This window comes from Candidatus Mycobacterium methanotrophicum (genome assembly GCF_023515995.1).
Lineage (GTDB): Bacteria > Actinomycetota > Actinomycetes > Mycobacteriales > Mycobacteriaceae > Mycobacterium > Mycobacterium methanotrophicum.
In genome coordinates this window covers 565,620-676,501 of the sequence record NZ_CP097320.1, presented here as the reverse complement: position 1 = coordinate 676,501, position 110,882 = coordinate 565,620, and the positions used below count along the sequence as shown (strand labels likewise).

The window sequence follows — 110,882 nt, the reverse complement described above, 5'->3', positions numbered from 1 at the left end:
CGACGCTGGCAGGCAGATCGATGCGCATCAGCGCGTCAACGGTCTTCGGTGTCGGGTCGAGGATGTCGATCAGCCGCTTGTGGGTGCGCATTTCGAAGTGCTCTCGCGAGTCCTTGTACTTATGCGGAGAGCGAATCACGCAATACACGTTCTTCTCAGTGGGCAACGGCACCGGACCAACCACGCTGGCGCCGGTCCGGACAACCGTCTCGACGATTTTGCGAGCCGAGGCATCAATGGCCTCATGGTCGTAGGCCTTGAGCCTGATGCGGATCTTCTGTCCCGCCACGCTTCTCCCACCTCACTCTCCGGTGTCGGTGACCCGGTGTTCCGTTGGGCGCCAATCGCCCGATCGGTCTGGCCGATCCGGCTGCGCGCCCGCATGTTGCGCCGCTGTTTACCTGTCTTGGTCCACCGGCCCCGCGGTCGGGTGTGTCGCCCGCACGCAGCCTGGTCCGCGATCGAAATTCGTCGCGTTCCAAGGATGGGACCGGACGCGCCCGTTTGGGTGCCGGTCGTATGCCCGACCAGGCGCAAACCCGGTGCAAGGCAACCCGAACAGTATGCCCTAGATCCCGGTATCAGCCAAATTCCCCATCCCGAGGACCGGTCCGACTGATCAGCAGCGTCGCTGCCAGCAGCGCCAGGGCGGCTCAGGCCCGCCCGGGACCACAACTCCTTACTCCAGAGTAAGATATGTCGGCATGACCAGCCCGACCAGCACATATGCGGCATGGCGGCGGCTCTCCGGCCGTCCCGGTGGTACCCGGCCCTTTTCCGCGGCGGCGATGGGAATGCTGATGGAGGCCACCGTGCCGCGCAGTCACCGCTGGATCCCGAAGGCCGTGACTGTCGAATATCTGGAAAAGGCCGCCACGTCGTTGCGGGCGCGGGCGCAGCTGGACCCGCCGGACTTCACACAGATCACCGACGGCGTCGAGCTCGTCGTGCCGGTCACGGCGACCGACCGGCACGGCACCGAGGTCGTGCGCGCCGACATCACCACCTGGGCACGCCGAACACTTCGGCTGGGTTGGGGTTTGCTCGTCGGCAGCTGGAGACCATCTGGAAGCAATCTGGAAGCGATGGAAAATGATCGCAGCCGCTCTGATCGCATGAGCCGCGGTGCTGGTCAAGTTCGTAGGGGCTTGTTACCAGAGGCCGCTGGCGCCGAGTCTGCGCTGGTGGCGTCGAGCCTGCGTTCAGCGCTAGCTTTTTCGCCTCGGCGTCGCCGCCACCGCAGTCTCGGCACCGCAGCGAACAGGCCCGACGAACTTACGAGCGGGACGTGCTTGCCTCTGGCGTGGTCACGACCTGCCCTTCAGTGATGCCCAGAACGGGCACTGATGTGCCTCTTCGAAGTTGGTGATGACGCGGGTGCTGCCGGGACGCAACGACATCCAGACATTTTCGCCGGCGTCGCCGGTTTTAGCCGGCCAGGCGGGTTGGCCGGTGGCCGTGGGCGTGCCGTTGGTGACGAAATGACTCCAGTAACTGACCATCTGGTCGGACAGCATCCGCTGTGCGGGATTCAGCAGCGGTGCGCCGCCGACTTTGAACAGGTAACGCAGCTCCAATGAGTGGCTGGCACCGACCGGAAAATGGACGAGATGAAACGGATTTGGCGCCGGCGCGTGCGGGTCGTCGAACTCATAGGCATACACCGGTGCGGTTGCGCCCCGTTGGCTCAGCGAATCGGCCAATCGGTCGGCGACGCAAGAGAACAGACCGTCGGTCAGCGCCGCCGAGTAGGCGAGCGACGCGTCCCCCCCGTAGTGATCTAGCGAGTAATGCGCCAGCACCGCGGCGCCGTCGGCGCCGAAGATGTCCGCGAGCAAGCGCGGGTATTCGCCCGCCGTGATGCCCCGGCCCAACTTCAAGTACCGCAGCGCCGCGAACATGGTGAACTCGTCGTGGTTGACGCCGATCAGCACCGGGACCCGAGCGGCCCGACCGGCGGCGGATGCCGGTACCGGCGCATCGGGCAACAACGCTGTACCGGTGAGGGGGCCGGAGAGCGCGTCGGAGTCCCCGAGGGAGACATACCACGGCGGACGGTCGAGCGCGGTCGCCGGTAGCGCGCGCAGACATGCCGCGGTGCTGACGGGATTACGGCATCCCACCGACGCCGCGTAATCCACGCTCTCGCGCGCTCCCGTCGCTACGTCTGCTTGCGCCTGACACGGCGCGCTTTGGATGATCGCCGCCCGGAACAGCCCCGCCGATCCGGGTGCCACCAGGTGATCGCACACCGACATGCCGCCCGCGGATTCGCCCGCGACCGTCACTTTGCGCGGATCGCCGCCGAAATCGGCAATATGGTCGCGCACCCAGCGCAGCGCGGCTTGCTGGTCGGCCAGCCCGTAGTTTCCGATGTTGCCCCCCGGCCCGAGCGACGGGTGGGCCAAAAACCCCAGCGCACCTAGCCGATAGTTGATCGTGACGACGACGATGTGCCCCTTGGCCGCCAGCCCGCGCGAGTTATAGATGTCGCCGCTGCCGTTGACAAAGCCGCCGCCATGGATCCACACCATGACCGGGCGCTTGCCGGTCCCGCGTGCGGGCGCCGGCGTCCACACGTTGAGGGTGAGGCAGTTCTCGCCGGTCGCCTTGCCCGCGTGCTGATCAGACCCGGTGTCCTGCATGCACTGGGGCCCCGGCTTAGTGGCGTCCAACATTCCCGACCACTTCGCCGCCGGCCGCGGCGGCTGCCACCGCAGCGGCCCTACTGGCGGCGCTGCATACGGGATGGCTTGAAACAGGCGGTAATCCGCTGCGACCATGCCGCGCATCACGCCCATCGGGGTACGCACGACGCCGGCATCCAGCGGGCCGGCATAAGCCGGCTCGGACTTCATCGATCGGATGCCGCCCCCGCCGCAGGCTGCCACCGCAACGGCTGTCACCAGGCAGGCTGCCCAGGCTCGTCGCGGACGAGATAAACGGATCGACACCAAACCCCAATTATTGACGAAGCTGCGAAGATATTCGCCGATCCCACATCCTAGGCCGACCAGCCACGGCTGCACGCAGCGTTGACCAGCAACTGTCCGACGTCTGCGCGAACTGTGGCGAGGAGGTCGGCCTGGCCACGTTTGCGATCGCGTCGTTCGCGTCGACGGTGTACACCAGTCCGCTGCAGCTCATCGTGGCCCGCGGTGTGGCCGGCGCCGGGGCGGCGTTCATCATGCCCGCCACCCTGTCGCTGTTGACGGCCACGCATCGCGACGAAGAACAGACGAAGGCGGTCGGCATGATCTTCGTATTGGCGTGCACCGTGTCGTCCTCACGCGATGAGAAAGCCACCCCACTGGATTGGGCCGGTGCTGGGTTAATCGCCGGCGCTGTCGCGGTTTTCGTGTCCGGGTTGCTCGAGGCGCCCACACGCGGCTGGAGTCACCCGCTGGTTTACGGGTCGATGAGCGTCGGGATAGTACTGACGGTGGCGTTCGGATTCGTCGAGCTGCGACGGCGCCATCCCCTCGTCGATGTTCGGTTGTTCCGCAGACCGGACTTCACCACCGGATCCGCCACGATCATGGTTTCTGCACGGCGCCAAGCACGACAGCGATCATGACGGCAGTGCCCGACGAGAAGCAGGGGGTTGCCCCGGCGGTCAACGACACCACCCGTGAGGTCGGTGCCGCCCTCGGCGTCGCCCTGGCCGAGTCCATCCTGGCGGCGCGACACGCCCAAGTCCTCACACCGCATCTGGCGGCCTTCCCCGGTCCGGTCCGTGCCCGGGCGTCACATTCACTGGCGCAGGCCCTGGAGATCGCCAAATCGCTTGGCCCGCAGGCTCGCCAACTCATCGGACCCAGCCAGACCGCCTTCCTGCAGGCGATGGAATCGTCGACGCTGGCAATGGGCCTGATCATCGCGATAGCAGCGTTGCTGATCGGTGGCTGGGCGCCGGGCCGCGACGGCCGCCAGCTGCGCCCGATCCGACGGCTTACCTCGCTTCGCCGCGCCGACGGCGCCGGCCGACTCCGGGCCCCGACGTCAGCCGACGAACTCGGCCGCCCGGTGGCCGAGCATGACGATGCTGGCGTGCGGGCCGCGGCTGGTGATCCGCGGCAAGACCGATCCGTCGATCACCCATAACCCGTCGATACCGTGGACCCGGCATTGGTGATCCACCACGGCCGCCGGATCTCCTGCGGGGCCCATCGGTGCGCTGCCGCACAGATGCTGAGACGTCGACCATGTGGGCTCGCCGACTTGGGTTGTCGAGCTGGCCAATTCGCGCGCCAACTCGCAGCCTCGCTGCAACGCGGCGACGTCGGCGGGCTCGCTGTCGTAGCGGTGCTCGATTCGCGGCGGCACCCAAGGGTCGGCGGAAACGAGCGTGATGCGACCCCGCGCCCGCGGCGACATGAGCGCCACACCGATGTGCGGCCAGTCCGGATGGCCCACCGTGCCGTCGCCGACCATCGCCACGAAACCTCCGGTGTACGGCCGTATCTCAATGTCGTCAGAAGTGCGGAGCACCACTTCGAGCACCGGTCGGCCGGGGGCGACTTCCCAGTTGGTCGGCAACACCCATTCGGGATGGTCGCTGCAGGCCATTCCGACCGGCAAGCCGGCCACCACGTCGACCCCGGCGGCGCGCAGCACAGACTCGTCACCTATGCCGGAAAGCATCAGCAGATGCGCTGATTCGATCGCTCCGGCGGATAGCACAGTTCGATCGGCGGTAGCGGTGATCGGGCCTCCCGGCCCGACAGCGTCGACGCCGACGACGCGGCTGCCCGAAAAACGCAGCCGCACTGCTCGGGTCTGGGCCAGCAGCGAGAGGTTGGCTCGAGTTAAGGCGGGCAACAGATATGCCGCACCCGGACCCGCACGCACCCCGTCGACGATGTTGAGCGGCACGGCACCGACGCCTGCCGGTGGCGCGGTGGCACTTGCGATGTCATTGAGGTCCGGTATCCAGGCGAACCCTGCCTGCTGCGCAGCTGTTACGAAAGACGCAGTGCTACCGCTGATTTCACGTGTTCGGCGAATCGCAATGGGTCCCGTGTCGCCGTGGTCCGGTCCGGTGAAATCAAGGTCGGTCTCGATAGCGCGGAAGTGATCGATGACGTCTGACCACATCCAGCCGGACACTTGGTAGCCGTCGAAGTCTCGTGGCAAACCGCGGCAGAAATACCCGCCGTTGACCGCGCCGGAACCGCCGATCGTCGCGCCGCGGATGATCGTGATCTGGCGAGGCGGCTGCTCGGTCAGTTGCGTCTGGTAGCGCTGGACGAGCGGGCTGGCGGCGCCGATCGGCAGCCGCAACCCGTTCGTCGTCTCGGCCCGCAGCGCTGGATCGGCCAGGCCTAGCCCGGCCTCCAATACCGTTACCGCACACCTTGGATCAGCAGAAAGCCGGTTTGCAACAACAGATCCTGCGCTTCCGGCGCCAATGATCAGCACATCGCTGTGCAGCGCGGCTGCGGTCAAGCGTCAGACTCGAATCTGCGGCTTAAGCGGGCCGACGTTGCGGTCCCGCACCACGCTATACCAGAGTCCGAGGCCGTAGGCCAGGTCGTCGAGGCATTTGAGGACCAGATAGGTCAGCAGCCCGATCGGCTTGGCGTCTTCGTCGGCGGACCGCCGGCGGCTGGCCCAGTCCACGACCCCGTCGGCGACAGCAGCGATCAACACCAGGCGGCGAGCGGGCCGGAACACGATCGCCGCCAGCAGCGCGACCGGCCAGTAATGCCGGCAGATCGCCGAGGCCAGTTGCAGCGCCGCCGACCAAAGGCCGCGGGAAGCCACCGTCAGCACATCGGTCATCTGGGTGTCGACACCCTGCAACGTTCTCGCGGTGCGATGACCGGTTAGCGCCGCCACCACCAGCGACGCCAGGTAGGTGAAGCTCGAGCCGATAGCCATCAGGATCCACGCCGCTAGTGCCCAGCCGGATATCATCAGCGGTGCGATCTTGTCGGGGTGTCGCACCGATAACGGCGCGGCCGAGCCACCGTAAAACGCTTTGCGCGCAATCCAATCCCGCAATTGCGTGCGATGATCATGTCCCACCTGCGCGATCGGCTCATAGCGCAGCCGGGCACCGGCTTCGACAAGTCGCCAGCACAGATCGACGTCCTCACCCGAACGCAGGGTCTCGTCGAAGCCGCCGATTTCGCGAAGTTTTCCCGTCCGGCAGATGATCGCCGCACTGGGCACATAAGAGACGCTGGTGTACGGAATGACCGGGGCTTCACGCTGCCCAAGATCCAGCGATGAGCGCACTGCTTCATAGCGAGCGACCAAATTGTCGGTCTGGGCCAGACCGACAATTCGCGGGGCGACCAGTGCCACGGTCGGGTCGCAGAAATGGCCGAGCAGAACTTCCAGCCAGCCGCGTCGCGGCACGACGTCGGAGTCCAGGAAGGCGACGAAGCCCGTCTTGCAGGCCGCAAGACCGGTATTGCGTGCTGCTGCGGGCCCTTTGCTGTGGGTATGTCGCAGCACCTCGACGTCGCGGTGCTGCCCCGCAAAGTCCGCTCGCTCAATCGCGGCCGATGAGCCGTCATCGACCACGATGATGCGCAACCCACGCAGCGCGGCGACCAACCGTCGCAAGCCATACGGGTTGTCCCGCACCGGAATTACGACCGTTACATCGCGATGCGACGGGCCGCCCGCGGGCCGGGGGTGAGCCACCGTCGCGTCGAGCAGGGTTCGGGCCAGCTCGGCGCTCACCGCGTCGTGGACTTTGAGCCGGCCGTCAGCGAGCATGTCGTGGGCGGCGGGCGCCAGCCGCAGCAGCCGGATCGGCGAGCCACCCAGCAGAGCCGAGCCCTGGCCGAGCACTCGCACCCGCCGGTCGACTTGCACAGCAAACCCGTCCGGCAACCGCGTCTGGGTCATGTGAGCATCCCGTCGGCGGTGGGCGCCCAACGTCGGATCCGGTTCACGCAGTCGTCGACCATTTCCGCCAGCATCCGCTTCCCCTCAGCGGCAGTGGCCGTGGTCGGGTCCCCCAATACGCCGACTTCGCTCACCGCCGCGACTCCCCCACGACGCATGGAGGGTAGCAGGTCGGACAACGGCGCTCCGTTGCCCGCACGCCACCGGTCGGTCAGCACGCCGGCCGGCGAAATATAGAGCAATAGTGAAGTTTCAGCGTGCCCGGCGTGGGCGTCGGCGCCTGCCACCGCGCAGGGGCTCCACCCTGCGTCACGTCCTTCCGACCGCAGCTGGCTCACGGCGCGGCCCAGCGCCCTGACGTTGCCGCCATGGCCGTTGATGAAGAGCAGCCGTTGCGCCCAACAGGTGGCTGATCTGCCGTACTCCACCAGCAGCGTGGCCAGCGCCTCGGTGCCGATGGAGATGGTTCCGGGGAAGCTCTGGTGCTCACCGCTGTCGCCGTAGGCGAGGGCCGGTGCCACCATCCAGTGCAGCTGGGGGTCGCCGGACAGGCGGGCGGTGACCTCGCGGGCGACGGCGGTCGCGATCCGGGTGTCGGTGTCCAGCGGCAGGTGGGGCCCGTGCTGTTCGGTGGATCCAACCGGGATCGCGACGCTCACGGACATGGTTTGTAGCTGGCTCGACGTCGAGCCGCCAAGTTCGGCGAGGACGGCCACTCGGTGATGGTAGGCCGAATCCGCCTGCCGTGCATCGGTTGTTGGCGCCCTGGACAAATATTTTGCCGTCGGCCATTCACCAGACCCGGTACCCGACGCCACGTCCGCCACGTCCGCCACGTGAGTATCAATATACCGGCCGGTCTCGCGTGCGCGGCGGCTACGCTCCGCCCGGCGCAGCCGAGGGCACCCCGAGCGCTCGAGCAAAGCACGCGGGCACCAAAATATCGGCCGAGGTGCGGTCGTGCACCGACGCGCGGCCGAGACCCATCAGCGCGGAGTCGATGCCGCCGCGAAGGATGTCGAGCACGTTCTCGTCACCTGGTTGGCCGGCCGGCCGCCACACCGCACAGGTAGACGCGGCCGATCATCACCGCACGGGCTCGGAGTGGCCAGCGCCTTGACGACGTCGCTGCCGCGGCGGACACCGCCGTCCAGCGACACGTCGATCTGGTCGCCGACGGCGGGCGCGGATCGATGCCGGCGTGTCGTCCGGATCTACTGCGTGCACTCCGGTGGGCGAAATGATGACCGGCAAGGAAATCAATTGCCCGATCATGGTTGTCGAGAGGTCGCACTTTTCGACGGCGCCGACGACATGCGGCGCGAAGCCGAGCTCGTCGAACGCCTCGACATTGTCGGAGACGCTCAGCCCCTTCTCGCCGGCGGCGACCAGCGCGGCGTAGACCGACTTCGGCAGCCGCCGTTTCGCGCGTTGCTGCGCGATGGCGACCGTCTCGGACCTGACGTCACGAGCCACGACCAGACCGGGCTTTCATTGCAGAGCCGGGTCGGCATGCTAAGGGTCAGCGGCACCGACCCGCTGCTGCGCCGTCCGTGCGAGTGGTCGCCCGCCGAGGAGGGTTTGTCATGCTCTTGCGCCAGCGCCGGCACCCCATAGCCCTGCACACACTCCGGGTCGGGGCCGTCGATGGGCAGGCCGGTGAAGAACTTGGCCGCCGTGCAACCGCCACGCGTGTCCGGGACCGAATCCGCGCTCGGGCCCCGGCCCGGAGGCGATCATGATCAGTAGACCCCGCACATCCCGTCGATGGACACCTCTTCAATCAAGGTCTCGGTGACGAGATCGGTATCGGCGTCGGTCTGCTGGTTCGGTTCCATAACGGTGCCTTTCGTTATCAGGGTCTCGACAAGTCGCGTCGATCTGGTGACAAACTTCGTCAGGATATGGCATCGAGTGCCAAAAATGGAAGAGGCTTGTTAAAAAGGGGTTGCGAATGCCGGGGCAGGCGCGCGTTGGCCGGAGCCGTTCCACGACGCGAAAGCACATCACCGATGTTGCCCTGCGACTGTTCGACGAGAGCGGCTTCGCCGAGGTAAGCGTCGACGACGTAGCACAGGCTGCGGGCATCGCCCGTCGTACCGTGTTTCGTTACTACGCCTCCAAGAACGCGATCCCCTGGGGAGACTTCGACGCTCACCTGCAGCACTTGCGCAAGCTTTTGAACCACGTCGATGCGGCTATGCCGCTCGGCGAGGCGCTGCGCGCTGCGCTGCTGTCCTTCAACACCTTTGACGACTCGGAAACCATCCGTCACCGGCAGCGAATGCGGGTGATCTTGCAAACCTCCGAACTGCAGGCGTATTCGATGACGATGTATGGGGACTGGCGCAAGGTAGTCGCCGAGTTTGTGGCACGCCGGTCCGGTGTTCGACCGAGCGACCTGGTGCCGCAGACCGTTGCGTGGATGCTGCTCGGCGTCGCCCTGAGTGCCTACCAGTACTGGCTGGACGACGAATCCGTCTCATTGCCCGAGGCTCTCGGAGATGCGTTCGACGTCATCCGCGCCGAACTGGACAAGCTGGACCCGCGCCGTGACGATGCAGTGGGGGTACCCCCGGCCGCGCAGCGGCGAGGGGGACGAAGCGATGAGGAGGAGCGGCGCAGTGGGCAGCCGTGACAGCCGCCTGATGCGGTCTATGCGAGTGCAGGGCCAGATCTGCACCGGCATGGGGTCGCCGATGTACGGCGACATGCTGGAGCGGGTGGCCGCCGACGTAGAAGCCCGCGGTGTCTTTGCCGTCATCCTGTCCGGGCACGAAGACGATGCAGGGCGGCTGGCGCTGCCGCTGCGACTGCTCGGTGGGCTGCACCGGCTGGCGCTCGACGGCCGCGCTCCGCGGCTACGCCGTTGGTATCCGAGTGCAGGCGGGCAGTGGGATGCGCAGGCGGCTTGGCCCGACATCGCGCTCGCCGCCACCGCGCACGCCGACCTGCTGCGGGCCGCGCTCGATCAGCCGCCGCAAACCAACGAGGTGGGCCGGTCCGCCGCGCTGATTGGTGGTTTACTCAAACTTGCTCACGAATTCAATTTGCCTGTCCGGCTTTTCGAGATCGGGTGCAGTGCCGGGCTGAACCTGCGCGCCGACTATTACAACTATCGCCATCGCGGCGGCCAGTGGGGGCCCGCCTACTCGCCGGTGACCATCGACGACGCGTGGCGGGGCCACCTGCCGCCGGCCGCGGACCTGCAGATCGTGCAGCGTCACGGCTACGACATCGCGCCGCTCGACGCCACCAGCCGCGATGGCGAATTGGCACTGCTGAGCTATGTCTGGCCCGATCAGCCCGCGCGGCTGGATCGGTTACGCGGCGCGATCGCGATCGCCCGTCGGGTCCCGGCGCCGTTGCAGCGCCGCAATGCCGTCGAGGCCGTCGCCGGCCTGTCCGCTGCCACCGGCACGCTTACCGTGCTGTGGCATTCCATTATGTGGCAATATCTTTCCGCAGCCGATCAGGCCGCCGTGCTGGCCGGGATCGACGCGCTGGGAACCAACGCCCGGGCCGATTCGCCGTTCGCCCACCTGATGCTGGAACCGCAGCGGCGAACACCCGACTCCCCCGTCGGGTTCGCGGTTCGCGCCCGCTGCTGGCCAGGTGGTGACGACACGCTATTTGGCACATGTTCGCCGCACGGACCGCCGGTGCACTGGGAATAGAGCGGGCGAAGGTCATGTTCGGGCGAGGCGAAGCTGCGCCACAGCGCCGCCATGATAACGAGACCTTCGCGGGTGTGCCCAGGAACTTACCGGCACCGCGGCGACGGGCGGTCGCTCACCCCTGATGCCCGGGATCGGTCAATGAGGTTGGACAGCACGACGATGCTTTCGCTGCGTTCGATGTCGGCGCTGGTGCGGATGCGCTCCAAAGCATCTTCCAGATGCCGCATGTCGCGCGCCAGCACCCGCAGGATCGCGTCGGCGGTCCCGGTCACGGTAGCGGCACTGAGCACCTCGGGAATGTCCATCCAGGCCCGGCGCAGCTCGTCGGGCGAAATCCTGCCGTGACAGTAAACCTGAACGTAGGCCTCGGTTTTCCAACCCAGGGCGCTGCGATCGATGACCGTCGTGAACCCACGGATCACACCGCGCTCATACATCCGGTCGACGCGACGTTTGACCGCCGAGGCCGACAGATTCACCCGCTCGCCGATCTCGGCGAACGTTGCCCGGGCATGCTCGGCGAGTTCGGCGAGAATCTGCTCGTCAATCCCATCCCACCGGTCCACCACTCCTCCTGCACAACAGACTGCCGGAATACGGCCGTCCGCGCAACAGACCTTCCATGTATAAGCAACGCTCGGTGTTTGATTGCGCGGGCGCCGTCCCATACCGTGGATTTATGACGATCTTCACAGACGCTGCAACGCGAACCCCGGCGCGGGAACCCGCCAAAACGACCGAACGCAGGGCTCGCATTCGGCACTACGTCATGACGCCGCCGCACTTTTTCGCCGTCGACTATGCGATCAATCCGTGGATGGACACCGACACCCCGGTCGACGTCACCGTGGCGGTCACGCAGTGGGAACAGCTGCGCGACACCTACCTTCGGCTGGGACACAACGTCGACCTGGTGGCACCCGTTCCCGGCCTACCGGACATGGTCTACGCCGCCAATGGGGGTCTGATAATGGGCGGCACGACGGTGCTGGCCCGGTTCAAATACCCGCAGCGCCAACAAGAATCCACCGCCTACGCGAATTGGATGCGGTCACACGGCTACACCCCGGTGCAGACTCGGCACATCAACGAGGGCCAGGGCGACCTGCTGCCGATAGGTGACATGATTCTGGCGGGCACCGGTTTTCGTACCGATCTGCGCGCGCACGCCGAGATCGCCGCGATCTTCGGTCGGCCTGTCGTCAGCCTGCAGCTGGCCGATCCGCGCTTCTACCACCTTGACACCGCCCTGGCCGTGCTCGATGAAACCACCATCGCCTACTACCCGCCCGCCTTTACCGAATGCTCTCGCGCCCGGCTGGAAACGCTGTTTCCAGCTGCTCTGGTCACAGAGAGTGCCGACGCCTACGTCTTCGGCCTCAACGCGATGTCGGACGGCCGCCACGTTGTGCACCCGGTGGCCGCAGTCGGATTCGCCGAACAATTGCGCGAGGCCGGTTTCGAGCCGACCGGTGTCGATATGTCCGAGCTGCTTAAGGGCGGCGGATCCGTCAAATGCTGCACACTGGAGGTATTTCCGTGAGCCTACTCGACACCACGACCACCAGTCCCGGCGCACTCACCGCGTCGGCGATTGCCCTCGACGAGCGCCACACGGCACACAACTATTCGCCACTGCCGGTGGTCGCCGCCAGCGCACAGGGAGCATGGATCACCGACGTCGAGGGCCGCCGCTACCTGGATTGCCTGTCCGCATATTCCGCAGTGAACTTCGGGCACCGCAATCCCGAAATCACCGCGACCGCGCACGCCCAGCTCGGCCGCGTCACGCTGGTCAGCCGGGCATTCCACGCCGAGGCACTGGGCCACTTTTGCGCGGCATTGGCCGCACTCTGCGCCAAGGAGATGGTGCTGCCGATGAACAGCGGCGCCGAAGCGGTCGAAAGCGCTTTGAAGGTGGCACGCAAGTGGGGCACCGACGTCAAGGGCGTTCCGGCCGGCCAGGCGAACATCATCGTGGCAGACAACAACTTTCACGGCCGGACCATCAGCATCGTCAGCTTTTCCTCTGACCAGACGGCGCGCCGCGGCTTCGGGCCGTTCACACCCGGCTTCCGCTCGGTGCCATTCGGCGACGCCGACGCGCTGGCCGAAGCGATCGACGAGCACACCGTTGCCGTGCTGCTGGAACCGATTCAAGGTGAGGCCGGAGTGATCGTGCCGCCGGACGACTATCTGCGCGCGGTGCGCGAACTCTGCGGTGCGCGCGGCGTTTTGATGATCGCCGATGAGATCCAGTCGGGTCTGGCCCGCACCGGGCGGACCTTCGCTTGCGACCACTGGAACGTGGTGCCCGATATCTACCTGCTCGGAAAAGCATTAGGCGGCGGGGTGGTGCCGTTGTCCGCAGTAGTGGCCAATCGCGACGTGCTGGGCGTACTGCATCCGGGTGAACACGGTTCGACGTTCGGCGGGAACCCCTTTGCGGCGGCGATCGGCAGCACCGTTGTGTCGATGCTGGCTCGCGGTGAATTCCAGGCCCGCGCTGCGCACCTCGGTACGCGGCTGCACCGGCGACTGCGAACGTTGATCGGTCACGGGGTGCTTGCGGTGCGCGGCAAAGGGTTGTGGGCCGGCGTCGACATCGACCCGGCGCTCGGCAGTGCCAAGCAGCTCAGTCTGCGACTGGCCGAGCGCGGAGTTTTGGTCAAAGACACGCAGGAGTCAACCATGCGTATCGCTCCCCCGCTGGTAATTACACCTGCGGAAATCGACTGGGCAGTCGAGCGGTTCGCCGATACGCTGGCGCAGATGGCGCATTGAATCGATTCGACGGCCGGATTACGTCGGCGCCGAAGCACCGTCGGAGAACCGCTCAGTCATCTGGAAGATAACCCGATGCGCCACTTGGACGGCATGGTCGGCAAAGCGCTCATAGTAGCGACCCAGCAGCGTCACGTCGACGGCGGCGGCCACACCGTGCTTCCACTCGCGATCCATCATCACGGTGAACAGGTGGCGGTGCAGGTCATCCATCGCGTCGTCTTCTCTGCGGATGCGCGCGGCCTTTCTCGGGTCACGCGTCAGCAACACCTCCTGCGCACTGTTACCCAACTTGACTGCGATCCTGCCCATTTCAGCGAAGTAGCCCTTGACCTCTTCGGGCAACGCATGCCGAGGATGACGCCAGCGAGCGATCTCGGCGACGTGCAGGGCAAGCGCGGCCATTCTGTCGATGTCGACAATCATTTGGAGGGCGCTGACGATCGCTCGCAGGTCATTGGCAACCGGCGCTTGGAGAGGTGCCAGCAGCACAAACGCGTTCTCCTCCGCGGCGGCGCTCATCGCGGCGGTTTTGTCGTGACAGCTGAAAACCTGTTCGGCCAGCACCAGATCCGCCTGCAGCAGGGCTTCGGTTGCGTGTTCCATGGCAACCCCGGCCAGCCCACACATCTCGCCGAGGTGCTCGGTTAACCTCGCGAGTTCCGCATGATAGACGGTCCGCATGGCGTCCAAGATACGTTGTCGACCTTGACGATAGAGCACGAAGACATATGAAATCGCGTTGAATGTCGGCTTACGTTTTGGTCTCAGTGCTTCAACACGCCCTTGTCGAGCGGGATCTGGGCTCCTGTCAACGTGCCGGAGCCGTCACCGGCGAGCCACGCCACCACATCCGAAACCTCGCTAGCTGCCATAAAGCCATTGGGCTGTAGCGGCATTGGCCCGAAGCTGTGGATGTAATGGGGATGCCGGGCGAACACCTGCATCATCAGATCCGGCTCGATCACGGGCGTGTCGACCGAGTAGGGGTGGATGGAGTCGACTCGGATGCCGAACTCGCCGAGCTCGATCGCGAGAGTGTTGGTCAGCGCGACCAGCCCGTGCTTGGTCGCCGAGTAGTGGCCGTTTCCTGGGTGGCCTTCAGCCCGGCCGACGAGCTGACTACGACGATAGAGCCGCCGTTGCCGGCCTCGATCATCGCGGGTCCTCCGGTGTGGCGGCCGGATAGCTGACGCTCGCCGACACCGGCGCGCAGATGTCGGAGGCAATGATGTCGGCGCCCTCGCGCGCCAGCCGGACCGCGTGCGCTCAGCCCTGGCCGCGTGCGGCGCCGGTGATGAACGCCACCCGTCCTTGCGGCATCCCAGACACGACTGCCCTTTTCGGCGACTGCCGTCAGGCTAGCAGCAAAACTGAAACGTGTTCTAATCGCCCGCCGACGATGCAGTGGGGCAGCCCCAGCCGCGCAGCGGCGAGCGAGACGAAGCGAGGAGGAGGAGGACTGCGCAAACTATGTGATGTGAAAGATCAGGCCGACCAAACCTCCACATACCAGGACGATGATCTGGGCCATGATATCGCCCCAGCATGTGAGGCTCGTGCCGTCTGTCGAACAATGACGCAGGCCAGCCTATCGCCGCTTTGCCTGCAAACTACTTGACGATCTTGGTGACCCGGCCGGCGCCGACGGTTCGGCCACCCTCCCGGATCGCGAAGCGCAGACCCTCGTCCATCGCGACGGGTTGGATCAGCTTCACGATGATGTCGGTGTTGTCACCGGGCATCACCATCTCGGTGCCCTCCGGCAACGTCACCACACCGGTCACGTCGGTGGTGCGGAAGTAGAACTGGGGGCGGTAGTTGTTGAAGAACGGCGTGTGCCGACCACCCTCGTCCTTGGACAGGATGTAGACCTGGCCTTCGAAATCGGTGTGCGGTGTGGTCGTGCCGGGCTTGGTCACCACCTGGCCACGCTCGACGTCCTCACGCTTGATACCACGCAGCAGCAGACCGACGTTGTCACCAGCCTGGCCCTGGTCGAGCAGCTTGCGGAACATCTCCACACCGGTGACCGTGGTCTTGGTGCTGGTCGGCTTGATGCCGACGATCTCGACTTCCTCGTTGACGTTGATCACGCCGCGCTCGACACGGCCGGTGACGACGGTGCCACGGCCGGTGATCGTGAAGACATCCTCCACCGGCATCAGGAACGGCTTGTCGGTGTCGCGGACCGGGTCCGGAATCGACTCGTCGACCGCGTCCATCAGCTCCACGATGCCCTCGACCCACTTCGGGTCCCCCTCGAGGGCCTTGAGAGCGGATACTTTGATCACCGGGGCGTCCTCGTCGAACTCCTGGGCGGCCAGCAGCTCACGCACCTCCAGCTCGACGAGCTCGAGCAGCTCCTCGTCGTCGACCATGTCGGCCTTGTTCAGCGCGACCAGGATGTATGGCACCCCGACCTGACGGGCCAGCAGCACGTGCTCGCGGGTTTGCGGCATCGGGCCGTCGGTGGCGGCAACCACCAGGATCGCGCCGTCCATCTGGGCGGCGCCGGTGATCATGTTCTTGATGTAGTCGGCGTGGCCCGGGGCGTCGACGTGCGCGTAGTGACGCTTCTCGGTCTGGTACTCCACGTGGGAGATGTTGATGGTGATACCGCGCTGACGCTCCTCAGGCGCATTGTCGATCTGGTCGAATGCGCGCGACTCGTTCAACGTAGGGTACTTGTCGTGCAGGACCTTGGTAATAGCCGCGGTCAGCGTGGTCTTGCCGTGGTCAACGTGACCGATGGTCCCGATGTTGACGTGCGGCTTCGTCCGCTCGAACTTCGCCTTCGCCACTTCTGTGTCCTCCTGGACTTGTTGGTGCTTGTTAAAGCAGTGTTGTCATTTCAGTTGTGCCGCGGTAGTGACCGGGCAAGGTTACTCCACCATCGCGTCAGCCTTGATTACTCGCCCGTCGCCTTTGCGATGATCTCCTTCGACACGTTGGCCGGCACTTCGGCGTAGGAGTCGAAAACCATGGAGTAGTTCGCCCGGCCTTGAGTCTTAGACCGCAGGTCGCCGACGTAGCCGAACATCTCCGACAACGGCACATGCGCCTTGACCACACGCGCGCCGCCGCGCTCTTCCATGGCCTGGATCTGGCCACGGCGGGAGTTCAGGTCGCCGATCACGTCGCCCATGTAGTCCTCGGGCGTGATGACCTCGACGGCCATGATCGGTTCCAGGATCACCGGCTGCGCTTGCGCAGCAGCCTTCTTCAGCACCTGCGAACCGGCGATCTTGAACGCCATTTCCGACGAGTCGACCTCGTGGTACGCGCCGTCGAGCAAGATGACCTTCAGGTTCACCAGCGGGTAGCCGGCCAGCACGCCGTACTGCATGGCGTCCTGGGCGCCGGCGTCCACCGACGGGATGTATTCCCGCGGGATGCGCCCACCGGTGACTTTGCTCTCGAACTCGTAGGTCGCGCCGTCGTCGCTGTGGAACGGCTCCAGGCTGATCAGCACCTTGGCGAACTGGCCGGAGCCGCCGGTCTGCTTCTTGTGGGTGAACTCGACCTTTTCCACCGTCCGCTTGATGGTCTCCTTGTAGGCGACCTGCGGCTTACCGACGTTGGCCTCGACCTTGAATTCGCGACGCATGCGGTCGACCAGGACGTCCAGATGCAGCTCGCCCATCCCACCGATCACGGTCTGGCCGGTCTCAGAGTCTTGGTGGACCTTGAAAGTCGGGTCCTCCTCGGCGAGCTTCTGAATCGACAGGCTCAGCTTCTCCTGGTCGCTCTTGGTCTTCGGCTCGATCGCGACCTCGATCACCGGATCGGGGAAGGTCATCGACTCAAGCACGATCTGCTCGTTCGGATCGCTGAGAGTGTCGCCGGTCGTGGTGTCCTTCAGGCCGATCACCGCGTAGATGTGGCCGGCCGACGCCCGCTCGATGGGGTTCTCCTTGTTGGAGTGCATCTGGAACAGCTTGCCCAGCCGCTCCTTCTTGCCTTTGGTCGCGTTGATGACCTGGCTGCCCGATTCGACGGTGCCGGAGTACACCCGGACGTAGGTGAGCTTGCCGAAGAAGGGGTGCGTGGCGACCTTGAACGCCAGCGCGGAGAACGGCTCGTCGGTAGACGGGTTGCGAGTGATCAACACATCCTCTTTGCCGGGCGCGTGGCCTTCGGCGGGCGGTACGTCCAGCGGCGACGGCAAGTAATCGATGACCGCGTCGAGCATCGGCTGCACGCCCTTGTTCTTGAACGCGCTGCCGCACAGCACCGGGTAGGCATCCGAGTTGATGGTCAGCTTTCGGATCGCCGCCTTGATCTCGTCGACCGTTATCTCCTCGCCGCCGACGTACTTCTCCAGCAGCGCCTCGTCGGTTTCGGCGACGGCCTCGAGCAGCTTGGTGCGGTACTCTGCGGCCTTCTCCTGCATGTCGGGCGGGATCGCGATGGTGTCGTAGGTTTCGCCGAGCTTGGTCTCGCCCCGCCACACCTTCGCGTTCATCTCGACCAGGTCGACGACGCCTTCGAAGTCGCCTTCGGAGCCCACCGGAAGCTGGATCGGAATCGCGTTGGCCCCCAGGCGTTCCTCCATCGTCTTAACGGAGAAATAGAAGTCGGCGCCGACCTTGTCCATCTTGTTGACGAAGCAGATCCGCGGGACGTCGTATTTGTCGGCCTGCCGCCAGACCTGCTCGGACTGCGGTTCGACGCCTTCCTTGCCGTCGAAGACGGCGACGGCGCCGTCAAGCACCCGCAAGCTGCGCTCCACCTCGACGGTGAAGTCGACGTGCCCGGGGGTGTCGATGATGTTGATCTGGTTGTCTTTCCAGAAGCAGGTGGTAGCCGCGGAGGTGATGGTGATCCCGCGTTCCTGCTCCTGCTCCATCCAGTCCATGGTGGCGGCGCCGTCATGCACCTCACCGATCTTGTAACTGATACCGGTGTAGTAGAGGATGCGCTCGGTCGTCGTCGTCTTGCCGGCGTCGATGTGCGCCATGATGCCGATGTTGCGGACCCTGGTGAGGTCGGTCAGCACGTCCTTCTGTGCCACAGAAGTCTTCCCACTCTTTCGATTGCTTGTTAGTTCGCTGTCAGTTGCGCCTGGCCACTGCGCCGGCGGTCACCAGCGATAATGTGCGAAGGCGCGGTTTGCCTCGGCCATCTTGTGGGTGTCCTCGCGTCGCTTGACCGAGGCCCCCAGGCCGTTGCTGGCATCCAAGATCTCGTTTGCCAGTCGCTCGATCATGGTCTTTTCCCGACGCTGCTTGGAGAAGCTGACCAGCCAGCGCAGCGCGAGCGTGGTGGACCGCTCAGGACGCACCTCGACGGGCACCTGGTAGGTGGCGCCGCCGACCCGGCGGCTGCGCACCTCCAGAGCTGGCTTGACATTGTCCAAAGCCCGCTTGAGCGTGATCACCGGATCGGTGCCGGTCTTGTCGCGGGCTTGTTCGAGCGCACCATAAACAATGTGCTCAGCCAGCGATTTCTTCCCCTTCAGCAGAACTTTGTTGACCAGCTGCGTAACCAGCTGCGATCCGTAAACCGGATCGTTGACCAGCGGACGCTTCGGCGCGGGCCCCTTGCGCGGCATCAGCTCTTCTCCTTCTTGGCGCCGTAGCGGCTGCGAGCCTGCTTACGGTTCTTGACACCCTGGGTGTCGAGCGAGCCGCGGATGATCTTGTACCGCACGCCCGGCAAGTCCTTGACCCGGCCGCCACGCACCAGCACCATCGAGTGCTCCTGAAGGTTATGGCCCTCGCCCGGGATGTACGCCGTCACCTCAACCTGGCTGGTCAGCTTGACGCGCGCCACCTTCCGAAGCGCCGAATTGGGCTTCTTCGGAGTCGTGGTGTACACGCGAGTGCACACACCACGGCGCTGCGGGCTGCCCTTGAGAGCCGCGGTCTTGACCTTGGCGACCTTGTCGCGGCGCCCCTTGCGGACCAGCTGCTGAATGGTTGGCATCTACCGGCTTTCTCCATTGTCATTTCGGTTGTCAGTGGCTTTAAGCCTCTGTACTGCAGTTATGCCCTGCCGCAGTCCCCCGTGGCCGGGTGTGTCGCATGCGGCCGCCACAGAATTTCATCCGTAACGTCAGGGACATGCGAATTGGCCCGGCGTGCGCACCCTAGATCAAGCGCCTTAAGCCGCCAGGCACGAGCCACCACAATACCCGCCGCTAGTCGGGCAGGTCAAAGCGACAGCAGTGCTACCCCAAAGCGACCCAGTTGGCGTCCGGTACCAGTACCACGCTGCCGGTGCTTATTGCGCGTTGCGTTCGCTGCGCCGCCCCATGCCGGCCACCAAGCCCAGCGCCATGTCGGAGAACACCGTGTCGGTGTCGATCTCGTCCATCACCCCGGTCATTTCCAGCAGCACGAACCCGTGCATTGCCGACCAGAATTCCAACGTCGCGTAAAGGCCTGCTCGGCGTCGAGCCCGTAGGACGACAACACCGCTATCACCGGTTCCGCCGCTTCCTTGGTGGCAGCCGTGAACTCCGGATCGTCACCACCTAATGAGTATTAGCGGGTGCGGCCTTCGGGCAGACTTGCTATCGGTAGCGGCCGGTGGGTGAGCACTGATGCCTCCTGGATTTCGAGTCCTGATGTCAGATCGTCGCCCCCACCGGTTCGCCCGGGAGAAGGGATCGCTGATGGGATGTCGTGCCCGCCCGCGTGGCGTGAGCACTGCTTCATTAGGTCGCCGAGAGTTCTCCCGCACGCTGCCGGCTGTAACCCGGACAACTGCAGACAGGAGCGAGGAGTGGCGAAATTGCTGTACGTGGGCGACGATTGGGCGGAAGATCATCACGACGTCGAACTGATGGACTCGGCGGGACGCAGGCTGGCCAGGGCGCGGCTGCCCGAGGGCGCGGCCGGGATCGCGCGGTTGCACGCGATGATCGGCGCCGAGCTGGGCGCCGACGCCGACATGGCCGAGGTGGCGATCGGAATCGAGACCGACCGGGGCCCGTGGGTGGCCGCGCTGATCGCGGCCGGATACACCGTGTACGCGGTGAACCCGCTGTCGGTGGCCCGGTACCGGGAGCGGCACAGCGTCTCCGGCGCCAAGAGCGACCCGGCGGACGCACACACGCTGGCCGACATGGTCCGCACCGACTCGCACCAGCTGCGCCCGGTGGCCGGCGACAGCGCGGCAGCCGAGGCGGTGAAAGTTGTTGCCCGCTCGCACAAGACGATGATCTGGGACCGCACCCGCCACACCCAGCGGCTGCGGCACGCGCTGCGCGAGTACTTCCCCGCCGCGCTGGAAGCCTTCGACGATCTCGACGCGGCCGATGCGCTGGAACTGCTCGGCAGAGCCCCCGACCCCGCGTCGGCGGCGAAGCTGAACCGCAGCCAGATCCGGGCCGCGCTCAAACACGCCGGTCGCCGCGACATCGACACCAAGACCAGCCGGATCCAGGACGCGCTGCGCGGCGAGCAGCTCGGCCGCGACCCGGTGATCACCACCGCGTACGCGGCTGCCACCCGCTCGATCGTGGCCGTGCTCACCACCCTCAACGAGCAGATCGCGATCCTGCAAGAGCAGGTGGAGGAGCATTTTCACCGGCACCCGGACGCTGAGATCATCCTGTCGCAGCCCGGCCTGGGACCGATCCTCGGCGCCCGGGTGCTCGCCGAATTCGGCGACGACCCAGCACGGTACGCCGACGCGAAGGCCCGCAAGAACTACGCCGGAACCAGCCCGATCACCCGCGCCTCCGGCAAGAAGAAGGTCGTGCTCGCGCGGTTCGTGCATCAGGACAGGCTCATCGACGCGCTGATGACGCAGGCGTTCTCCGCGCTGCGCGCCTCGCCCGGCGCACGCGCCTACTACGACAAGCAACGCGCCCGCGGCCTCGGCCACAACCCCGCGCTGCGCCAGCTCGCCAACCGGCTCGTCGGAATCCTGCACGGCTGCCTCAAGACCCGCACGCTCTACGACGAAGCCACCGCCTGGCCGTCCCACAATCAAGATCAACAAACCGCCGCTTGACATTTAAGCTCCTGGGATGTCTGACAGCGGCGTCCGGGTGAAAGCCGAATACCGGCCCGGGTGGTGATGAGCGTAGCTGCGGTAGGCGCCAGCCATTACCAGCACGGCATCGTCACCGACCCGTCCCTCGGCGACGCGGTTCAGCATGGTGAGCCGCTCAGCTGGCGTGGCGATCGCCCTTCGGGTTGCATTGACCGGGTTGGCCACACCGGTCTCTCGACGATTAATCAGCGAAAACTCTAGTCTGCCGACAATGCCGGCGGGGCGAACGACTCGAAGTGCGGGAAGCCGCCAATGGCGCGCGCCAATCCACGTACGCTCTCCTCGAGCAGATCGCTCGCCATGGCGAGAGGAGCCCGCGGTGAGATGGACACTCGTATGCCGAGCCTTGGCCGCCTTCGGGATTGCGATGGCGTTCATGCTGGCCGCCGGAGCGCCGACCCGGCACGCCACAAACGGTGATACTCATGTCGCCGGCGAGGGTCTCGAGGAGACGGTCGACTGCAATGGCGCTACCCTGTTCGCCGACGGCACGCGCAACGTCGTCAACGCGCTGAGGAGCTGCTGGGCGGTGACGGTGATGGGCTCGAGTCACACCGTCGTCGTGGACAACGTCGCCCATGACATCATTGTCTACGGCGACAACGAGTCGGTCTGTTACAAGAGCGGCCAGCCGTTAGTATGGGACCGCGGCCGCGAACTGGGCACGACCAATCGCATCAGTCAGATTGCGGGGTGAGCACCATGCGTGCACATGCGGTGGCCAGGGCGCTGGCGCTTTCTCTGGTAATGGCGGTGCTCGGGACGGCCGGTTGCGCCGGCAAGAACACCACCGCGGCGCCGTCGACCGCCTCCCGCACCTCGACCAGCACGACGCCCTCGACGACGAGTACCGGTGCGCAGTTCGACATCGGCAACACGATCAACTACGGATCACTCGGTACCACAAGCAGTCTCGATTGCGGCGACGGGAAGTCGCTGAACGTCGGAGGATCCAACAACACGCTGACCGTCAGCGGCACGTGCGGCACCGTGAGCATCGGCGGCGCGGACAACAAGATCACCATCGACAAGATCGACAAGCACCTCAACGTCGTCGGGCTCAACAACACGATCACCTACAAAGACGGCAACCCCAAGGTCGAAAACCTCGGCAGCGGCAACACGATTAACAAGGTCGGCTAGCTTGGGCTACACCGCGGCCGCCCCGTGGCGCCCTGCGCCCGCCGCGAAACGTCCCGCCCCTTCCGTCGCCTCGGTGGCCACCCGGGAAATACTGGCGAATTCGTAGTCCAGCGCGTCTGATTCGGCCAGGCCCCACTGACGCAGTGCTGAGAGCCGATCCGATCGCATGCACTGCTGAGGCAATGCCGCCAGCTCGGCAGCCAATTGCTCGGCGGCTTGGCGCCCTTGACCTTTGGGCACAACGCGATTGGCCAGTCCGATCGCCAACGCCTCCGAGGCGTCGACCGCGCGGCCGGTGAGAATCATGTCCATTGCCCGGCTCTGCCCGATCAGCCGGGGCAGCCGGATTGTGCCGCCGTCGATCAGCGGCACACCCCAACGTCGGCAAAACACCCCGAACACTGCGCCCTCCTCGGCCACCCGCAGGTCGCACCACAGCGCGAGCTCCAAGCCGCCGGCGACGGCGTAGCCACTGACCGCGGCGATCACCGGCTTCGACAGCACCATTCGAGTTGGCCCCATCGGGCCAGGACCCGTACGGTGTACCGCGTTGGCTTCCGGTGTGCCGAACGCCTTCAAATCGGCTCCGGCACAGAAGGTTCCGTTGTCGCCCCATAACACTGCCACCAAAGCGGTGTCGTCGCGATCGAACTCCTCGAACGCCGCATACAACGCAGCAGCCGTCGGGCCGTTGACGGCGTTGCGGGCTTGCGGGCGGTTGAGGATCACCGTGGTTACCGGGCCACTGCGTTCTACGCGTACCGGACCGCTCATGTCGCCTCCACTAATCGGATACCGTCGCGCGCTCGGTCAATTCGGCGGCGAAGTCGTTATAGGCAGCGCGTAACCGCGCGCCCGGCCAGTCGGCGGGCAGCAATTCCGCCGGTAACACCGGGTCGGTCAACAGGTGGCGGACGATGCCGGCGGCGACCACAAATCGAGCGGGAACATCGCTGGCCACCGACATTTCGGCGAGCAACCGATGACCGGTGCAGGCCCACGACGCCAGGTCCCACAACTGTTCGGCGAGCTCATCGGGGGCATCATCGCGGGCCTGCAGTATCCGCACCCGGGCACGCGCCTGCGCGTCCAAGTCGAGTTCAAGGTTGTCCGGACGCATCCACACTCCCTCGCGCATTTCACCGAAGCGCTTGCCGTGCAGCGTGGTTCGCAGCGCCGCGCGCGTTCGCGGGTCGCTACCAACGCTGGTGACAATCACCGTGGTCCAGGATCCCTGCCAGGGCCGCAGCTGTGGTCGCATAGCGTCGTCCTGCCTGCGCTGGCGAGCCAACAGTCGCTCGGAAAGCCGGTAGCCGTCGGCGGACCGGACCAGGTCGCCCGCGCTGACCATCCGCGTCAACGCGACCCGCAGCGTGGCCTCCTTGATACCGAAGTCATCGGTGAGCCTTATCAATTCAGCCACACTAGCCCATGCTGGATGCGCGCCGAGCAGTACGGACAGCACCACCGACCGGGCGGTCATGCGGGTGACTGATTTCGGCGCCGTCATACCTGGGACGTGCGGCGACCGTAATCGCCGAACGGTTCGTCGCGGTGGCGCACAGCGTCGCGAAAGCCGTGTTGCACGGCGTCGACGACAAACGCGTGCCCCTCGGGGGTGTGCCGGGCGATACCGTCGAAAACGGTGCTGACCATCCTGCTGGTGGCCACGCCCTGTTGCAGCAGCGCTGAATTGAGCGCGAGCTTGACCATGATCAGCTGATTGACCGGCACCGCGGCGATTCGCTCGACCAGGCGCTCGGTGCGCTCGTCGAGTTGTTCGGGGTCGGGCGCCTCGACCACCAGGCCCCACTCGGCGGCTTGTGCACCGGTAATGCAGTCCCCAGTCAGCAGAAGGCGTTTGGCGCGCTGATCGCCCAGCCGGTGCGCCCACAACCCGGCGGCCGGCACACCCCAGACCCGGGTGGGCGGGTAACCGATCTTCGCGTCGGACGCAGCGATCACCTGGTCGGCGTGCAGCGCGATGTCGGCGCCGCCGGCCACACAGTAGCCATGGATCTTGACCACCGTCGGCTTGTCCGCGTGCATCAGGCTGGAGAAGCCACGCACGAAGCGGCTCATCATCTGGTAGTCGATCATCGGATCCCACGGCTGATCCGGTAAGTGGTTGACCGCCTGGGCCTTACCGTCCAGCACAGTGCCTTGGTAAGCGCCGGTGCCGCCGGCGGAGCCGGTGCGATCGGCGTATGCGCTCAGGTCGAACCCCGCGCAGAAGCCCTCACCCCGGCCGGAGAGCAAGATGACGTGGACGCTTGGATCAAGATCGGCACGCTCGACCAATGCGGACAACTCCAGGGGAGTGTCGGCGATGATCGCGTTACCCTTCTCCGGGCGGTTGAAGGTAATCCGCGCAACCCGGTCGGTGACCTCATAGGTCATTGTCTTCAAGTTGTCGAAGTCGACCGGTCTGATCGCATGAGTCATGCTGGGTCTCAGCCCTTTACCAGGGCTCGCTCGAGGATCGGCGCGAGGTCCAGCCCGGCAGGCATCGTTCCGAACGCGCCGCCCCACTGCCCGTCGAGGCGGGTCGCCAAGAACGCCTCGGCGACTGCGGGATGTCCGTGCCGCACCAGCAAACAGCCCTGCAGCGCCAGGCAGATGTCCTCGGCGACCTTGCGGGCCCGGTAGGCAATCGTGTCCAACTCGCCGAGCGCAGAGCGCAGCCGTTCGATGTGGCCATCCAAGCGGACATCCTGGCCCGCGCTCTTGGCGAGCTCGTCGAACAGCACGTCGACAGATTCTGGCCGAGTTGCCATGGCGCGCAAGGTATCCAGCGCACTGACATTGCCGGATCCTTCCCAGATTCCCATCAGCGGCGCCTCACGGTACAGCCGCGGCATACCGGAATCCTCGACGTACCCGTTGCCGCCCAAGCATTCCAGCGCCTCAGCCGCATGCGGCGTGGCGCGCTTGCACACCCAGTACTTGCTGGCTGCCAGTCCGATTCGACGTAGCAGCGCCTCGGTCTGGTCTCCCCGGACGGCGTTGTCGGTGGCACCGGCCATTCGCATCGCCACCATAGTGGCGGATTCGGCCTCAATCGCCAAGTCCGCCAATACATTGCGCATCAGCGGCTGATCAATCAGATACTCGCCGAATGCCTTGCGGTGCTGCGCATGGTGCACGGCTTGGGTCAGCCCGGTGCGCATGCTGGTGGCGCCGCCCAGCGCGCAGTCCAGCCGGGTCAGGTTGACCATCTCGATGATGGTCGGCACACCGCGACCCTCCTCGCCAACCAGCCATGCGGTGGCGCCGTCGTACTCGACCTCACTGGACGCGTTGGCATGGTTGCCCAGTTTGTCCTTCAGCCGTTGCAACAGCATCCGGTTGCGGGTGCCGTCGGGCAGCACCCGCGGCAAAAAGAAGCAGGACAGCCCGCCGGACGCCTGCGCGAGCACCAGGAAGATGTCGCACATCGGCGCCGAGGTGAACCACTTGTGACCGGTCAGGCTGTAAGTGCCGTCGGCGTTGCGGGTGGCCTGGGTGGTGCCGGCCCGGACATCGGAGCCGCCCTGCTTTTCGGTCATCGACATGCCCGCCGTGATACCGGCCTTCGCCGCCGGCACCGTGAGCTGCGGGTCGTAGTGCCGGCTGGTCAGCAGCGGTTCGTAGGCCGCGGCGAGGTCGGGGTTGAAGCGCAGGGCGGGAACGACGGCGTACGTCATCGATATCGGGCACATGTGGCCCGGTTCGGCGGTCCATACGCTGGTCTTGGCCGCGCGGACCACATGAGAACCCGGCCGGTCGTCAGCCCACGGTGCGGCGTGCAGGCCGTGCTCGATCGCGGTACGCATCAGCTCGTGGTAGGCGGGGTCGTACTCGACCTCGTCGATGCGGTGGCCGTAGCGGTCGTGGATGCGCAGGATCGGCTGGTTGCGGTCGGCCAGTTCGCCCCAGCGCTGCGCGCGTTTGGACCCGGAGATCGCACCGACCGCGCTCACCTCGTCGAGGCCCCACTGCCCGCCTTCGCGGATCAGTGCCTCGATGAGGACCGGGGAGGACGCCGGGTTGTGCTCCTCCAGCGGCGGGACCTGGTTGGTGACGACATGAGTATCCGGCATGCCGGCAATGTTACATTTTTTCTACAACCGCACAAGACCTGTAAGGTTCACCGGCGATGGGTCCCCCAGCTTTGCGGTGGCCGTCGACGGTGATCAGCACCACGCTGCGGTTGGCCGAACCGCTCGTCGTGCTGACCGGGGCGCCGCAGTGATCGACGTTGCGCCAGAACACATTCGGCTGCGACACCGGCGGGCCGTCGATGTGGGCCACGCCGGGTGCGCGAGGGTCGATGTTGACGTTGCGCCCGATCTCGGCGGCGGCGTCGTCGATCCCTTCCTTCACGGGCCGGCCACGGCGACCGCGGCACACGCGTCCTCAGCTCAGCTGCTCACGAAGGAAGGCGATGTCGTCCTTGCGGCCCTCGTCGGCCGTTTCGCAGATCACCGGCGCGCCCGCGGCCCGGACCACCGCCACCAGCAGGTCGGGGTCGATCTGCCCGGCGCCGAAGTTGGCGTGCCGGTCCGCACCTGAGCCCGCCGCGTCCCGAGAGTCGTTGCAATGCACCAGATCGATGCGGCCGGTCAAGGCTTTTATCCGATCGACCGCGTCAATCAGCTTCTCACCCGCGGCCCACGCATGGCAGGTGTCCAGACAGAACCCGATTCCCTTGTCGCCGATGTGATCCCAGAGCCGTCCGATGGTGTCGAAGTAGCGTGCCATCGCGTGATCGCCGCCGGCCGTGTTCTCCAAGTAGACCTCGACGTCGGTTTCGAGGTAGTCCAGCGCCTTGACCCAGCGCTGGAAGCCGGCCTCCATGCCGTCGTCGTCGGCGTGACCGCCGTGCACAATCACCGCGGCGGCGCCGATCTCGGCCGCGGCGTCACAGGTGTCCTGCAAGATCTTGCGCGACGGGATGCGCACCCGGTTGTTCGCCGACGCGACGTTGATCAGATACGGCGCGTGCACGTACAGCGGCATGGTCGACGCCTTCAGCGTCTCGGCGTCGTCGCGCGGCTTCGGCTTTTTCCAGCTCTGCGGATTGCCGAGGAAGAACTGCACCACGTCGGCGCTGTCCGCCTCCGCGGCGGCCAGGGGATCATCTTGGTGGACATGTGAACCGATGAGCACGTCGGCCAGTCTAGTGGGTCACCGTGTTGCGCGAGCAGACGCAGAACCGCATTCTCGGGACCCCTGCCGGTGCGATTCTGCGTCTGCTCGTCCCGCCAGACGGGGTTTCCGCAGCAGGGCGTTGATCCGCGTCACCAGGCCGGCGGGATCGCCTCTGATGTCGTCGATCGTCATCGGGACGGTTGTCCACCCGCATTCCTGCAACCGCGCAGATTTCAGCCGATCATGCAGCAGGGCTTCGCGGCCCACATGCCATTCGACACTGTCGTATTCGGCGACGACCATCGCGTCCGGCCATGCGAAGTCGACGCGCCACAGTCGGCCGTGCCGGTCGACGATACTGTACTGCAGCTCGGGCATGGGTAATCCGCCGTCGACGAAAACCAGTCGCGCCTCACTCTCCGTCGGCGACTCGGCGCGACCGTCGACGTAGCCGATCAACTCGCGAACTTTGGCAATGCCGCGTCGGCCCTTCTGATCGCCAATTGCTGCCTGCAATTCCGTTGTGATACAAGCGTTTACCTGCAACGCGGCATCGAGCGTCGCCAACGCACGAGATCGTCGCAGCGCCCGCGCGACCTCCATCGCCGTCCACGCTGGAGCTGTTGTCAATCGGCCCTCAACGTGTCTCAGCGGCGCACCCCTTCGCTGATGCACCACCAGACCTTTGGACGATCGCAGCCGCACCCCTGGGTCGAGGACATGAATTCGCGACGTGCTCTCGGTATGAGAGCGCCGACATATTGACCGGCCACGACGACCGGTATCGCATAGACGCCTCTGATCTGGTGGGCCAGCATGGCCGGCCGGTACGCGGGCCAGCGAGACTCCTTAGAGTCGGCGAGATCGGCGACCCGGATAGGAATCCGCCGGGTGACGGCGTCAAGGCAGAGTCCCTCACCGAAGGTGAACTGCAGTTCGTCGTACATCCGGGCAAGTGCGCTGCTAGATCCCAATGTGCCGCTGCTCGCGCCGTCGAAGACGAGCGAAATCGATGCTGCGTCGACGCCGAGCACAACCACGCAGGTCTCGCATAGACGGTCCGCGGCCGCTACGCCTCGTCGGCCGTCGATAGTTGCGAGAAACTGCTCCTGGATCAGCACATTTGACCGAACAGAATCCCGGCGATTGCGGCAGCGCCCGGAGGTCTCGGCACAGGCGTCATCCACCCACCCTCCCACCGGTTGAGGTGTTTGACGAGCCCGCGGCGCCGTCATGGCCGGCGGATCGGTTCAGCAGCCGCCGGTGGAATCTGGCGATCGACTGGTGCCATCAGCGGGAGAATCCTCAAAACGGTCATCGGGACAGATCCCCCGACGGTAGACGCAGCCGGCCCTCTCACCTCTGTCGGCGCCCGCCGCCGGAGAATTCACCATGGGACACGGCCACGATCGTGAACGTCACGTGAAAACCGGCCCCCCCGTTTGACGGGGCCCGGATATGCATGTTGACTCAAAGTTGCTGAATAAAAGCCGGTCTGGGGTCGGTGCCGCCGTCTGTTGGCCGCGGCATCGTGGTAGCGACGCCAACCGCCTAATTCTTGATCTGATCTGATCCGTGCGGTCCGGAGATCCGCAGATGTCTCGCACACTTGCGTACTGATCTTGAGTCTGCAAAGCGTGCTGCACTTGTCACGGACATCGACGGTGAGCGATCACCCCCATAATCCGCCGTGACATGACCGAAGCGAGCATAGGATGAAAGTTCATCGAAGTTCCATCCGCGGTGTTGAGATCTTTCGCGCATGTCTTGGCGCCTCGATGATCAGCGCTGATCAAGTAGCAAGGCAGAAGCGCCGCCGCCGCCAGACGACGGTGGTGACGATCACCGGCGAAATCGACGCCGCAAACAGCGACCGCGTCCGCGAATCAGCAATCCGCATGGTCCCGGTCGCCAACGCGTCGATGATCCTCGACCTGAGCGGCGTCGATTTCTTCGCCGCGCAGGCTATCTCGATATTGATCGCCGTCGATGGCGCTTGCCGCGGCGCCGAGGTGCCCTGGACACTGGTTCCTAGCCGCATCGTCACCAGGGTCCTTCGGCTCACCGGCTGCGGCATCTGCCTTCCCACGGCCAGTTCGGCGCCTGAGGCGCTGCGCCAGCTGACCGCCGCTGCGCCAGCTGACCGCCGCTGCGCGTTGTCAGGCGCCGCCTGGCGGTGACGGCCGCGCCAGCGCCGCACCACGCGGTATCACCGCAGCGGCGTGGGCGATGCCAACCCCACCGCGGCTAGGTCTGCGCTTTTCCACTGCCCGCATCGGGCAGCCCATTCAGCCCGGACACCCCGGTCAGCTCTGAAAGTCGGCACTATGAATGTCCTGCTTGTTCTCGAACCGCCCACGCTGCGATGGCCGTCGGTGTTCGCGCCGGGTTTCACGTTGCGCTGGCGGGGCCATGACCGCCCTGATCGTCGTGAGCGTTGCGCGCCGGCCAACACGCTAAGGGCGTTGTCTGCCATCGCGTTGCGGCAACCCTCGATACCGTGCTCGATCCGGCAGGCAGCGCGGTGAGCGCGGTGTTGACCCGGGCCGGGCTTTTTCACACCGTCGATCCTGCCGTGGAGGCAGAGCTGACAACACACCTGGCGGGCGTGCATTTTTCGGGCCGCCAACAGATCTTCGCCGACGGCGAGCCCGGCGACCAGCTCTACATCATCACCTGCGGCATGGTGAAGCTCGCCCGCCGCTGCCCGGACGGACGCAGCCATCTGATGGCGATCGCGGGACCCTCGGAGATGTTCGGGGAGTTGTCGCTGTGTGATCCCGGCCCGCGCACCGCGACCGCGACCGCGCTGACCGATGTGGATGCACTCGCTATGGGCCGCGAGGCCTTTCAGGCATGGATCGCCGCGCACCCGCAGATTGGCGAGCAGCTGCTGCGGCTGCTGGCCCGCAGGATGCGCCGCACCGAAAACGACCTGTCCGACCTGATTTTCACCGACGTCGCCGCCCGGATCGCCAAACACCTACTCCGGTTATCCCAAAAGTTCGGCGTCCAGCACAACGGCGTGATGCACCTCACCCACAACCTGACCCAAGAAGAACTCGCCCAACTGATCGGCACCTCCCGCGAAACGGTCAACAAAGTCCTCGCCGACTTCGCCGGCCACGGCTGGATACGACTAGACAGACAAAGCATGCTGATCATCGACTCCGATGCCCTGATCCGTCGCGCCCACCACGCTCAACACCGCATCGGTGTCGCCGCGGCCGATCAGTTGCGCGGTACACCGGCGGTGGCCATCGGGATGGGGCCGCTGTCGATATGACGTTGCACCGGATCGTCAATGCGGCGATGGAACTGACCGGCGCCCGCTACGGGGCGTTGGGCATCTACGGGCCCCAAGGCAGCCCGGTGTCGTTGATCTACGAGGGCATCGACGCCGAAACGGCGCGGCGGCTCGGCGACCTACCGGTCGGTGAGGCCCTGCGCGTCGACGACCTGGCGGCCCAACCCCAGCGCGCCGGGCTGGGCGAGCATGACCCTCGGATGCGCGCCTTCCTCGCGGTGCCGCCTAGTGTGCGTGGTGTCGCGTTCGGCGCTCTCTATCTGGTCGATGACCGGCCCGGTCGGGTGTGCTGCGACTCCGACGAGGTCGCCGCGCGGGCATTGGCGTCGGCGGTCGCCATCGACAGCGCGCAAATCCTCGAGGCAGAACGGGCGTCGGCGAAGTGGATGACCGCCTGCCGGGAAATCACGGCCGCGTTATTGTCCGCGGAGCCGAAAACAGCCCTGCTGCAGCTCATCGTCGGCCGAATGCAGGAGTTGGCCGGCGCCGAGTCGGCGATACTGCTGGTGCCGACCGAGCCGGATCTGCCGGCCGAGGAGATCGACACCCTTGTCGTGGCCACCGCGGCGGGCCGAGACGCCGCAGACGTGATCGGCAAACAGGTGCCCGTCGACGATTCCACGACCGGCACTGTGATCCTCGGCCGCATGCCGACGATCACCGGTTGGTTCAAACATCCCCTCAAGGGATTCACCGATGCCGGCGACCGCTCGGTGATCGTGGCGCCGTTGCGGGCCGACGACACGGTGCTCGGAGTGATCGCCGTTGTTCGCAGTCTGCGACAGCCGCCGTTCGGTGACGACTACCCCGAACTCATCAGCGACTTCGCCAGACATGCCGCGATTGCCTTGACACTGACGGTCGACCGCGAGCACATCCGTGAGCTAGCCATCCTGGCCGACCGCGAGCGGATCGCCCACGATCTGCACGACCACGTCATTCAGAAGCTGTTCGCCGCGGGCCTGGACTTGCAGGGCACCATCGCGCGGGCGCAGTCGCCGGAGATCGTCAATCGGCTGACCCATACAGTCGACGACCTGCAGACCACGATCGACGCCATCCGGACGACGATCTTCCCGCTGCAGATGCTTGTGCGGCCGGGCGAGAACTTCCGACAGCAGATCCAGCACAACGTCGCCGAGCTCACCGAAGACCGAGACATCGCGACCACGCTCGACACATCCGGGGAGCTGACGGCAGTCACCGGCGAGCTGGCCAATCACGCCGAGGCCGTCGTCACCGAAGCCGTCAGCAACGCCGTCCGCCACTCCGGGGCCCGTCGGTTGACCGTCCGCGTCGAGGTGGATCACCGGTTGCTCATCGAGGTCGTCGACGACGGCCACGGTATCCCGGCGCAGAATCAACGCCTCAGCGGGCTGGCCAACATGGCGCGGCGGGCCGCGCAGGTCGGCGGCGAATGCTCCATCACCAGTTCAGCCGAGGGCGGAACCCGGGTGTATTGGACCGTGCCGCTGTCGTGATTCGCGGGCGGCATCGATTTTCGGGCACTCTCACCACAACCTCCACACGTCAGTGCGTGCAGCACGCTACGTGTAGTGAGGTTTTCTCACTTGGGGCTCGTGAGTCTGGTGTGACTGGAGTTTTCGGCGTGTCGTAGTGGCTGGGCGTGGGGTCCTTGCTCAAGGATTCGGTTTCGACGAGGAAACCCGCTCCGCTGCAAAGGACCCCACGTGTTCACCTACTCTGCCATCTGCGACGTGCCGGAGGAAACCCTGCTGCATGTGACCGCGCTGCTGCACGTTCACCGGCGCGAGATCAGAACGCGGGCCGGGCGGCGGTCGGGTACGGTGCGCACGCAGGCCAAGCTGGTGCTGCGGTGGTTCCGCGACGACGCCCCGATCCGGTTGTTGGCGATGGAGGCCGGGCTGCCGATCTCCACCAGCTACCGCTATCTGCACGAGGCGATCGACGTGATCGCCGAACAAGCTCCTGACCTGCACGAAGTGCTCGACCGGGCCAAGGCCGAACAGTGGTCGCACGTGACGCTGGACGGGACGCTGATCGCCATCGACCGGGTGGACGAGCGCAACGAGGCCGGCCATCACCGGTGGTATTCGGGCAAGCACAAAACCCAGGGCGGCAATGTGCAGATACTGGCCGACCCGGGCGGGTTCCCGGTGTGGTCGAGCGAGGTCGAGCCGGGCAGCGTGCACGACATCACCGCCGCCCGCGCGCACTGCCTGGGCGCGCTGTACAAGTCCGCGGCCGACGGGGTGCCGACGCTGGCCGACAAGGGCTACGAAGGAGCGGGGATCGGGGTGCACACTCCGGTCAAGGGCCGCGGCCTGGCCGTGGAGAATCAGAGCTACAACATGCTGCTCACCGCGGCGCGTGCCATCGGTGAACGCGCCAACGCCGAACTCAAACAGCGTTGGCGCTGCCTCCGTCGAATCCGCCTGTGTCCAACCAGGATTGGCGCAGTTGTTGCCGCCGCGATCGTACTATCGACTCTCCAACGCGGAAATTACTGAGAAAACGTCACTGAGCACGTTCCGCCGCCGCTGCGGCAAGCGGAGCTGTCGTTGCGCCACCGGTGAGCCGCACGAAAGCCCGGCGCTGCGCTACACAGAGGGCGGCCGCACCAAGCTGGTCACGCTCACCGAGACCGACGTCGCCGAGGTGACCGCCGCACTGGCGCGCTACCGGGAGGCCAAGACGGCGCTGGATCGGTCGGCAGCCAGCGGCGTGGCCGCGTTGCGGGCCCGGTTGGCCTCCCGCCGAGCGGGCGGACAGGCGTGAGCGCGACGGCGGGCGGGCGGGCCGGGGCCGCGGGTGGCGATGGGTTCGCCGCCTCCCGGGCAGGATTCGATCGGTTGGTGAACTTCCTCGACGGCACCGAAGCCGCCGGGCTGGCCCATGCCGAGTTGGAGCACAGGGGGAAGGCCCACAGGTCGGCCAGTATTTTCTGGATGGTGGCGAACAGGGGGCGCACCCAGGTGGCCAGCCAGTACAGCCAGGTGTTGGACATGGCGAATTTCATCAGCCACAGCGTCAGGGCCATCAGGAAGATGTAGCCGGCGGCTTGCCATTGCAGGAGCTCGCAGATGCCTTCGTGGGTGAGACCGGTGTTGACCGCGTTGGCCAGCCATTGTGCCCAGCTGGCGGGGTTTGCGGTGATGCCGGGTCCGGCTTTGGTGATGGCTTCGCTGGTGGACACCACCGACAGGTAGTAGTCGCCGATTGGCACGTGCTGGCTGTCGGTGATCCCCGTCCAGTTGAGCGCCCCGGCAAGGGTGGAGGCCGCGGCCGGGGGCGCGGCGATCACCGCGCACGTGATCAGGGTGTGGGTGGCCAGCCATAGCGTGGTTGCCCACCGCAGTCGGGGGGGTGCAGCGCCAGCTGGTAGCCGATGTAGCCGGCGGCGCGGTGGCTGGGCAGTGTGGCGGCGCTCATGCGGCCCGTCCGGGGGTGGTGTCGTAGGCGTGGTGGATGCGGGGGTCGGGTTCGGGGGCGACCCAGATCGGGGATTTACGCCGAAACTCGTCGACGAAAAATCCGTAGCCTTGCCGGGCCCGGCGCGGGGCGCCGGGGTGTGCTTCATCCTCGTCGAAAGCGGTGGGGTCGCGCATTTCCTCTGGGCTGGGTTGGCCGAGGAAGAATTCTTCGATGTCGGGGTAATCGTCAAGGGGTAAGCCGATTTTCGCGGCGACGGCGCGGGCCAGGTCGTCGTTTTCGAACGGCATAATCAGGTGTTGGGTGATGAATTCATCACCCATGAGCGCCAGGTCGCTGATGGGTTGTTGGGTGATGATCATCAAGCCGGTGTAGTGCTTGCGAGCGCGGCGGCTGATCAGGTGTGCGTCATCCGGTGCCGGCGCGCGAATTGAGCAGGGCGGCAGCTTCTTCGAGAACAATGAGGCCGAATCGGTTGGGGTTGGCGAAGAACGTGACGCGGGCCAGGCGCACCAGCATGCCGTAGACGGCGACGGAGGCGCGTTTGCGGTCCGATAGCCGCTCATACAGGTGTGGGGTGTTCATTTCTTCGGCGGTGGGCAGATCAAGGCTTCCGGTCAGCCACACGGTGACGTCCAACGCATTGAGGTCGGGTACGGGCAGCTCGGCGTTAATGCTGCGAATGTAGGTCATCAGGGCCGCGGTGCTGGTGATGCCGAGATGGCGGCGGGCAGCGGCGGTGAGAATGGGGGCTGCGGGGTTGAATGCGGCCCACAGTCGTGTTTGTGCGCCGCGGAAGTGGCGCACAGCGATCTGGCCCGACCCGGTGAGCGCTTCGCGGAGCCGTTTCACGGTGAGGTCAAGTGTGGCTTGGTCTTTGGCTCTGGCGGCGATGAGAAAAGCTACTTCCAGAGGGTGGAGCATCCCGGGTTTTATGCACACCTCGTTTTGTGTGACCGGGGGTGTCCGATCTGACGGTGAGCGTAGTTCCTGAATGCACCAAGGCGGTCAGCTTGCCCCATGATCCATTTTCCTGGTGCCGACTCCCGCCGCCTTTAGCGCGCTCCGGCCCCCCGATCGCGGCGGTCTCGTCCACCCAGGCGTCGTCGAACTCTCGCCCGGGCCCTAACAGCAGCGTCAGCAACGTCGTTCCCTCGATCACCTCGGTCAACCGATCCGGGTACGTCGGAGTGCGCCTCACCGCGGTCGATGGCTTCGCGCAACCGCAGCCGTACGGCGGGCGTTGAACTGCACGGCGGCGGTCATGTCGGCGGCCAACCCGGGCAACGCAGGCCGCAGATCCGGGTCCGAGGCGACGAAGCTCGCCGCAGCCGGCCACGAAACTACCGCGAATCTGCTTGTGGCCCTGCCGTCTTCGATGATGCCCGACTAGTTTCAGCCGGGCCGGGACGGATCGGCACCGCAGACGACTATACTGTGGGTTGGTCACATCAGCGGAGGGAGCACATCGCATGTCCGCACCAAAGAAAAGCGCCGAGGTCGTACGGGCACATCTGGCCGAGCATGAGAAAATAGCCGAGGCGCACTTGCGAGAGCATCGTGAGTTGGCGGACCGCCACCTCGCGGAGCTTCGGGCCCTCACGGACCGGCATCTGTCCGAGCACCGCGATATCGCTAACCAGGCTGATACGTCTGTCAGCGACTACGAGTCATTGGCCGCGCGGCACATGGACGAGCACCGCAAGCTCACCGAGCGACTGGTGCGCGACCATCAAGGGTTGGCTGACCGGCATCTAGCCGAATTGGACGAACTTCGAGCACGTCATCGGAGTTAACGAAAAACCTACGCGCCGGGCGCTGTTGCGCCTCGGGAATTTCGCGCCCTATCCGGCCCGCTTCCTCGAGCAGGTATTGATCCCCAAGAGAGACCAGACCGGACAGTAGCCGCTGAGACCGGTGAGGAGAGGTAGTAGACCTACTAGACCCCACCACTTGGCCGCTCCGGGAAGCATTATCGGTAGTCCGACGAGGAGAAAAACACCGGCAAAGACGCGGATGATGCGTTCCGCTTTCCCTTCGTTGACAGACATACGGCCTCTTCCCTCTTTTGTCACTCATTTATCTCATCGTGTTTGATCGTATGCCTAAGCTAAGTGGTCTGGCTCGGAATTTCGGTGACGTATTTGTATGGGCGCGGTTATGCGGCGGGGGTGAGGGCGGCGTCTTCGTAGGCGGCGATGCGCGCGAGTAGGACGTTCAGACCCGAATCCGCGATTAGGTCTGTGATCGTCGGCGTGTGTTAAGGCGAAAGTGCCTGCCCTGCATGGAGAATCATGGTTAGCAACATCAGTGATCGCCAGGAGAGGGAGGTGCCTTCGTGGTTGCGAGGATACGCAAGAAGACGCGGTGTGGGAAGCGTGTGCGGGTCGGCGCGCCGGATCCGGGCCTGACACCGAACTCGGGGCTGGCCACCGTCAGCGAGCTGACCAAGCGCCTGGGTGTGGTCGAGGCTATCGACGCGGCGGTTCGCCGGATCAAGACCCGCAATCGTGGCTGCGGCGTCGGTTAGCTGCTGGTGGGGATGGCGGCGGCGCAACTGGCCGAGGGAGGACTTCCTAGTCGGGCTGGACCGCCAGCGTGCCGATAAGGCCGGCCAACGGCTCACCCCCGTGGCGGGCCTGTCGGCGACCACCGCCGGGCTGGCCCGCCGGGTGACCGGCTGAGCGATGGCGCTCGACGGAGACCGGGCTGGGCACCGTCAGTGAGCGGGTGTTGGCGCTGCTGCCGGCGGCGCGGCTGACCGAGGCGGTGACGATCGACATCGATGCCACCGACGTGGAAGTCTATGGACCCAAGAAGCAAGGTGTGGCCTACAACTACGCCGGGCGGCGGTGCGGACGCCCGCACGTGGCGACCTGGGCGCAGACCGAAACCGTCTTGGCGGCAGACCTTTTGGCAGGAGACGAGGATCCGCGCCCGGGCTCGTCGGGGCTGCTGCGCCGCGCGCTGGCCGCGCTGCCGGCGCCCGCGCGGGCATGCGAGCCTGTCACGATTTCTGTGTAAGTCAGAGGTGATTTGACTACGAGTTGTATTCTAGCACAATGGAATTCGACCAGGGAACAGTCTGGCGAGTGTGTTGAGCGCAACAGTCCAGTTGTACGTTCCGGTGCCCGAATAACCTCCCCTCTGGCTGGAGATGTTGCGCAGCCCGAGGTACAGCAACTTCATCATCGTCGAGCGCGGCCTGACCGTCCTCGATGGCCGCTTGTTCGTCGGCGGTGAGCGAGATGCTGACGAGCATGCGCTGCAGGTTCGATTTCGCTTGCAGGAGTTGGCTTTTGCTGGATTCCTTTGGGGTGTAGAAGTCGCAGCGAGCGCACGCCATGCGGTGCGGGCATTGCTCGAAGAAGGTGTAGGTGCAGAAGCCGTGGCCGAGGTCGTAATGCTGCCAGGGTTTTGCGGCTGCGGCGGCGCCGCTGGCGACGGCGTCGCGGTCGACGAGGACCTCGATGGTGCGGACGTTGCGGGCGAAATAGCCGGCGTCGCTGTAGGCCCTGGCCAGGGTGTTCGGGGTGATCTTGGCATAGTGCTGGGTCGATTCCGGGCTTCGGTGCCCAAGCCAGGCCTGCAACTCGAACAGCGTCATCGGCTCCTTGGCGTTGTAGAGCTGGGTGGCGATAGTGGAGCGGGCGCGGTGGCTGGTGATCGGCCCGCGAACGTCGGCGGCGGGGACGCCGGCCCTGCGGCAGAGCGCCGGGATGATCGTGTCGTTGATGTAGTTCTTGCCGATCCGCCCGGCCCGGACGGCGAACAGGAAGTGCACCTTCTCGCCAGTCTTGCGGTCGAGCATCGGCGGCTGTGCCGGTCGCAGAGCCTGCCAGGCGTCGATGGCTCGGCCGAGGAGCGGGTCAACGGGTTTAGTGAAAGCGGTGCCGGTTTTGTGGGTGGGGATGTCGAGCAGACAGATCGCAGCGTCAGCTGACTGAGGGTTGTCGGCGACTGCGAGGCCGTCGTGTTGCCAGCGGATGCAGCCGACGCGTAATCGGGCGATTTCATCACTGCGCTGGCCGCTGAACAGCCAGGTCAAGGTGATCGCGCGGACCATGACGACCGGGTGGGCCCCGGGTCCGCCGGGTAGATCGTCAGGGGCGAGGTTGAGACCGGCCCAGAGCAGTTTGGCCCAGAGGTCGTCGGCGATCACTCGCGGATCGGGTCCTTGTAGTGCCCGGATGCTGCGCGGGGTTTCCAGCGTTCGCGCGGGGTCGAACCGGCGCGGCATCCAGTCCCAGTCCTGCAGGTCGCGGAAGAAGGTGCGGACGATGCGGATGTAGGTGCGTGTCGTCTTCGGCGACAACGGCTTTCCCAGCTGATCGCTGCGGCTGTCGCGCCAGGCGTTCGACTGGATGTGGTCGCCGACGCGCATGCGGTCGACAGCGGCGATCCAGGCTGTGCAGGTCTGGCGGGTCCAGTCGGCTGGCCCGGTGATGTCGGGATGCTCGGCGGCGAGCCAGCGGCCGATCTTGGCCAACACGACCCGGTGGGTGTCGCGGGTGCCTGGTTCGAGTGTGGAGGTGGCGTGCCAACATTCGACCGTGTGCGCCCAGCCGGGGGCGGTGCCGGTGATCGGGACGGGCCCGTCGCCGTATTTCGGTGCCGGCGGCGGACCGGTGTGACCGAGTGCGGCCAGCGCCCGGCGAACGCCGTGCAGGTGGCGGCCATGGAAGTGCCGTTCAATCGCCGGATCCGAGCGCAGGCTGTCCAGCGCAGGCGAGGCCAGATCGCTCAGCAACGGGCTGCGGTTGAGCAGCAGCAACGTGCAGACCATCGACTCCAGATTCGCCGCGCGGTATCCCCATCCGCTGAGCACCGCGCGGACCGGTTTGATCGCCTCATCGACGGTGTCGGCGCCGAATACCCGCTGCGCCAACGTGCATCGTGCGAACGGGCCGACCATGTCGAAGGCGGTGAACTGGGTCAGCAGATAGGCATGGGCGAGCAGATAGGGGCGCGCCTGCATGCCGACCTGCCCAGGGAAGTGATGCCGCAGGTGCGCCGGACGCAGCAGATCGGCCCACTCATGCGTCTGCCACGACCAGAAGTCCTGCCCCAACTCGGCGCAGCGGTGCAGCACGATGGCGGTGGCGTAGCGGGCGAACCGCCTCTGGAACAGAGGTGTCGGGATGCCAGTGCAGAACCGCCAGCGCCTCGCCCAGAGGCGCGGTCAGCCGCCGAATCGCCTGCCAGCCTGAGTGTTCACGACCCCGATCGAGCCGCAGCAGGTCGAAATCGAGTGCTTGCAGCGCATCGGATTCGGCCCTGGATAGCCGATCGCGCCGCCGGAAATGGTTGACGTTCAGCGGCCATGCCCAAGCAGATGTCGTGGCCGATCCGGCGGCCGCCGAATTTGGCGTCGTCATCGGCGGCCGGTCTCCTGCTCGCCGAGGCGGGCCAGCGTCTCCACCCGCCAGGCGTGGATCTGGTCCATGCCGCGAGCGAGCTTGCCGGCCAGCTCTCGGCCGGACAGGTGGATATAGGTCAACGTGGTCTCGGTGCTGCGATGTCCGGCGAACGTGGCGATCGCATGTAGTTCCCAGCCCATCCGCGCCAGATCGGTCAAGCACAGATGCCGTGTCGTGTGGGTGGAGAACTGCGGCACCCCAGCGGCGATTGCGATGTGCCGCACCACCTTCGACCACGTCCACAAACTCAACGGCTGCGCTTTGTTGCGGCGCGATTCCGACAGGAACAACGGCCCCCGGGCCCGGCTGAGCGTCGCCCGGTGCGCCAGATATCGCTGCAGCAGTACCCCGGTCGGTGCCGAATACGGCACTACCCGCTCGAGCCGGTTCTTCGTCGTCTCCGCGCGCACCCGCAGCATCCGTCGGCCGGATCCAGATCGTCGGTGCGCAGCGAGCACAACTCCTCCCGCCGCAGTGCCGCGTCATAGGACAGGGCGAGCATCACCCGGTTGCGCGGCGGCTCGACCGCCGCGACGGCCAGGATCTGCGACCACTGCTGTTCGGTCGGGATCCACGGCAGTTTCACCACCCGCGGCACCAGGCCGCGCTGCCGCCCACCCCACTTCCGGCCCGGCGTATACCGGCCCCTCCCAACAGGATTCGACTCCCGGACACCCTCCTCGACTAAGAAGTCGAAGAACAGCCGCACCGGCACCAGACGCTGCTGGATCGTGGCGTTGGCCAATCCGCACCCGGAATCGATCGACACCACGTTGGCGCCTCGTCGGCTGGGCCGCCCGATCAGCTCACGGACGAAAACAGCGACATCGGCCCGGTTCGCGGTGACCGGGTCGATGCCGTGGTCCTCACAGACCCGCAGGAACTCGGCCAGCCCGCGCGCATACGCGTCGATCGTCCGCTGCGCCCGACCCAGATCGGTCCACACCTGCAACCAGCCCGCCGCGTACTCGTGCCGGCCGAGCACCGGCCACTTGTCCGCCAACCCCGCTGCCGCCAACCCCGCCTCCCAGTTCCGTGGTCACCTCGGGCGGAGATCCTCTCAGCCCCGCTCTGATTCCACGTAACTAATAGGAAATGACCCCGGTTCTTGGCGATCTTGCGCAGCTGGAAGTTGATCGACTCGATCGCGTTCGTGGTGTAGACGATCTTGCGCAGCTCCACCGGATAGTCCAGGAATGGGGTGAATTCCGGCCAGGCGTTGCGCCACACGTCAATCGCACCCGGATACTGGGCGCCGAATTGCTGGTCGAACTCTTTGAGCGCTAACTCCGCCCCGTCCACGGTGGGTGCGGTATAGATCGCCCGCATCGATGAGGCGACCTTTTTGCGGTCCTTATAGGACACGTGTGAAACGACATCACCGCGGCCAGGCCGGTCCCGGCGAGCATGGCGTGCCGATTCTTCTCCTGTCAAGGGACATGAAGAACTGCCCAGTGGCGGTCATGAAAACTGCCCGGTGGTGGCCATGAGATGTGCCCACTCGCGGCCACCGGACGTGCCGGCGTAGTTAGATCAAGGCTTTCACCCCCTTGCCTGCCATGGCCTGGGTGAGACGCACGCTTTCCCCGCTGGTTTGGCAGACATGCGCGTGGTGCAGGAGCCGGTCGACGGTGGCTGTGGCCATGGTCTTGGGCATCAGCTCGTCGAATCCGGCGGGATGGAGGTTGCTGCTCAACGCGATCGAGCGTTTCTCGTATGCGGCATCGACGAGCCGGTAGAGGCCTTCGGCGGCGTCGGCGCCCACCGCGAGCAGCCCGATGTCATCGACTTCGATCAGATCGGCGCGCAGGATGCGGCCGATCGCTTTGATAACGGTGTCGTCGGCGCGGTGGCGACGCACCAGCGCGCCGAGGTGTTCGAGACTAAACCACGCCACGTGCAGCCCGGCTTCGACGGCTTGTTGGCCGAGGGCCTCGAGCAGAAACGTCTTGCCGGTGCCTGATGGCCCGCAGACCACCAGGTTTTCGCGCCGGTGGATCCATTCCAGGGTGCGCAGCGCGGACTGGGTGGGCGCCGGGATCGACGACAGTTTTGGGTCCCAGGCGGCGAAGGTCTTGCCGGTGGGGAATCCGGCCCGCTCACGCCGAGTCGCCAGCGCGGAGCGGTTGCGTCCGGAAACCTCTTCGACCAGAAGGGCTTTGAGCACTTCGCCGGGGTCCCAGCGTTGCGCTTTGGCGGTGGCCAAAAGCTCGGGGGCCGCCCGGCGGATATAGGGCAGCCGCATCCGCTTGAGTAGGCGCTCCAACTCGGCATCCAGCGGCGGCGCCGACGGTGTCGGTGTGGCGGTGCTCATGGCTGGCCCCGATCCCCGTCGAGCAGCGCGGCGATGCGCTCGGCGATGTGGGTGGCATACCACGCGGTCTTATCAGGGGTGGCGTAGCCGTCGAAGAACCGGTCGAAGTCGGCGCGGGTGTGCTCATCGGCGTGCTCGAGCCAGCCAGCGAGCTCGGCGATCAGCCACGCCCACTCAAACAGTTCCCCGGCCGCCACCGCGACCGGCTGGTCTGGGTCATCAGCGCCGGCGGTGTTAAGCGCGATCGATGCGTTTCTCAAGGGGATGTGTAGATAGGCCATCGTTAGCTCCCCTCCTGCTCACCGAGGCGGGCCCAATCGCCGGTGCCCTGGGCCAGGCTGTTGCGCTCGCCGGCCCACGCCGGGTCGGTGTGGGTGCTGGTGTCGGAGTCGCTGGCCTGATGGGCCAGGATCGCGGCCAAATCGCCGTGCCCGAACCGGCCCGCGGTCGCCGCCTGCCCGAGCGCGCGGTCCACCGCGGTGGAATCGTGGAGCGCGGCCAGCGATCCTCACTGCGGTCGGAATTACCGCAATTGCATTGGGTCACCGATCAGTTGGTGCGGCGTTGGTTTTCGGCGGCGTCGGATCCATGGCTTGCGCGGCCGTCGTACTGCTGGCGTCGTCACCGGACAAGGCGCGTGCCGCGCTGACCCAGGGCGCCTTTCCGGTGATCGCCGTCGTCCTGCTGGTGATCGGCCTCGTCACGCCGTGACAGACCCAACCCGATCCAAACCTATGCGTTCGTCGCTGACCCTGCGATTCCCACGGCGTGTAGCCCGCGCAGTGTGGATTCGTCTTCGCCGCACGCGGATAGCACAATCGCAATGATGAATGCGATGACGAACGGGACGACGCACGTCTTGATCGAGGGCTGGGAGTCAGCGGTGTACATCGTGCCCAAAACCCTGGCGCTGTTCTTGACTACCGCCGCTGCCTTTCGGTTCCTTCAACGACGGCGTGCGACCGCCCAGCTCACGACGCTCGACTGGCTGACAACGGTCGTGTGCGGGTCGGTGATCGGGCGCGCCGCGACCGCAACCGATACGGCCTGGGTCCAGGCGACCGCCGCAGTGCTGACGCTGATCGTGGCCAATGCGGCGTTCACCAGGCTCCGATTCGTACCGGGCCTCGAGCGCCTCCTGCACCCCCCGCTGCAGGAGTTGATTCGCGATGGCAAGGTCGACCACCGTAATCTTCGGCGCTGCGGACTCACCGAAAGCGACCTTGACGTGATCCTCCGCCAGCATGGTCACCTGGAGCCCGCGGACGTTAAGCTCGCGCTGTTCGAGCGAACGGGCGCGGTCTCCGTCGTGCCGTGGCCAGCAGCGACGTCAACCGGCCTGCCCCGCGGCGCCACGGCCGAAAAGTCGTGACCAAGCCCCGTCAGAGCCCAGACAGCAACCCGGCTAGCACGTCGAGGCCCTCGGAGAGCAGTTCGTCGCTGATCGCCAGCGGCGGCAGGAAGCGCACGACGTTGCCGAACGTGCCCGCCGTCAGCACGATGACACCCGCGGCGTGGGCCGCGGTGGCCAGCGCGTTCGTCAGCTCCGCGTCGGGGTCGGCGCTGTCGGGTTTGACGAACTCGACGGCGATCATCGCACCGCGTCCCCGCACGTCGCCGATCCGATTGTCGGCGGCCTGTAGTGCTAGCAGCCGGTCTTTCATCAGCCCTTCGATGTGACGGGCCCGATCGAGGAGTCCGCGCCCCATGAAGAGGTCGAGCGCCGCCAAGCGGCCCAACAAGTCGGGCTCAGCCGCGGCGTAGACGCCGTACCACAGGCGGATGAGTCCGCCGTTGTTCACCTGGACGTCGAGTTCCTGACGAGTCATGACGGTGAGCAACTGCGCTGTGGTCGCAAACCCGCGGCCTTCGTCCAAGCGGCGATCGCATCCGAATGCACGCTGGAAGCATGCGACGGATAACCGGAACCGGCTATCCAGCCTGGGGGTTGCGCAATGAGCAGGCGCAGAATCGCATCGCCAGGGCACCTGGCGTGCGATTCTGCGTCTGCTCGCGCTTACAGAGAACTACCGGTAGTCGGAGTAGCCGTAGTCGTCCAGCGGAACCGCAGCACCGGTGGCCTGGCCGAAGTCTGGGCTGTAGTACTGATCCTCGTAGGACGGGATCGTGTACGCCGCGGCGCGGGCCTCCTCGGTCGGCTGAACCTGAATGTTGCGGTAGCGGTTGATGCCGGTACCGGCCGGGATCAACTTCCCGATGATCACGTTCTCCTTCAGACCGTTGAGACGGTCGCTGCGGCAGTTGATCGCCGCATCGGTCAGCACTCGCGTGGTCTCCTGGAACGACGCCGCGCTCAGCCACGAGTCGGTGGCCAGCGACGCCTTGGTGATACCCATCAACACCGGACGACCGGCGGCGGGCTCGCCGCTCTCGGCCACCACTCGACGGTTCTCGGCCTCGAACTCCGCGCGGTCGATCAGTGAGCCGGGCAGAAACTCTGTTGCGCCCGAGTCGATGATGGTCACCCGGCGCAGCATCTGCCGGACGATCACCTCGATGTGCTTGTCGTGGATCGACACGCCCTGCGCCCGATAGACCTCCTGGACCTCCTTGGTGAGATGGATCTGCACCTCGCGGGGGCCCTGCACACGCAGCACTTCGTGCGGGTCGGCGGAGCCTTCCATCAGCTGCTGGCCCACCTCGACGTGGTCGCCATCGGCGAGCAGCCGCTCGCTACCGTCCTCGTGCTTGAACACCCGCAGGCGTTGCCGCTTGGAGAGCTTGTCGTAGACCACTTCCTCGCCACCGTCGTCGGGGACGATGGTGATCTTGTAGAAGCGCTCGCCCTCATCCAGCCGCACCCGGCCGGTGACGTCGGCGATTGGCGCCTTGCCGCGCGGCACCCGGGCCTCGAACAGCTCCTGCACCCGGGGCAAACCACCGGTGATGTCCTCACCGACACCACCCTGGTGGAAGGTGCGCATGGTCAGCTGCGTGCCGGGCTCGCCGATAGACTGGGCGGCCACGATGCCGACGGCTTCGCCGATGTCGACCAGCTTGCCGGTGGCCATCGACCGCCCGTAGCAGGTCGCGCAGACCCCGGTGCCGGTGGTGCAGGTCAGCACCGAACGCACCTTGACCTGCGTGATACCGGCGGCCAGCAGCGCTTCGATCTCCGGGTCGCCAAGGTCGTGTCCACGCGCGATGACGACGTTGCCCTCCTCGTCCACCGCGTCGGTGCCCAATGTCCGTGCATACGCCGAGGTTTCGATGAACGGGTCGCGGATCAGCGTGGCCTTGCCATCAACAGAGGGCTGCCGCTGGGCCAGCTCGACGACGATGCCGCGCTCGGTGCCGCAGTCGGCCTCGCGGACGATGACGTCTTGGCTCACGTCGACCAGACGACGCGTCAGGTAACCCGAGTCGGCGGTGCGCAACGCGGTGTCCGCCAGACCCTTTCGGGCGCCGTGGGTGTTGATGAAGTACTCCAGCACCGTCAGTCCCTCGCGGAACGACGACTTGATCGGCCGCGGGATGAACTCACCCTTCGGGTTGGTCACCAGACCCTTCATGCCGGCCAGCGCCCGGGTCTGGGTGAAGTTACCGGTGGCGCCGGAGTCGACGATCGTGATGATCGGGTTGTCGCTCGGGTAGTGCTCGCGCAACGCCTCACCCACCTCGTCGGTGGCTTCCTTCCAGATCTCCACCAGCGCCTCGTTGCGCTCGTCGCGGTTCAAAGCACCACGCTGGAACTGCTTTTCGACCTTGTCGGCGCGCTCCTCATAGGCGTCCAGGATCTCCTGCTTGCCCGGCGGCACCAGCACGTCCGCCATCGACACCGTGACACCCGAGCGGGTGGCCCAGTGGAAGCCGGCGTCCTTGAGCTTGTCGACGGTCTGGGCGACCACGATCATCGGGTAGCGCTCGGCCAGGTCGTTGATGATCGCCGCCTGCACCTTCTTGTGCATCTGCTTGTTCACGAACGGATACCCGATCGGCAGCAGCTCGTTGAACATCACCCGGCCCAGCGTGGTCTCGGCAATCCAGGAATCACCGGGCTGCCAACCGTTTTGGCCGAACAGCTCGGTCTCAAGCTCTACCGGCGGGCGCAGCTCAGAGAGCCGCACCTTGATCTTGGCGCGCACGCTCAACGCACCACGGTCCATCGCCATGATGGCCTCGGCCGGCGAGGCGTACACCCCGGACTCCGGACGGTCCGTGGCGGCCGGCTGGTATTCGCCGGTGTCGCCTGCGATCTCGGTGGTCAGGAAGTACAGCCCGGTCACCATGTCCAGTCGCGGCATGGCCAATGGGCGACCCGAAGCCGGCGACAGGATGTTGTTGGAAGACAGCATCAGGATGCGGGCCTCGGCCTGCGCCTCTGCGCTCAAAGGCAGGTGCACGGCCATCTGATCGCCGTCGAAGTCGGCGTTGAACGCCTCACACACCAACGGGTGCAGCTGAATGGCCTTGCCTTCCACCAGCATCGGCTCGAAGGCCTGGATACCGAGCCGGTGCAGGGTCGGTGCGCGGTTCAGCAGCACCGGGTGCTCGGCGATGACTTCTTCGAGCACATCCCACACCTGCGGACGCTGTCGTTCCACCATCCGCTTGGCGCTCTTGATGTTCTGCGCGTGGTTGAGGTCAACAAGCCGCTTCATCACGAACGGCTTGAACAGCTCGAGGGCCATCAGCTTGGGCAGACCGCACTGGTGCAGCTTGAGCTGCGGGCCGACCACGATGACCGAACGGCCCGAGTAGTCGACACGCTTACCGAGCAGGTTCTGCCGGAACCGGCCCTGCTTTCCTTTGAGCAGATCCGAAAGCGATTTCAGCGGACGGTTGCCCGGCCCGGTGACCGGGCGGCCGCGACGGCCGTTGTCGAACAGCGCGTCGACGGACTCTTGCAGCATCCGCTTCTCGTTGTTGACGATGATCTCGGGCGCGCCGAGGTCGATCAGCCTCTTGAGCCGGTTGTTGCGGTTGATCACCCGGCGGTACAGGTCGTTGAGGTCGCTGGTGGCAAACCGGCCACCGTCGAGCTGGACCATCGGCCGCAGTTCCGGCGGGATCACCGGGACCGCGTCGAGCACCATGCCCATCGGCGAGTTGCGGTTCGTCTGGAATGCGGCGACCACCTTGAGCCGCTTGAGTGCGCGAAGCTTCTTCTGCCCCTTGCCGTTTCGGATGACATCACGCAACGTCTCGGCCTCGGCGTCGATGTCGAAGTTCTCGATGAGCTTCTGGATCGACTCCGCGCCCATGGCGCCGGTGAAGTACTCGCCGTAGCGGTCGACGAGTTCCCTGTAGAGGTTCTCGTCGACGATCAGCTGCTTGGGAGCCAGCTTGGTGAAGGTGGTCCAGATCTCCTCCAGCCGATCCAGCTCGCGCTGCGCGCGATCGCGCAGCTGGCGCATCTCCCGCTCGCCGCCGTCACGGACCTTGCGGCGCGCATCGGCTTTCGCGCCCTCTGCTTCCAGCTCGGCCAGGTCGGCTTCCAGCTTCTGCGCGCGCGCCTCCAGGTCGGCGTCGCGCTGGTCCTCAACAGCCTTGCGCTCCACGACCATTTCGGCCTCCAGCGTGGACAGCTCGTTGTGGCGCATCTCGTCGTCGACGGCGGTGATGACGTAGGCGGCGAAGTAGATGATCTTCTCCAGATCCTTCGGCGCCAGGTCGAGCAGGTAACCCAACCGCGAAGGCACACCCTTGAAGTACCAGATGTGGGTCACCGGCGCGGCCAGCTCGATGTGGCCCATCCGCTCACGACGCACCTTGGCGCGCGTCACCTCGACACCGCAGCGCTCGCAGATGATGCCCTTGAAGCGCACGCGCTTGTACTTGCCGCAGTAGCACTCCCAGTCGCGAGTGGGTCCGAAGATCTTCTCGCAAAACAGGCCGTCCTTCTCCGGCTTCAGCGTGCGGTAGTTGATCGTCTCCGGCTTCTTGACTTCGCCGTAAGACCATTGCCGGATGTCCTCCGCGGTCGCCAGACCAATGCGGACTTCATCGAAGAAGTTGACGTCTAACACGTAACTCCCTTTCCCCTTTCGGGACTAGAAAACACTGAATTCAATTGCGCTTCGCGCGAGCGCTCATCGTCAGGCCAAATCTTCAACTGACGCGGATTCGTTGCGGGACAAGTTGATTCCCAGGTTCGCCGCCGCGCGTTCCAGGTCCTCGTCATCGCCGTCGCGCATCTCGATGGCCGCGCCGTCGGACGACAGCACCTCGACGTTGAGGCACAGCGACTGCAGCTCCTTGAGCAGCACCTTGAACGACTCGGGGATGCCCGGCTCGGGGATGTTCTCGCCCTTGACGATCGCCTCGTACACCTTGACCCGCCCGACCGTGTCGTCGGACTTGATGGTCAACAGCTCCTGCAGCGTGTACGCCGCGCCGTAGGCCTGCATGGCCCAGCACTCCATCTCACCGAACCGCTGGCCACCGAACTGCGCCTTACCGCCCAGCGGCTGCTGGGTGATCATCGAGTACGGGCCGGTGGAGCGGGCGTGGATCTTGTCGTCCACCAGGTGGTGCAGCTTCATGATGTACATGAAGCCAACGGTCACCGGGTACGGGAACGGCTCGCCGCTGCGGCCGTCGAACAGCACCGCTTTGCCGTCGCTGTCGACCAGCACGTCGCCGTCGCGGTTGGGCAGCGTCGAGGCCAGCAGACCCTGCAGCTCGTCTTCCTTGGCGCCGTCGAACACCGGGGTCGAGACGATGTTGTTCGGCTCGGCCTCCAGCAGCTCCTCGGGCAGGTTGACAGCCCAGTCCGGCTTCCCGTCGACCTTCCACCCGCTGTGCGCGCACCAGCCCAGGTGCGTCTCGAGGATCTGGCCGATGTTCATCCGTCGCGGCACACCGTGGGTGTTCAAGATGATGTCCACCGGCGTGCCGTCCGGCAGGAACGGCATGTCCTCGACGGCCAAGATCTTGCCGATCACGCCCTTGTTGCCGTGGCGGCCGGCCAGCTTGTCGCCGTCGGAGATCTTGCGTTTCTGGGCCACGTAGACGCGGACCAGCTCGTTGACGCCGGCCGGCAACTCGTCGTCGTCCTCGCGGGAGAACACCCGGATGCCGATCACCTTGCCGGATTCGCCGTGCGGCACCTTCAGGGAGGTGTCGCGGACCTCGCGGGCCTTCTCCCCGAAGATCGCACGCAGCAGCCGCTCCTCCGGGGTCAGCTCGGTCTCCCCCTTCGGCGTGACCTTGCCGACCAGGATGTCGCCGTCGCGGACCTCGGCGCCGATGCGCACGATGCCGCGCTCGTCGAGGTCGGCCAGCACCTCGTCGGAGACGTTCGGGATGTCCCGGGTGATTTCCTCGGCGCCCAGCTTGGTGTCGCGGGCGTCGATCTCGTGCTCCTCGATGTGAATCGAGGTCAGCACGTCCTCCTCGACCAGACGGTTGGACAGGATGATTGCGTCCTCGTAGTTGTGACCTTCCCACGGCATGATCGCCACCAGCAGGTTCTTGCCCAGCGCCATCTCACCGTTCTCGGTGCACGGCCCGTCGGCGACCACCTGGCCGGCTTCCACCCGCTCGCCGGCATCCACGATCGGGCGCTGGTTGGCGCAGGTGCCGTGGTTGGACCGGGCGAACTTGCGCATCCGGTAGGTCTGCCGGGTGCCGTCGTCGGCCATCACCGTGAGGTAGTCGGCCGACACCTCCTCGATCACACCGCCCTTGTCGGCGACCACGACGTCGCCGGCGTCGATCGCGGCGCGCAACTCCATTCCGGTGCCCACCAGCGGTGCCTCGCTGCGCACCAGCGGAACCGCCTGGCGCTGCATGTTGGCCCCCATCAGGGCGCGGTTGGCGTCGTCGTGCTCGAGGAACGGGATCATCGCGGTGGCCACCGAGACCATCTGGCGCGGCGAGACGTCCATGTAGTCCACCTCGGCGGACGACACGTATTCGACCTCGCCGGCCTTGCGGCGGACCAGCACCCGGGCCTCGGTGAACCGGCCGTCGTCGTCGAGCGGCGAGTTGGCCTGCGCGACGACATGGCGGTCCTCCTCGTCGGCGGTGAGGTACTCGATCTGGTCGGTGACCACGCCGCCGACCACCTTGCGGTACGGCGTCTCGATGAAGCCGAACGGGTTGACCCGCGCGTACACCGACAGCGACCCGATCAGGCCGATGTTCGGTCCTTCCGGGGTCTCGATCGGGCACATCCGGCCGTAGTGGCTGGGGTGCACGTCGCGGACCTCCAGTCCGGCACGCTCCCGGGACAGACCGCCAGGGCCCAGCGCGGAGAGCCGCCGCTTGTGGGTGAGCCCGGACAGGGGGTTGTTCTGGTCCATGAACTGGGAGAGCTGGCTGGTGCCGAAGAACTCCTTGATCGCTGCGACCACCGGCCGGATGTTGATCAGGGTCTGCGGCGTGATCGCCTCGACATCCTGGGTGGTCATCCGCTCGCGGACCACCCGCTCCATCCGGGACATGCCGACCCGGATCTGGTTCTGGATCAGCTCACCGACCGTGCGCAACCGACGGTTGCCGAAGTGGTCGATGTCGTCGGTCTCCACCGGCACCTCGACGCCGCCGGGGACGGTCATAACACGAGCCTGGCCATCCTGAGAGGCGTGGTGCAGACGCACCAGGTATTCGATGGTCGCGACGACGTCCTCTTCGGTCAGCGTCGTCGAGGTAGTCTCGGCCGGCGTTGCGCTCAGCCCCAGCTTCTTGTTGACCTTGTAGCGACCGACGCGGGCCAGGTCGTAACGCTTCTCCTTGAAGAACAGGTTCTCCAGCAGGTTCTGCGCCGACTCCTTGGTCGGCGGCTCGCCCGGACGAAGCTTGCGGTAGATGTCCAGCAGCGCTTCGTCGGTGCCGGCGGTGTTGTCCTTCTCCAGCGTCGCCATCATGATCTCGGAGAAGCCGAAGCGGTCCCTGATCTGCCCGGCGGTCCAGCCCAGCGCCTTGAGCAGCACGGTGACCGGCTGACGGCGCTTGCGGTCGATGCGCACGCCGACGGTGTCGCGCTTGTCAACGTCGAACTCCAGCCAGGCGCCGCGGCTGGGGATCACCTTGACGCTGTGCAGCAGCTTCTCCGTCGACTTGTCGATGCTTTCGTCGAAATACACGCCGGGCGAGCGGACCAGCTGGCTGACCACCACACGCTCGGTCCCGTTGATGATGAAGGTGCCCTTCTCGGTCATCATCGGGAAATCGCCCATGAACACCGTCTGGCTCTTGATCTCACCGGTGTTGTTGTTGATGAACTCGGCGGTCACGAACAGCGGGGCCGCGTAGGTCATGTCCTTGTCTTTGCACTCGTCGACCGGCGCCTTGACTTCGTCGAAGCGCGGATCGGAGAACGACAGCGACATCGATCCGGAGAAGTCCTCGATTGGCGACAACTCGTAGAGCACCTCTTCAAGGCCTCCGATCGGGTTCACCCCACCGGCGCTCCCGCCACGGGCCGCGGCGGCCTCGCGCCAGCGCGGCGCACCGATCAGCCACTCGAACGAGTCGGTCTGCACGTCCAGCAGACCGGGCACCTCGAGTGGTTCGCGCAGTTTGGCGAAGGAAATCCGGTCAGGAGCTCCCGGAACAGAGCTGTAAGAGGAGGCGGAACCTTGAGAACTTAGAGGGGTTTTCTTGCTTTGGCGGGAGACTGCCAAGATGCGTCCTTCCAGCACCTAGTGCGACCAACGGATGCCGGGCCACCGGACCTGTTCGCCGCTATGACTGTGTCGGTTCGGCTGGCGGACGTTCTGTCCAAATCGCACGCACACAGCTAGACCGCTGAGCCGGAAATGGGCTCAGGCTAGGACCACGGTGTCAGGTGGCGGGTGAGATAGGCAGGAAGCAGCCAGCGCAACGTCCAACAATAGCGCAGGACTGCGCATTCCTCAACTACCGTGTTCGGGGATCTCGGCGCTGGCTGGCGTCTATATCTACCCGTTCACGCATGCTGCCCAACAGACTGGCCTCTTCGGGCGTTTCCGTCAAGAGGTGACGCGCCGAGGTGGTGGATAACTCCTCTCGGATAGCGACGTCCAGGGGCCGACCTCAGTAGCCGCGCTGGGTGGGGATCGATGCGGTGTCCGCGTCGTCGCCACGATGGCGGGCGGCGGCGTCGTAGTCCTGCACTCGTTGTTGGCCGTTGCCCTCGAGCGATTCGAGGATGGCTTCTTGCGCCCTCTTGGGCAGCAGGTGCAGGTTCTCCCGGACCCGGGCTTGGCGACGGCCGACGGCCTTGCGCTCCGGCATACCGGGGGTGGCGATGATCTGCGGCGGCACGCCCACGATCTCCTCGACACCGCCGTCGACATGACCGGCCTCCAGGTGGGCCTGCTCCTCGGCCATGGTGGCCTCGTCCTTTTCCTCCGACATGCCGATCGGCCCGATACGCCGCCCATTGAGGAACTGCTTGACAACCGGTTCGTCGCTGGTCAACAACACTTCGCGCGGACCGAACATCACCAGCTTGCGGCGGAACAGCATGCCCATGTTGTCTGGCACCGTGCGGGCGATGTTGATGTTGTGCGTGACGATCAAGATCGTGCAGTCGATCTGCGCGTTGATGTCGATGAGCAGCTGGCTCAGATAGGCGGTGCGGACCGGGTCCAGACCCGAGTCCGGCTCGTCACACAGGATGATCTGCGGGTCTAACACCAGCGAACGGGCCAACCCGGCGCGTTTGCGCATACCACCGGAGATCTCACCGGGGAACTTCTTCTCATCCCCGCCCAGGCCCACCATTTCCAGCTTCTCCATGACGATGTCACGGATCTCGCCTTCCTTTTTCTTGGTGTGCTCACGCAGCGGGAACGCGGTGTTGTCATACAGGTTCATCGACCCGAACAGGGCGCCGTCCTGAAACATCACCCCGAACAGCGTGCGGATCTCGTAGAGCTCCTTGGCCGAGCACTCGGTGATGTCGGTGCCGTCGACGATGATCGAACCACGCTCCGGGCGCAGCAGCCCGATCAGCGACTTCAAAAATACCGACTTACCGGTACCCGACGGGCCCAGCAGCACGCTGACCTCGCCCTCCGGGATGTCCATCGTGACGTCTTCCCAGATTCGCTGAGGGCCGAAGGACTTCGTCAGCCCCTCAACTTGGATACCGATACCCATGCGAAACCGTCCCGCTCGCCGCAGCCCAAGCCCAGCTTGTGGCATGAGTCACTGTAGCGCACGGGCCTCAGCGGAGTCGCCTAGTGCGGCTATCGCCTCAAATTCAATAATCGGCGGCAATTCCGTCACGTCAGGGGCGACTGCGCGAGGGTTCCCCGTTTCGCAGCGGGCCTATCGACACCCTGGCCGACTTGGAGAACATGACCTCGGCATGGGTGAGCGGTACAACGAGCGCAGGCTCATGCACCGCCTTGGCCGGCGCCCACCCGCAGAAGTCGAGGCCGAGTACTACACACGCCTCTTACCAACGTAAGCGGCGCAATTGTGCCCCAAAGGGTTTCGTCGATTCCGCCATGCGCCAAGCATGCTCCGGTCCTCGGTGCCGTCAAGCAAACTACGCTTGACAGCCACCTGCGGGGCCGGAGCGCGCTAAAGGCGGCGGGAGTCGGCACCAGGAAAATGGATCATGGGGCAAGCTGACCGCCTTGGCGCATTCAGGTACTACGCTCACCGTCAGATCGGACACCCCCGGTCACACAAAACGAGGTGCGCATCAAACCCGGGATGCTCCAGTAACTTCGGGTTAGCGGATAAGAGCAACTCCGCGAGGCCTTAGACCACCACAACGCGGAGCCGGCGCGTCCTGAAAGCCTATGGTCGGCCCCAGGACTCGAGTGGCGCGTTTTTGCGGGCGATGTAGTAGAGGTTGACTGGGTTTTCCTCGACCTCGGCTGTCCGCACGTCGTTGAATCCGGCCTCGGCGAGCATCGCGGTGGCCAGCTGCTGTCCCCATACCGTGCCCAGCCCGGCGCCGTCGCGGGCCAGCGACACCGGCAAGCAGTGCATCGTCGAGATGGTGTAGAGGAATGGGACGAACGGGACGCCGATGTTGTCTTCCAGCTGGCTCGACGCCTTGATGTCAGCCATCAGGAACACTCCGCCGGGCCGCAGCGCGCGATAAATGTTGGCCAGCACTTGTGCTGGATGGGCCTGGTCGTGGATCGCGTCGAACACCGTGATCACGTCGTAGACGTCGGCGAGATCGAGCTCGACCAGATCACAACGCTTGAAGTCGGCGTTGCCCAGGCCCAACCGCTTGGCCTCCTCGGTCGCCCTGGCGACACCTTCTTCGGAGAAGTCCACACCGGTGAACCGGCTCGCCGGAAATGCCTGTGCCATCACGTTGATTGCATGTCCACTGCCGCAGGCGAAGTCAGCCACTTCGGCACCTGCACGCAACCGTTCCGGCAGGCCGTCGACCAACGGCAGGATCACGTCGGTCAGCGCCGCGTCGAATACCGCGCCACTTTCCTCGGCCATCATCGCGTGAAAGCGAGGGTACTCGCTGTAGTGCAGCCCGCCACCCTTCTGGAAGCAGTCGATGATCTTCTGCTCGACCTCACCCATCATCGGAATCATTGTGGCCATCCGGGCCAGGTTTTTCGTCCCGGCGGCCCGGGTGAGCGCCGCGGCGCGGTGGCCGGGCAGAACATATGTCGCCCCGGCCGGGTCGTAATCGACGATGCCGCTGGCGGCCGCGCCGCCCAGCCATTCGCGCACATATCGTTCGTTGAGGCCGGCGGCATCGGCGATATGGGCGCTGGTGGCCGGCGGAAGGTCGGCGAGGACGTCGAACAAGCCGGTCTGGTGGCCGATGCTGGCGAGAACCGCCAGGCAGGCGCTATCGATTGCGCCGGACATCCGGGCGATGAACTGGTCGGTGTCTTCCGCGGCGAAACTCGCCGGGTTGTCGTTGGTTGTCGTCATGGCCGCGAGGCTACCAACGGATAGCCGGGTCCTGGCGCGGTCGATCCAGCACCGTCGTCGCTCCGGCGGGGCGTCCAGCGCGCTGGCAATCACGACCGTGATGTCGAGCTGGGCGCCGATCTCACGCAACAACCGAAACACCGCCCGTACGGGTTGTTGCCGCATCGTCGCGATGAGTTTCCGCCAGCGCTTTGCACTAGCCACTGCATTGGGCCAGCCAGACGTTATCGTCGGGCATCGGCTTGCCGTGACGCTGCGTTACCTGCCCGGCGGTGCGCTCGGTAAGCGCACCGGTTTCGTTGAATTGGCGTTGCAGAGTTTCTAAACAGCTTGCGTTAGTGAGGAATACGGAGCAGGTCGAACACGCATTTCCCTTATCGCACTGCTGCGTTGGCGGCAGCAGACAGCAGCCATGTGGCGGGAAGCGGTCGGCGCGACCGAACTTGAGGACCGCGAGGAACGCTTGTTCGGGATGTTCTTCCCGTTGGGCTGTTGAGCGCATCGACATCGTCTCGTAGCGTGCCTTTCCAAAGCGGCCACAGCGGCGGTCGCCTATCGAAATTTCTGAGCAGCAGCTCGTCCGGGCTGACATCTACGCCGAATCCGGATGCACGGCAAGCAACACGTGCAGAGGTAGTCGACGCAAAGCCGATCGAAATCAGAGCCGACGTAGATACGGCGCGGCCGCACCCTTTTCACCCTGGCGGCGTCGGGGTTGTCCGCACGTGCAACGACTTCCACAGACGGGGTTCCGCCGTGGCCCATGTCGAACGCATCGATCCGCATGCCGAGCGCTTTCCCCGGTCCCGCACGTTGTCCTGCCATTCGCCCTCCTGCGGGTTGTAGACCGCGCAGCTAATCAGGGCTCGGTGTCACCAAGCCGCCAAGGACCGGTCACGCCGGTCAGCCCGCGATCGGCTCCAGCAGTGCGCCGCTGATCACCCGGCTCTGTTGCCCGTGCACGTCGACGGGCACATCGCCCATCAAGGTGACCCGGTGCATGAGCCGACTCTGATCGTCGTAGTCGTCCACGCCGCGGTGCTGAGTTGCCCGGTTATCCCAGACGACAACGTCACCCGACTCCCAGCTCCATCGAACAGTGTTCTCTGGCGCGGTGATTCGCCGTTGTATCAACTCGAGCAGCACATGCGACTCGTAGACGTCCAAGCCGGATAACTTCTCGACAAAGTCCCCTGCCAGCAGGGTGCGTTCACCGGTCTCGGGGTGTACCTGCACGACAGGATGTTCGGTGCGGAAATCGGGTTTTTCGTATGACTCCCGCAGCGCGCGCTGAAGGCCGGTGGGGGCGTCGGGCGTGGTGTAGACGTAGTCGAAGCGGTTGCTGTGCACCGCCCGCAGGTTCTCGGTGAGCCGCTTGAGCGGCGTGGGCAGCGCGGCGTAGGCCGCCGCGGTGGACGCCCACAGCGTTGACCCGCCGTAGCTGGGCAGGCTGACTGCGCGAAGGATCGACGCCTTGGGGAAATTCGCGGCGAACGTCATGTCGGCGTGCCAGCGGGTGGCCTTGCCGTACTCGGAGTCGATCGGCGTGATGATCGGCGGGCTGCCCGCGATGAATCGTGCGGCGGGGTGGCCGATCGGAGTGCCCAAAAGGCTGGCGAACGCAAGTTGCTGATCGTCGTCCAGGTGATGCTGGCCGCGGAAGAAGATCACCTTGTGGTCCAGCAGCGCCCGGCGGATTTCGTTGACCGTGTCGACGTCGAGATCGCCCCCGAGCCGGACTTCGTCGACTCGGGCGCCGATACGGCTGCCCAACCTCGTCACGCTGAGCGCGCGTTCCGCCTGGAGCGGGCCGAAGATGCCCATTACTGTCCTCTCTGACCCGAATCCGCGAATACTGGGTTAGCGATGAATGCCGTTGCAGTGTGGGACAATTCGTGTTGAGAAGATACATCGTCCGGTAGCGCGGAAGGGCGCCGATCTGGTAAGTAGGATACGCATCGGCAAGGGCAAGGGCAAGGGTCCGTGGGCGGGTTCGGGTCGACAGGGCGGATCCGTCGGTGATCGAGGTCCGTGACCCGACTTCCGCCGTTCGTAGGCACATTTCGGGGTAGCGCGGAGCGATTGTGCCGGTAGGAGGCTTGCAGAGTCACCCAAACAGCGTATTCGTGTAGGCACACGACTTAGGGCGTGTCACTGGACTTCATCAGCGAATATGCGCTGACGGTGTAGGTGTGTACCTGCGGGAGACGAAGCGACGCAACCGCGACGGGTCGACGGTGTCGTATCTGCAGCTGGCGCACAGCGAACGCCACCCGATCACGGGGTGCCCTCGGCGAAGGTGATCCACAGCTTCGGCCGCGCCGAGGCCGTGGACTGCGACGCGCCGGCCCGGTTGGTCGCCTCGATCTCGCGGTTTTCGGACCCGGCGCCGGCGATCGCGGCCGCTCACTGGCGAGATCGACATCCTGGACGCGCGCCGCTTCGGCGGGGCGTGGCTGCTCGACCAACTCTGGGAGCGGCTGGGTGTTGGCGCGGCGTTGCACCGGATCGCCGCGGACCGGCGTCTAGACGCGGAGATGACCGAGCGGACGCTGTTTTCGCTGGTGGCGCAGCGTGCCTACCGGCGCTTCGCCATCGAGCGTCCGCACATGTGCCGGCGAAACGCTGAGAATGCGAAAACCCCCGCAGCCGTTGCGGCTGTAGAGGCTATCGCTGGGTCGACTACTTGACGGTGACGGTGGCGCCGGCGGCCTCGAGCTTGGTCTTGGCCTCCTCGGCAGCCTCCTTCGGGGCCTTCTCCAGGACCGGCTTGGGCGCGCCGTCGACCAGGTCCTTGGCCTCCTTGAGGCCCAGGCCGGAAACGATCTCACGGACCACCTTGATGACGCCGATCTTCTTGTCACCGGCGGCCTCGAGGATGACGTCGAACTCGGACTGCTCCTCGGCGGCCTCGGCAGCGGGAGCCGCCCCGCCAGGAGCGGCGGCGACGGCGACCGGGGCGGCCGCGGTGACCTCGAAGGTCTCCTCGAACTTCTTCACGAACTCCGAGAGCTCCAGCAGGGTGAGTTCTTTGAACGCGTCGAGCAGTTCGTCAGTGGACAACTTGGACATGGTGTGGGTCCTTCCTTGATTGGTTTGGGGTTATTCCGTGGTTTCGGCGGGCGCTTCGGCGGCTTTCTTCTCCTGTAGCGCGGCAGCGAGCCGGGCCATCTGCGAGGCCGGCGCGTTGAAGAGCCCGGCGGCCTTCGACAGGTTGGCCTTCATTGCCCCGGCCAGTTTGGCGAGCAGCACCTCGCGCGACTCCAGGTCGGCGATGCGCTCGACTTCAGCAACGGTCAGCGGGCGGCCGTCCATGTAGCCGCCCTTGATGACCAGCGCCTTGTGCTCCTTGGCGAAGGTCTTGATGGCCTTGGCGGCGTCGACCGCCTCGCCGCTGACGAACGCGATCGCGGTGGGTCCGACGAACAGCTCGTCGAGTCCCTCGACGCCCGCCTCCGAGGCGGCCCGCTTGATCAGCGTGTTCTTGGCGACCGAGTATGTCGCCGAGCTGGCCAGTGACCGGCGCAGCTCAGCGAGATTGGCCACAGACAGACCGCGGTAATCGGTGATCACGGTGGCAGTGGCGACCTTGAACTGCTCGGCGATGTCTGCAACGGCGGTGGCCTTATCAGCCCGGGCCATGCAACCTCCTTGAGGCTCCTAAAGGGTCGAGCCCGGAAACGACGAACGCCCCGACGCAGGAAGCGGTCGGGGCGTAAACACTGCGTCGGCGCGAGCCGGCGACAGTCTGCCTCGTCCTCCTGCGTGGGCCGCCGGGAATTCCCGGACCTTCAACCGATTGCTCGGTGACCGACGGTCTTCGGTGGATCGGGATCCACAATAGCGTGGCCCGCCGCTATCAGCCAAAGCGGGCGACGCCTGGCGCCGAGTGACTCACCTGGCAGGTGAGACGAGTGCCGCCGCGCCGATCAGGCCGGCGTCGCCGCCCAGCGCAGCCGGCACCACCTGCACGCCCCGGATGAAGTCCAAACCCGCGTAGCCGGCCAACGCCTCGCGCAGCGGGTCGAACAGCGTCCGGCCAGACTTGGCCACCCCGCCACCGAGCACGACGCGGTCCAGGTCGCACACCGCCGCGACCGAGGCGATCATCGCGGCCAGCGCGCCGGCGCCGCGGCGAAACGCCCGCAGTGCCACCGCATCGCCGGCGCCGGCCGCTTCGGCCAGCATCAGGGCGTCGGCGCCGGGCGGCCCCGCCCAGCCGTTGGCCAACGCCCACCGCGTCATCCGCGGCCCAGCTGCGACGGTCTCCACGCAGCCGTGACCACCGCACGAGCAGAGCTGCCCGTCGAGCTCGACAATGACATGGCCAACGTGGCCGGCGTTGCCGGTCCGCCCGTGATACGGCACCCCGTCGAGGACCAGGCCACCGCCGACCCCGGTGGAAACCACCATGCCGAGCAGGAAGCCGGCGCCACGCCCGGCGCCACGCCAGTGCTCGCCGAGTGCCATGCACACGCCGTCGCCAGCAAGCACCACCGGCACGCCCGGCACGACGGCGGCCACCCGCTCGCGCAGCGCAAAGCCGCGCCAGCACCCGATGTTGATCGGGCTGACCGTCCCGGTCGCCAGGTCGACGGGGCCGGCGGAGCCGATGCCGACCCCGTGGATCCCGCCGCTGGCGGCCCGCACCGCGTCGACGATGATCTGCTGAACCCAAGACCAAACCTCTTCTGCGCCTGCTCCTTTGGGTGTAGGCCGGATGACGGTATGCGCCAGCGCCCCGGTCTCGTCGACGAGACCGGCGGCGATCTTGGTGCCGCCGATGTCGAGGGTCAGGGTGAGCATTCGGCGCTCAGTGCCGGTGAGTGTTGTCGGGCTGGCGCGGGTCGCCGGGGTGCTCGAATCCCGGTTCCAGCCGGACCAACTCGGCGCGGCGCTCGTCGAGCCAGACCCGGAATGCTCGGCGCCGCGCGGCCGCCCGAAGGTGCTCGGCGATCACGGCGCGCACCTGGTACAGCGGCGGGGCGACGACGGCCGGGGTGCGCCAGCCGTCGCGGTCGGAACCGGTCGCGGCGAACCGCAGCGGGTTCCGGCGGTGGTAGCCCGCCACGTCGTCGTCGCTGACGTCGACCGCGGCGGTGATGTGCGCAAACAGTGCCCGCGCGCGCGGGTCCGACAGCACCGCCGCGGCAATACTGCCGATCTCCAGCCGGGCCGTGGTGTCCGGCAGCAGCTGCGCCTCGCCCGGCGCGCCGTGCGCGGTGACCCCCAGGGCAGCGGCCTGCGCGGCGATCACCCGCTCGGTCACGATCAGCTGAGTCAGCCACCGGCGCAGTTGCCTGCCCTCGCTGCTGCCGGTTGCCGGCAGCGCGGTCGCCAGCGGGCCCTGATGAGCGCTGCGCAGCCGTGCCTCACGTGCGTCGACCTCGTCGACCGGCACCGGGACACCGCCGACCGTCGCCGCCCGCTCGACGATGCCGCCCGCGCGGCGGGGGGAGGAGGCGGGCAATCGCATCTCGATCATCCCGGGACCACCACCTTCGCCGCGGGTGAGTACATCAGTTGGCCGGCGCAGCCGACCCGCACCAGCGCCCACCACTGGCCGGGTTCCACCCACGGCGGCGGGCTCACGTCGAAGCCGAGTTCGACGGTGCCGCGGGCCGGCAGCACCGCGCCGACTGTGGCCGGGCCAACCCATTCCCAGGTTCCCCACGGGCTGATCAGGTGGGCCTCCAAGCTGAGGTCGGCGCACGCGTCGGTGCCGACGGTGACGGTCAGCCGAGCCGAGTCGCCCGCGGCCACCGCGATGTCGGCCGGCCCGTCCACCAACTGCAGCAACCCACCGTCGTCAGCGCCGCCGACCGAGATCATGCACACGTCTTCGACCACCTGACGCCACGCAGGTGGCAGGTCACCGCCGGTGATCTGCAGCTGCGCCCGCACGGGATAGCGGCCAGGATCGGCATCTGCGGGCATCGTCAGCAGCACGTCGGCTTCCGCGTGGTGGCCGGACGGCAGCGTGAAGGGCAGCTCCGCGGGGCTGGCCGACCAGCCGGGCGGGCATATCAGCCTGACCGTGCCGGCCAGCTCTGCGTCGCAGCTGTCGCTGACCGCGGTCAGGCGCAGCGAGATGTCGGCGCCCGCGGCGGCGGTCAGCCGGTGCGGGTGCAGGTGGGCCACCGCGGGTAGCCCGCCGAGCGGGGCCGGCCCGCGGTTGTGCAGCCAGTACCGCGCATACAGCGGCACAGAGGTCTCGGCCTGCGGCGCCAACTCCGCGTCGCCGCTGTCGAGCAGCCGGGGCACGGTCAGCTGCGCCAGCGCGGTGGAGATCTGGTAGCCGTGCAACGTGACGAGAGGCCGACTGCGAGATCTCGGCCGGGGCCGCTCCAGAAGGTCGGCCGGATGCAGCTCGGACACCGTGCCCAGCGGCGAGCGCACGACGACATCAGCGTCCCCTCCGCGGGTTTCGACCAGCCGGATGGCCACGCGGCCCGGGTCGACGGGCTGGGCGCTGCCGCGTGCCAGCGGGTTGCCCGCCGCCTTGAGCGCGGCCAGTTGCACCGCGCCGGCCGGGTCGACCTGCAGCAGCGAACCGGTGACCGGCAGCCCGCCGCATCGCCCGGGCGCCGTCACAGCCAGCAGTGGGTGGGAAAACTCCGCGCTGCGGGCCGGGATCTCGGCGTGCCGCCAATCGCCGGCGCCGCAGACCAGCGCGTAGTCGAAGACGTGCGTCCAATGCTGCAGCTGGAAGTTCGAGCCGTCGGGCGCGGTGCGGCGCGGCTCGTCGATCCAGACGCCGGACGGCCAGCCGCTGCAGGACCGCATCAGCGCGGTGTGCAGCGTGCCGTCGGTCTCGACGGCGAAGCTGGGCACACCGCGGTTGAGCAGCGCCACCGTATGCGGCTCGAAGCGCTGCAGGCCCGACGGGGCGTGCTGGCTGACGGCGATCTCGGCGTCGACGAGGTCGTCGGCCACCGCCGCGATCGCGGGCCCGAGACCGGCGTCCTCGCGACTGGCGATCACCAGCACCGGCAGCGCCCGCAAACCCCGCAGGTCTGCGCCGGGGATCCAGCCGGCCGCCAACGGCGCCGCGGCCGGCACCCACACCCTGGCCCGGCCGGTGTCGGCAAGCTGCCGCTCGACCTCGGCGGTGTAAACCGGATCGGCGGCGGCCAGCACGGCCTTGGTGAAGGCGTTCTGGCTCGGACCGCCCAACGCGATGCGGGTGTCCGGCAGGTTCGAGTCGACGCCGAGGTGGCCGTATCGCGGCTTGTCGGCGCTGCCGCAGGTCGCCGTGACCCCGGCGCGCACCAGCGCGACCATCAGGTCGCGCGCCAGCAGGCCGCCCATCGGCTCGGTCGGAGCGACCACCTCGGCCACCGACACCGCGCGCACGCCGTCTGCAACGCGCACCCGCGCCGCCGAGGACAGTCCGAACCAGCCGTAGGCCGGGTTGTCCAGCGTCCAGGGGTAATCGGCGGTGTCCACGGATTGAGAGCCCGAATGAGGGTTGTGCAGCAACGCGAAACCGCGCCCGACGACGGCGTCGCCGACTTCGCTGACCGGCATTGCGCCCGGCACGGGGCATGGCCAGCGCAGTCGCAACAACTGGTCAGCGTCGGCAAAGTCGTCGATCGTGGTGCTGCAGTCCACCCGGTCGACGCCGTGCCACAGCGTCAAAGTTTGGGTATAGCGCAGTAACTCGCCGATCCGGCCCGCTATGACCAGCCGCTGGCCCAGGGGGCTGTGGTAAGCCCGTACCTCCGCTTTGCTTTCCGACGAGCTGACCACCGGCCCGTTGGGCAGCAGGTGCCACGGGCCTTCGCCGCCGGTGGGGTGCGCCGGGTATTCCTGGTAACCGGCTAGCTCGTTGCCCACCCGGCCCTCGGCGATCAGCTGCCTGCCGTCGTGCATCAGCGACGACACCCCGCCGCCGCGGGCCGGGTCGACCGCGAGCCGGTAGTGATCGTTCGCAATCTGCATGCCGCGCAAGGGTTTCCATGCTGTCACGGTATCGGCGGCGACCAGCCGGTAGGCCCGCCAACCCAGTGAGGCCACATCGCGCGCCAGCCAGCTGACCGATCGTCCGTCGTGCTCGACAAGTGCGGGCAGCTCCGCGCCGTCGTGGTCCAGCACCCGCACCCCGGGACCGACGGGAACCGCAAGCCGGACGGTAGCCACATCGGTTCGGTGGTGCGCCAACGGATTCCATACGACAACATCGCCATCCACCGCGCTAGACAGCAGCGCCAGCGAGTTGTCGCGAGCCGCGCGGCCCAGCTCCCACGCGTCGCGCCAGCCGGTCAGCAAGTCGAGGTAGACCTGGTCGGACTCCGAGCCGGTGATTGCGTCATGGTGCGCGCCATAGACCAGCTGCACCCACGCCTTGGCCAGCGCCGCCTGCGGGTAGTCGGCGCCGGCCAGCAGCCCGGCGAACACCGCGAACTTCTCGGCGTCCAAGACGGCGTTCTCGGCGGCCCGGTTGGCTTGTTTGGTGTCGATGAACGACACGTCCTTGCCAGTGTAGATCGGGTTCATGTCCCGGGTTTGCGGCGACGGCGCCAGCGCACGGGCGTCTAATTCGGTTCGCACCGCGGCGAAGAACTCACTCGGCAGCGCGCAGACGAACCGCGGCCAGGTGTAGCGCGAAGCCCAGTCCCGGTGAATCTCGGTGACCCACTTGTTCGGTGGGGTGTAGTCGGTGCCGACGGGTAGTAGCACGTTGCGGGTCAGGGCGACCTTCTTCAACTCTTCGAATAGTCCGTAGGTCGCCTGTTCGGCCTGCGCCAGCGACGGCGCGTCGTCCATCCCCCAGCCAGCCCCGTAGTGCGCGGGCATGTAATGGGTGAGCAGCCCGCGCCCGGACGGCGCGATCCATTCGAACTCGCTGCAGAACTGCATGCCCGCCACGCCGACCTCGCTGTGCATGGGACCCCACTGATGGTGCGGTCCACGGGCCCACGAGCTCGATGTCAGCCCCGCGTCGGCGGCCATGCCCGCAAACTGCGGATCGTGGCCGAATACGTCGAGCTGCCAGGCGGTGGCCGGCTTACCCCCGAGCACGTCGCGCTGAAAGCCCATGCCGTGCACCAGGTTTCGGATTGTCGTCTCCGGGCTGGTGAGGTTGGTGTTCGGTTCGTTGTAGGTGCCGCCCATGATCTCCACCCGGCCTTGCGCGATCAGCCGTCGCAGATCGGCGCGGTCCTCGGGATAGGTGTCCCAGTACGGCTTGAGGTAGTCGACTTCGGCGAGCACGAATTTGTACTCGGGTTCACGCCGGGCCATCTCCAGGTGCGCGTGCACCAGCTCGAAGCCGTTGCGGCGCCTGCCCGGCGGATCCTGTCGCCACATGCTGGTGTAGGCGCCCTGGGTGTTCCACCACACGGGGTCGTAGTGGAAGTGGCTGATCATGAACATCGTCCAGCCGGGTTCGGCGACGGTGAACGCGAACGGGGTGCTGCCGCCATCGACGTGCACCTGCGCGGCCCGCCGTTCGCCGACGACCGGATGCTCGAGGGCGACAGGCACCTCGACGACGTCGTCACCGATGCGTGCCAGCGTCTGTCCGCTCAGGCCGTCGCCGCCGACCCGGACCAGCGTCGGCTCGGTGCCGCCGCTCACGCTCACCCGCGCCACCTGCAGCGGCGCGTCCGGCGGCCCGACGAAAAGCTCCGTCGACTCCGCCGAAATCACCTGCACTCCCGCACCCTACGACGCCGGACGGGCGCCGTGTCGCGTCCTCACCGACGCGACACGTCGATGATCAGCGCCCGATGATCCGAGATCGGCAGCGTCGGCGCCGAACACGCGTCGGTGTCGAACCGGGACAGCAGCGCAATCCCGTAGCTCGCGATGCCCGGCTGCTCGCGGCCGGTCGCAGCCATCCACGTTGCGCCCGGAGTGCCGGAAATGGCGGCGACGAATCGGTGGCTCACCGCGCCCATCGCCTCGGCCGCGACCGCGGTGAGATCGGCCATCGCCGAGCGGGGCTGGTCGCAATCGACCTCCTGCAACGCCAGCACATCGGCATCGAGCCGCCGCACACAATCCGCCAACCGGTCGACGTCGACCTGCCCGTCGTCGATGTTGCGCCCGTGCAGGATGTTGAAGGTGGCCATCCGCATGGGTACTACCTACCCACCATGACGGCCGACGGATCATCGGTGTTCGCCCGCAACGACGAGCTGCGTGAAGCGTTGCGGCGCGCCGCGTCGGCGCTCGCGGCCAACGGACCCGAGTTCGCGCTCGACTTCGGGCCGTTGCTGCCGGCAGTGCGCGCGGTCCGCGAGCAGGTCGATTGGGAACGGGTTCGCGCGGACACCGCCGACAATGACTTCGCTGTGGCGTTTCTGGCGCTCATCGATCGGCTTGGTGTCACGGCGTGACGGCACGTCGAAGCCGCCCGCGATCGTGAAGAACAGAGTGGGCGCGAAGCTCTCTTCGACCCCGATCGAAAGGACCGGCAATGCCCGCCCTCGCCTCGCCCGTGACCGACGAACGCAGCGCCCTGCGCGAATACTTGGTGTTCCACCAGAGCGCCTACTTCGCGGTTGCCTACGGCCTCACGGACGAACAGGCCCGCCTGACGCCGACAGTCAGCAAATTGTCGATCGGCGGGCTGGTCAAGCACGCCACCGGTATGCAGCGCGCCTGGATGGCACGCGTCGCCGCGACGCCCGGCGCGCCGCCGCGCGACACCCGGTCGTTCGAGGAGATCGCCAGGGACTTCGGGGACCAGCATGTGATGCGGCCCGACGAAACACTGGCCGGGCTGCTGGCATCCTTCGAGGCCGAAAACGCGAAATCGCTGCGGCTGGTCCAGACCGCCGACCTGGATGCCGCGGTGCCGGTGCCGACCGACCTGGACGCCGCGGTGCCGGTGCCGACCGACATTCCCTGGTTCCCCAAGGACCTCGAGGCGTGGTCGGTCCGATGGGTGATCCTGCATGTGATCAACGAGCTGGCTCGCCACGCCGGCATGCCGACATCATCCGGGAAAGCATCGACGGCGCCACCATGTACGAGCTGATCGCCGGGCTGGAGAACTGGGAGCCCCGGCCGTGGGTAAAGCCCTGGAAAAAGTCAGCGGGCAAGAATGCTGACTCGTAGCGGTCTGGCCCGCCGCGATACCCCGGACGGTGCGCCCTGCCGCGAGCGTGCGCGTCTGTACGGCGACACGCCGCGCTGGACGCACAACCATGCACGCTCGCGGCCGAGCACCCAACGCCGTGACCTACTTGATTCGGTACCGACCTGGGCGATTTGAGACACTGCACGAATGAGTTCCAACACCCACCGCGAAGTAGCCAAGCTTGACCGGGTGCCGTTGCCGGTGGAAGCGGCCCGCATCGGCGTGACGGGTTGGCAGCTGACCCGCACCGCCGCGCGCGTCGTCACCAAGCTGCCGGGCAAGGGCCCGTTGCAGCAAAAGATAGTCAAGCAGCTGCCGCAAACCTTTGCCGACCTCGGCCCCACCTATGTCAAGTTCGGGCAGATCATCGCGTCCAGCCCGGGCGCATTCGGTGAGGAGCTGTCGCGTGAATTTCGCTGGCTGCTCGACCGGGTGCCGCCGGCCAACCCAGACGAGGTGCACAAGCTGCTCGCCGAGGAGCTCGGCGCCGACCCGTCGGAGCTGTTCGCCAGCTTCGAAGAGCAGCCGTTTGCCTCGGCGTCCATCGCCCAGGTGCACTACGCCACCCTGCACACCGGCGAGGACGTCGTGGTCAAAATCCAGCGGCCGGGCATCCGTCGGCGCATCGCCGCCGACCTGCAGATCCTCAAGCGCTTCGCGCAGGCTGTGGAGCTGGCCAAGCTGGGTCGCCGGTTATCCGCCCAAGATGTCGTCGCCGACTTTTCCGACAACCTGGCCGAGGAGCTGAACTTCCGCCTCGAGGCGCAGTCGATGGAGGCCTGGGTATCCCACCTGCACGCCTCACCGCTGGGCCGGGGCATCCGGGTGCCCCAGGTGTATTGGGATCTGACCACCGACCGGGTGTTGACGATGGAGAGCGTGCAGGGCATCCGCATCGATGACGTCGCCGCCATCCGCAAGGCCGGGTTCGACGGCACCGAGCTGGTCAAGACGTTGCTGTTCAGCCTCTTCGAGGGCGGTCTGCGGCACGGCCTTTTCCACGGCGACCTGCACGCCGGCAACCTCTACGTCGACGAGGCGGGCCGCATCGTGTTCTTCGACTTCGGCATCATGGGCCGCGTCGACCCGCGTACCCGCTGGCTGCTGCGCGAGTTGGTGTATGCCCTGCTGGTCAAGAAGGACCACGCCGCGGCGGGCAAGATCGTCGTGTTGATGGGCGCCGTGGGCACCATGAGGCCCGAAGCTCAGGCCGCCAAGGACCTGGAGAGCTTCGCCACCCCGCTGACCATGCAGACGCTGGGCGACATGTCGTATGCCGACATCGGTCGGCAGCTCTCCGCGTTGGCCGACGCCTACGACATCAAGCTACCCCGCGAACTGGTGTTGATCGGTAAGCAGTTCCTTTACGTGGAGCGGTACATGAAGCTGCTGGCGCCGCGATGGCAGATGATGTCCGACGCGCAGCTCACCGGCTACTTCGCTAACTTCATGGTCGAGGTCAGCCGCGAGCACCAATCCGACGTCGAAGTGTAGATCATTGGAAATCCGAAGCGGCACAGCACGTTCCGGCGAACTGGACATTTACTACGAGGACATGGGCGACCCCGGCGACCCGGCCGTCCTGTTGATCATGGGGCTGGGTTCGCAGCTGTTGCTGTGGCGCGACGGCTTCTGCGAGAAGCTTGTCGCCGAAGGTCTGCGGGTGATCCGCTACGACAACCGCGACGTCGGCCTGTCCAGCAAAACCGAACGGCGCCACACCGGCGGGGCGCTTGTCCCCCGGATGCTCAAGTTCTGGCTGGGCATCCCCGGCGACGCGGACTACCGCCTGGAAGACATGGCCGACGACGCCGCCGCGGTGCTCGACCACCTCGGCATCGACCGTGCCCACATTGTCGGCGCCTCGATGGGCGGCATGATCGCCCAGATCTTCGCCGCACGGTTCCGCGCGCGAACCCGGTCGCTGGCGGTGATCTTCTCCAGCAACAACCAGGCGTTCTTGCCCCCGCCTGACCCGCGCGCACTGTTCGCGGTCCTCAAGGGGCCGCCACCCAATTCGCCGATCGACGCGATTGCCGACTACTCCGTGAAGGTCTGGCGGATCATCGGCAGCCCCGACTACCCCGCGACCGAACAGCGGCTGCGTAACGACGCGATCGAGGCCTACGAACGCTGCTACTACCCGAGGGGCATCGCCCGGCATTTCAGCGCGATCATCGCCAGCGGCAGCCTGCGGCGCTACGACCGGCAGATCAGCGCACCCACCGTGGTTCTGCATGGCCGCGCCGACAAGTTGCAGCGCCCGTTCGGCGGCCGGGTGGTGGCCCGCGCGATCCGTGGCGCCCGGCTGGTCTTGATCGACGGCATGGGCCACGACCTGCCCGAGCAGCTGTGGGATCGGCTGATCGGCGAACTGACCACCACGTTCGCCGATTCCGTCTGACCTGGCCGATCGACTACCATGACTTGCGGGTACCGGGGGGAGAACCAGAAAGGCGCACGCCGGCGTGGCGGGAAAACTCAGGCCACATTTCGAAGACGTCCAGGCGCACTACGACTTGTCTGACGACTTCTTCCGGCTTTTCCTGGATCCGAGCCAGACGTACAGCTGCGCTTACTTCGAGCGTGACGATATGACACTGGAAGAGGCCCAGCGAGCCAAGGTCGACTTGGCCCTGGGCAAGCTCGGTCTTCAGCCCGGCATGACACTGCTCGACGTGGGCTGCGGCTGGGGTAGCACGATGCGCCGCGGGATCGAGAAATACGACGTCAACGTCATTGGGCTGACCCTGAGCAAGAACCAGGCCGCGCACGTGCAGAAGATGTTCGGCGAGCTGGACAGCCCGCGTACCAAGCGGATCCTGCTGGCCGGCTGGGAGGAGTTCGACGATCCGGTGGACCGGATCGTCTCAATCGGCGCCTTCGAGCACTTCGGCCACGACCGCTACGACGACTTCTTCGCCATGGCCTACAAAGCGCTGCCGGACGACGGGGTGATGCTGCTGCACACGATCACCGGTCTGACCGGCCCGCAGATGGTCGAACGCGGCATGCCGCTGACCTTCGAGCTGGCCCGGTTCATGAAATTCATCGTCACCGATATCTTCCCGGGTGGCCGGTTGCCGTCGATCGAGAAGGTCGAGGACCACTCGTCGAAGGCCGGCTTCAAGCTGACCCGCCGGCAGTCGCTGCAGCCGCACTACGCCAAGACCCTCGACCACTGGGCCGCCGCGCTGCTGGCGCACAAGAGCCAGGCCGTTGAGATCCAGTCCGAAGAGGTCTACGAGCGCTACATGCGTTATTTGACCGGATGCGCTAACGGATTCCGGGTGGGATACATCGACGCCAACCAATTCACACTGGAGAAATAGCCGCCCGCGGCACCACAGAGAGCGTGGGCTGCCTCCAGTGCTACACGATGCCGGGTATTGTGCTCTCACTACTCGCGTGTTGTGCAGCTGGCGAGCACGCAACCCGGTTGAGGCAACACTGCAGAGCACGAGGAAGGGCGACGAAACGCTGATGCCTGATAAGCCAGCAACTGGAGCGAAGATGCCGGTGCACTTCGAGGAGATCCAGGCCCACTACGACCTGTCCGACGATTTCTTCCGCCTGTTCCAAGACCACAGCCGGACCTACAGCTGCGCCTACTTCGAGCCGCCCGACCTCACACTCGAGCAAGCCCAGATCGCCAAAATCGACCTGCACCTGGACCGGCTGGACCTGCGGCCGGGCATGACGCTGCTGGACATCGGCTGCGGTTGGGGCGCCACCATGAAACGCGCGATCGAGAAATACGACGTCAACGTCGTCGGGCTGACCCTGAGCAAGAACCAGCGCGCCTACTCCGAGCAGCTGCTTGACAACATCGACACCGGCCGCTCACATCAGGTCCTGCTGCGCGGCTGGGAGGAATTCACCGACCCCGTCGACCGGATCGTCTCCATCGAGGCCTTCGAGCACTTCGGCTTCGAGCGTTACGACAACTTCTTCAACAACTGTTTCAACATCATGCCCGACGACGGGCGGATGACGGTGCAGAGCAGCGTGAGCTATCACCCCTACGAGCTGAACGCGCGCGGCAAGAAGCTGACGTTCGAGACGGCTCGGTTCATCAAGTTCATCCTCACCGAGATCTTCCCCGGTGGCCGCCTGCCGTCGACCAGCATGATGGTCGCGCATGGCGAAAAGGCCGGTTTTGTCGTGCCGGAGCCGCTTTCGCTGCGCCACCACTACATCAGGACGCTGCGGATCTGGAGCGACGCGCTCGAGGCCAAGGAAGCCAAGGCCATCGAGATCACCTCCGAAGAGGTCTATCAGCGCTACATGAAGTACCTTCGCGGCACCGAGTACTACTTCAACGACGACATGCTGGACGTCAGCCTGGTCACCTACCTCAAGCCAGGCGCGGCGGCTTAAATTTAGATTCGCCAGCGGCCCGGGCGAATAGAGCGCTGGCAGTTGGCTTTCGCGACGGCCCGGATGCGGGCCTGGCGGCGCTGGAGGAGGCAGCGCACGATCCGCGACCGGCCCGGTCCAACCTGGTCGCGTCGATGCGCGCCGACTTACTGCGACGGGCCGGACGGCACACCGACGCCGTGATCTGGTTTCGCACGGGGTTGGCGTCCAATGGTTCCGAGCCGGGCCGCGACTACCTGCGTCGACGCATCGCCGAGCTTTCGCCGCCGAGTGGCCAGTCATGGCGCGACCGCCCGACAACCGCGCACCCGGGGGCTGATGGGCGCAGTCGGCTGGCTATGATCGCCAGGTCATCGCGCGCGGCCGTGGTGATGCACCGTGTAGCCGACAAATGGCGGCATGCGGTCGCCAGCAATCTCACCTCAAGATGGAGAACCCTACAGCAGTGGCGAAATTCAAGCCGAAGTACGAAGAGCTTCAGTCGATCTACGACATTTCCAACGAGTTCTTCGAGCTGTTCTTGGGGCCCACGATGGGCTATACCTGCGGCTACTACGAGAGCAAGAACACCACCCGCGATGAGGCGCAAAACGCCAAGTTCGACCTTGCGCTGGGCAAACTGGACCTGCAGCCGGGAGCTACCCTGCTCGACATCGGGTGCGGCTGGGGCGGCGGGATGGCGCGCGCGCTCGAAAACTACGACGTCAACGTGATCGGACTCACCCTCAGCGAACGTCAGCGAGAATATGCGATCGCCAAGCTGGCCAAAATTCCGACCACCCGCAACGTCGAGGTGCGGCTGCAGGGCTGGGAGGAATTCGACGGCAAGGTCGACCGCATCGTGTCGATCGGCGCGTTCGAGCACTTCGGCCGGGACCGCTATCCCGCCTTCTTCGAGATGGCCTATAACGCGTTACCGGAAGACGGCCGGATGCTGCTGCACACCATCACCACGCTCAGCGGCTCGGACGAGGCTCAGCGCAATGGCCTTCCGCTGACCCTCGAATTGGCCCGGTTCGTCCTGTTCATCATGAAAGAGATCTTCCCCGGTGGGCAGTTGCCGTCGCCGCCGATGCCCGGGGAATACGCGACTGCGGCAGGGTTTGCCGTGACCCGGGACGACGAAATAGGGCCGAATTACGTTCGGACACTGCAGGATTGGGCGGCGGCGTTGGCGGCGCACCGGGTCGAGGCCATCGCGGCCCAGTCGCAGGAGATTTACGACCGCTACGACAAATACCTCAACGGCTGCGTCCGGTTATTCCGCGAGGGCTATACCAGCGTTCATCAATACACGCTGCAGAAGTAGCCCGGCCGCACGCCTCAGCCCCGGCCCCGTACGCGCAACTCGCCGTTGACGTATTGCGCGCGACACGCGCGACGCGCCAGCTTGCCGCTGGTGGTGCGCGGGATAGCGCCGGCCGGCACCAGCAGCACATCCGACAACGGCAGGCCATGCCTGCGCGACACCGCCGCCCGGATGGCGTCGGTTACCGGTTGCAGATCAATGCGGCCCGCGCCCGGCGCCCGTTCGGCAACGACGACCAAACGCTCGCCGGCCTCATCGCCTCGCGCTCCCCGCACCCGGTTCGCCGGCACCGAAAACGCCGCGACGTAACCCGATCGCACCGCCGACGACGCCTGCGCCGCGGTGGCCTCGATATCCTGCGGATAGTGATTGCGGCCGTCGACGATGATCAGATCCTTGATACGCCCAGTGATGTAGAGCTCACCGGCGAGGTAGACGCCGAGATCACCGGTCCGCAGCCAGGTGGCCTCGCTCGGCGCCCCGTCCGCATGGCTGCCTGCTGGCAGTGGGCGCTGCAGCTTGTTGCCGAACACCCGCTCGGATTCTTCGGGGCGTGCCCAGTAACCACGGCCGATATTGTTGCCGTGCAACCAGATTTCGCCGACCTCACCGTCGGGTAGTTCCGCCTCGGTATCGGGGTTGACAATGACACCCCACTGACTGCGGGCGATGCGGCCGCAGGATACCTGCGCGATGGCGCCCCGCGCATCCGGCGAGAGCCGAACCGCGCGCCCGGCGCCCAACTGGTCGCGGTCCAAATAGACGACGGTTGCCCCGGCGGCGGGATCGATGGTCGACACAAAAAGGGTCGCTTCGGCCATGCCGTATGACGGTTTTATCGCCGTGCTCGGCAATCCATACGGGGCAAACGCCGCGTTGAACTTCGCGATCGAGTGAATGCTTACCGGTTCGGAGCCATTGATCAGCGACACCACGTTGCTCAGCTCGAGATCCTCGCCGGCGTCGGGAAGCCCGCGCTCAGCGGCCAGCTCGAACGCGAAATTCGGAGCCGCCGCGAAGGTGCGGCCGTGCGCAGCCTCCGCTGCCAGCTGGCGGATCCAGCGCTGTGGCCTTCGGACGAACGCGATCGGCGACATGAGCGTGACTTGGGTGCCGAATACCGCCACGCACACGATCATCAGCAGGCCCATGTCATGGTAGAGCGGCAACCAGCTCACGCTGCGGATGTCCCAGTCCATGCCGGTCGAGATCACCATCTGCAGCACGTTGGTGCCGACCGCCCGGTGGGTGATCTCCACACCGGCCGGGGCCCGCGTCGAACCTGAGGTGTACTGCAAATACGCGATGTCGTCGGTGTCGAGATGAACCGGGGCGAACGTGACGCCCACCGTGTCGGGGATCTCATCGATCGCGATGACCCGCGGCCTGCGACTGCGCGGCAGCGACCGCACAAACTCTGCAACCGCCGCACCCGCGGCGGCGGTGGTCAGCACCACCGCCGGCTGGGCATCGCCGAGCACCGCGTTGAGCCGCTCCGCATGCCCGGGCAACTCCGGCGCGAACAACGGCACCGCGATGTTCCCCGCCTTGATCGCGGCGAAGAAACCGACAATATAGTCGATGCTCTGCGGCGCCAGTATCGCCACGCGATCACCCCGGGACGTCACCTGCTGGAGGCGAGCACCGATGGCCCGCAACCTGATGCCCAGCTGGGACCAGGTCAAGTTGACGGCTTTACCGTCGGGATGCTCGGTGTAATCCAGGTAGCGGTAAGCAACGGCATCGCCGATGTTGGCGATGTGGCGATCCAGAAACGTCACCAGGCTGACGCCTGGCGGCAAGACGATGCTGCCCTCCGCATCGAGGTAGTCGGTCAACTCCGGCCGATTTCCCCGACCGACACCATCGCTTCCCGAGGCACTTCCCATGAGGAAAGTCTAAGAGACGGTGGAGTTCTACCGTCGGTGACCCGCGGTGGAAATCCCGGTGATTACGCCTCGGCGACGTTGCGGGTGATCGACGGGTCGACCGGGATACCCGGGCCGGTGGTCGTCGACACCGTGACCTTCTTCAGGTAGCGGCCTTTCGACGACGCCGGCTTGTGCCGCAGTACCTCGTCGATCGCCGCGCCGTAGTTCTCTGCGAGCTGCTTCTCGTCGAATGACGCCTTACCGATGATGAAGTTCAGATTGGCCTGCTTGTCCACCCGGAAGTTGATCTTGCCGCCCTTGATGTCCGACACCGCCTTGGCGAGGTCGGGAGTAACCGTGCCGGTCTTGGGGTTGGGCATCAGGCCGCGCGGGCCGAGGATCCGCGCGATCCGGCCGACCTTGGCCATCTGGTCAGGCGTAGCGATCGCGGCGTCGAAGTCCAAGAACCCGCCCTGGATCTTCTCGATCAGGTCGTCGCTGCCCACCACGTCGGCGCCCGCCGCGACGGCCTCATCGGCCTTGTCTCCCACCGCGAACACGGCCACCCGGGCCGTCTTACCGGTGCCGTGCGGCAGATTGACCGTGCCGCGGACCATCTGGTCGGCTTTGCGCGGGTCGACACCGAGCCGGATCGCCACCTCGACGGTCGAGTCCTGCTTGGTCGACGACGTCTCCTTGGCCAGCTTGGCGGCTTGCAGCGGGGTGTAGAAGTTGCTGCGGTCCACCTTCTCGGCAGCGGCGCGATACGCCTTGCTGTTCTTGCTCATTCGATATCCAATCTGATGTTGGGTTGTGGTCGATAAAGCGGGCCGAAGCTGGCCCTCCCACGGACGCCCGGTCTATTCGACGGTGATCCCCATCGACCGGGCGGTCCCGGCGATGATCTTGGCGCCGGCCTCGACGTCGTTGGCGTTGAGGTCGGCCTTCTTGGTCTCGGCGATTTCGCGGACCTGATCCCACGTCACCTTGGCGACCTTGTCCTTGTGCGGCTCGGCCGAGCCCTTGCCCACGCCCGCAGCCTTGAGCAGCAGCTTGGCCGCCGGCGGCGTCTTGAGGGCAAACGTGAAGCTGCGGTCCTCGTACACGGTGATCTCGACCGGGATCACGTTGCCGCGCTGGTTTTCCGTCGCGGCGTTGTACGCCTTGCAGAACTCCATGATGTTGACGCCGTGCTGACCGAGCGCCGGTCCCACCGGCGGCGCCGGGTTGGCCTGGCCGGCCTCGATCTGGAGCTTGATCAGCCCGGCGACTTTCTTCTTCGGAGCCATGGGGTCCTTCCTAGATCTTCGAGACCTGGTTAAAGGTCAGTTCCACAGGTGTTTCGCGGCCGAAGATCGACACCAGCACCTTGAGTTTCTGTTGTTCGGCGTTGACTTCGCTGATCGACGCCGGCAGCGTGGCGAACGGCCCGTCCATGACGGTGACCGATTCGCCGACCTCGTAGTCGACCTCGACCACCGGACGTTGCAGACCGCCGTCGCCGGCCGCGGCGGCAGTACTGGCCGCACCCTTGGCGGGTTTCTTGGCTGCGCCCTGCGGCGACAGGAACTTCACCACGTCGTCCAGCGAGAGCGCCGACGGCCGCGAGGTCGCACCGACGAACCCGGTGACGCCCGGGGTGTTGCGCACCGCCGACCAGGAGTCGTCGGTCAGGTCCATGCGGACCAGGATGTAGCCGGGCAGCACCTTGCGGTTGACCTGCTTGCGCTGGCCGTTCTTGATCTCGGTGACCTCTTCGGTGGGCACTTCCACCTGGAAGATGTAGTCACCGACGTCCAGGTTCTGCACGCGGGTCTCGAGGTTGGCTTTGACCTTGTTCTCGTATCCGGCGTAGGAGTGGATCACATACCAGTCGCCAGGTTTGGTCCGCAGCTCGGCTTTCAGCGCAGCAGCCGGGTCGACCTCTTCCGGCCCCTCGGCTGCCGGGGCTTCCTCGGCCGCAACGTCATCCACGGACACAGCAGCGTCGTCGCCCGCCGCCTGTGGGTCGGCTTGCGCCTCGGCCGCAACCTCGTCTAACGCCGCTGCGATGTCGACCGCGTCACCCGCGGACAGATCGCCGTCGGAGGTCGTCACGGTTACTCAGTCCTTCCTATACACATCAGCACATCGGCACCTCAAGCTCATGGGATTCGGCCTCAGCCGAACACCACCAGTACCAGCTTCGCCAGGCCCAGGTCCACCAGGCCGATCAACGCCACCATGAATATCAGGAAGGCCAGCACCACCGAGGTGTAGGTGCCCATCTGCTTGCGGTTGGGCCAGATGACCTTCCGCAGCTCGGCAATGACCTGCTTGAGGTAGTGGTAGACGTAGACGATCGGGTTGGTCGACTGCGCGCCCGATGTGCGGGCCTTCTTGGCTTTCTTGCCCGCCTCGTCGTCTGCGGCGCTCTCGGTGAGCTCGACTGCACCGGACGAGCTTTCGTCGTCGGTGTCGTCGGCATTGACTCGCTGGCGGGATCGCTTGCCTGTCGGGCGCTGCGGCCGCGTCACCACTGCCGTTCGTCCGCCGTGGTCCTCGGCTTCGCCATCGGCTGCGGCGTCGGCATCGTCGCGTTCGTCGCTCACCGCATCTCCTTCGTTCCGCTTCGTGTTCTGGTGATCACCTTCCAGTGTCCACCACCTATCTACCTATGTCCGGTTCCTCCTCGGGCCGTTACGGCCCGCATCGTCGCCGGACGCGGCAGGGGCGACAGGACTTGAACCTGCAACCTGCGGTTTTGGAGACCGCTGCTCTGCCAGTTGAGCTACGCCCCTTCGCCGGTTGGCAGGCCAACCTGCTGGTGCCGGGGCTTTCCCCGGTGAGCCGCTCCTCCACATCGCATTGCTTGACGCATCGTCGCCGGCTCGCACATTTACGCGCGCGCAATCCGCGGTTTGACTTCGGATGCTCGCTGGTAATGGGAAAACCCCGAGGTCCGAGTGTACATCGGGCCACGTCTCAGAGACGAATCACGCTGTCCTGACGACCTGCCCGGACTCCATGTCCCACTTGAGCTGGACCGAGTCGCTGCCCTCATGGCCCATCACCGTGGTGTAGGCCTCCAGCACCACCTCGCCCGCCTGATTGGTGCAGATATTGCGGGTGACGACGATGTCGGCGCCGAACCGCTCCTGGACGGAGTGCACTTCCATCCGGGCATGCAGCACGTCGCCGGCAAGGATCGGCTTGTGGAAGACGAAGCGCTGATCGACCTGGACGATATGCATCGTGTCGTAGCCGGTATCGACCTTCCGCATGAAGTCCGCCTGGACCAGCTGCCCAAAAATCGTGGTGAACGTCGGCGGCGCGACGACCCCGTCGTACCCGAGTTCGGCGGCCGCCTCCTGATCCAGACAGGCAGGGTCGTCGGCCTTGACCGCCTTGGCGAACTCGCGCACCTTCTCACGGCCCACCACGTAGGTGTCCGAGTATTCCCACACCATCCCGCGGATGTCGGTATTGATCGCCACCCGTTACGCCAACGTCGCTGACGCGACGGCCCGGCCGAAGATCTTCTTGCCTCCGGCGGTGGCGGTCAGCGCGATCGTCACGGACTTGGTGTCGGGATCGACCGACTTCACTCGACCGTTGAAGATGATCTCCGCGCCCTTGCCGTCATTGGGCACCGGCACCATCGCGGTGAACCGGACGTTGTACTCGGTCACCGCCCCGGGATCGCCAACCCAGGAGGTGACGTAGCCGCCGCCAAGGCCCATGGTCAACATGCCATGCGCGATCGCGGTGTCCAGTCCCACCTGCTTGGCGATCTCGTCATCCCAGTGAATCGGGTTGAGGTCACCGGAGACCCCCGCGTAGTTGACCAGATCGCCTCGAGTCAATGGATACACCTTCTCCGGAAGCTGGTCTCCCACCTTCACCGAATCGAACTCACGCCGTGGCATTGCTGAAACCCTCTTCCCCTTCTTCACCGGCACGACCCGCCAAGATCGTGTAGGCCTCCTGGACGGTGTCGCCGTTGTCGTTGGTGATGGTCTGCTTGGTCATGATGATGTCCGCGCCGTGTGCGCGCCGCACCGACTCGATGGACACGTCGCAGTACAGGCGATCGCCGGCCTTGACCGGTTGCAAGAACTTCAGTGTCTGGTCAACCTGGACGATCTGCGCGTCGTCGGTCGCAATGTTGGCCTCCTCGAAGCACGCCGCCATAGCTTTATAGCCGAAGACGGAGATGAACGTCAGCGGCGCCGGGAGCGTGGCGTAACCGAGCACAGCGGCGGCCTTTTCCTCGTAAAACGCCGGCTCGTCGTTTTTGACGGCGGTCGCGTACTCCCGGATCTTCTCCCGCTCCACCTCGTAGTGATCGGGGTAGCGGTAGTGCCTGCCGACCAGTTCTTTGCTCAACGACACAGCTCTGAAACCTACCTAGTCCCGCTGGATAATGGCTCGCAGGCGGCGTCAGCGCGTTTCGCGGTGAACCTGGTGCTTGCCACAGTTCGGGCAGAACTTCTTCAGCTCGAGCCGGTCGGGATCGTTGCGGCGGTTCTTCTTCGTGATGTAGTTGCGGTGTTTGCACGCCTCGCAGGCCAAGGTGATCTTGGGCCGTACGTCGGTACTGGAAGCCACGTCGGTTCTCTTTCCGGGTCGTCTCGTTGTTGTGTTGTAGCGATGGCCGGACTCGAACCGGCGACCTAACGATTATGAGTCGTTCGCTCTAACCGACTGAGCTACATCGCCTCGGGGCCGCTCTACCTCATTTCTGAGGCCTTCTTGATGTGGCCGCCTGCCTGCTCGGCGTCCGCCGAGCCCCCTAACGGAATCGAACCGTTGACCTTTTCCTTACCATGGAAACGCTCTACCGACTGAGCTAAGGGGGCGCACCCGTAGCGACCAGTCGAGCCGTGCCGCGGGCCTAGAAGAGGGTACAGCCTGGCCTGCGAAGGCACCAAACCCAGCGACTTTCGCACAAATGTCGGCAGCCGGATTCACCCGGCGTTGTGCGCCCGGCGCGGATCCAGCGCGGCGAGACCGAACGGATCGTTCTCGTCCACGTCGGCTTCCGAGTCGGCAACCAGCAGCGATCGAAGCGCAAGGTTGACAGCTTCGCGGGGGCTGCGCACGCGATACCGCTGCATGGCCTCATCCAGAAGAGTCTGATCAATCTCGATCTCAACCTTGACGAATCTCATCTTCCCTCCTTACCCGCTCAACGACCTCGCCAACCGTCGAAGAGGTAGCAGCGCCGTCGCGGCACCACCGCGACACCCCGAACAACGCGGGCCGTAGGCTGAGTAAATGCCTGCTTCCGACCGGCTGTATTTCCGTCAACTTCTCGCCGGCCGCGACTTCGCCAAGGGCGACGGGTTCGCTTCCCAGATGCGCAACTTCGCGTACTTGATCGGAGACCGCCAGAGCGGCGACGCCCTGGTGGTGGACCCGGCATACGCCGCCGGCGATCTGCTCGACGCGTGCCAGGCCGACGGCATGCGCCTGTCCGGGGTGCTGGTCACTCACCACCACCCCGACCATGTCGGCGGCTCGATGATGGGCTTCGAACTCAACGGCCTGACCGAGCTGCTGGAGCGGGTCAGCGTACCCGTCCACGTGAATTCCCATGAGGCGCTGTTTGTTTCGCGTGTTACCGGCATCAGCATGGGCGACCTCACCCAACATGAGCATGGTGACAAGGTCAGCGCCGGCGACATAGAGATCGAGTTGCTGCACACCCCCGGTCACACGCCGGGCAGCCAATGCTTTCTGCTCGACGGCCGGCTGGTTGCCGGTGACACATTATTTCTGGAGGGCTGTGGCCGCACCGATTTTCCGGGCGGCGACTCCGACGATATGTTTCGCAGCCTGCAAAAACTCGCCCAGCTGGCTGGTGATCCGACGGTGTTTCCGGGACACTGGTACTCGCTGGAACCGAGTGCATCGTTGTCGGAGGTCAAGCGTTCCAACTATGTCTACCGCGTCGCTGAGCTCGATCAGTGGCGAATGTCAATGGGCGGCTGAACAAGCATTTGCGGGCCGTCCAGCGAACGTTCTCGCCCGGAAGCGCTGTGATATAAGCGAAGGATGAATTCTTCGATGGCGTGGATCGAAGATCGTTGGCACCAGGTGGCGGGCGCGACGTCCGGCACCTGGCTGGCATGGGCCGTCTGGGCTATGGCCATTCTCGGTGTAATCGCGCTGCTCTACGCCAACCTGCAAATCCGTCGTAACCGTCGGCTGGCAACCGAACAGACCCGGCCACACGTCGGGATGTTCATGGAGCCGCACGCCGCTGACTGGCACCTGATCGAGCTCGTCGTGCGCAATTTCGGCAAAACCGCGGCTTACGATGTGCAATTTGCGTTTCCGCACGCCCCGACCGTCGCCGAATACGAAAACGCCAGCAACGGATACGCCGACGTCGTCGAGCTGGAACTCCTGCGCAGCCTGCTGACCTATTCCCACCACGCCACCAAGGAAACTCGCGCCGACGTTTTCCGCAGCGAAATCGCACGGACGAACCGCGCGGTGGAAGAAACCAAGGACCGGTGGCGCACCCGTCAGATCGACGCGCCGCCGACCGACGTCAGCCTGCGTCGGGGTGACGCCCGAGCTGAGCTGGGCAAACACTGCGGCGAGCGAGCGGTCTAGCCACGTCCATGAGCGATCCGGTCACCTATCGCCTCGACGACGCCCTCGCATTCATCACCATGGACGACGGCAAGGTCAACGTTCTGGGCCCCACCATGCAGCAGGCGCTCAACGAAGCACTCGACGACGCCGACCGCGATGACGTCGGCGCGGTGGTGATCGCCGGAAACCACCGGGTGTTCAGCGGTGGGTTCGACCTGAAAGTCTTGACGTCCGGCGAGATCGAGCCCGCGATCGACATGCTCAGGGGCGGCTTCGAGCTGACCTATCGGCTGCTGTCCTACCCGAAGCCCGTGGTGGTGGCCTGCACCGGCCACGCCATCGCGATGGGTGCGTTCTTGCTGGCCAGCGGCGACCACCGGGTGGCGGCACCCGCCTACAACATCCAGGCCAACGAGGTCGCGATCGGTATGACGATCCCGTACGCGGCGCTGGAGGTGATGAAGCTGCGGCTGACGCGGTCGGCCTACCAGCAAGCCACCGGGCTGGCCAAGACGTTCTTCGGTGAAACCGCAATCGCCGCCGGCTGGCTCGACGAGATCGTGCTGCCCGATATGGTGCTGCACCGCGCCGAGGAAGCCGCACGGGAATTCGCGACCCTCAAGCAGCACGCGCACGCCGCGACGAAGCTGCGGGCCCGGGCCGATGCGCTGGCCGCGATCCGCGCCGGGATCGACGGGATGGCGGCCGAGTTCGCGGTTTGAGTTGCTCAAATTGGTCGGCGGAACCGCTCGAGGTATTGGGTGAAGTTCCAGGTGGACAAAAACGCGACCGTCTGGTTGTAGCCACGTCGGTAGAGCGCTTGCCTCTGCTTTTTGGAGATCTTGAAGTCGAGAAACCCAACGTCGTTCGAGTCGACCCGGATCGCGCGTGCACTGACCCAGGGCCGGTTCAGGTAGGCCTGGTCACGGCCGACGATCATCGTGGTGATCAGGGCTTCGAGCAGGCTCGGCCCCCCGAACCAATGCAACGGCGCTAACGACGGAATCACCTTGTCGTTGCCCTGCGGAAGATTCGGCAACACGGTCACCCCAAATGTCGGCCAGCGCGGCGCTTTGTCGTCCGTGCGGTCAAAGGTGTCCAGCGGGAAGTTCGACAGCATCCCGCCGTCGACCAACGTGGACGTCAAGCCCTCGGTGCTGGTCAGCTTGACGGTCTTGAAGAAAAACGGGATCGACATCGACGCGCGGACCGCATCGGCGACCTCCTGCTCGTCGGGGTCCATCCCATAGAGCCGGTGATAGTCCCACGGCAACCGCACCAGTTGGCCGGTGGTCACGTCGGCCGCGGTGACCACCAGCCGGTAGCGCCGCTCCGGCGGCAGATTGGCGTCGTCGAAGGCCAGGTCGCCGAAGGTGCGCACGCCAAGGTCTCGCAGCTGCGAACGAATCCACTCACGCGCGAAATCGCCCTTGTACAACCCATTTCCGTTCAGCAGGTCCAACCCCGTGCCGAGCAGCGGAACCTTGGTGAAGGGCTCTCGGTCGAGGAATTTGCGATAAGGCAACGTCATCGCGATTTCCTTGACCTCGTAGGGAGTCAACTGGTCGAAGCCGGCGGCCAAGACAGCGCTGACGATCGCGCCTGCGGATGTGCCGGAGACACGCGGAATGGTGTAGCCGGCTTCCATCAGCGCGACGACGGCGCCGACCAACCCGATGCCTTTGACGCCGCCACCGGACAGGACGAGGTCAGCCTTCAGTGGAGCGGTCATCAGCCCGACTGTAGTCGCCGCCGGTGACAGCGCTGGGGCGGCTTAGACGGCGGGCGCGGCCTTGCCGTAGTCGAATCCGTCGTCAATCGGTCGGATGTCGGCGGGCCGCGCCGGCACAGTGGAGCCGACCAGCGCCATGACCGCCTCGTAGCGCCTGGTGACGTCGTCGCGGTCGGTGGGTTCGGTTACTGTAGCCAGGCTCAGTCGCTGGATTGCCTCGGCTTCGCGAAGCAGGACCGTCCGGCGTTTGCGGTCGGGGGTTTGTTCGATGACCTTGGCCAGCGCGTCAAGCTGGCGAATCATGATGGCCGGCATGCCGATTGCGGCCTGACGGATGGTGTCGAAGCTGCGCTCCACAAGCCGGTTGAAATCGGCGACGAACGCGATGACACGGATGTTGCCCGCGGCGTCGCGGCGGATCCGTTGCGGGTGCCACGATGTGGAGAGCCGGCACAGGCAGTCGGCAATCCAGTCGACACAGGTCATCCCCGTGAACGTGTCGTTGACCGCGGGCGAGAGCGCCCGCAGCGCGATCTCGACCAGCTGATCGAAGCCGAACGAGATATCCTGCGCCAGCGTGCGATACGCGCCCGTCACGTGGCCCAGCGCAAGGCGATCGGCGACAGCCGGGGCAGCCTCTGGCGGCCACACCCAGGCCACCACCTGACCGGCGACCAGGAAATGCCCGGGACGGGAGGGCAACTGGACCACCGCGTCGGCCTTGCTGGCAATCTTGACCAGCACGTCGTGGCGGATCACCTGGAGATAGCCGCTGCGCGGCGCGCGGATCGGGGCGCCCGACTCGGCCAACCTGGCCAGCAACTGTTCATGCGAGGGGCCACGCGCCGCGCCGACCCCGTAGGAATCGCCGCGATCGAGCGCGGCGATCTCCTCGGCCAGCGTCCCGGCGATGCGGGCGATCACCACCGGAAGCTGAATCATCGCGGCGACGTGGTTGAAGAAGAAGATCAGCGCCGCCACGTCAACCAAGGTCAGGATGAACGTCACCGTGATCGACAGGTGCGGAACGAAATCGCCATGCGGGCCGCCGCCCACCGAGACCAGCGCGATCGTCGCGTAAGAAAACGACGCGACGAACGTGCCCAACGAAATTTGAGTTCCCAGGTCACGTACGAAGTTTCGCACCATCCGCGGCCCGAACTGCGTCGAGGCCAGTGTCAGGGCCACGATGGTGATCGAGAAGACGATGCCGACCACGGTGATGATCGCCGCGGCAATGGTGGCCAGCACGGCCCGGGCCGAATCGGCGCTGCCGTTCAGCACCCACGACGGCAGCGCGATGATTCCGTTATAGGCCGAGCGGTCGATCGCGTAAGTGAGGGCGAACAACAGGACTACCGCAACCGTTTCCTGCACCGGGACGAGCCACAGGTTGGTGCGCAGCGCCTCGCGCCGCCAATCGGCCTCGAGGTAGGCCCGACCGCGCATCTAATGGATGCCTTCGGCCAGTGGCCCCAGCGCTAGCGCCGGTAGGAAGGTGAGCGCGCAGAGAATGACCGCCACCGCAGCGACCAGACCGACGAACTGCGGCCGGTGGGTGGGCAGCGTGCCGACCGATGCCGGCGTATGTCCTTGGCGGGCAAGCGAACCAGCCAATGCGAGGACCAGGATCATCGGCAGGTATCTGCCCAGCAGCATCGACAGCCCCAGTGCGGTGTTGTAGAACAAAGTATTCGCCGACAGCCCTGCGAACGCCGACCCGTTGGTATTACCCGCCGAAGTGAACGCGTAGAGCACTTCCGACAGGCCGTGCGGCCCGGTGTTGGCCATGCTGGCCCGCGGGCTGGGGAACGCCATCGCGATTCCGGTGCCGAGCAACACCGCCAGCTCGGTGGCCAGGATAAAGGTCGTCGACAATGTCATCTCGCGGGCTCTGATCTTCTTGCCGAGGTATTCCGGCGTACGTCCGACCATCAGCCCGGCGATGAACACCGAGATCACCGCCAGCACCAGCAGCGCGTACAGACCCGAGCCGATCCCGCCCGGCGCTATCTCGCCGAGTTGCTGGTTGAACATCGTGAGCAGCCCGCCCAGGCTGGTGTAGGAGTCGTGCATCGAGTCGACGGCGCCGTCGGAGGTAAGCGTGCCGGCACCAGCGAAGACCGCCGAGTCGAAGACCCCGAAACGCTGCTCGACACCTTCCATGGCGGCACCGGTCGCCGTGGGCACGGTGCCGTGATGACCCACTTGGAACAGCAGGACGAGAGCCTCGCTCGCCGCGACGAGAACACCCATGACCGCGGCGATCGCGTAACCCTGTTTTTTGCTGTCGACCATGCGCCCGAAGGTGCGGGGCATCGAAAAAGGGATCACGAACATCAGGAAGATTTGGAAGCCGTTCGTCCATCCGCTCGGGTTCTCGAACGGATGCGCTGATTGGGCGTTGTAGAACCCGCCGCCGTCGCCGGTGATCAACTTGACGGGTTCCTGGCTGGCGACCGGTCCGCCGGTGATCGTCTGATGGACGCCGTTCAACGTGGTGACGACCTGGTCGTTGAGGTGGAAATTCTGAATCACCCCGCCGGCCAGAAGCACGACCGCGCCGACGAACGCGATCGGCAGCAGAATACGCACCGTGCCACGGACCATATCGACCCAAAAGTTGCCCAGCTCTTGGGTTTTGTCACGGGCGAATCCGCGAACCAGGGCCACCGCCACCGCCATGCCCACCGCACCGGACAGGAAGCTCTGCACCGCCAGGCCGGCCATCTGCACCAGATGGCCCTCCGTCGACTCACCGGCATAGGACTGCCAGCTGGTGTTGGTCACAAAGCTGACCGCGGTATCCCAGGCCAACGACGGCGTCATCTTGGTCGCCGGATCATGCAGGTGCAGCGGCAACTTGTCCTGGAACAGCTCGAAGAAGAACAAGACCAAAACACCGACCGCCGAGAACGCCAGAACGCTGCGTGCATAGGCGGGCCAAGATTGTTCAGCTTTTGCGTCGACGCCGATGACGCGATATATGGCCTTCTCGACTTTCAAGTCTCGCGGCGACGTGTAGACACGGTACATGTAGTCGCCCAGCGGCGCATGCGTCGCCGCCAACGCTGCCACGAGCAAAACGAGGAATGCGATCCCCGCGACTGCGCTACTCAATTACGGCCTCCCCGGAAAAAGCGGCACAGCGACCGGGTAAGGCGCCAAGACCGCCGCGAGCGCCAACCCGGTCAGCAGCACCGATAGTCACCGTCCTGTCCGATTACGAGCATCAAGCGACTCGGCTCTCACCGGTATTGAAAAGACTCTCACCGGTCTTGAACAGAATTTAAGCGCGGACGGATGACGGTGCTCGTTTGTTGACGGTTTCTTTACGAGCGCCGGGGGCGCCGGGCCGATGCGGAGGCCGGGTGGTTCGTGAGCAACCACCAGATCCGGAACCGCTACACCTCTCGGTGAGCGCCGACGGGCCGTACCAGGTCGCGGTCACCACCACTGCGACCGAGAATCCGCCGAGACTCGGCAAGGCGCTGCGGAACGAATCTCTGCATTCGGCGCGCCGCGGCGACTACCGCGTCATCTACGCCGTCGACGACGCCAGCCGCCGCCTCGAAATCATTCACATTGATCGACGCAGCGACATCAGTCGATGAATGCGTCCGTGGCCGCGTCCTCAGCCTTCTGCCGAAACCCATTCGTAGGGAAGGAATTTACCGTCGAATGTGACAACCACACGGTCACCCGACGGGTGTGGCATCTTTCGCAGGTCGACGCTGAAGTTGATCGCGCTCATAATCCCGTCACCGAACTGCTCAAGGATGAGCTCTTTGATCGCCCCGCCGTATACCGCCAGCGCCTCATAGAAGCGGTAGATGGTCGGGTCGGTGGGCACCGCGGTGGGCAGCCCGCCGCGCATGGGCGGCGCGGCCAGCACCGCCACCGCCGACTCATCCAGACCCAACTTCTCGACGAGCAGATGGGCGAGTTCGGCGGGAATCGGGTGCTGGCCAAGCAGCGCGGAGGTGGTCCACACCACCGGCCGGCCGATCGCGTCGGCCAACTCTTGCCAAGTCAAGCCCCTGGCCAAGCGGGCGACGACGATCTGCTCGGTGAGCTGGTTTCGGGTCATGGGTACCAGCATGCACCGGTTACTCAGTCGTGCTCGACGATGACCAGGAGCTTGAACGTCCGGGCGCCGTCGCCGGCCTTGGTGGTAAGAACGAGCGGGTAGTACCCGTCGGTCACCGACGCCGCGACGGTGATGCCGACACTCGCGCGAGCAGATCCGTCCGTGCCGAAGTGTCCGGACACGCCTTTCGGCTTGATTCCTTTGTTGGCGGACGTGCCGGTGATCGTGTAGCCGCCCGGGCCGTCGATCATCCGTTGCGCGTCAACCGTCACATTGAGCGCGCCTCCGGGCGCGACGTGGACGACGGCCGGCGACACATTAACGGTCACCGCCGAGCTTCCTGCACCGAACGATGGCGGCGCGGAATCCTCCCGAGTGCCCCAGGCCTTGTCTGGCCGAGGAGAAAGCGAGAAGGCCAAATCGCCGCCGGTGCGGATGATCGACTCTGGAAGATACGTGTTGTCGGTGGGCCGGCCGTCGATATGAAGGCTTGTGATGTAGCGCATCCGGTTGGGTCCGGATGCCCCCGGCGCGGAGATCTTGATGAATTTGCCTGCGGGCAGCGCGATCACGACGCGATCGAAAAGCGGCGTGTTCACCGTCAGGATCGACGTTCCCGGTGTGCTCGGGTATAGGCCGAGGGCGGTCCACACGTACCAGCTGGACATCGCGCCCAAGTCGTCGTTGCCCGGCTCGCCATCGGGTGTGGGAGCAAACAGAGTACTGCGCACCCGGTCGGCCAATTGCTGGGTCTTCCACGGTTGACCGATGTAGTCATATAGCCACGGCACGCCGAAACCTGGCTCGTTGCCGGCCCACAGGTAGGGCTCTTCCGGGCCGACGTTGAGCCGCTCGGTGAAGCGGTCGAGCCGTTCTCCCACCGCTTTTCGGCCGCCGAGTGCCGTCACCAGGCCAGCGATGTTCTGCGGCACATACCAGAGGTATTGCTCGGCGTTGCCCTCGTCGAATCCGAGCTGGCTGAAGCAGCCCTCGGCAGGCTCCACAACCCCGGGGGCTTGCGGAAAAAAGCCCATGGCATCACGCGGCGAGATGTAGTGGGTCGCGGGGTTAAACAGGTTCTGCCAGTACTGGGCCCGGTTCTGGAATCCGGTGGCGGTCGCGGAATCGCCCAGCGCATCGGCGAATCGGGAGATGGTGAAATCGTCGACCGACCACTCCAACGTGATTGATGCACCGGGGATCGCGCCAGCGCTGCAGGAGTCCGCGTTCAGCGGAAGGTAGCCGCGCTGAAGGTAGGTTGCGATCCCGGGCCGCTCCACGTAACCGTTGCGACCGACGCCGCCTTTGGTCGCGGCGTCGACCATAAAATCAAGCGCCGTCTGGACGTCGAAATCCTTGGTGCCAAAAGCGTAGAAGTTCACGATCAACGGAACGACGCTGTCGCCGGTCATCTCCGCCGTTGCGGCATTGGCTAGCGCCCACCGTGGAAATGACCCGCTCTGCTCGGCGTCGTTCACCAGCGACTGGGCCATATCGCTGGCCTGTTCTGGAAACAGCAGTCCGTGCAGTGAGGCAAGACCGCGGTAGGTGTCCCAGTCGGAGAAGTTGGTGTAGTGAGTGTGCCCAGCGGGCAGCGTGTGCACGTCGCCGTCGAATCCGAGATAGCGGCCGTCGACGTCGTTAAAGGTGTTGGGGCTCAATAGGGAATGGTACAGCGCGGTGTAGAAGGTCTCGGTGTCGCGGTCGTCGGCGCTGGCGATTGCAATGCGAGACAGCTTGGCATTCCACTCTTTCGCCGCGGCGGCGCGGACGTCGTCGAAACTCCCGTTGCCCTCGGCAGCAAGGTTGGCTCGCGCTCCGTCGAGACTGACGTAGGAAAGCGCAGTCCGCACCTCGACCCGTGAGCCCGCGGGGAAGCCCACGTATCCCCCGCTGGAGCCGGCGTAACTCGAATACGCGCTGCGGGAGTCGGCGAAGACCGAGTAGCCGTCCCAGGTGCCGTAGGACGTGAACCGCTGGCTGAACGTCATCGCGAAGTACACCGTGTAGACATTGTCCTTGCCGCAGAAGCCACCGCTGGTTGCCGATCCGGTGATCGTCGTGTTGTCATCGCCGATTCGGATGTTCGCGGCCGCGGTGCCCGCAAGCGACGCACCGGAATTCACGTAGAACAGCGCGCGGTGGCCGTTGTCGGGGTAGGTGAACCGGCCCACCCCGGTGTGGGTGGTGGCGGTGAGTTCCGCGGTCACTTTCGTTGCGGGGAACCGGACGGTGTAGTAGCCGGGTACACCGACCTCGGTGTCGTCGTGGGCGATCTCCTCGGTTGCGTTCCAGGGCTCGGAGCCGACCGGGTCGGTGGTCGGCAGCACCGGAATGTCACCGAATGCTGCACACCCCACCGAGGCGTGCGTCAGGCTGAATCCGGTGGCCTGCCGGTTGCCGTGGTCGTAGCCCGCGTAGTTGCCAGCGGTGTCCGGCGAGTACTGCACCATGCCGAACGGCACAGCGGCGCCGGGGAAGTTGTTGATCTCTCCAACCCGCTGCCCACCCGTCCCGGTGCCGATCAGCGTGTCGACGTGATCAACCGGGTTTGCGACGAAGGCCGGCGGGTCGTAGGAGGTGGGCACGGCGCTGGCCAGCATCACGCCGACCAGCATTATCGCCGCTAGCAGGGCGGCGAGGCGGCGTCGCGACCTCATCGCTTCAGCTTGACTTAACCGACGCGCGGATCAAGCTCGCCACACCGGATTTCTCAACCATTAGCGACTTCGTCGAACCGATGTCAGATGCGATATCGCTTCCGCATAGCAGTCCGTACCCCGGCCGGCTGATACCGCTGATGCACGTGATGCTGCGGCGCCCCTCTGGGCCTCAGGATTACTCGGTGAATGCCGCGGGTACGCAGCGTTATGGCAACGTCGAGTCTGCGCGCTGCGGTGTTGTTAATCGTCACCGCCGCGCTGTCGGCGTGGGTCTATCACAAGTCGTCGAGCCATCAACCGGAGTCACTGGCCGGCGCTGCACCGGCGCCACCGAGCGCATCTGATCCCCAGATGCGGGTGCGGTTGCGCGTATGGCTCACCGAATCCGAGCCGATGATTGACGCTGTGGCCATCGCGCGCAACAACATCACTGCCGCCGCGAGCCAGCGGGAGATCGCCGCCACGGGCGCAGCCTGCCGAAACGCCGCCGGCGCGGTTGCGGATCTGCACCGGCGGATGCCAAGCCCCGATCCGATGCTGAATAGTCAGTTGCTGGAGGCAATTAGCGACTACGAGGTCGGGCTTCCCTATTGCATCTTGGGTAACGGTATGCAGCTGGCAGCGACGTACATCATTCACGCAGACGCCGCGATGCACGCGGCATTCGACATGCTCGGGCACGTGCCCGGCTGCGAGCCCAGGAAGTCAGGCGTGCTGATCGTGTAGGCGATCAGCCACTGGTGCGAACAATCAGCACGTCGATTTTGGCCCGGTTGGCGACAGCTCCGGGGATCGAGAACAGCCGCCCGACGATCGCGGATCGCGCGTCTAGTCCCACGTTGCCGACCACGAGCAGATCCGCTCCGACCTCCTCGGCGAGGTCGACCAGCGCTTGCACCGGAGCAGCTTTGACCGGCCGGTCTTCGATGTTCTTCGCGCCGGCCGCCTTTGCTCGGTCACGGGCCTCGTGCAACATCGAGTAAATTGGCGCGTTGCCCTGCACCAGGTAGGCCTCCTCCCCGAGGATGTCGGCCGCGCGCTTGTCGTTCGCATGGGTGAAGTAGCCGGTCGCAATGATTAACTTCGCGTCGGAATCGGCAGCAATCTTGGCCGCTCAGTCGACCGCACGCAGTGAAGGCTCCGAGCCATCGGTGCCGACCACCACAGTCTGATAGGCAGCCATTTGCCCTCCGCAGCGTCGTTTGCAATGCCTATCGCAGACAGTAACCCGTCAATTCAGCACTGCCTGAAATTTCGCGAAATGCATCGCTGCTAAATCCTCGTCGAACGCTGTCGATATCGGCGATAGCCAGCGCGAGCCGTGGGTACGGTCGTTACAGCGGTCCCCTTCCTTGGGTGTTCGTGGTGGTTCATCCGGCGACCTACCGTTCGGTAGGCCTCAGGTGGGGATCGCCACCTCAAAATTCCACGAAGACCGGGACGACCTCGTTAAGGAGGTAGACATCCCATGAACTGGTTTGTCAAAGCGGCATTTTGTTGATCTGGGTTATTTTATTGTTGACCTGGGTCTTTGGGTTGGGGCCATGCGGTTGATTCGTTGTAGTTGGTGCGGATTTTGAGGCAGCCGTGCAGGATGCCGACGAGCCGGTTGGAGAGCTGGCGTGGTGCGGCGTTGTTGCTCAGCTCCCGGTCGCGTTGTTTGTTGCAGTCGGCGCGGGCGCCGGGTGAGGCGCGTAGCGCGGACTGGGCTTGGAGCATGAGCGCGTCGATGAGCCGGTGGTTGTGCACGAACCGGGTGTGCCACGACCTTCTTCTTGCCCGACGCACGGGTGATGGGGCTGGTGCCGGCATAGTTCTTGCGTGCCTTGGCATCGGTGTAACGCCCTGGGGCATCACCGAATTCGCCGAGCACCCGGGCGCCGGGCAACGGTCCCATGCCGGGCTGGGACATGATGATCTCAGCGTCCGGGTGCCGGCCAGAATGGGCCTCCGCCTGCCCTTGCAAGACCTCGATCTGCTCGTTGAGCGTACGAAGGACTGCCACGATGGAGCGGGTGGTAGCCGCGTACGCGCCGGCCATCGCCTCGCGGCGGCCGAGCTGCCGGCCGCGCAGAGCGTCCTGAATACGCGCGGTTTTGGTGTCGATGTCGCGGCGGCGGGCGCCTTTGAGCGCAGCCCGGATCTGGGGGCCAGTCAGCTTGGCCGCCGAGGCCGGGCCGGGCGCCTTGGTCAGCAACTGCAGCGTGTCAGCGGCGTCGAGGTCTTCGAAGGCCTCTAACGCGGCCGGGAAGTACTCGCGCAGCGCATGCCGCAGACGCAGCACATGGCGAGTGCGTTCCCAAATCAGCGTCTTATGCACGCGGGCAACCACTTTGATCGCCTGAACCTGAGAACTGTCGGCTGCGACGGACCGCAGCTGAATGCGCGTCGGTGCGCACCATGTCAGCCATGATCCTCCGCCCAATCGTCTTCCACGAATAACAAAACCAATCCTCCTGGTTCGACACCAATGGATGATTCGGTAACGTGCGGGCGAACTGCCGGCAACCTAATGAACCAGTGCTCACGCCACATGCGGCGGGCACGACATCCCATCAGCGATCCCTCCTCCCGAGCTAACCGGCGGGGGCAACGATCTACCTCTAGCTAGGACTCGAAGTCCAGGAGCTAACAGTGCTCACCCGCCGGCCGCTACCGCTAGCGAGTCTGCCCGATGGACCGTGCCCGCTGGTTCCCATTAGCTCCATATCCCTCCGGGGGACGCCTTGCGGGCGTGAAAATGCCTTCTTCGCCGCCGGTTGGCACGCTTTCATGTTGAACGCCAACGACTCTGTCGGCCCTACCTCGCGCGCCGCCGCTGATAGCGATCCTGCTGGTGATCGCCGTAGTCGGCTTGCTGTTCAGCGGGCAGTACTCGAAGGGGTTGTACAACTTCATGATCGAAATCAACCGGTGGGCAATCCGGGTGCGCCTACAGCACGCTGCTGCGCGACGAGCGCCACCGTTTCGCCTCGACCAGGGATCGCACGAATGATCTGACATAGCAATTCGGCTCGACGAGTCCTGCTAGCCGTGCCGGATACTGGGGTGAATGCTTGCCCACGAATCGACCACCGAGGCGCTTGCGCTGTCGGCGCTGTACGCGCTCACGCCGATCACCCGCCATGAATTAGCCGATGGCAGCGCGCATCTGGCTCCTTATGGCTCGCCGGTAAATAAAGCGTAGGTTAGTGTTTCGGCTGTCATGCTTGTGGCGTGAGCGTGTCAGAGGATGTCGGGACGGCGTTGGCGGCGAAATTCGATGCGCTGCTGCCGCATCTGGATGAGCGTCAGCGGCGGTTGGCGGTAGCGGCGGAGGCCAGGTCGTGAGGGCATGGCGGGATCCGGTTGGTCGCCCGGACGGCCGGGATGCGTGAGGCGACGGTGTCGCTGGGGGTGACCGAGTTGGAGTCCGGGCAGGCTCCGCTGGGCCGGGTCCGTCGCCCCGGTGGTGGCCGTAAACGATTGTCCGACAACGACCCCGGTTTGGTTCCGGCGTTGCTGGCATTGGTCGAGCCCGACGAGCGGGGTGATCCGATGTCGCCGCTGCGGTGGACAACACGGTCGGCTCGCAACCTCGCCGCGGAGTTGACGACTCGGGCCACAAGGTCGGTCCGGATGTGGTCGCGGACCTGCTGCGCGAGCAGGGTTTCAGCTTGCAAGGCAACGTCAAAACGTTGGAGGGCGCCCAGAGCCCCGACCGCGACGATCAGTTCAACTAGCTCAACGAGCAGGTCAAAACCCATCAGGCGGACAACCAGCCGGTAGTCAGCGTGGACACCAAGAAGAAGGACCTGGTTGGACAGTACAAAAACGGCGACCGGGACTGGCGACCGAAAGGTGAGCCGGTGCAGGTCGAGGGCCACGATTTCCCCGGCGTGCTGGACGCGAACCGGCTGCTAGTCACCGCGGACTCCGGGGGCTCCCACATCTCCATGATCTGGCGCGGTAAGCCGCTGATCAGCCACGAGGTCATCGTCAACACGATCGCCGCGACCACTACCGGTTCCGGGCTGCGCGTGCACGCCGAACTCGACACCAACACCTACCCGACCGGCGTCACCATCAGCGACACCCAACTCGCGGGCCTGCCGATCACCCGCCACGACTGGCACGGCGACTGGAACTACACCCTGCGCCCCGACCAACCCGACCCCGCCCCGGCCTCGACCGCGCAACCCGACATCGACCGCGCCTGGCTGACCCATCCCGCGGTAACCGGCCTACAACCGGCCGCGTTCGAGGAGTTGACGACCCGGATCACCGCACTACGCGACATACAACGCGAAGCCATCCTGCAACGGCGCCCAGGAGAGCAACGCAAAGCCGCTCCAAACCGCCGGCCCCGCCCGGGCTCAGTCACCGTCGCCGAGCGAATCGCGACAACCCTGATCAAGAATCGGTTCGAGCTGCCCACCAAGCACATCGCCGCACTGCTTGATATCGCCGCCTCCAGCGTCGTCAGGATCATCGCAGAAACCCAACCGCTGCTCACACAGCTCCACCACCGGACCCAACCGGCCGCCCCCACCACCACGGCCACGGAATTCAACGTCTACCTCGCCGCCAACGGTGTCGTCCCATAACCGCACATCAACACGCCGCTTTATTTATCGGCGAGGCCTCAGCTTGTCCGCAGAGTCACGCAGAACGCCCGAGATAGGCCGTGAACCTGGCAGTCGGAGTCGCGTCCTTGGCTACAGGTCGCGCCGGCCCGAACCCGCCAGTCCGACGCAGCAGGCCCCCGGCACCGACTCCGCCAACTCACGGGAGAACGCAAGCAGTCCTCGGGCAACTCGGCCAGCCGGCCCAGTGAGCGATAGGCGTCCCAGCTATGCAGAGCCACATCGGAAACGGGATAGGTCAGCGCCCGGTGTAGCAGAACCTCGCCCTGCGGCGACGGCCGCATCGCATCCATTTCGGCACTGGACAAACCATCTTGAAGCCGGCGAGCCAGCTCTCGAAGCTGCGCTGCCGCGTCATTGCTTTTCTAGTCCTCCGGCTCGGAAGGCTTCTGCCATATCTCGCCACCCTCAACGGACGTGACGATCTTCGCTGCGCTGCTGGTGGCGTGACCTACCGGATCGCGGATACTGCAACCCACGAGGTTCGACGGCAGATCCCAACTATCCGAGGGAATTTGCTCTACCGCCGCGATGAAGAAGTCCACCGCTTCGATGGCGCGCGCTCTGATGTCTTCGTTATTCACCGGGCCAGCGGTTTGTAGAAGACTACGCCATTGCCTTTGTTGTCGTAGACCACGGCGCGGCGCTCATGGGCGTCGTCGTACGGGCCTTTCACGATGCCGCCGCCACTGGCCTCGACGGCCTTGGCCGCGGCATCGACGTCGTCGGTCTTGATCCCGACGACGACCTGTCCGGGAATCGGATGGTCGACCGCGGTGGCCAGCGCGAGGGTAATCGGCCCGCCGTCGAGGGCAGCGAAGTGGGCGCCGTCGCGAAATTTGAGTGACATACCGAGGGTCTCGCTGTAAAACCGGATCGATTCATCCAGGTCGTCTGTCGACAAAATGATCATCTTGACTTCGTGCTCGCTCATTGCTGCCTCCTGTGGCTGAAACGCTTTCAGACTAGTACTGCCGGTCGACGGGCTGATCAATCTGGACGTAGGTCCGGCGCCGTCGTCAATCAACTCCAGCCAGGCACGCGGGTGCGTCCGTTCATCCGGGTCCGATGGGTGCCCGCGGCAGGTCAGGCATTACAGCGGCGGCCTGCGAGCAGCGGACCAACTCATCGCACACGCCGCCATTCATGAACGGCCCATGCACCAGAACGACGCTCGGGCCACTGCCCCTGGTCTCGATAGCGCAGAATGCCGTGAGAGAGATCGATTCGCGCCATCTCAGCGGAGCGCTTCAACGCGGCCGGCCAGCATCGCCGTCCACTCGGCGATGTAGTGCTCGTCGTGCAAATTCGTTTCCGGCAAACGAAATACGGTGTTCGTCGCCCGCTTGCCCAGCAGTGCGTCTACGCCGACGACTGCGATGGCCTTGGCATCCTGGTCGCTGGCCTTCGGGACCCAGCCCTTGATCCAGTCGGCGACTTCTGCGTAGAGGCCCTCGATGAGGGCGGCATAGGCGTTGTTGAGCCGCGGCGACTGGTCTGGCGGTGTGCGCGCGGCGATTTGAAGGAGCTGGGTTTCCTCGTCGAGCACCGTGAGGACGTAGCGGCCGAGCATGGTCAGTTCGATACGCAGGTCGCCGAGGCCGGCGAACAGCGTCCGTATGTCGTGCATGGCGCGGCGGCGGTCGAGCTGGCGGTCGATGCCTGCTTCGAGGAGTGCTTCTTTGGATTTGAAGTGGTGATAGAGCGCGCCCGACCCGGGCGCCAGGCCTGCGGCGGCTTCGATCTGGGTGATGCTGGTGGCCTGGTAGCCCTGTTCGCCGAAGAGGCGCATGGCCTCGGTGACCAGCCGATCCCGTGTTGGCGCTGACGGCATTGACGGCTCCCAAGTGATCTCTTAATATCAGGCAGAGGTCACTTTAGCTCACCAGTGGCCGCGCCGCTAGGAGAATCGTGATGCCGGCGTCGGCGTCGTTGATAATCTCTGCCGTCTGGGTGTCCACCTACCTTTGGTTCAATCTGGCGGCCATCGCGCTCGACCTTGTGGCGATTTATGCTCTCGTCGGGTGGACGCTGCGTCGACGGGCCGGAAGCGACCCACTGGGCACCTAACGCCTCCGCCGCTTAGCCGATAGTCAAGACTGGACTCATGGCAGATCTTGGCGAGGGTCGTGTTGCGGTCTACCTCGACTTCGACAACATCGTGATCTCCCGCTACGACCAGGTGAATGGCCGCGGATCGTTTCAGAAGGACAAGGCCAAGGGCTTGGACAAGCATCCAGACCGGCTGGCGCGGGGCACCGTCGACGTCGGCGCCATCATCGACTTCGCGTCGTCGTTCGGCACCTTGGTGCTCACCCGGGCGTACGCGGACTGGTCGGCCGAGGTCAATACGGGCTACCGCGAGCAGCTGGTGGGCCGGGCAGTTGACCTCGTGCAGCTGTTCCCCGCGGCGGCCTACGGCAAGAACGGCGCCGATATCCGGCTGGCCGTCGACACGGTGGAGGACATGTTCCGCCTGCCGGATCTGACCCATGTGGTGATCGCGGCCGGCGACTCCGACTACATCCCGCTGGCGCAACGCTGTAAACGGCTCGGCCGCTACGTGGTGGGCGTCGGGGTGGCCGGCTCGTCGAGCCGGGCGCTGGCGGCGGCGTGCGACGACTTCGTCGTCTACGACGCGCTGCCCGGCGTTCCGGTGCCCGAACCGGCACCCGCTGACGACGCACCAAAGAAGCGGGTCAGCCGGGCCAAGCCCACCGACGCCGACGAGCCGCCACCGCCCGACCCGCAGAAAGCGGCCACCGATCTGCTGACACGCGCGATGCGCATCGGGCTGGAGAAAGACGATGCAGACTGGCTGCACAACTCCGCAGTAAAGGCGCAGATGAAGCGGATGGACCCGTCGTTCAGCGAAAAGTCGCTGGGATTCAAGTCTTTCAGTGACTTCCTGCGATCTCGCTCTGACCTCGTGGAGCTGGACGAGACTTCGACGACGCGGATGGTTCGGCTACGCGGCACCGAGAGCTGAGTCCGCTGGACGGCACGCAGAGTGTCCGATCAGCGCGGGCTCCGGCAAACCTGGTGGCGCAGTGGGAAAAGCCTGGTTGTGGCACGATTCGGACCATCAGGCGATGCGCTGGGTAGCCTCGAGTTCAACGGCGAAAACCGAGGAGGTCTTGTGGCAGCGACTGTCCCGGCACCAAAGGGTCACAGCGTCGAACCACCGCCGGGCCGGCCCGAACCGGTGGCGAGAACAGCACCCTTGGAACTCACCGACCAGCAGCGGGGGTGGCTTGCCGACGCCTCGCGCAGGGACCTCAACGGCTGGTTGCACGTCACGGTCAAAGGATCACCGGCCGCGCGCGGCTTTCAGTACGGTTTCCTCGTCGCCGACGAGTACGCGGAGTCGATCCGGGTCTACCGGCAGATGACCTACCAGCACATCGGGATGAGCTACGACTTCTTTGTCGAGCGAGCCGCCGACCTGCACGCCGACAAGGTCCCCGACGAGCTGGGCGAGGAGATGGAGGGCGTGGCCGCGGGTCTGACGTCTGCTGGCGTGCCGGCCACGTTCGACGATGTGCTGGGTCTCAATGATTGGATGGAACTCATCGGCTACTGGTGGCCCAAAAACTCGGGCCGCTACACCGCGTTGTCACCGGTCGGCGACGAGGGCGACCATTGCAGTGCCTTCCTCGCGACCGGCGATGCGACTGCCGACGGGTCAATCATTCCGGGCCACACCAGCTTTACCGATTTCTGGCAGGGCCAGTTCGAAAACGTCATCCTGGATATCACCCCGGCAGACGGCAACCGGATGATCATGCAGGCCGCACCGGGCTGGATCGCCAGCATGAGCGACTTCTGGCTGACCGGGGCCGGATTGGCAATCACCCCAATGGAATTGGCAGCGTGGCTATCTCAAGGACCGTCCGCAGCAACCGTGGACCTACATCAAGTCGGCCGGCGCCCGCGGGCGCTGAGGTTTCGTCCCTTGGCCACCACACCGATCTCCGCCGACCGGATCGCCGGCGCAGTTGCCGCGGCACACGCCAGGCATAAGAAGAACCGCCGCGGCAAGAATGCAGCCTACATACCGGCATTGACCGAGGTGGACCCAAAGTTGTTCGGGGTCTGCGTTGCGACCGTTGACGGTCAGACATTTTCGGCTGGCGACGCCGACCGTCAGTTCGCGCTGGAGTCGATCTCGAAGGTCTTCACGGCCGCGTTGGCGATGGAGCAAGTCGGCGCGCGGGTGTTCCACCGCAAAGTGGGTGCCGATCCGACCGGGTTGTCCTTCAATTCGGTCATGGCACTTGAGCTGCACAACGGCATGCCGATGTCACCGATGGTCAATGCGGGGGCGACGACGGCGGCCAGCCTGGTGTCGGCCACCGACGCTGAAGACCGCTGGCGCCACATCTTGGCGATCCAAAGCGATTTCGCGGGGCGCGCAATCTCGGTCAGCGAGGAGATCACCGCCTCGGAGCGGTTTACCAACTTTCACAACCGCGCGATTGCGTGGCTGCTGCTGTGCGGCGGAAACATGTACTGCGACCCGATGGAGGCCTGTGACATCTACACCCGGCAATGCTCCACGTTGGTCAGCGCCACCGATCTCGCGATGATGGGTGCAACCCTGGCCAACGCGGGGATCAACCCGGTCACCGGCAAGCGCGTCATCAAACGCGCCAACGTGTCACACGTGCTGGCCGAAATGACGATGCAGGGTCTTTACACCAGTTCCGGTGACTGGGCCTATACCGTTGGGCTGCCCGCCAAGAGCGGTGTCGGCGGCGGGCTGGTCGCAGTGTCGCCCGGCAGACTGGCGATCGCCGCCTACTCGCCGCCGCTGGACAAGGCCGGCAACAGTGTGCGCGCCCAGGCCGCGGTCACGCAGATCGCGCACACCGTCAAGCTAGGGCTTTTCGATACGCAGCGTCGGGTCTGACGCACTACGTGTTCGCCGACAATTGCGCGGACACGAACAGAGCCTGCGGGGCGCCGTCGTCGAGCTGTGTCGGTATCGCGCGGCCATAACCGGCCATCAGCTCGGCCGATGATGTCACGCTCACCTGCCAGCCGTGGCGGCGAAGCCAATCGCCGACGTCTTCGCGGTCCTCGAAGTACCACAGCTCGTCGTTTCGCGGGACCTCGCGCTGCGGGTCGGCCTCGGCCATCAACACCCGGACCCGCTCCATCCGCTCGCGCCGCTGCGCAAGCGCCTCCTGCTCGGCGAAGTTGGGTGCCAGTCCCTCGACCGCGACCCGGCTGCCGGGGGCAGTGAGTCCCTGGATGCGGTCGAACAGCAGCTCTTGGGCCGTCGCCGGCAGATACATCAGCAATCCCTCGGCTGACCATGCACTGGGCGCAGCCGCGTCAAAACCAGCCTGCTGCAGCGCCGTTGGCCATTCTTGGCGCAGGTCCACCGGGACGTCGACGCGACGGCAGGTGGGCTCGCCACCATGCTCGTGCAACGTCGATGTTTTGAAATTCAACACCTGTGGTTGGTCGAGCTCGTAGACCGTTACACCGTCAGGCCATGGCAACCGCCACGACCGCGCGTCCAGGCCGGCGGCCAAGATCACCAGCTGACGGATACCAGCGTTGGCGGCGTCAAGGAAGAAGTCGTCGAAAAACTTGGTACGCGACGCGAAAAAGTCCAGCATCGACTGCATCCGCAGCGGCAGCTCCGGTTCGGCTTCGACAACCTCGGCGGGCAGCTTGGGAGCGCCGAACCAGTCCCACGGACCTTCGCCAGCAGCGTCGAGGAAAATCCGCGCGAACGGGTCGTTGATCAGCGGATCCTGGCTTTCGGTGTCGGCCGCGCGCGCCGCGGCCACACCCAGCGCCGTCGCGCCCACACTTTCGGTGATTTCCCAGGTGTCGTTATCAGTCCTCATACCACCCGACCCTACGTGAGCGAGGTAGGTACGGCGTCACGCGTATGCGTCCAATGAGCGCACGTCTTGGGAGGTCACGCGACAGCGTCATCGCTTGACCCGCATATCGATGCAGAAGAATCGGGGTCACCATGACTGACGGTTCCGTGCCGACATCGCGTCGACGCCACATCGTGCGGCTCGCCGTGTTCGCGGCCTTCTTGGGCGCGCTGTTCTATCTGCTGGCCGTCCGCCGCGTTGTCGACATCGAGGACGTGCGGCGCACGGTCAAGGCGACGGGGCCGGCCGCGCCGCTGACCTACATCGTGGGGTCCGCGGTACTCGGCGCGATCTTCGTGCCGGGCCCGATCCTGGCCGCCAGCAGTGGGCTGCTCTTCGGCCCGGTGCTGGGCGTGTTCGTGACGCTGGGTGCCACGGTGGGCACCGCGATCGTCGCGAGCCTGGTCGGCCTTCGCGCCGGCCGGGACAGCGCGCGGGCGCTGCTGGAGACTGGACGCCCCGACCGCGTCGACGCGCTAATCGAACGACGCGCGCTGTGGGCGGTCGTCGGCCAGCGTTTCATCCCCGGGCTGTCCGATGCGCTGGCGTCCTATGCATTCGGGGCGTTCGGAGTTCCGTTGTGGCAGATGGCTGTTGGCGCATTTATCGGCTCGGTACCGCGAGCATTCGTCTACACTGCGCTGGGCGCCTCGATCGGTAATCGGTCACCGTTGTCGGCATACGCGGCGATCGCGGTGTGGTGCGCGACCGCGATCGTCGGCGCGTTCGCTGCGCGGAGCGGATATCAAAAGTGGCGGGGTCACCACAGCAGCGAGCCGGATTCCGAACGCGACGCCGAGACATGCTGATCACACATCCAACTTTGGTCGCCTCTGTCCCACCAATCACGCTACCGAGCCACGATGCGAAATGCCCGCCTAGTAGCGACTTTTCAACGGCGAGCATGGCTCGACGAACCTCACTGTCAGTTGACAGCACCGGCATGCCGAGTGCGACTCATGCCTGCCGCGCGGATTCGACGCCCGTATGTCCAAAGTCGTCGCCTTTCCAGAGCAGCGGCTCCCGTAGGTCGGTCCATCATCGCTGGGACGGATGTTTCATATTGCCTTTCCTGCAGTCGCATGTAGGGATCGGATTCCTTTGTGGGGCTTGTGGAGGTGGTTGCCCATTATGATGCCAGCCGACGCTGACATCGTGGGCGTTTAGGCCCGAGTGCGGGAGCTGGTGTGTCGGGCCGATGGGTTGAGGTGGCCGGATTCGGTGATGCGGCAACGGCATTCGGACTCGATGTGCTCGTTCCAAGGGATGCAAAGCAGGTTGCCGGTGCCGCGGCGGGCGGTGAGCTTGCCGGTGTTGATCCAGTCGTAGACCACGCCGGTGCTGACGCCGAGCCGTTCGGCGGTGTCAGCGACACTGATCTCGCCGTCTGCGTAGGGGTTCGGGGCGGGGATGTGGTAGGCATGCCGGATCCATTGAACGGCTTTGGTGTCGAATGGGCGGCCGTGTCCGGTGGTCATCCCGGCGGCGTTGAGCATGCCCGCCAGCTCGTTGGTGGCGGTGGTCGGGCCGAGCCGGGTGACCATCTCGACCGCGGGCGAGGGACTGCGCACAGCTGTCCCGGGGTGAACGGCACGATCCACTCGGAGTTCGTCGGATGCGCCTGTGTGCCAACGGATCCCGATCCGGGCCTTGTGCTGTTCGGGTTCGGGGAGCAGGGTGATGCCGGCGATCACGGTGCGTAGCAGCCGTTTGCGGTCCTTGTGGCTGGTGGTGGGCGCGTGCCAGAGCCCGGGCAGATCAGCGGTGATTTTCTCCAGCTCCGCCCGCCCGGGCAGTGTCGGCAGTGTGTCCCGGGTCGCCGCGAGCGCCTGTCCGGCTTCGGCGAGGGCGGCGAGTTTGGCCTCCCACCGGGTTTCTAGGTTGCGGGCCGCGAGCCGGTTGTCCGGCTCGACTGCGTGGAAGGCGCGGTCGGCTCGATCGGCGTCGTAGCGGGCGCGTTCGACGGCGAGTTCAGCGGCCCGGCCGAGCCGCCGGTGCCGGTCGGCGACCTGGTCGGCGGGTCGGCGGCGGCGAGTGCAAGCGCGATCTCGTTGGGGTTCAACGCATTCAACAGCTTCTCGGTCACAGCCTCGTCGACGGTGGCCGCGGCGATCGACCGGCAGGTCGGCGTGGTGAGCCGGTCGGCGCGCCCGGAGCACTCGTAGGATGGCCGGTGATCGGTGTGGTAGTTGGTGCGGATCGGCTTGCCGCGAGATCCGCAGGCGATGATGCCCTGACACAGCGCCGGCCCCTCACGCGGCGGCCGGGCCCCGGCGTTGGTGCGGTTGGCCGCCAGGGCGGTCTCGTTGGCCAGGTAGTCGGCCCAGCCGAGGTAGCCCTCGTGGTGGTCGTGGATGCACACCGGCCACTGGGCGCGGGGCCGCTCAACCAGGCCGGTGTGCACGGCGCCGTCCGGATCGACCCGCCGCGTGGAAGTGTAACGGCCGTGCACGTACGCCCCGATCCGCCCGTATCCGTGTAATGAGATCGCGACATCCACGTGACCGAGGAACTGCGCCAGGCGGGCCGATTGATCAGGGCGAAAGCAAGCCGACGACAAGCGATGTGGATAGCGGTCGGGATGGCGCACCAGATACGCCGACGCGTCGGCCGCGTCGGCGGCGCGTTCGGCGATCACGTCGGTCATCTCCTCCAGGCCGCCGCCGTGAATGGCAAGGAAACCGAAGCGCGACCGCAGGCAGCTGACCTCGTTCACGCCGCCCTCGGCTAGCAGTTCGGAAAGCGCCTGTGGCGCAGGCGTTGTGGGCCGCGAGCGGGGGTGAGTCTAGCGAGCGGGATCCCATCGACGCAAAAAGTCGATCCAGCGCTGCGGCAACCCGTGATGCACCGCGCCGTCGATAATGCGTTCCAGGTAGCCGGGTCGCGGCGGGCCCGGATGCACCCGGTGGTCGATGTACACCCAGGCATCTGACGGCCCGTCATCGGTGTGCACGGTCAGCTGATCGCGCCGGTAACGCCGCGGCACGCCCTCAGCGCTGTCCAAGGTGGCCAGGTCGTGATCGGATAGCTGCCAGACGACGCCGTGCACCGCGGTGCCGTCGAACGGCTCGACGGTGGCCACGCCGCGCTGATTGATCAACCAGTCGTGGTCGGCCAGCACCGCCCGCCGGGGGTTGGCGGCGTCGGGGCATCGCTGCGCCATCTGTCGCGCGCACAGGTTCGACCCGTACGCGAAATAGGTATGACGTCGCGCCGTCACGATCTTGATGTTAGCGGAGCGAAGTACCTAGCCGACGAAGGGGCGATGAGTCGAATGGATCCCGTCTCCGGATGCTACGTGTCCGACCAAGTCCCGCACCGACTCTTGGGCCGGCGACAGCGAGACGGCGATCTGATCGGATGATGGCCGTGAGGTTAATTCCGGCGCGTCATGCTGTCGGCACCGGCGGTTCGGTGCAACGATGACTCAATGAGCGCTGAGGTCGACGACACCACGCGGGACCGGGACACCATCGAACGGGAACTGCGGTTGCTGGCCAGCGTTCGTAGCGCTTATCGCCTGCGGGGCGGAGCGCCGCCCCCGGTAAGTCAGATGGATGCGCTGCTGGACGAGCTGCTCGAACTCGGCCCGCCGGTAAAGCCGAAGGCCAAAGCCGTTCGCCCTATGCCGAGCCGCTCGCCGTCAGGTAGATCAGCGCCGCGTTCAACACGCTGATCATCACCCCGACTACCCAGCCAATAGCGGTCGTGATGCGGTGATTGACGTCGCCTCCCATCAGCGCCCGGTCGCTCGTCAGCCGAACCAACGGCAGCACCGCGAACGGAATGCCGAACGAGAGCACGACCTGCGACAGCACCAATGTTCGGGTTGGGTTGGCACCCAGGGCCAGAATCACCAGCGCGGGCGTCAGCGTCACCAGCCTGCGCACCAACATGGGGATCGACCGGTAGAGCAATCCCTGCATGATCATCGCGCCGGCATATGCGCCCACCGACGCCGAGGCCAAGCCAGAAACCAGCAATCCGATCGCGAAGAACACCGCGATCGTGGGGTTTACGGTGTCGCGCACGGCGGTGTAAGCGCTTTCGATGGAACCGGTGTGGCCGCGCCCGCGCATATTGAGCGCAGCGACCAGCAACATCGCGGCGTTCACCGCCCCGGCTACCAGCATCGCGAGCCCGACGTCCACTCGGGTGATCTGCAGTAGCCGACGTCGCCGCGGCCCCGGCTCGGGGTGGCCGTGCCGGTCGCGGGCCAGGCCGGAATGCAGGTACACCGCATGCGGCATTACGGTCGCGCCGAGGATGGCGGCGGCAAGCAGCACGCTTTCCTTTCCGCGGAAGTGCGGGACCAGCCCGCCGATGACGGCATCGGGCGGTGGCGTTGCGACGAAGAAGCTGGCGGTGAATCCGATCGCGATCACGACCAGTAATCCGGTGATCACGCGTTCGAACAATTGCTGGCCGCGCTGGTCGGAGATACTGAGCAGGAGCAGCGACACGGCCCCGGTGATCAGCCCGCCCGCCAGCAGCGGCAGGCGAAACAGGATGCGCAAGGCGATCGCACCGCCGATCACTTCGGCCACGTCGGTGGCCATCGCGACGACCTCGGCCTGCGCCCAATACGCCAGCCGGGCGCGCCGTCTCAGCTGGGCTCCGATTGCTTCCGGCAACGAGCGCCCGGTCACCAGCCCGAGCTTCGCCGACAGGTACTGCACCAAGCCGGCCATCACGTTGGCGATGACGATGACCCACAGCAGCAAGAAGCCGAACTGCGCGCCGGAGCTGACGTTGGCGGCCACATTGCCGGGGTCGACATAGGCGATTGCAGCGACGAAGGCGGGGCCCAGCAGATACCAGCCCGATTTGAGCGGGGCATGGGTCTCCTGCATCGCCTAACTCACTTTCCCATCGGCAAATAAGAAAGTTAGGCTAGCCGAAACGTCTAGCCCGCGGCGTAGAGGCCGCGGCCGGTGACCAGCGGCAGATCCAACGTGATCCGGATTCCAGCCGGGGCGGCCACCACGGCGGGGATGGTGTTGACCACGCGCATCGCGGTGGCCACCAGGCCGGCGTAATTGTGGTCGCCGTGGCGGCTGCTCAAGCAGACGTCGACGCCATACGACGGTTCGCCGGTGATCTCGATGCGGTAGGAGCCACCGGCATGAGCCGGCTGCGGCCAATCCGAGCACAGGTCACCGTGCGCGCCTCGGAGGCCGCCGTGGTCGTTGTCCTCGGGTCGCATCGCGGGGTTGCGGGAGCACCGCGGGGAGGTGATCGGTGCGGCGGTGTGGCCGGCGATCATCACCGTCGCTGAGCGTGATCGGGTGTTGGCGCGTATGGCGGCGCGTTCGGTGACCAAATCCCGCACCGCACGCACGTATCTGTTGTCGGGGATGTTGCGCTGCGGGCGCTGCGGCAACCTCCTGGCCGCTGGCATCAACAAGATGCCTGGTGAAACCCGCCAATGAGGGCACGGGATGTTGTTTGAGACATTTGAGGCGGGTGGGACGAATGTGGAATGGTAGATTTTGTGCCATGAGAACAACCATCGATCCAGCAGGGCGTTTGGTGATCCCCAAGAGAATTCGTGATCGCCTCGGCTTGCGTGGGAACGAGCAGGTGGAGATTACGGAGCACGATGGCCGAATCGAGATTGAACCGGCGCCGACCGATGTCGAACTGGTTCGGGAAGGTTCAGTCCTCGTCGCACGGCCGGACGCCCCGCTGCCCCCGTTGACCGATGAAATCGTTCGCGAGACGATGGACCGCGTGCGGCGGTGATCGCCCCCGACACCAGTGTTCTTGTTGCCGGATTCGCCACGTGGCACGAAGCGCACCAATCCGCCGCGCGTGCCCTCAGTCGGGGCGTTCATCTGGTCGCACACACTGCGGTGGAGACCTATTCTGTCCTGACCCGCTTGCCACCACCGCATCGCGTGGCGCCTGCGGTCGTCCAAGCGTATTTGGCTGATGTCACATCCGCCGACTACCTCACGCTGGATGGGCGACCGCATCGTGAGTTGATCAACCACCTGGCTATCCACAACGTCACCGGCGGCGCAGCCTACGACGCGCTGGTCGGATCGACGGCGAAGGTTGCTGGGGCGACACTCCTGACCCGCGACCGGCGAGCAGTCAGGATCTACGAGCTGATGCAAGTGGAATACGAACTGGTGACCTGACCACTCGCGTCGCCAACGATTCCTACGCTCGTCGCCCAAGCACCGTCCCCGCTCGCTGATAGCGCTGAGCGGAACAGCAGGCAGACTAGCGACGACTTGTCACCAAGCTCAAATTCTCTGCCGAAAACACCCCTGCCAGGTGGGTTCTGGATGCAGTGGGGGTCGACTGCGGGTCTATGACGGCCACGCCGTGAGCGCGGCACGGGCGAAGTCGACGGCGTTTCGGGTCGGCGGCTCCCGTCGGTCTGGGTCAGATCGTGCACGCTGCAAGAAGCCCAGCCGGCGCAGTGTGTCCTTGACGTCGGAGATAGCGGCTGCCGCCGACTGCGCTGTGATCGGGGAACCGTCGCCGCCCATCCACCCCAGCGCGTCGAGCAATTCCGCCACGATCGTTTCGATGTTGTCGCTGGTCTCGGCGGCCAACGCGGCCAGATACAACAACCCAGCGTCGTAGACACTTCGGTCGGCGGATGCGACCGGTGTCCGTTCGGCCAGGTGCCACCACAAACCGACGGGATCACTGCGCAGTGCCTTTCCCCGTGCGGTCGCGAGCAGTCGGCCGCGGTGCTTGCGCAGCAACCCGACCTGTTGCGCTGACTGACGCAGGTGCAGCACCGGATAGGTGAGATCCTCGCGGTTGCCGGCCCCGATCCACACCTTGTCGTACCCGAGCTCGGTGAACGCGGCCTCAACGTGTGCCGGCGGCAGGTAGCCGGCCTGGGTCAGTGTGATGCCGCCGTCGCCCACCCGCTCCAACAACCACGCGTAAGGTCGTACCGCCGTGGCGGCTGCGTCGGTGTCGATCAACACCGGATCGTCAAGTCGCGCGCTGGCCAGCAGTTGCCGCCACTGGCGCTGCCCGTACGTGGTCTGCATGCCGTCGAGGAGATCCCCTGGCGGGCCGGTGATTTCGTGTGGGGACGCAATGCTGCCGCGATCGGCCAACACACGGTTGATCCGGTCGGGGTCAAACTGTGTCGGCACCCAATCGCCAGGATCAGTTTCGGGACCGTAGATTTCGGCGTAGTGGTCCCGGGCTGCGGCATGGTCGGGGTGTTTTGGATCGGTGGCCGCGACCGGCAGCGCGTATCCGCCGACACCGCCGCAGTCCTCGGCGGGGCCGGGTTGGCGCCCGCCGGTGCAGATCGCCTGTGGCGCGGACGCCTCGCGTGCCAGCACCGCCTCTAACCGGATTACATGCTGCCAGTCGTCACCGAAATCGTATGCGTAGAAAAGTTTGTCGCCGACATCGACGAGCACCTCATCGAGCCGGACCTGCGCAAGTGTCCGGATATCGGCAGACCCGAGTCCCGCCAGCGCCTCGTCGATGATCCGCTGGGTATCGTCGTTGTCGCTTCCCACGCTGGCGACGGTAGCTCACCGGGCGTGGTGCTGTCAGACATCCCAGGAGCTTAAATGTCAAGCGGCGGTTTGTTGATCTTGATTGTGGGACGGCCAGGCGGTGGCTTCGTCGTAGAGCGTGCGGGTCTTGAGGCAGCCGTGCAGGATTCCGACGAGCCGGTTGGCGAGCTGGCGCAGCGCGGGGTTGTGGCCGAGGCCGCGGGCGCGTTGCTTGTCGTAGTAGGCGCGTGCGCCGGGCGAGGCGCGCAGCGCGGAGAACGCCTGCGTCATCAGCGCGTCGATGAGCCTGTCCTGATGCACGAACCGCGCGAGCACGACCTTCTTCTTGCCGGAGGCGCGGGTGATCGGGCTGGTTCCGGCGTAGTTCTTGCGGGCCTTCGCGTCGGCGTACCGTGCTGGGTCGTCGCCGAATTCGGCGAGCACCCGGGCGCCGAGGATCGGTCCCAGGCCGGGCTGCGACAGGATGATCTCAGCGTCCGGGTGCCGGTGAAAATGCTCCTCCACCTGCTCTTGCAGGATCGCGATCTGCTCGTTGAGGGTGGTGAGCACGGCCACGATCGAGCGGGTGGCAGCCGCGTACGCGGTGGTGATCACCGGGTCGCGGCCGAGCTGCTCGCCGCGCAGCGCGTCCTGGATCCGGCTGGTCTTGGTGTCGATGTCGCGGCGACCGGCGCGTTTGAGCGCGGCCCGGATCTGGCTGCGGTTCAGCTTCGCCGCCGACGCGGGGTCGGGAGCTCTGCCGAGCAGTTCCAGCGCATCGGCCGCGTCGAGATCGTCGAAGGCTTCCAGCGCGGCGGGGAAGTACTCGCGCAGCGCGTGCCGCAGCCGCTGGGTGTGGCGGGTGCGGTCCCAGATCATCGTCTTGTGCGAGCGGGCAACAACTTTCACCGCCTCGGCTGCCGCGCTGTCGCCGGCCACCGGGCGCAGCTGGTGCGAGTCGGTGCGGACCATGTCGGCCAGCGTGTGTGCGTCCGCCGGGTCGCTCTTGGCGCCGGAGACGCTGTGCCGCTCCCGGTACCGGGCCACCGACAGCGGGTTCACCGCGTACACGGTGTATCCGGCCGCGATCAGCGCGGCCACCCACGGGCCCCGGTCGGTCTCGATTCCGATCGCCACCTCGGCCATGTCGGCGTCGGCGCCCAGCTCGGCGCCGATCATCGCGTGCAACCGCGCGATCCCGGCCGCGCCCTCGGGCAGCCGCGCCCTGGCCAGCCTGCGTCCCGCCGAGTCCATCAGTTCGACGTCGTGATGATCTTCCGCCCAATCGTCGCCCACGTACAGCAATTTCGCCACTCCTCGCTCCTGTCTGCAGTTGTCCGGGTTACAGCCCGGCAGCGTGCGGGAGAGCTCTCGGCGACCTAATGAAGCAGTGCTCACGCCACGCGGGGCGGGCACGACATCCCATCAGCGATCCCTTCTCCCGGGCGAACCGGTGGGGGCGACGATCTGACATCAGGACTCGAAATCCAGGAGGCATCAGTGCTCACCCACCGGCCGCTACCGATAGCAAGTCTGCCCGAAGGCCGCACCCGCTAATACTCATTAGGATGGCTGGGTGGACCACCTGGAGTCGACGGAGATCTGCGACGTCACTGACGCGCTGGGCCTGTGGCGGCGGCTGCGGAACCTGTCAAACCATTTGAGACGTGTCAGGCTGCTTGTTCTGTGTCGGTGTTCTCCTTCGGTGGTTCGTTGATCCAGGCTGCTTCGGGCAGCTTGGGTGGGGCGGGTTTGCGGCGGAACCGCTGGGGGTGGGCTGCGTAGGCGGCGGCGAGGGTTTCGGCTCGCCGGGCGCGGATAGCATGGGCGGTGCAGTCGTGGATGTCGGACGACGATCTGAACCGCATCGCGGAGGCCGGATGGCGTGCGCCCTCGGCACAGAACCGCCAAGCCTGGGACTTCGTCATCGTCACCGACAAGCCTCAGTTGCAAGAGCTTTCGACGGTCTGGCAGGGCGCCGGTCACATCGCGGGGGCCGCGGCCGCGATCGCTTTCGTGATTCCCGAACCGCCGAGCGAACGCCGCAAGGTGACCGACCAATACGACGTCGGCCAGGCCACGATGGCGGTGATGATCGCGGCCACCGACCTTGGCATCGGCACCGGCCACTCGTCGGTGGGCGATCAGGACAAGCCCCGCGCGATCCTCGGCGTGCCCGACGGCTACCTGGTGGCCTACATGCTGAGCGTCGGCTATCCCGCTGACCGCCCGCTCAAGCCCATCTGCAAACCGAATCGGTGGCCCTTCAATGAGGTTGTCCACCACCGACATTGGTGAATGTCGCTTGGTTCCCGGACGTTGTTCATACCGTCAGTGACTGGTAGCACTTCTGCTACCATCGGGTTTAATGGCAACAATTCCGCAGAAGGAACTCCGCAACAACGTCGGCGCGGTGCTGCGCCGTGCGGAGGCGGGCGAGCAGATCACGATCACCGTCGCTGGCAGGCCGGTGGCACAGCTGGGCCCAACCAACGGAAAGCAATGGGTCGGCGGTGAGACGTTACGCGCTGTGTGGCGCACTCCAGCTTCAAAGACCCTCGACGCTGATCTTGCGAAATTCTCCGCATCGCTTGACAATCCGTTCGAGTAGCTATGCGCGCGCTTGTCGACACGTCGATACTCATCGGAGAAGAGCCACCGCCGGACGTCGAGGCGGCGATCAGCGTCGCCTCGATCGCCGAGCTGCACTTCGGCGTTCTTGTCACCGCTGACGACGATGAACGCGCCATCCGTATCAGCCGCTTGAGCGCCGTTGAATCCACGTTCGACGCGCTCCCCGTTACGGCTGAGATTGCGCGCGAATGGGGCCGTCTTTCGGCCGCTGTGCGCAATCGTGGCGGGCAGCCGCGTCGGCGGTCAATCGACCTGGCTATCGCGGCTACTGCAAACGTTCACGGCGTTCCACTTCTGACCCACAACGTGGGCGATTTCCAAATCATCAGCGATCTCACCGACGCTCGTCATCCGTCGGAGCCGGGGTCGCCCAGAGCTAAGGCGGCCCACGAGTAGCCGAGCACGCCACCTACACCGCGAGTACGCCGCGCAGACCCCGGTCGACGTCTTGCATGAGGATCGGCGGCACTCACCCCGCCCAACCGGAGAGGTCGGTCTTGTTCAAGGTGATCAGTGCAGTGACGTTGACGACCGAATCACCAGGCAGCCCGGACACCGTGGCAGGCACGAATACGTTGCCGGACATCGCCGCCAGCCCGGTGTCCGAGGTGATCACCGATGCGAGCACGGTGGCCAGCCGGCTCGCGGCTAGCACAATGCGCGTGGCCGGCCAGGCTTGCGCTCCCACCTCTCCGCGAACTTCCGGACAGCAGCCGCATCCCACACCGCACCACCACGCAACTCCGCCAACGGTGCCGGAAAACCCGCCATGGAACGCAATTTGTGCACACGCTGCCGCGACACACCCAACTCGCGCCCGATCTCAACCGCAGACATCAACTCCGGCATCGTTGGCTCACCAGCGCGGCGGAACAACTCAGCCTCGGTGATGACCTCCACGCCGATCGGGCGAGCACCAACCACATGCTCAACAACGTCCGACAACTTCCGCCCCGCATCCCAGATATCGATGTCGGCCGGCGCGTGCACCGTCACATCAACTACGCCGCGCCTAGGCCGCGACGCATGACCGTCGTACTCCACCAGCTGATCCGCCCACCGATCCATCTCCTCCATCGGCGGATCAAGCGGGTAGGTCAAGGTGATGACCCACTCACTCATCGCTCTTATCCTCCTTCGCGCGCTGGGCTCGCTGTTCCTTCTTGCTTGGTGGCGGTACTGCCAAACCCCGCTTGCGAAGCTCGACCGCTAGCTCGGCCATCCGCCGGGCGGGGCGGCTCGGTGTCGCCGGATAGTCGGCGACATGGTCACCGTTCGGGGCGTAGAACCGGGTGTGCCCGCTCGCGTCGTCCTCGACGGTCCACCCCTGGGACCGCGCCCATTCGGCGATCTTCTTGATGTCCCGGTTCATACTGCGCTTACCATTTCTACCTGTCAACAGAATAATGGTGCTGAGGTCCGGCCTCCGCTGCCACGGGCCACAACCACGCTGAACGAGTTCTGCAAGCTGACGTCTGCTGTAGGTGCCGGGAGGCATCGGTTTGCTCGTCACATTTCGCGATGACGCGGACGCGGTCGCACGCTGTGACGCTATCGGCGCGGGTGTTGCCCGACGTCGGTCACTACCCGCGCCGGGCTCAGCGACCTGACCGGAGG

Annotated in this window: 106 protein-coding genes, 3 tRNA genes and 29 pseudogenes (2 of these 138 cut by a window edge); 53 read left to right on the top strand and 85 right to left on the bottom strand. The window is 65.7% G+C overall.

Going from position 1 to position 110,882, the window contains the following annotated elements:
- Positions 1 to 289, bottom strand: partial view of a 30S ribosomal protein S10 gene (gene rpsJ, locus M5I08_RS03710; protein WP_003873519.1) — the 5' portion only. Its footprint begins 17 nt before the window's first position; only the first 289 of its 306 coding nucleotides appear in the window; it begins with the start codon at positions 287 to 289; its stop codon lies beyond the left edge, outside the window.
- 415 nt (positions 290 to 704) lie between these two features.
- Between rpsJ and M5I08_RS03705 the strand changes: the two are divergent.
- Positions 705 to 1,010 (top strand): annotated as a pseudogene (locus tag M5I08_RS03705) (DUF4442 domain-containing protein); the annotation flags it as partial.
- A 297-nt stretch (positions 1,011 to 1,307) separates the two neighbouring features.
- On the opposite strand, the gene M5I08_RS03700 reads toward M5I08_RS03705, so the two are convergent.
- Positions 1,308 to 2,858: a carboxylesterase/lipase family protein gene (locus M5I08_RS03700; protein WP_219069265.1), complete on the bottom strand. Its 1,551-nt coding sequence runs from the start codon at positions 2,856 to 2,858 to the stop codon at positions 1,308 to 1,310.
- A 263-nt stretch (positions 2,859 to 3,121) separates the two neighbouring features.
- Here M5I08_RS03700 and M5I08_RS03695 point away from each other — a divergent pair, with 263 nt between their 5' ends.
- Together M5I08_RS03695 and M5I08_RS03690 are read left to right on the top strand one after the other, a co-directional pair.
- Positions 3,122 to 3,577: a hypothetical protein gene (locus M5I08_RS03695; protein WP_219069241.1), complete on the top strand. Its 456-nt coding sequence runs from the start codon at positions 3,122 to 3,124 to the stop codon at positions 3,575 to 3,577.
- A complete protein-coding gene (locus M5I08_RS03690) occupies positions 3,574 to 4,104 on the top strand; it encodes a hypothetical protein (protein ID WP_219069239.1) in 531 nt (176 codons plus the stop codon). The genes M5I08_RS03695 and M5I08_RS03690 overlap by 4 nt, the downstream gene beginning before the upstream one ends.
- On the opposite strand, the gene mftG is transcribed toward M5I08_RS03690, so the two are convergent.
- From mftG to mftA, 6 genes and pseudogenes are all read right to left on the bottom strand, one after another.
- Positions 4,003 to 5,448, bottom strand: coding sequence for a mycofactocin dehydrogenase MftG (gene mftG / locus M5I08_RS03685; protein ID WP_219069237.1), 1,446 nt, complete (start codon positions 5,446 to 5,448; stop codon positions 4,003 to 4,005). The two genes, M5I08_RS03690 and mftG, sit on opposite strands and share 102 nt — an antisense overlap.
- Positions 5,449 to 5,451: 3 nt before the next feature.
- A complete protein-coding gene (mftF, locus tag M5I08_RS03680) occupies positions 5,452 to 6,864 on the bottom strand; it encodes a mycofactocin biosynthesis glycosyltransferase MftF (RefSeq protein WP_219069235.1) in 1,413 nt (470 codons plus the stop codon).
- On the bottom strand, positions 6,861 to 7,637 hold the full coding sequence (gene mftE, locus M5I08_RS03675) for a mycofactocin biosynthesis peptidyl-dipeptidase MftE (RefSeq protein WP_249763291.1): 777 nt from the start codon (positions 7,635 to 7,637) through the stop codon (positions 6,861 to 6,863). Before mftE ends, mftF begins: the two co-directional genes overlap by 4 nt.
- 103 nt (positions 7,638 to 7,740) lie before the next feature.
- Positions 7,741 to 8,340: pseudogene (locus tag M5I08_RS03670) on the bottom strand (alpha-hydroxy-acid oxidizing protein).
- A gap of 5 nt (positions 8,341 to 8,345) precedes the next feature.
- Positions 8,346 to 8,555 (bottom strand): annotated as a pseudogene (locus M5I08_RS03665) (mycofactocin radical SAM maturase); the annotation flags it as partial.
- Positions 8,556 to 8,606: 51 nt separating this feature from the next.
- Positions 8,607 to 8,702: a mycofactocin precursor MftA gene (gene mftA, locus M5I08_RS03660; RefSeq protein ID WP_219069233.1), complete on the bottom strand. Its 96-nt coding sequence runs from the start codon at positions 8,700 to 8,702 to the stop codon at positions 8,607 to 8,609.
- 116 nt (positions 8,703 to 8,818) lie between these two features.
- Between mftA and mftR the strand changes: the two are divergent.
- The 3 genes and pseudogenes from mftR to M5I08_RS03650 all read left to right on the top strand — a co-directional run.
- Positions 8,819 to 9,409 (top strand): annotated as a pseudogene (gene mftR, locus M5I08_RS03655) (mycofactocin system transcriptional regulator MftR); the annotation flags it as partial.
- Positions 9,398 to 9,502 (top strand): annotated as a pseudogene (locus M5I08_RS26535) (hypothetical protein); the annotation flags it as partial. The pseudogenes mftR and M5I08_RS26535, both read left to right, overlap by 12 nt.
- A gap of 10 nt (positions 9,503 to 9,512) precedes the next feature.
- A complete protein-coding gene (locus M5I08_RS03650) occupies positions 9,513 to 10,541 on the top strand; it encodes a DUF2332 domain-containing protein (RefSeq protein WP_249763290.1) in 1,029 nt (342 codons plus the stop codon).
- 86 nt (positions 10,542 to 10,627) lie between these two features.
- Here the strand turns inward: M5I08_RS03650 and M5I08_RS03645 are convergent, their stop codons facing one another.
- Positions 10,628 to 11,110, bottom strand: coding sequence for an Rv2324 family transcriptional regulator (locus M5I08_RS03645; RefSeq protein ID WP_219069228.1), 483 nt, complete (start codon positions 11,108 to 11,110; stop codon positions 10,628 to 10,630).
- Between the two features lie 113 nt (positions 11,111 to 11,223).
- On the opposite strand from M5I08_RS03645, the gene ddaH reads away from it, so the two are divergent.
- Positions 11,224 to 12,087, top strand: a complete 864-nt coding sequence (ddaH, locus tag M5I08_RS03640; RefSeq protein WP_219069226.1) for a dimethylargininase — start codon at positions 11,224 to 11,226, stop codon at positions 12,085 to 12,087.
- Positions 12,060 to 13,328: an ornithine--oxo-acid transaminase gene (gene rocD / locus M5I08_RS03635; protein WP_219069224.1), complete on the top strand. Its 1,269-nt coding sequence runs from the start codon at positions 12,060 to 12,062 to the stop codon at positions 13,326 to 13,328. The genes ddaH and rocD overlap by 28 nt, the downstream gene beginning before the upstream one ends.
- A gap of 18 nt (positions 13,329 to 13,346) precedes the next feature.
- On the opposite strand, the gene phoU is transcribed toward rocD, so the two are convergent.
- From phoU to M5I08_RS03600, 7 genes and pseudogenes are all read right to left on the bottom strand, one after another.
- Positions 13,347 to 14,012, bottom strand: a complete 666-nt coding sequence (phoU, locus tag M5I08_RS03630; protein WP_219069222.1) for a phosphate signaling complex protein PhoU — start codon at positions 14,010 to 14,012, stop codon at positions 13,347 to 13,349.
- Between the two features lie 83 nt (positions 14,013 to 14,095).
- Positions 14,096 to 14,651, bottom strand: a pseudogene (locus tag M5I08_RS03625) (SDR family oxidoreductase).
- A 290-nt stretch (positions 14,652 to 14,941) separates the two neighbouring features.
- Positions 14,942 to 16,132 (bottom strand): elongation factor Tu, encoded by a 1,191-nt coding sequence (gene tuf, locus M5I08_RS03620; protein ID WP_219069221.1) that lies wholly within the window; start codon positions 16,130 to 16,132, stop codon positions 14,942 to 14,944.
- Between the two features lie 107 nt (positions 16,133 to 16,239).
- A complete protein-coding gene (gene fusA, locus M5I08_RS03615; RefSeq protein ID WP_219069219.1) occupies positions 16,240 to 18,345 on the bottom strand; it encodes an elongation factor G in 2,106 nt (701 codons plus the stop codon).
- A gap of 69 nt (positions 18,346 to 18,414) precedes the next feature.
- The gene (rpsG, locus tag M5I08_RS03610; RefSeq protein WP_219069217.1) at positions 18,415 to 18,885 is read right to left on the bottom strand and encodes a 30S ribosomal protein S7; all 471 of its coding nucleotides are present in this window, start codon (positions 18,883 to 18,885) and stop codon (positions 18,415 to 18,417) included.
- The gene (gene rpsL / locus M5I08_RS03605) at positions 18,885 to 19,259 is read right to left on the bottom strand and encodes a 30S ribosomal protein S12 (protein ID WP_007767794.1); all 375 of its coding nucleotides are present in this window, start codon (positions 19,257 to 19,259) and stop codon (positions 18,885 to 18,887) included. The genes rpsG and rpsL overlap by 1 nt, the downstream gene beginning before the upstream one ends.
- 297 nt (positions 19,260 to 19,556) lie before the next feature.
- Positions 19,557 to 19,813: pseudogene (locus M5I08_RS03600) on the bottom strand (TetR-like C-terminal domain-containing protein); the annotation flags it as partial.
- Positions 19,814 to 20,069: 256 nt separating this feature from the next.
- Here M5I08_RS03600 and M5I08_RS03595 point away from each other — a divergent pair.
- Positions 20,070 to 21,296 carry an IS110 family RNA-guided transposase gene (locus M5I08_RS03595; protein ID WP_249763288.1) on the top strand — a complete coding sequence of 409 codons (1,227 nt, stop codon included), beginning with the start codon at positions 20,070 to 20,072 and terminating at the stop codon, positions 21,294 to 21,296.
- Positions 21,297 to 21,320: 24 nt separating this feature from the next.
- Here the strand turns inward: M5I08_RS03595 and M5I08_RS03590 are convergent.
- A pseudogene (locus M5I08_RS03590) lies at positions 21,321 to 21,449 on the bottom strand (TetR/AcrR family transcriptional regulator); the annotation flags it as partial.
- 208 nt (positions 21,450 to 21,657) lie between these two features.
- Here M5I08_RS03590 and M5I08_RS03585 point away from each other — a divergent pair.
- Both M5I08_RS03585 and M5I08_RS03580 read left to right on the top strand, forming a co-directional pair.
- Positions 21,658 to 22,035 (top strand): DUF3060 domain-containing protein, encoded by a 378-nt coding sequence (locus tag M5I08_RS03585; RefSeq protein ID WP_219070265.1) that lies wholly within the window; start codon positions 21,658 to 21,660, stop codon positions 22,033 to 22,035.
- 5 nt (positions 22,036 to 22,040) lie between these two features.
- A complete protein-coding gene (locus M5I08_RS03580; protein WP_219070284.1) occupies positions 22,041 to 22,481 on the top strand; it encodes a DUF3060 domain-containing protein in 441 nt (146 codons plus the stop codon).
- Between the two features lie 6 nt (positions 22,482 to 22,487).
- Here the strand turns inward: M5I08_RS03580 and M5I08_RS03575 are convergent, their stop codons facing one another.
- The 8 genes and pseudogenes from M5I08_RS03575 to M5I08_RS03540 all read right to left on the bottom strand — a co-directional run.
- Entirely contained in the window at positions 22,488 to 23,255 is a 768-nt protein-coding gene (locus tag M5I08_RS03575) for a crotonase/enoyl-CoA hydratase family protein (protein WP_219070267.1), read from the bottom strand.
- A 10-nt stretch (positions 23,256 to 23,265) separates the two neighbouring features.
- Complete coding sequence (locus tag M5I08_RS03570; protein WP_219070268.1) at positions 23,266 to 23,964, bottom strand: PaaX family transcriptional regulator C-terminal domain-containing protein; 699 nt, start codon at positions 23,962 to 23,964, stop codon at positions 23,266 to 23,268.
- A 23-nt stretch (positions 23,965 to 23,987) separates the two neighbouring features.
- A complete protein-coding gene (locus tag M5I08_RS03565) occupies positions 23,988 to 24,926 on the bottom strand; it encodes a crotonase/enoyl-CoA hydratase family protein (RefSeq protein WP_219070270.1) in 939 nt (312 codons plus the stop codon).
- Positions 24,927 to 24,934: 8 nt separating this feature from the next.
- Positions 24,935 to 26,563: an acyl-CoA dehydrogenase family protein gene (locus M5I08_RS03560; RefSeq protein WP_219070272.1), complete on the bottom strand. Its 1,629-nt coding sequence runs from the start codon at positions 26,561 to 26,563 to the stop codon at positions 24,935 to 24,937.
- Positions 26,564 to 26,573: 10 nt separating this feature from the next.
- Positions 26,574 to 26,846, bottom strand: a complete 273-nt coding sequence (locus M5I08_RS03555) for a hypothetical protein (protein ID WP_219070274.1) — start codon at positions 26,844 to 26,846, stop codon at positions 26,574 to 26,576.
- 33 nt (positions 26,847 to 26,879) lie between these two features.
- The gene (locus tag M5I08_RS03550) at positions 26,880 to 27,632 is read right to left on the bottom strand and encodes a deoxyribonuclease IV (protein WP_219070276.1); all 753 of its coding nucleotides are present in this window, start codon (positions 27,630 to 27,632) and stop codon (positions 26,880 to 26,882) included.
- 90 nt (positions 27,633 to 27,722) lie between these two features.
- Positions 27,723 to 28,358 (bottom strand): annotated as a pseudogene (locus M5I08_RS03545) (type IV toxin-antitoxin system AbiEi family antitoxin); the annotation flags it as partial.
- Between the two features lie 2 nt (positions 28,359 to 28,360).
- Positions 28,361 to 28,735, bottom strand: a pseudogene (locus tag M5I08_RS03540) (GAF domain-containing protein); the annotation flags it as partial.
- Positions 28,736 to 29,392: 657 nt separating this feature from the next.
- On the opposite strand from M5I08_RS03540, the gene M5I08_RS03535 reads away from it, so the two are divergent.
- The 7 genes and pseudogenes from M5I08_RS03535 (at position 29,393) to M5I08_RS26520 (ending at position 34,112) form a co-directional block, all read left to right on the top strand.
- Positions 29,393 to 29,794 (top strand): STAS domain-containing protein, encoded by a 402-nt coding sequence (locus M5I08_RS03535; protein ID WP_249763101.1) that lies wholly within the window; start codon positions 29,393 to 29,395, stop codon positions 29,792 to 29,794.
- 344 nt (positions 29,795 to 30,138) lie between these two features.
- A pseudogene (locus tag M5I08_RS03530) lies at positions 30,139 to 30,810 on the top strand (Crp/Fnr family transcriptional regulator); the annotation flags it as partial.
- An 86-nt stretch (positions 30,811 to 30,896) separates the two neighbouring features.
- Positions 30,897 to 32,402 carry a sensor histidine kinase gene (locus tag M5I08_RS03525; RefSeq protein WP_219070282.1) on the top strand — a complete coding sequence of 502 codons (1,506 nt, stop codon included), beginning with the start codon at positions 30,897 to 30,899 and terminating at the stop codon, positions 32,400 to 32,402.
- 210 nt (positions 32,403 to 32,612) lie between these two features.
- The gene (locus tag M5I08_RS03520; protein ID WP_249762759.1) at positions 32,613 to 33,413 is read left to right on the top strand and encodes a transposase family protein; all 801 of its coding nucleotides are present in this window, start codon (positions 32,613 to 32,615) and stop codon (positions 33,411 to 33,413) included.
- Positions 33,355 to 33,504, top strand: a pseudogene (locus M5I08_RS27415) (hypothetical protein); the annotation flags it as partial. The gene M5I08_RS03520 and the pseudogene M5I08_RS27415, both read left to right, overlap by 59 nt.
- A 173-nt stretch (positions 33,505 to 33,677) precedes the next feature.
- A complete protein-coding gene (locus M5I08_RS26525; RefSeq protein ID WP_255564694.1) occupies positions 33,678 to 33,956 on the top strand; it encodes a hypothetical protein in 279 nt (92 codons plus the stop codon).
- 30 nt (positions 33,957 to 33,986) lie between these two features.
- Entirely contained in the window at positions 33,987 to 34,112 is a 126-nt protein-coding gene (locus M5I08_RS26520) for a hypothetical protein (protein WP_255564693.1), read from the top strand.
- A 219-nt stretch (positions 34,113 to 34,331) separates the two neighbouring features.
- Here the strand turns inward: M5I08_RS26520 and M5I08_RS03510 are convergent, their stop codons facing one another.
- From M5I08_RS03510 to M5I08_RS03500, 3 genes and pseudogenes are all read right to left on the bottom strand, one after another.
- Complete coding sequence (locus M5I08_RS03510) at positions 34,332 to 34,697, bottom strand: hypothetical protein (RefSeq protein ID WP_219067441.1); 366 nt, start codon at positions 34,695 to 34,697, stop codon at positions 34,332 to 34,334.
- A gap of 46 nt (positions 34,698 to 34,743) precedes the next feature.
- Complete coding sequence (locus M5I08_RS03505) at positions 34,744 to 35,259, bottom strand: ATP-binding protein (protein ID WP_219067440.1); 516 nt, start codon at positions 35,257 to 35,259, stop codon at positions 34,744 to 34,746.
- A gap of 118 nt (positions 35,260 to 35,377) precedes the next feature.
- Positions 35,378 to 35,667: pseudogene (locus M5I08_RS03500) on the bottom strand (TetR/AcrR family transcriptional regulator C-terminal ligand-binding domain-containing protein); the annotation flags it as partial.
- Positions 35,668 to 35,807: 140 nt separating this feature from the next.
- Between M5I08_RS03500 and M5I08_RS03495 the strand changes: the two are divergent.
- The gene (locus M5I08_RS03495) at positions 35,808 to 36,131 is read left to right on the top strand and encodes a hypothetical protein (RefSeq protein WP_219067439.1); all 324 of its coding nucleotides are present in this window, start codon (positions 35,808 to 35,810) and stop codon (positions 36,129 to 36,131) included.
- A gap of 48 nt (positions 36,132 to 36,179) precedes the next feature.
- On the opposite strand, the gene M5I08_RS26515 is transcribed toward M5I08_RS03495, so the two are convergent.
- On the bottom strand, positions 36,180 to 36,386 hold the full coding sequence (locus M5I08_RS26515; protein WP_219067438.1) for a YgaP family membrane protein: 207 nt from the start codon (positions 36,384 to 36,386) through the stop codon (positions 36,180 to 36,182).
- Between the two features lie 287 nt (positions 36,387 to 36,673).
- On the opposite strand from M5I08_RS26515, the gene M5I08_RS03490 reads away from it, so the two are divergent.
- From M5I08_RS03490 to M5I08_RS03480, 3 genes are read left to right on the top strand one after another with little or no spacing between them, the layout of a single operon-like run.
- On the top strand, positions 36,674 to 36,865 hold the full coding sequence (locus M5I08_RS03490; protein WP_219067437.1) for a hypothetical protein: 192 nt from the start codon (positions 36,674 to 36,676) through the stop codon (positions 36,863 to 36,865).
- Positions 36,846 to 37,019, top strand: coding sequence for a hypothetical protein (locus M5I08_RS03485; RefSeq protein ID WP_219067436.1), 174 nt, complete (start codon positions 36,846 to 36,848; stop codon positions 37,017 to 37,019). The genes M5I08_RS03490 and M5I08_RS03485 overlap by 20 nt, the downstream gene beginning before the upstream one ends.
- A gap of 46 nt (positions 37,020 to 37,065) precedes the next feature.
- Positions 37,066 to 37,359: a hypothetical protein gene (locus M5I08_RS03480; protein WP_219067435.1), complete on the top strand. Its 294-nt coding sequence runs from the start codon at positions 37,066 to 37,068 to the stop codon at positions 37,357 to 37,359.
- Positions 37,360 to 37,389: 30 nt separating this feature from the next.
- On the opposite strand, the pseudogene M5I08_RS27260 reads toward M5I08_RS03480, so the two are convergent.
- The 9 genes and pseudogenes from M5I08_RS27260 to M5I08_RS03435 all read right to left on the bottom strand — a co-directional run.
- A pseudogene (locus M5I08_RS27260) lies at positions 37,390 to 37,536 on the bottom strand (IS256 family transposase); the annotation flags it as partial.
- A 391-nt stretch (positions 37,537 to 37,927) separates the two neighbouring features.
- Positions 37,928 to 38,401 (bottom strand): annotated as a pseudogene (locus tag M5I08_RS27255) (tyrosine-type recombinase/integrase); the annotation flags it as partial.
- A gap of 970 nt (positions 38,402 to 39,371) precedes the next feature.
- Positions 39,372 to 39,713, bottom strand: a complete 342-nt coding sequence (locus M5I08_RS03465; RefSeq protein ID WP_219067433.1) for a hypothetical protein — start codon at positions 39,711 to 39,713, stop codon at positions 39,372 to 39,374.
- Positions 39,710 to 40,165: a tyrosine-type recombinase/integrase gene (locus M5I08_RS03460; RefSeq protein ID WP_249763100.1), complete on the bottom strand. Its 456-nt coding sequence runs from the start codon at positions 40,163 to 40,165 to the stop codon at positions 39,710 to 39,712. Before M5I08_RS03460 ends, M5I08_RS03465 begins: the two co-directional genes overlap by 4 nt.
- Entirely contained in the window at positions 40,126 to 40,773 is a 648-nt protein-coding gene (locus M5I08_RS03455) for a tyrosine-type recombinase/integrase (RefSeq protein WP_249763099.1), read from the bottom strand. The genes M5I08_RS03460 and M5I08_RS03455 overlap by 40 nt, the downstream gene beginning before the upstream one ends.
- 74 nt (positions 40,774 to 40,847) lie before the next feature.
- Positions 40,848 to 41,120: pseudogene (locus M5I08_RS03450) on the bottom strand (transposase); the annotation flags it as partial.
- 163 nt (positions 41,121 to 41,283) lie between these two features.
- Positions 41,284 to 42,069 carry an IS21-like element helper ATPase IstB gene (istB, locus tag M5I08_RS03445; RefSeq protein WP_219067432.1) on the bottom strand — a complete coding sequence of 262 codons (786 nt, stop codon included), beginning with the start codon at positions 42,067 to 42,069 and terminating at the stop codon, positions 41,284 to 41,286.
- Positions 42,066 to 42,350 carry a hypothetical protein gene (locus M5I08_RS03440; protein WP_219067431.1) on the bottom strand — a complete coding sequence of 95 codons (285 nt, stop codon included), beginning with the start codon at positions 42,348 to 42,350 and terminating at the stop codon, positions 42,066 to 42,068. The genes istB and M5I08_RS03440 overlap by 4 nt, the downstream gene beginning before the upstream one ends.
- A 2-nt stretch (positions 42,351 to 42,352) precedes the next feature.
- On the bottom strand, positions 42,353 to 42,544 hold the full coding sequence (locus tag M5I08_RS03435) for a hypothetical protein (RefSeq protein WP_249763098.1): 192 nt from the start codon (positions 42,542 to 42,544) through the stop codon (positions 42,353 to 42,355).
- Positions 42,545 to 42,570: 26 nt separating this feature from the next.
- On the opposite strand from M5I08_RS03435, the pseudogene M5I08_RS03430 reads away from it, so the two are divergent.
- Positions 42,571 to 42,780, top strand: a pseudogene (locus M5I08_RS03430) (DUF1304 family protein); the annotation flags it as partial.
- A 124-nt stretch (positions 42,781 to 42,904) separates the two neighbouring features.
- Positions 42,905 to 43,441, top strand: a complete 537-nt coding sequence (locus M5I08_RS03425) for a DUF421 domain-containing protein (RefSeq protein ID WP_219067430.1) — start codon at positions 42,905 to 42,907, stop codon at positions 43,439 to 43,441.
- Positions 43,442 to 43,451: 10 nt separating this feature from the next.
- On the opposite strand, the pseudogene M5I08_RS03420 reads toward M5I08_RS03425, so the two are convergent.
- From M5I08_RS03420 to M5I08_RS03405, 4 genes and pseudogenes are all read right to left on the bottom strand, one after another.
- Positions 43,452 to 43,763, bottom strand: a pseudogene (locus M5I08_RS03420) (aminotransferase class III-fold pyridoxal phosphate-dependent enzyme); the annotation flags it as partial.
- A gap of 333 nt (positions 43,764 to 44,096) precedes the next feature.
- Positions 44,097 to 48,059, bottom strand: a complete 3,963-nt coding sequence (locus tag M5I08_RS03415) for a DNA-directed RNA polymerase subunit beta' (protein WP_219067429.1) — start codon at positions 48,057 to 48,059, stop codon at positions 44,097 to 44,099.
- A gap of 69 nt (positions 48,060 to 48,128) precedes the next feature.
- Positions 48,129 to 51,662: a DNA-directed RNA polymerase subunit beta gene (gene rpoB / locus M5I08_RS03410; RefSeq protein ID WP_219067428.1), complete on the bottom strand. Its 3,534-nt coding sequence runs from the start codon at positions 51,660 to 51,662 to the stop codon at positions 48,129 to 48,131.
- A gap of 391 nt (positions 51,663 to 52,053) precedes the next feature.
- Positions 52,054 to 53,124, bottom strand: a complete 1,071-nt coding sequence (locus M5I08_RS03405; RefSeq protein ID WP_219067427.1) for an ABC transporter ATP-binding protein — start codon at positions 53,122 to 53,124, stop codon at positions 52,054 to 52,056.
- Between the two features lie 140 nt (positions 53,125 to 53,264).
- Between M5I08_RS03405 and M5I08_RS03400 the strand changes: the two are divergent.
- Positions 53,265 to 53,437, top strand: a pseudogene (locus M5I08_RS03400) (IS3-like element ISMyma10 family transposase); the annotation flags it as partial.
- A 338-nt stretch (positions 53,438 to 53,775) separates the two neighbouring features.
- Here M5I08_RS03400 and M5I08_RS03395 read toward each other — a convergent pair.
- Positions 53,776 to 54,891, bottom strand: a complete 1,116-nt coding sequence (locus M5I08_RS03395; RefSeq protein ID WP_219067445.1) for a class I SAM-dependent methyltransferase — start codon at positions 54,889 to 54,891, stop codon at positions 53,776 to 53,778.
- Between the two features lie 172 nt (positions 54,892 to 55,063).
- Here M5I08_RS03395 and M5I08_RS03390 point away from each other — a divergent pair, with 172 nt between their 5' ends.
- Complete coding sequence (locus M5I08_RS03390) at positions 55,064 to 55,216, top strand: hypothetical protein (RefSeq protein WP_219067426.1); 153 nt, start codon at positions 55,064 to 55,066, stop codon at positions 55,214 to 55,216.
- Positions 55,217 to 55,794: 578 nt separating this feature from the next.
- On the opposite strand, the gene M5I08_RS03385 is transcribed toward M5I08_RS03390, so the two are convergent.
- The gene (locus tag M5I08_RS03385) at positions 55,795 to 56,715 is read right to left on the bottom strand and encodes a TauD/TfdA dioxygenase family protein (protein ID WP_219067425.1); all 921 of its coding nucleotides are present in this window, start codon (positions 56,713 to 56,715) and stop codon (positions 55,795 to 55,797) included.
- Positions 56,716 to 57,083: 368 nt separating this feature from the next.
- Here M5I08_RS03385 and M5I08_RS27250 point away from each other — a divergent pair.
- Positions 57,084 to 57,470, top strand: a pseudogene (locus M5I08_RS27250) (IS1634 family transposase N-terminal domain-related protein); the annotation flags it as partial.
- A 103-nt stretch (positions 57,471 to 57,573) separates the two neighbouring features.
- Here M5I08_RS27250 and rplL read toward each other — a convergent pair.
- The 6 genes and pseudogenes from rplL to M5I08_RS03355 form a co-directional block, all read right to left on the bottom strand.
- Positions 57,574 to 57,963, bottom strand: coding sequence for a 50S ribosomal protein L7/L12 (rplL, locus tag M5I08_RS03380; protein ID WP_219067424.1), 390 nt, complete (start codon positions 57,961 to 57,963; stop codon positions 57,574 to 57,576).
- Between the two features lie 30 nt (positions 57,964 to 57,993).
- Positions 57,994 to 58,533 carry a 50S ribosomal protein L10 gene (gene rplJ / locus M5I08_RS03375; protein WP_219067423.1) on the bottom strand — a complete coding sequence of 180 codons (540 nt, stop codon included), beginning with the start codon at positions 58,531 to 58,533 and terminating at the stop codon, positions 57,994 to 57,996.
- Between the two features lie 252 nt (positions 58,534 to 58,785).
- Positions 58,786 to 59,697 (bottom strand): ROK family protein, encoded by a 912-nt coding sequence (locus M5I08_RS03370; protein WP_219067422.1) that lies wholly within the window; start codon positions 59,695 to 59,697, stop codon positions 58,786 to 58,788.
- Between the two features lie 7 nt (positions 59,698 to 59,704).
- Positions 59,705 to 60,367 carry a DUF7158 domain-containing protein gene (locus tag M5I08_RS03365; protein WP_219067444.1) on the bottom strand — a complete coding sequence of 221 codons (663 nt, stop codon included), beginning with the start codon at positions 60,365 to 60,367 and terminating at the stop codon, positions 59,705 to 59,707.
- Between the two features lie 5 nt (positions 60,368 to 60,372).
- The gene (locus tag M5I08_RS03360; protein WP_219067421.1) at positions 60,373 to 64,551 is read right to left on the bottom strand and encodes a glycoside hydrolase family 38 N-terminal domain-containing protein; all 4,179 of its coding nucleotides are present in this window, start codon (positions 64,549 to 64,551) and stop codon (positions 60,373 to 60,375) included.
- Between the two features lie 86 nt (positions 64,552 to 64,637).
- A pseudogene (locus M5I08_RS03355) lies at positions 64,638 to 64,976 on the bottom strand (endonuclease/exonuclease/phosphatase family protein); the annotation flags it as partial.
- Between the two features lie 18 nt (positions 64,977 to 64,994).
- Here M5I08_RS03355 and M5I08_RS03350 point away from each other — a divergent pair.
- The 8 genes and pseudogenes from M5I08_RS03350 (at position 64,995) to M5I08_RS03315 (ending at position 71,672) form a co-directional block, all read left to right on the top strand.
- Complete coding sequence (locus tag M5I08_RS03350; protein ID WP_219067420.1) at positions 64,995 to 65,237, top strand: hypothetical protein; 243 nt, start codon at positions 64,995 to 64,997, stop codon at positions 65,235 to 65,237.
- A gap of 80 nt (positions 65,238 to 65,317) precedes the next feature.
- Positions 65,318 to 65,961 (top strand): annotated as a pseudogene (locus M5I08_RS03345) (DinB family protein).
- A 169-nt stretch (positions 65,962 to 66,130) separates the two neighbouring features.
- A complete protein-coding gene (locus M5I08_RS03340) occupies positions 66,131 to 67,477 on the top strand; it encodes an ABC1 kinase family protein (protein WP_219067419.1) in 1,347 nt (448 codons plus the stop codon).
- Positions 67,478 to 67,481: 4 nt separating this feature from the next.
- Entirely contained in the window at positions 67,482 to 68,387 is a 906-nt protein-coding gene (locus M5I08_RS03335; RefSeq protein ID WP_219067418.1) for an alpha/beta fold hydrolase, read from the top strand.
- Between the two features lie 64 nt (positions 68,388 to 68,451).
- Positions 68,452 to 69,315, top strand: coding sequence for a cyclopropane mycolic acid synthase family methyltransferase (locus M5I08_RS03330; RefSeq protein ID WP_219067417.1), 864 nt, complete (start codon positions 68,452 to 68,454; stop codon positions 69,313 to 69,315).
- A gap of 151 nt (positions 69,316 to 69,466) precedes the next feature.
- Positions 69,467 to 70,363: a cyclopropane mycolic acid synthase family methyltransferase gene (locus tag M5I08_RS03325; protein ID WP_219067416.1), complete on the top strand. Its 897-nt coding sequence runs from the start codon at positions 69,467 to 69,469 to the stop codon at positions 70,361 to 70,363.
- A gap of 5 nt (positions 70,364 to 70,368) precedes the next feature.
- Positions 70,369 to 70,638: pseudogene (locus M5I08_RS03320) on the top strand (RNA polymerase subunit sigma-24); the annotation flags it as partial.
- Between the two features lie 170 nt (positions 70,639 to 70,808).
- A complete protein-coding gene (locus M5I08_RS03315) occupies positions 70,809 to 71,672 on the top strand; it encodes a cyclopropane mycolic acid synthase family methyltransferase (RefSeq protein ID WP_304502942.1) in 864 nt (287 codons plus the stop codon).
- Positions 71,673 to 71,686: 14 nt separating this feature from the next.
- Here the strand turns inward: M5I08_RS03315 and M5I08_RS03310 are convergent, their stop codons facing one another.
- The 13 genes from M5I08_RS03310 to M5I08_RS03250 form a co-directional block, all read right to left on the bottom strand.
- Positions 71,687 to 73,561 carry a fatty acyl-AMP ligase gene (locus M5I08_RS03310; protein ID WP_219067414.1) on the bottom strand — a complete coding sequence of 625 codons (1,875 nt, stop codon included), beginning with the start codon at positions 73,559 to 73,561 and terminating at the stop codon, positions 71,687 to 71,689.
- Positions 73,562 to 73,623: 62 nt separating this feature from the next.
- The gene (gene rplA / locus M5I08_RS03305) at positions 73,624 to 74,331 is read right to left on the bottom strand and encodes a 50S ribosomal protein L1 (RefSeq protein WP_219067413.1); all 708 of its coding nucleotides are present in this window, start codon (positions 74,329 to 74,331) and stop codon (positions 73,624 to 73,626) included.
- Positions 74,332 to 74,403: 72 nt separating this feature from the next.
- Entirely contained in the window at positions 74,404 to 74,832 is a 429-nt protein-coding gene (gene rplK / locus M5I08_RS03300) for a 50S ribosomal protein L11 (RefSeq protein WP_219067412.1), read from the bottom strand.
- Between the two features lie 10 nt (positions 74,833 to 74,842).
- On the bottom strand, positions 74,843 to 75,640 hold the full coding sequence (gene nusG / locus M5I08_RS03295; RefSeq protein WP_219067411.1) for a transcription termination/antitermination protein NusG: 798 nt from the start codon (positions 75,638 to 75,640) through the stop codon (positions 74,843 to 74,845).
- A 62-nt stretch (positions 75,641 to 75,702) separates the two neighbouring features.
- Positions 75,703 to 76,134 carry a preprotein translocase subunit SecE gene (gene secE / locus M5I08_RS03290; protein WP_219067410.1) on the bottom strand — a complete coding sequence of 144 codons (432 nt, stop codon included), beginning with the start codon at positions 76,132 to 76,134 and terminating at the stop codon, positions 75,703 to 75,705.
- A gap of 116 nt (positions 76,135 to 76,250) precedes the next feature.
- Positions 76,251 to 76,323: transfer RNA gene (locus tag M5I08_RS03285), tRNA-Trp, on the bottom strand.
- A 195-nt stretch (positions 76,324 to 76,518) separates the two neighbouring features.
- Positions 76,519 to 77,019: a (3R)-hydroxyacyl-ACP dehydratase subunit HadC gene (gene hadC / locus M5I08_RS03280; protein WP_219067409.1), complete on the bottom strand. Its 501-nt coding sequence runs from the start codon at positions 77,017 to 77,019 to the stop codon at positions 76,519 to 76,521.
- A gap of 3 nt (positions 77,020 to 77,022) precedes the next feature.
- Entirely contained in the window at positions 77,023 to 77,451 is a 429-nt protein-coding gene (gene hadB, locus M5I08_RS03275; protein ID WP_219067408.1) for a (3R)-hydroxyacyl-ACP dehydratase subunit HadB, read from the bottom strand.
- Complete coding sequence (gene hadA / locus M5I08_RS03270; RefSeq protein WP_219067407.1) at positions 77,438 to 77,917, bottom strand: (3R)-hydroxyacyl-ACP dehydratase subunit HadA; 480 nt, start codon at positions 77,915 to 77,917, stop codon at positions 77,438 to 77,440. The genes hadB and hadA overlap by 14 nt, the downstream gene beginning before the upstream one ends.
- Positions 77,918 to 77,965: 48 nt before the next feature.
- Positions 77,966 to 78,133 carry a 50S ribosomal protein L33 gene (gene rpmG / locus M5I08_RS03265; RefSeq protein ID WP_219067406.1) on the bottom strand — a complete coding sequence of 56 codons (168 nt, stop codon included), beginning with the start codon at positions 78,131 to 78,133 and terminating at the stop codon, positions 77,966 to 77,968.
- Positions 78,134 to 78,170: 37 nt separating this feature from the next.
- A tRNA-Met gene (locus tag M5I08_RS03260) sits at positions 78,171 to 78,244 on the bottom strand.
- A 67-nt stretch (positions 78,245 to 78,311) separates the two neighbouring features.
- Positions 78,312 to 78,384: transfer RNA gene (locus M5I08_RS03255), tRNA-Thr, on the bottom strand.
- A gap of 108 nt (positions 78,385 to 78,492) precedes the next feature.
- Entirely contained in the window at positions 78,493 to 78,696 is a 204-nt protein-coding gene (locus M5I08_RS03250) for a type II toxin-antitoxin system VapB family antitoxin (protein WP_219067405.1), read from the bottom strand.
- Positions 78,697 to 78,802: 106 nt separating this feature from the next.
- On the opposite strand from M5I08_RS03250, the gene M5I08_RS03245 reads away from it, so the two are divergent.
- The 3 genes from M5I08_RS03245 to M5I08_RS03235 all read left to right on the top strand — a co-directional run bounded on the left by M5I08_RS03245 (position 78,803) and on the right by M5I08_RS03235 (position 80,853).
- The gene (locus M5I08_RS03245; RefSeq protein ID WP_219067404.1) at positions 78,803 to 79,519 is read left to right on the top strand and encodes an MBL fold metallo-hydrolase; all 717 of its coding nucleotides are present in this window, start codon (positions 78,803 to 78,805) and stop codon (positions 79,517 to 79,519) included.
- Between the two features lie 63 nt (positions 79,520 to 79,582).
- The gene (locus tag M5I08_RS03240; RefSeq protein WP_219067403.1) at positions 79,583 to 80,149 is read left to right on the top strand and encodes a DUF8453 domain-containing protein; all 567 of its coding nucleotides are present in this window, start codon (positions 79,583 to 79,585) and stop codon (positions 80,147 to 80,149) included.
- Between the two features lie 8 nt (positions 80,150 to 80,157).
- Positions 80,158 to 80,853 carry a crotonase/enoyl-CoA hydratase family protein gene (locus tag M5I08_RS03235; protein ID WP_219067402.1) on the top strand — a complete coding sequence of 232 codons (696 nt, stop codon included), beginning with the start codon at positions 80,158 to 80,160 and terminating at the stop codon, positions 80,851 to 80,853.
- Between the two features lie 5 nt (positions 80,854 to 80,858).
- Here the strand turns inward: M5I08_RS03235 and M5I08_RS03230 are convergent, their stop codons facing one another.
- The 3 genes from M5I08_RS03230 to kdpA are packed head-to-tail and all read right to left on the bottom strand — an operon-like array spanning position 80,859 to position 84,983.
- Complete coding sequence (locus tag M5I08_RS03230) at positions 80,859 to 81,863, bottom strand: patatin-like phospholipase family protein (protein WP_219067401.1); 1,005 nt, start codon at positions 81,861 to 81,863, stop codon at positions 80,859 to 80,861.
- A gap of 42 nt (positions 81,864 to 81,905) precedes the next feature.
- Positions 81,906 to 83,312, bottom strand: coding sequence for a DUF2254 domain-containing protein (locus M5I08_RS03225; protein ID WP_219067400.1), 1,407 nt, complete (start codon positions 83,310 to 83,312; stop codon positions 81,906 to 81,908).
- A complete protein-coding gene (gene kdpA / locus M5I08_RS03220) occupies positions 83,313 to 84,983 on the bottom strand; it encodes a potassium-transporting ATPase subunit KdpA (protein WP_219067399.1) in 1,671 nt (556 codons plus the stop codon). It abuts the gene before it with no gap.
- Between the two features lie 296 nt (positions 84,984 to 85,279).
- Between kdpA and M5I08_RS03215 the strand changes: the two genes are divergently transcribed.
- The gene (locus M5I08_RS03215) at positions 85,280 to 85,477 is read left to right on the top strand and encodes a type II toxin-antitoxin system RelE family toxin (protein WP_219067398.1); all 198 of its coding nucleotides are present in this window, start codon (positions 85,280 to 85,282) and stop codon (positions 85,475 to 85,477) included.
- Between the two features lie 20 nt (positions 85,478 to 85,497).
- Here the strand turns inward: M5I08_RS03215 and cynS are convergent, their stop codons facing one another.
- Entirely contained in the window at positions 85,498 to 85,953 is a 456-nt protein-coding gene (cynS, locus tag M5I08_RS03210) for a cyanase (protein ID WP_444546431.1), read from the bottom strand.
- A gap of 23 nt (positions 85,954 to 85,976) precedes the next feature.
- Entirely contained in the window at positions 85,977 to 88,613 is a 2,637-nt protein-coding gene (locus tag M5I08_RS03205; RefSeq protein ID WP_219067396.1) for a GH92 family glycosyl hydrolase, read from the bottom strand.
- 189 nt (positions 88,614 to 88,802) lie between these two features.
- On the opposite strand from M5I08_RS03205, the gene M5I08_RS03200 reads away from it, so the two are divergent.
- Positions 88,803 to 89,342, top strand: coding sequence for a hypothetical protein (locus M5I08_RS03200; protein ID WP_249763097.1), 540 nt, complete (start codon positions 88,803 to 88,805; stop codon positions 89,340 to 89,342).
- Positions 89,343 to 89,346: 4 nt separating this feature from the next.
- Here M5I08_RS03200 and M5I08_RS03195 read toward each other — a convergent pair.
- Positions 89,347 to 89,799: pseudogene (locus M5I08_RS03195) on the bottom strand (universal stress protein).
- 324 nt (positions 89,800 to 90,123) lie between these two features.
- Positions 90,124 to 90,936: a transposase gene (locus M5I08_RS03190; protein WP_370328565.1), complete on the bottom strand. Its 813-nt coding sequence runs from the start codon at positions 90,934 to 90,936 to the stop codon at positions 90,124 to 90,126.
- Between the two features lie 516 nt (positions 90,937 to 91,452).
- On the opposite strand from M5I08_RS03190, the gene M5I08_RS03185 reads away from it, so the two are divergent.
- The 3 genes and pseudogenes from M5I08_RS03185 (at position 91,453) to M5I08_RS26505 (ending at position 93,202) form a co-directional block, all read left to right on the top strand.
- A complete protein-coding gene (locus tag M5I08_RS03185) occupies positions 91,453 to 91,611 on the top strand; it encodes a hypothetical protein (RefSeq protein ID WP_219067393.1) in 159 nt (52 codons plus the stop codon).
- Between the two features lie 57 nt (positions 91,612 to 91,668).
- Positions 91,669 to 91,803 (top strand): hypothetical protein, encoded by a 135-nt coding sequence (locus M5I08_RS26105; RefSeq protein ID WP_255564692.1) that lies wholly within the window; start codon positions 91,669 to 91,671, stop codon positions 91,801 to 91,803.
- A gap of 29 nt (positions 91,804 to 91,832) precedes the next feature.
- Positions 91,833 to 93,202: pseudogene (locus M5I08_RS26505) on the top strand (ISAzo13 family transposase).
- A gap of 404 nt (positions 93,203 to 93,606) precedes the next feature.
- Here the strand turns inward: M5I08_RS26505 and M5I08_RS03170 are convergent.
- From M5I08_RS03170 to M5I08_RS03160, 3 genes are all read right to left on the bottom strand, one after another.
- Positions 93,607 to 93,825, bottom strand: a complete 219-nt coding sequence (locus M5I08_RS03170) for a maleylpyruvate isomerase mycothiol-dependent enzyme family protein (RefSeq protein WP_249763095.1) — start codon at positions 93,823 to 93,825, stop codon at positions 93,607 to 93,609.
- The gene (locus M5I08_RS03165) at positions 93,822 to 94,175 is read right to left on the bottom strand and encodes a VOC family protein (protein ID WP_219067392.1); all 354 of its coding nucleotides are present in this window, start codon (positions 94,173 to 94,175) and stop codon (positions 93,822 to 93,824) included. Before M5I08_RS03165 ends, M5I08_RS03170 begins: the two co-directional genes overlap by 4 nt.
- 303 nt (positions 94,176 to 94,478) lie before the next feature.
- On the bottom strand, positions 94,479 to 95,075 hold the full coding sequence (locus M5I08_RS03160) for a TetR/AcrR family transcriptional regulator (protein WP_219067391.1): 597 nt from the start codon (positions 95,073 to 95,075) through the stop codon (positions 94,479 to 94,481).
- Between the two features lie 273 nt (positions 95,076 to 95,348).
- Between M5I08_RS03160 and M5I08_RS03155 the strand changes: the two genes are divergently transcribed.
- Positions 95,349 to 96,230, top strand: coding sequence for an NYN domain-containing protein (locus M5I08_RS03155; protein ID WP_219067389.1), 882 nt, complete (start codon positions 95,349 to 95,351; stop codon positions 96,228 to 96,230).
- 966 nt (positions 96,231 to 97,196) lie between these two features.
- On the top strand, positions 97,197 to 98,153 hold the full coding sequence (gene glsA / locus M5I08_RS26500) for a glutaminase A (RefSeq protein ID WP_219067443.1): 957 nt from the start codon (positions 97,197 to 97,199) through the stop codon (positions 98,151 to 98,153).
- Between the two features lie 4 nt (positions 98,154 to 98,157).
- On the opposite strand, the gene M5I08_RS03145 is transcribed toward glsA, so the two are convergent.
- Positions 98,158 to 99,105, bottom strand: coding sequence for a class I SAM-dependent methyltransferase (locus M5I08_RS03145; RefSeq protein ID WP_219067388.1), 948 nt, complete (start codon positions 99,103 to 99,105; stop codon positions 98,158 to 98,160).
- Positions 99,106 to 99,236: 131 nt separating this feature from the next.
- Here M5I08_RS03145 and M5I08_RS03140 point away from each other — a divergent pair, with 131 nt between their 5' ends.
- A complete protein-coding gene (locus M5I08_RS03140; RefSeq protein WP_219067387.1) occupies positions 99,237 to 99,953 on the top strand; it encodes a TVP38/TMEM64 family protein in 717 nt (238 codons plus the stop codon).
- 354 nt (positions 99,954 to 100,307) lie between these two features.
- Here the strand turns inward: M5I08_RS03140 and M5I08_RS03135 are convergent, their stop codons facing one another.
- The 3 genes and pseudogenes from M5I08_RS03135 to M5I08_RS03125 all read right to left on the bottom strand — a co-directional run.
- Complete coding sequence (locus tag M5I08_RS03135; RefSeq protein WP_219067386.1) at positions 100,308 to 100,838, bottom strand: helix-turn-helix domain-containing protein; 531 nt, start codon at positions 100,836 to 100,838, stop codon at positions 100,308 to 100,310.
- A gap of 182 nt (positions 100,839 to 101,020) precedes the next feature.
- Complete coding sequence (locus M5I08_RS27245) at positions 101,021 to 101,506, bottom strand: recombinase zinc ribbon domain-containing protein (protein WP_249763286.1); 486 nt, start codon at positions 101,504 to 101,506, stop codon at positions 101,021 to 101,023.
- A gap of 96 nt (positions 101,507 to 101,602) precedes the next feature.
- A pseudogene (locus M5I08_RS03125) lies at positions 101,603 to 102,364 on the bottom strand (gamma-glutamylcyclotransferase); the annotation flags it as partial.
- 210 nt (positions 102,365 to 102,574) lie between these two features.
- Here M5I08_RS03125 and M5I08_RS03120 point away from each other — a divergent pair.
- On the top strand, positions 102,575 to 102,820 hold the full coding sequence (locus tag M5I08_RS03120) for a hypothetical protein (protein ID WP_219067385.1): 246 nt from the start codon (positions 102,575 to 102,577) through the stop codon (positions 102,818 to 102,820).
- Here M5I08_RS03120 and M5I08_RS03115 read toward each other — a convergent pair.
- Both M5I08_RS03115 and M5I08_RS03110 read right to left on the bottom strand, forming a co-directional pair.
- Positions 102,768 to 103,997 carry an Nramp family divalent metal transporter gene (locus M5I08_RS03115; protein WP_219067384.1) on the bottom strand — a complete coding sequence of 410 codons (1,230 nt, stop codon included), beginning with the start codon at positions 103,995 to 103,997 and terminating at the stop codon, positions 102,768 to 102,770. The genes M5I08_RS03120 and M5I08_RS03115 overlap by 53 nt on opposite strands.
- A gap of 53 nt (positions 103,998 to 104,050) precedes the next feature.
- Positions 104,051 to 104,302: pseudogene (locus tag M5I08_RS03110) on the bottom strand (diacylglycerol kinase); the annotation flags it as partial.
- 31 nt (positions 104,303 to 104,333) lie between these two features.
- Here M5I08_RS03110 and M5I08_RS03105 point away from each other — a divergent pair.
- The 3 genes and pseudogenes from M5I08_RS03105 to M5I08_RS03095 all read left to right on the top strand — a co-directional run.
- A pseudogene (locus M5I08_RS03105) lies at positions 104,334 to 104,534 on the top strand (recombinase family protein); the annotation flags it as partial.
- 109 nt (positions 104,535 to 104,643) lie between these two features.
- The gene (locus M5I08_RS03100; RefSeq protein ID WP_219067383.1) at positions 104,644 to 104,889 is read left to right on the top strand and encodes an AbrB/MazE/SpoVT family DNA-binding domain-containing protein; all 246 of its coding nucleotides are present in this window, start codon (positions 104,644 to 104,646) and stop codon (positions 104,887 to 104,889) included.
- Entirely contained in the window at positions 104,886 to 105,290 is a 405-nt protein-coding gene (locus M5I08_RS03095) for a type II toxin-antitoxin system VapC family toxin (protein WP_219067382.1), read from the top strand. Before M5I08_RS03100 ends, M5I08_RS03095 begins: the two co-directional genes overlap by 4 nt.
- A 174-nt stretch (positions 105,291 to 105,464) precedes the next feature.
- On the opposite strand, the gene M5I08_RS03090 is transcribed toward M5I08_RS03095, so the two are convergent.
- Both M5I08_RS03090 and M5I08_RS03085 read right to left on the bottom strand, forming a co-directional pair.
- Positions 105,465 to 106,652 (bottom strand): plasmid pRiA4b ORF-3 family protein, encoded by a 1,188-nt coding sequence (locus tag M5I08_RS03090; protein ID WP_219067381.1) that lies wholly within the window; start codon positions 106,650 to 106,652, stop codon positions 105,465 to 105,467.
- A 57-nt stretch (positions 106,653 to 106,709) separates the two neighbouring features.
- A complete protein-coding gene (locus tag M5I08_RS03085) occupies positions 106,710 to 107,936 on the bottom strand; it encodes an IS110 family RNA-guided transposase (protein WP_249763285.1) in 1,227 nt (408 codons plus the stop codon).
- A 537-nt stretch (positions 107,937 to 108,473) separates the two neighbouring features.
- Here M5I08_RS03085 and M5I08_RS03080 point away from each other — a divergent pair.
- From M5I08_RS03080 to M5I08_RS03070, 3 genes are all read left to right on the top strand, one after another.
- A complete protein-coding gene (locus M5I08_RS03080) occupies positions 108,474 to 108,929 on the top strand; it encodes a nitroreductase family protein (RefSeq protein ID WP_219068320.1) in 456 nt (151 codons plus the stop codon).
- A 70-nt stretch (positions 108,930 to 108,999) separates the two neighbouring features.
- Positions 109,000 to 109,242, top strand: coding sequence for a type II toxin-antitoxin system Phd/YefM family antitoxin (locus M5I08_RS03075; RefSeq protein ID WP_219068321.1), 243 nt, complete (start codon positions 109,000 to 109,002; stop codon positions 109,240 to 109,242).
- A 2-nt stretch (positions 109,243 to 109,244) separates the two neighbouring features.
- The gene (locus M5I08_RS03070) at positions 109,245 to 109,661 is read left to right on the top strand and encodes a PIN domain-containing protein (protein WP_219068322.1); all 417 of its coding nucleotides are present in this window, start codon (positions 109,245 to 109,247) and stop codon (positions 109,659 to 109,661) included.
- 73 nt (positions 109,662 to 109,734) lie between these two features.
- On the opposite strand, the pseudogene M5I08_RS03065 reads toward M5I08_RS03070, so the two are convergent.
- From M5I08_RS03065 to M5I08_RS03050, 4 genes and pseudogenes are all read right to left on the bottom strand, one after another.
- Positions 109,735 to 109,911, bottom strand: a pseudogene (locus M5I08_RS03065) (type II toxin-antitoxin system PemK/MazF family toxin); the annotation flags it as partial.
- Between the two features lie 2 nt (positions 109,912 to 109,913).
- Complete coding sequence (locus M5I08_RS03060; RefSeq protein WP_219068323.1) at positions 109,914 to 110,387, bottom strand: hypothetical protein; 474 nt, start codon at positions 110,385 to 110,387, stop codon at positions 109,914 to 109,916.
- Positions 110,380 to 110,637 carry a hypothetical protein gene (locus M5I08_RS03055; protein ID WP_219068324.1) on the bottom strand — a complete coding sequence of 86 codons (258 nt, stop codon included), beginning with the start codon at positions 110,635 to 110,637 and terminating at the stop codon, positions 110,380 to 110,382. The genes M5I08_RS03060 and M5I08_RS03055 overlap by 8 nt, the downstream gene beginning before the upstream one ends.
- Positions 110,638 to 110,863: 226 nt before the next feature.
- Positions 110,864 to 110,882 carry the 3' end of an ATPase gene (locus M5I08_RS03050; RefSeq protein ID WP_219068325.1) on the bottom strand. The gene runs 554 nt beyond the window's last position, so only the last 19 of its 573 coding nucleotides appear in the window; its start codon lies off the right edge, out of view — the gene reads right to left on this strand; its stop codon occupies positions 110,864 to 110,866.

Excerpts from the sequence above, each read along its gene's own strand:
- M5I08_RS03700 (WP_219069265.1), bottom strand. The coding sequence starts at position 2,858 with ATGAAGTCCGAGCCGGCTTATGCCGGCCCGCTGGATGCCGGCGTCGTG.
- M5I08_RS03690 (WP_219069239.1), top strand. The coding sequence starts at position 3,574 with ATGACGGCAGTGCCCGACGAGAAGCAGGGGGTTGCCCCGGCGGTCAAC.
- mftF (WP_219069235.1), bottom strand. The coding sequence starts at position 6,864 with ATGACCCAGACGCGGTTGCCGGACGGGTTTGCTGTGCAAGTCGACCGG.
- mftA (WP_219069233.1), bottom strand. The coding sequence starts at position 8,702 with ATGGAACCGAACCAGCAGACCGACGCCGATACCGATCTCGTCACCGAG.
- M5I08_RS03650 (WP_249763290.1), top strand. The coding sequence starts at position 9,513 with ATGCGGTCTATGCGAGTGCAGGGCCAGATCTGCACCGGCATGGGGTCG.
- ddaH (WP_219069226.1), top strand. The coding sequence starts at position 11,224 with ATGACGATCTTCACAGACGCTGCAACGCGAACCCCGGCGCGGGAACCC.
- rocD (WP_219069224.1), top strand. The coding sequence starts at position 12,060 with ATGCTGCACACTGGAGGTATTTCCGTGAGCCTACTCGACACCACGACC.
- phoU (WP_219069222.1), bottom strand. The coding sequence starts at position 14,012 with ATGCGGACCGTCTATCATGCGGAACTCGCGAGGTTAACCGAGCACCTC.
- rpsG (WP_219069217.1), bottom strand. The coding sequence starts at position 18,885 with ATGCCGCGCAAGGGGCCCGCGCCGAAGCGTCCGCTGGTCAACGATCCG.
- rpsL (WP_007767794.1), bottom strand. The coding sequence starts at position 19,259 with ATGCCAACCATTCAGCAGCTGGTCCGCAAGGGGCGCCGCGACAAGGTC.
- M5I08_RS03580 (WP_219070284.1), top strand. The coding sequence starts at position 22,041 with ATGCGTGCACATGCGGTGGCCAGGGCGCTGGCGCTTTCTCTGGTAATG.
- M5I08_RS03575 (WP_219070267.1), bottom strand. The coding sequence starts at position 23,255 with ATGAGCGGTCCGGTACGCGTAGAACGCAGTGGCCCGGTAACCACGGTG.
- M5I08_RS03570 (WP_219070268.1), bottom strand. The coding sequence starts at position 23,964 with ATGACCGCCCGGTCGGTGGTGCTGTCCGTACTGCTCGGCGCGCATCCA.
- M5I08_RS03565 (WP_219070270.1), bottom strand. The coding sequence starts at position 24,926 with ATGACTCATGCGATCAGACCGGTCGACTTCGACAACTTGAAGACAATG.
- M5I08_RS03560 (WP_219070272.1), bottom strand. The coding sequence starts at position 26,563 with ATGCCGGATACTCATGTCGTCACCAACCAGGTCCCGCCGCTGGAGGAG.
- M5I08_RS03535 (WP_249763101.1), top strand. The coding sequence starts at position 29,393 with ATGATCAGCGCTGATCAAGTAGCAAGGCAGAAGCGCCGCCGCCGCCAG.
- M5I08_RS03525 (WP_219070282.1), top strand. The coding sequence starts at position 30,897 with ATGACGTTGCACCGGATCGTCAATGCGGCGATGGAACTGACCGGCGCC.
- M5I08_RS26520 (WP_255564693.1), top strand. The coding sequence starts at position 33,987 with ATGCCTTCGTGGGTGAGACCGGTGTTGACCGCGTTGGCCAGCCATTGT.
- M5I08_RS03510 (WP_219067441.1), bottom strand. The coding sequence starts at position 34,697 with ATGATCATCACCCAACAACCCATCAGCGACCTGGCGCTCATGGGTGAT.
- M5I08_RS03505 (WP_219067440.1), bottom strand. The coding sequence starts at position 35,259 with ATGCTCCACCCTCTGGAAGTAGCTTTTCTCATCGCCGCCAGAGCCAAA.
- M5I08_RS03495 (WP_219067439.1), top strand. The coding sequence starts at position 35,808 with ATGTCCGCACCAAAGAAAAGCGCCGAGGTCGTACGGGCACATCTGGCC.
- M5I08_RS26515 (WP_219067438.1), bottom strand. The coding sequence starts at position 36,386 with ATGTCTGTCAACGAAGGGAAAGCGGAACGCATCATCCGCGTCTTTGCC.
- M5I08_RS03465 (WP_219067433.1), bottom strand. The coding sequence starts at position 39,713 with ATGACGACGCCAAATTCGGCGGCCGCCGGATCGGCCACGACATCTGCT.
- istB (WP_219067432.1), bottom strand. The coding sequence starts at position 42,069 with ATGAGCACCGCCACACCGACACCGTCGGCGCCGCCGCTGGATGCCGAG.
- M5I08_RS03440 (WP_219067431.1), bottom strand. The coding sequence starts at position 42,350 with ATGGCCTATCTACACATCCCCTTGAGAAACGCATCGATCGCGCTTAAC.
- M5I08_RS03425 (WP_219067430.1), top strand. The coding sequence starts at position 42,905 with ATGACGAACGGGACGACGCACGTCTTGATCGAGGGCTGGGAGTCAGCG.
- M5I08_RS03405 (WP_219067427.1), bottom strand. The coding sequence starts at position 53,124 with ATGGGTATCGGTATCCAAGTTGAGGGGCTGACGAAGTCCTTCGGCCCT.
- M5I08_RS03395 (WP_219067445.1), bottom strand. The coding sequence starts at position 54,891 with ATGACGACAACCAACGACAACCCGGCGAGTTTCGCCGCGGAAGACACC.
- M5I08_RS03390 (WP_219067426.1), top strand. The coding sequence starts at position 55,064 with ATGAGTTTCCGCCAGCGCTTTGCACTAGCCACTGCATTGGGCCAGCCA.
- M5I08_RS03385 (WP_219067425.1), bottom strand. The coding sequence starts at position 56,715 with ATGGGCATCTTCGGCCCGCTCCAGGCGGAACGCGCGCTCAGCGTGACG.
- rplL (WP_219067424.1), bottom strand. The coding sequence starts at position 57,963 with ATGTCCAAGTTGTCCACTGACGAACTGCTCGACGCGTTCAAAGAACTC.
- rplJ (WP_219067423.1), bottom strand. The coding sequence starts at position 58,533 with ATGGCCCGGGCTGATAAGGCCACCGCCGTTGCAGACATCGCCGAGCAG.
- M5I08_RS03370 (WP_219067422.1), bottom strand. The coding sequence starts at position 59,697 with ATGCTCACCCTGACCCTCGACATCGGCGGCACCAAGATCGCCGCCGGT.
- M5I08_RS03365 (WP_219067444.1), bottom strand. The coding sequence starts at position 60,367 with ATGCGATTGCCCGCCTCCTCCCCCCGCCGCGCGGGCGGCATCGTCGAG.
- M5I08_RS03350 (WP_219067420.1), top strand. The coding sequence starts at position 64,995 with ATGACGGCCGACGGATCATCGGTGTTCGCCCGCAACGACGAGCTGCGT.
- M5I08_RS03340 (WP_219067419.1), top strand. The coding sequence starts at position 66,131 with ATGAGTTCCAACACCCACCGCGAAGTAGCCAAGCTTGACCGGGTGCCG.
- M5I08_RS03325 (WP_219067416.1), top strand. The coding sequence starts at position 69,467 with ATGCCTGATAAGCCAGCAACTGGAGCGAAGATGCCGGTGCACTTCGAG.
- M5I08_RS03310 (WP_219067414.1), bottom strand. The coding sequence starts at position 73,561 with ATGGGAAGTGCCTCGGGAAGCGATGGTGTCGGTCGGGGAAATCGGCCG.
- rplA (WP_219067413.1), bottom strand. The coding sequence starts at position 74,331 with ATGAGCAAGAACAGCAAGGCGTATCGCGCCGCTGCCGAGAAGGTGGAC.
- rplK (WP_219067412.1), bottom strand. The coding sequence starts at position 74,832 with ATGGCTCCGAAGAAGAAAGTCGCCGGGCTGATCAAGCTCCAGATCGAG.
- hadB (WP_219067408.1), bottom strand. The coding sequence starts at position 77,451 with ATGCCACGGCGTGAGTTCGATTCGGTGAAGGTGGGAGACCAGCTTCCG.
- M5I08_RS03250 (WP_219067405.1), bottom strand. The coding sequence starts at position 78,696 with ATGAGATTCGTCAAGGTTGAGATCGAGATTGATCAGACTCTTCTGGAT.
- M5I08_RS03245 (WP_219067404.1), top strand. The coding sequence starts at position 78,803 with ATGCCTGCTTCCGACCGGCTGTATTTCCGTCAACTTCTCGCCGGCCGC.
- M5I08_RS03240 (WP_219067403.1), top strand. The coding sequence starts at position 79,583 with ATGAATTCTTCGATGGCGTGGATCGAAGATCGTTGGCACCAGGTGGCG.
- M5I08_RS03235 (WP_219067402.1), top strand. The coding sequence starts at position 80,158 with ATGAGCGATCCGGTCACCTATCGCCTCGACGACGCCCTCGCATTCATC.
- M5I08_RS03230 (WP_219067401.1), bottom strand. The coding sequence starts at position 81,863 with ATGACCGCTCCACTGAAGGCTGACCTCGTCCTGTCCGGTGGCGGCGTC.
- M5I08_RS03225 (WP_219067400.1), bottom strand. The coding sequence starts at position 83,312 with ATGCGCGGTCGGGCCTACCTCGAGGCCGATTGGCGGCGCGAGGCGCTG.
- cynS (WP_444546431.1), bottom strand. The coding sequence starts at position 85,953 with ATGACCCGAAACCAGCTCACCGAGCAGATCGTCGTCGCCCGCTTGGCC.
- M5I08_RS03205 (WP_219067396.1), bottom strand. The coding sequence starts at position 88,613 with ATGAGGTCGCGACGCCGCCTCGCCGCCCTGCTAGCGGCGATAATGCTG.
- M5I08_RS03200 (WP_249763097.1), top strand. The coding sequence starts at position 88,803 with ATGCCGCGGGTACGCAGCGTTATGGCAACGTCGAGTCTGCGCGCTGCG.
- M5I08_RS26105 (WP_255564692.1), top strand. The coding sequence starts at position 91,669 with ATGCTTGCCCACGAATCGACCACCGAGGCGCTTGCGCTGTCGGCGCTG.
- M5I08_RS03165 (WP_219067392.1), bottom strand. The coding sequence starts at position 94,175 with ATGAGCGAGCACGAAGTCAAGATGATCATTTTGTCGACAGACGACCTG.
- M5I08_RS03160 (WP_219067391.1), bottom strand. The coding sequence starts at position 95,075 with ATGCCGTCAGCGCCAACACGGGATCGGCTGGTCACCGAGGCCATGCGC.
- M5I08_RS03155 (WP_219067389.1), top strand. The coding sequence starts at position 95,349 with ATGGCAGATCTTGGCGAGGGTCGTGTTGCGGTCTACCTCGACTTCGAC.
- M5I08_RS03145 (WP_219067388.1), bottom strand. The coding sequence starts at position 99,105 with ATGAGGACTGATAACGACACCTGGGAAATCACCGAAAGTGTGGGCGCG.
- M5I08_RS03140 (WP_219067387.1), top strand. The coding sequence starts at position 99,237 with ATGACTGACGGTTCCGTGCCGACATCGCGTCGACGCCACATCGTGCGG.
- M5I08_RS03120 (WP_219067385.1), top strand. The coding sequence starts at position 102,575 with ATGAGCGCTGAGGTCGACGACACCACGCGGGACCGGGACACCATCGAA.
- M5I08_RS03115 (WP_219067384.1), bottom strand. The coding sequence starts at position 103,997 with ATGCAGGAGACCCATGCCCCGCTCAAATCGGGCTGGTATCTGCTGGGC.
- M5I08_RS03100 (WP_219067383.1), top strand. The coding sequence starts at position 104,644 with ATGAGAACAACCATCGATCCAGCAGGGCGTTTGGTGATCCCCAAGAGA.
- M5I08_RS03080 (WP_219068320.1), top strand. The coding sequence starts at position 108,474 with ATGTCGGACGACGATCTGAACCGCATCGCGGAGGCCGGATGGCGTGCG.
- M5I08_RS03075 (WP_219068321.1), top strand. The coding sequence starts at position 109,000 with ATGGCAACAATTCCGCAGAAGGAACTCCGCAACAACGTCGGCGCGGTG.
- M5I08_RS03070 (WP_219068322.1), top strand. The coding sequence starts at position 109,245 with ATGCGCGCGCTTGTCGACACGTCGATACTCATCGGAGAAGAGCCACCG.
- M5I08_RS03060 (WP_219068323.1), bottom strand. The coding sequence starts at position 110,387 with ATGAGTGAGTGGGTCATCACCTTGACCTACCCGCTTGATCCGCCGATG.
- M5I08_RS03055 (WP_219068324.1), bottom strand. The coding sequence starts at position 110,637 with ATGAACCGGGACATCAAGAAGATCGCCGAATGGGCGCGGTCCCAGGGG.